The sequence below is a fragment of the Paramicrobacterium agarici genome, from assembly GCF_002563955.1.
GTDB lineage: Bacteria > Actinomycetota > Actinomycetes > Actinomycetales > Microbacteriaceae > Paramicrobacterium > Paramicrobacterium agarici.
The window spans coordinates 2,555,130-2,668,929 of the sequence record NZ_PDJE01000001.1; the positions used below are offsets into that span (position 1 = coordinate 2,555,130).

The following is a 113,800-nucleotide window of genomic DNA, read 5'->3' on the forward strand; positions in this document are numbered from 1 at the left end:
CTCGAGAGCGCGCTCCGCCGCGGCGCGATCCGTCGGATCGTCGAACTGCTCGGGGCGAGGCACCTCCCCGCTCAGCGACACGCCCTGACCGGGGTTTGTGCCCCACGTGACAAACGGCTCCAGCTCGTCGGCGTTGAGGAAGACCTCCGCGTCGAACTGGGCGCCTTCGTCTGTCGAGAGCGTCTCCCAGTAGGCGACGGCTTCGTCCCAATCCGCGCCCTGCGGTGCGTGGGGCCGCCCCTTGAGGTAGTCATACGTCGTCTGATCGGGCGCCACCATTCCCGCGCGAGCGCCGGCCTCGATCGACATGTTGCAGATCGTCATGCGCCCTTCCATCGACAACGCGCGAATGGCGCTGCCGCGGTACTCGAGCACGTAGCCCTGGCCGCCGCCCGTGCCGATCTTGGCGATGACGGCGAGAATGATGTCTTTGGCGGTCACGCCCGGCTTGAGCGTGCCCTCGACGTTGATGGCCATGGTCTTGAACGGCTTGAGCGGAAGAGTCTGCGTCGCCATGACGTGCTCGACCTCGCTCGTGCCGATGCCGAACGCCATGGCGCCGAAGGCACCGTGCGTCGACGTGTGCGAGTCTCCGCAGACCACGGTGATTCCGGGCATCGTGAGACCGAGCTGCGGGCCGACGACGTGCACGATTCCCTGTTCGACGTCGCCGAGGGAATGCAGGCGGATGCCGAATTCTTCGGCGTTCGTGCGCAGCGTCTGAATCTGCGTTCGGCTCGTGAGGTCGGCGATCGGCTTGTCGATGCCGATCGTCGGCGTGTTGTGATCTTCCGTCGCGATCGTGAGGTCTGGCCGTCGAACGGGGCGACCGGCCATGCGCAGACCATCGAATGCCTGAGGACTGGTCACCTCATGTACGAGGTGCAGATCGATGTAGATCAGATCGGGAGTGCCATCTTCCCCTTTGGCCACGAGGTGGTCAGCCCAGACCTTCTCAGCCAGCGTGCGCGGGGTGTTCGGATTGTCAGCGTTCTGTTGCATTGACGTGCTTCCTTGGGTGAAGTTGAACAGGCGTCACCAGACTCCGCGACGAGGATGCCTGAAGACTAGGCCTCGCCGCGGCAGCTAAGAAGCAGACCGAACAGCACGTGGCAAGGATATCACTCGCCTGAGGACTCGTTCGCCTTCAGCTCCTTGCGACGTGCAGCGATGAGGCTCGCGATCGTCGCGACCGCCATCGACACGATGATGACGCCGAGCGAGACCCAGGTGTTGATCTCGGGAATCCAGAGCACGTTCTCCCCGCCGTTGATGAACGGCAGCTCGTTGACGTGCAGCGCGTGGAAGACGAGCTTCACGCCGATGAACGCGAGGATGAAGGCGATGCCGTAATGCAGGTATTCGAGCCGCTCGAGAAGTCCGCCGAGCATGAAGTACAGCTGGCGAAGTCCCATCAGGGCGAAGATGTTCGCCGTGAACACGATGAACGGGCTCTGCGTGATGCCGAAGATCGCGGGAATCGAGTCGATTGCGAACATGACGTCTGTCGCGCCGATCGCGAGGAAGACCATCACCATGGGCGTCCACATCGTACGGCCGTCGACGACCGTGCGCAGCTTCGCGCCGTCGTAGTCAGGCGCGACCTTCATTCTGCGTCGCATGAAGCGCGTGAACCAGGACTCAGCGTCCTCAGCGTCGTCACTGTCCCCGAACGCCTGCTTCCACGCCGTGTAGAGCAGGAAAGCGCCGAAGATGTAGAACACCGCGCTGAAATGCTCGATGAGCGTCGCTCCCGCGATGATGAAGATTCCACGGAAGACGAGGGCGATGATGATGCCCACCATCAGCACTTCCTGCTGGAACTTCTTGGGGACAGCGAACTTCGTCATGATGATGACGAAGACGAAGAGGTTGTCAATCGACAGGCTGTACTCGGTGAGCCAGCCGGCGAGGAACTCGCCCGCGAAGTCGCCTCCCGCGAACAGGAGCATCAGTCCGGAGAAGACGAGAGCAAGCGTCACGTAGAACGCGACCCACAGCGCCGACTCCTTCATCGATGGGATGTGAGGGCGCCTGACGACCAGCAGCAGGTCGAACAGCAGAATGAGCACGAGAACGATGTACGATCCGATTTCAAACGCGAGCGGGAGCTCAGGGTGCATACGTTGATGCCTTTCACGGAGGGAGGATGCGATGAACGCCGAAAGTCTCTCCCCCGACGGTGCCGGCGCAGCATCCGGGATCACGCCCTCATGACCCGTATTGACGAATGCTGCGAGACGGGATACTCCCCTTCGCCTTCCCTACTCTAACGGATGCTGACGGAGCGTCGCGATCCGACGAGGCACGCCTCTGGCCCGACCTGCCGTCGAGGCCGGAGGCGCGAGTCTCGTCAGCCTCGCTCGCCCGCGACGATCGCGGCGAGAGCGTTTCTGCGCTGCTCCTGCTCGACCGGGTCCGGAACGGGAAGCGACGCGAGAAGGCGCTGCGTGTAGGGGTCCTTCGGGGCGCCAAGCACCTCTGACCCCGTTCCTTCCTCGACGAGCTTGCCGCGGTACATGACGGCAATGCGATCAGAGAGAATGTCGACGACGGCGAGGTCGTGGCTGATGAACAGCGCCGCAAAGCCCAGCTCGGCCTGCAGCTCGGCGAAGAGCTCGAGAACGCGCTCTTGCACAGACACGTCGAGCGCGCTCGTCGGCTCGTCGGCGATGAGCAGCTCCGGATCGAGAGCGAGTCCGCGCGCCAGGCTCGCACGCTGCCGTTGACCTCCCGAGAGCTCGTGAGGAAACCGCTTGGCATACGCGCGCGGCAGCTGCACGGCCTCGAGAAGCTCTGCCACCTTCGTCTCGATCTGCGCATCGCTCATGTCCCGGCGGTGCACCCGGAACGGCTCGGCGACGCACTCCTCGATGCTCAGCAGCGGGTTGAAGCTCGACGCGGGATCCTGAAAGACGAAGCCGATGCGCGAGCGCAGCTTCTTGAACTTGCGCTCTTTCACGCCGTTCATCTCGGCGCCGAGTACTGTGAGCGAGCCGCCCGTCACGCGCGTGAGACCGGCGATCGCCCGCCCGATCGTGGTCTTGCCCGAGCCGGACTCCCCCACGAGGCCGACGACTTCTCCCGGCGCGATCTGAAATGACACGCCGTCGACGGCCATGAATCCCGGTCGCCCGAGTCGGCCAGGGTACTGGATCTGCAGGTCCTTCGCCTCGACGACGGGCGTCGCGCCCCGATCGGGTTCACGCCGCGACTCGACGGCGACGCTCTGACCGATGCGTGGGACCGCACCGAGCAGCTTCTTCGTGTAGTCGTGCTTCGGAGACGCGAAAAGCTCCCGCGAGCCGTTCTCTTCGACGATCTGACCTTGGTACATCACGACCACACGGTCGGCGAGATCGGCGACGACGCCCATGTTGTGCGTGATCAGCACGATCGACGTGTTGAACTCGTCGCGGCAGCGGCGAAGCAGGTCGAGGATCTCGGCCTGCACGGTGACGTCGAGCGCCGTGGTCGGCTCGTCGGCGACGATGAGCCCCGGGTCAAGAACGAGAGCCATCGCGATGACCACGCGCTGCTTCTGCCCGCCCGAGAACTGGTGAGGGTAATAGTCAACGCGGGTCTCGGGGTCGGGAATGCCCACGCGATTCAGAATGTCAATCGACTTTTCGCGCGCCGCCTTGCGGCTGAGTGCGCGATCGTGCGCACGCAGTCCCTCGGCGATCTGCCACCCCACCGTGTAGACGGGATTGAGCGCTGTCGAGGGCTCTTGGAACACCATCGAGACGTCGTCGCCCCGCATCTGGCGCAATCGGCTCTTCGACACGGAGATGACATCGCCCGAGCGTTCCCCGTCGCGACTGCGGACGATGACGGCTCCCGAGCTCGTCGCCGTTTCGGGCAGGAGTCCGAGAATCGTCTTGGCCGTCACGGTCTTTCCGCTGCCCGACTCTCCCACGATGGCCACGACCTCGCGCGGTCCGACGGTGAGCGAGACGCCGTCGACGGCGCGGACAGCACCGGCGTCTGACGAGAATGCGACGTTCAGGTCGGTGATCTGCAGGATGTCGTCGCTCATGGCCGGTCTCCTTCGCTGGGATCTGGACCGTCGACGACGGCCGTGTTCTGCACGTTGGCAGTTGGAACGACGCTCGTCTCGACGATCTCGCCCGAGTCGGCCGCGACCCCGCGCCGTCCTCGGAGACGCGGATCATTGAGGTCGTTGAGGCTCTCGCCGACCAGGGTCATGCCGAGCACGGCCAGGACGATGCCGAGGCCCGGGCCGATCGACGTCCACCAGATTCCGCTGGAGACGTCGGAGAGCGCCTTGTTGAGGTCGTACCCCCACTCGGACGCCGCCGTCGGCTCGATGCCGAATCCGAGGAACCCGAGCCCGGCGAGGGTGAGGATCGCCTCGGAGGCGTTGAGCGTAAAGATGAGCGGCAGCGTGCGCGTCGCGTTGCGGAAGACGTGCAGACTCATGATGCGGATGTTGCTCGCTCCGAGCACCTTCGCCGACTCGACGAACGCCTCGGCTTTGATGCGAACCGTCTCCGCGCGAATAACGCGGAAGTACTGGGGAATGAAGACAACGGTGATCGACATCGCAGCCGTCAGGATTCCGCCGATGAGGTTCGAGCGACCTCCCGAGATCGCGATCGAGATGACGATCGCGAGCAGCAGCGAGGGGAACGCGTAGATCGCGTCGCAGATGACGACGAGCACACGGTCGATCCAGCCGCCGAAGTAGCCCGAGAGCAGCCCGAGAATGACGCCGATGAAGATCGACAACGTCACGGCGACGATCACGACGAGGGCCGCTGTCTGTGCCCCCCAGATCACGCGCGACAGCACGTCGAACCCGCCGACCGTCGTGCCGAGGAGATGCTCAGGGCCGGGCGGTTGTTGTGCGCCGAAGCCGCCGTCTTCGTCGCTCAGCTGGGCGTATCCGTATGGCGAGATCCACGGAGCGAAGATCGCGACGAGCGCGAAGATCACCGAGATCGTGAGGCCGGCGATCAGCATGCCGCGCTGAATTCCGTAACTCTGCCTCAGCTGACGCAGAATGGGCAGCCGATCCATGAGGGACCGGCGAGTGCTTCCCGTCTGTGCGGTCATGTCAGTACCTCACTCTCGGGTCGATGAGCGCCGCGATGATGTCGACGATGAAGTTGGTCACGGCGACGATCACGGCGAGCAGGACGACGATGCCCTGCACGGCGACGAAGTCGCGGGACTGCAGGTACTGCACGAGCATGAAGCCGAGTCCCTTCCACTCGAAGGTCGTCTCCGTCAGCACGGCGCCCGCGAGCATCAGGGCGATCTGCATTCCCATCACGGTGATGATCGGAATGAGCGCGGGCCGGTAGGCGTGCTTGCGCACGAGCCGGAACTCGCTGACGCCGCGTGAGCGGGCAGCATCCACGTAGTCCTTCGTCAGCGTGCCGATCATGTTCGTTCGCACCAGACGCAGGAACACGCCAGCGGTGAGCAGTCCCAGCGCGATGGCGGGAAGGGCGGCATGGCTCAGCACGTCGCCGATCGCATCAGGATCGCCGAGCCGGAATGCGTCGATGAGGTGAATGCCCGTCGGATTGTCGAGAAGCTGAAGGTTGAGCTCTGTGCGTGTGCTCGCCCGGCCCGAGACCGGAAGCAGGCCGAGGCCGACTGAGAAGATCAGTTTGAGCAGCATTCCGGCGAAGAACACGGGTGTGGCATAGAAGAGAATGGCGAGAACGCGCAGAACGGCGTCTGACGCTTTGTCGCGCCGGTACGCGGCCCACATGCCGAGCGGAATGCCGACGATGAAGGCGACGATGAGGCCGTAGATCGCCAACTCGAGAGTCGCCGACCCGTACGTGAGCAGAATCTCGGTGACGGGGCGATTGTCACTGATCGTCGTTCCGAAGTCCCCGCGCAGCAGGCCGCCGAGGTACTCGAAGTACTGCACGATCACGGGGCGGTCGTATCCGGCCGCGTGAATGCGCTCGGCGAGCTGGTCAGGAGTGAGACGCCCGCCGAGGGCTGCGGTGATGGGATCCCCCGTCGTGCGCATGAGCACGAACACGAGGGTGACGAGAATGAAGATCGTGGGGATGATGAGCAGGAACCGCACGATGATATATCGCAGCAGGCTCCCTCCCCCGCTGGATTTCGTGGCTGGGGCGGCTTGCGCAGTCGTGCCGCTGGGTTGTGCGCTGGGGGAAGTCAGCGTTCCACCTGCCTCTCTGGGGACATGGGGGTGTGTGACCCGGCGAGGGGCGGATGCTGGTGAGCATCCGCCCCTCGATGAGGAATCTACTTGTGGATCGGTGCGTAGCGGAACTTGAACGACGCATCGAGGGTGATGCCCTCGACGTCGGCGCCCGAGACCGCGATCTGCGCGCCCTGGAGGTACGGCAGCGTCGGCAGCGTCTGGGCCGCGACATCCTGAATCTGGCCGATGAGGTCAGCGCGGGCGTCCGCGTCACCCTCAACGAGCTGCTGGTTGATGAGGTCCTGGATCTCAGGGTTGTCGTAGTGGTTCAGAAGGAAGTTCTCCTTGCTGAAGAACGGCTGCAGATAGTTCGCCGCGTCGGAGTAGTCGGGGAACCATCCGAGCTGATACAGCGGGTAGACGTCTGACGTGCGGTCCTCGGAGTACTGCACCCACTCCGTCGTCTGCAGGTCGACGCTGAAGAGGCCATTTGCCTCGAGCTGCGACTTGATGAGCGCGTACTCGTCGGCCGACGACGGACCGTAGTGGTCGTTCGAGTACTGGATGCTGAGCTTCACGGGAGTCTCGATGCCCGCGTCCTCCAGACGCTGCTTCGCCTTGTCGGCATCCGGTCCGCCCTCGCCATCGCCGTAGAGCGACTTGAGAGACTCGTTCGCTCCGGTCAGGCCGTCGGGAACGTAGGAGTAAAGCGGAGTGTAGGTGCCCTTGTAGACCTGTTCGGCGATCTGCTCGCGATCGATCAGGTCGGCCATCGCCTGGCGCACGGCGAGCGCCTTGGTCTCGTCAGCGCTGTCGGTCTTCGCACCGAACGGCATGGTGTCGAAGTTGAACACGATGTAGCGGATCTCACCGCCGGGTCCCGTCGTGACTTTGACGTTGTCTTTGCCCTTGAGGTCTTCAACGTCGGTCGCCGAGAGGCTGCGGTACGCGACGTCGATGTCCCCCTCCTGCACGGCGAGCTTGAGGTTCGACGACTCGGAGTAGTACTTGACGTTGACGACCTCGTTCTCGGGAGCGCCGAGAACACCCTTGTAGTCAGGGTTCGCCTTGTACTGAATGAGGTTGTTGAAGTCGTAGCTCTCGATCGAGTACTGGCCGGCGAACGCCTTTCCGTCGACGATCTCCTTGTCTGGCGTGAGCTCGTCTGCCGAGAAGACATCCTCATCGACGATCGGGCCGGCAGGGCTCGAGAGGACCTGCGGGAAGGTCTGGTCGTTCTCGCTCTTGAGCGTGAAGACGACGGTCAGGTCGTCGGGCGCCTCGATGCTGTCGACGTTGTTGAGCAGCGACGACGGACCGTTCGGGTCGGCGATGTTGATGGTGCGTTCAAAGCTGAACTTCACGTCTGACGACGTGAGTTCGTTGCCGTTGGCGAAGGTCAGGCCCTCTTTCAGAGTGACCGTGTACTCGTTCGGCGAGGTGAACTCCGCTGACTCGGCGATGTCGGGCTCGACATCGGGACTGCCGTACGGCGTGTTCATGAGGAACGGGTAGATCTGGTTCATCACCGCGAACGAGCCGTTGTCGTACGAGCCGGCGGGGTCGATGGTGGTGATCTTGTCGGTCGTGCCGATGACGATGGCGCCGCCGCCGTCACCTGATCCGCCGTCACCGCCTGAGCTGCCTGAACAGCCGGCGAGTGCGAGTGCGGCGACTGCGAGACCTGCAGTCGCCGTCAGGGCGCGCCGGCCTGTGGACTTTCCGGATGCCATTTTCGGTACATCCCTTTCTTGGTTGGGAATACGCCGCAGGCACACGGGTGGCCAGCGACGCTGCTGTACTGCAATGCACTTAGCATAATGCTGTCGACCGCCCGAGAGGGCATCGAGCCTGAAAACGTTGCCGAGGCGTGACGACAACGAAAAAGGCCTCCCAGAAGCGCGCTTCTGGGAGGCCTTTTTCGTGTTGTGACCCCAGCGGGATTTGAACCCGCGTTACCGCCGTGAGAGGGCGACGTCCTAGGCCGCTAGACGATGGGGCCTGAAAACAACTCCATGAGTATGCCACAGAAGTGCGCACGCCAACAAATCACGGCGCCGTCAGAAACAATCCGGGCGTGTCGGTACCACCGCGGCGCTCACACGATCACCCGCAGCGCCCGCGGAAGAACACGGATGCTGACGGGCAGCGCACCCAGATTCTCGCCGTCGGCGAAGACATCGGCCTCGGGTCCCGACACCGTGATCTCGCTCACTCGCCGTTCGTGCACAATAGGCAGGCGCGTGTGCGTGCCGGCGAAGACGCGGGGAAAGAAGGTCAGAAGCGTCACGCGCGAAATCGGGTCGACGCGCACGACATCGAGCATGCCGTCGTCGAGTCGCGCGTGCGGCGCGATCGCCATTCCGCCGCCGATGAACCGGTTGTTGGCGACCGACATGAACGCGACATCCCGCGTGGTCATCTCAGAGTCCATCGCCATCGTCATGCGCTCCGCTCGCAGCCCGGCGAGCTCGCGCAGCGTGGCGACCACGTACCGAGCCCGGCCACGCGGCCAGCGCATACGGTTGGCGCGCGCATTCACTCGGGCATCGAAGCCCACCGAGACGACGCCGCCGAATCGCCGCTCCCCCGCCGACGTCGTCGCGACGCCGACATCGATGGAGCGGATGCTGCCGGAGCGCAGGCTGTCGAGAATGCGCTGCGCGGCAGCATCCGGCTTCTGCCTCGCGATCCCGAGCCCGCGGGCGAGGTCATTTCCCGTTCCCGTCGGAACGATCGCGAGCGGCACCTGATTCTCGGCAAGCGCGTTGATCGCGAGATTCACAAGACCGTCTCCCCCGACGGCGACGAGCACGTCGGGAGTTGCGCGCACGGCGTCGACTGTCGCGGCGAGCAGCTCTTCTGCACTCGCCTCGACAAGCGTCGTCACTTCGACGCCCGATCAGCGAGGGCCTCGACAATGCGCATGCCCACGGCTGAATGCGCACCGAAGCTCGACGCAGGATTGATGGCCACGGCGATGCGCACCGGTTCATGTGTCACCTCTGGATTATGGCAGTGCCGGGCTTGCAGAGGCCGCCGCGCAGGGAGAGACTGACGACATGCACCTCACAAAGCTCGAGCACGCCGCGTTCATTCTCAGAGATGACAGCGGCGCGCGGTTGATCGTGGACCCGGGCGCGTACACCGCCCCCATCACGGATGCTGCGGGAATCGTCGCTGTGGTCATCACCCACGAGCACCCCGACCATTGGACGCCTGAGCAGCTTGAGCGGATTCTCGCCATCAATCCCGGCGTTCGCATCTTCGGCCCCGCAGGCGTCGCCGCGGCTGCCGAAGGCTTCGACGTCACGGTCGTCGAAGCCGGAGACGAGATCGACGCCGATCCGTTCGCGCTGCGGTTCTTCGGCGGCACGCACGCCGTGATTCACCCATCGATCCCGATCGTCGACAATCTTGGAGTGCTGATCAACGGAAGCGTCTACTACGGAGGCGACTCGTTCACGGTCCCCGAGGGAGTCGACGTCGACGTGATGGCGGTGCCGGCAGGCGCGCCGTGGCTGAAGATCAGCGAGGTCATGGACTTCGTCGCCGACGTGGCCCCGAAGCGCAGCTTCCCCACACACGAGATGGTGCTCTCGCGCATCGGCAAAGACATGTCGAACCAGCGCATCGCCGGTGTAGTCGAGGCAGCGGGCGGCGAGCACTTTCCCCTAGAGCCCGGAGAATCTCTCGAGATCTAGGAATTCGGCTCTGCGCCTTCCGTCGTCGCTTTCTCACACTCACAGTCGTCGGGCATCACCCCGTGCGCGAGAAATGCGCGAAGCTCGCAGTGCTCGCCGCGCGCGTCATAACCGTCACACTGTATCGTCGGCACCGAGCACATCGATCTCCCACATGTGAACGTCTGGATCATCGGCATCGAACGTCTCGGCGGCCTCGCTCGCCATTCGGCTGATCGTCTCAAAGAATTTCTTGGCAGCCTCGGCGTTCATGGGAACATTCAGGTGCATCATCGTGGTGTGAAGGTCGTGCCCGACCATGTCCTCGCGCCACCGCGCACTCGAGCGCTTCACAAGATCAAGATGATCCTCGATCATGGTCTGCAGCAATACACCCGCGAGCTCGATGTCTTCGGCGCCGTAGTCAGGAGAGCCGACGTTCAGACTCCCTCGCGTTGGTGTCCAGACGCGATCGCGTTTGTCGTTCGTCTTCTCGGGAGCTTCCATAATGAGCCCGGCGTCGGCGAGCACGCGCAGGTGAAAACTCACCGAATTCGCGGGTACGTTCAGCTCCTGCGCGAGGTCCGCGGCTCGTGCGTACATCCGTTTCGTCAGCGCGCGAACCAGCTGACGCCGCAGTGGATGCGTCATCGCCTTGAGCATGGCACTCGTCATGGTCTGAGCGTCGCTTCCGGCAGGATCTGACGTCACGGGACGGTCGGGACCAGCACCGGGCTGCTCTTCTCCTGACATACCATCAGCCTACCGTGTTATGCAGAACTAATTGCGCAATTCTTATTGCGCAAATTACCTTGCACATCTACAGTTGGGGCATGTCCAGCACACAAGCGACCGTCCGCCTCTGGCGAGTCCAGCGGTACCCCACCTGGTTCGTCAGCGACGCGTCGAAAGAGCTCGCCGCGTCTCTGCTGGACTTCGCTGTCCCCCTCATCGCGCTCATGGTGACCGACAGCCCCGCGCAGGCAGGCGTCATCGGTGCCGTTGGCGTCATTACAGCGCTCATCCTCACGCTCGTCGGTGGCGTCCTTGCCGACCGGCACCGTCGCACGGGGCTGATGCTGCTGGGCGCTGTCATCGGCGTGGCACTCGCGGGGAGCTTCGCGGTTCTTGACGCCCTCTCGGCACTCAACTTCGGTGTGCTTCTCGTTCTGAATGTGATCATCAACGCTCGCGACGGGCTGTTCGACACGGCGGGCGAAGCAGCCCTCAAGGAGGTGGTCCCTGACGAGGCAATGGGTCGAGCGCAAGCGGCAAATCAAGGCCGCGGCGCCGCCATCCAACTTGCCGGAGGGCCTCTGGGCGGAGCCCTTCTCGCCGTCGGTGGCTGGCTCGTCGCTGTTGCCGCGGGCGTGACATACCTTGTCTCCGTCGTGACAGCGTGGTTGCTCCGTCGCCAGGAGCTAAACGCACGCATCACTACGGACGGCACGACACCGGATGCCGCATCGCGACGCACTCCGATGCTCACCGAAGCACGCGAGGGAATCGCCTGGCTGCTTTCCCGCGTCGATCTTCGAGGAGTGCTCTGGGTATCGATGATCGTCAACCTGGGGTTCAACTCGGCCGTGACGACGATCATCTACTCGCTGCAGCAGTCCGGCCACTCCCCTCTCGTGATCGGCGCTCTGGGGTCAGTTCTTGGTGCCGTCATGCTCGCGGGAGCATTCGTGGCGCCGCTCCTTGTTCCGCACATTCGCGGCGGCGTCATCGTCATTTGCAGCTTGATCGTGGCCACCGCCGGCACGGCGATCTTGCCCGCGATCCACTCTGTGCCCGGCATCATGGCGATCATCGGCGTCTCCGTGTTCCTTGTTCCCGCGCTCAATTCAGCGCTCATGGGGTATTTCATGGTTGCGGTGCCGACCGAGCTGCTCGGGCGCGCCAACAGCGCCAGTCGGGTGCTCAGCATGGGCGCGATGCCTCTCGCGCCACTCATCGCCGGCTTCGGGCTGGCGTTCGCGGGGCGAACGGGAACTCTCGTTGCCTGCGCGGCTCTGACGGCGGTGGGTGTGATTCTTGCGCTGTCGAACCGTGCGCTCCGCTCGCTACCGAGTGAAAAAGAGTGGGGCGAACACGCGCAGAAATTCGTCGCGCGATGATCACAGACGAGTAGCGCCCGGCGCCGCGCATCGCCCCGCAAGGCAGACGCTGCCGTGACACGCACATGGGTCATGCGGGTCGCAGACGCGATTCGCGCTCCTGTGCGCGGTCGAGAGCTGGCCGACGCGCTGGGGTTGTGCGAGAGTGTCAACCGCCGCCGCAGAGGCCCTGTGGGTTACGGGTTACCGGCCCGAACCGGCGCCGTGGAAAACAAAAGATCCTCACGCAATCGCGTGAGGATCTGAGTGCTGGGGTACCTGGACTCGAACCAAGAATGGCGGTACCAGAAACCGCTGTGTTGCCAATTACACCATACCCCATGGCGTACTCCAGCTTGCCGGAGCCAAGAGACAACTTTAGCCGACGAATGAGCGGGAGCCAAAACGGCCGCCTCCGGGCGTGTCCCTGTCGCCTTTCGCCCTCGTCGAACTCAGGACTCGAGGTGCGCAGCAAGCCGCTCAAGGCGAGCGATCGAATCGGCTTTGCCGAGGATCTCCATGGACTCGAACAGGGGCGGTGACACGCGCCTGCCGGAGACCGCGACGCGAAGCGGCCCATACGCCACTCGCGGCTTGAGCTCGAGCTTCTCGACCAGGGCCTCGGCGAGCACCTGCTGAAGCGTCTCAGCCGACCACTCCTCGGTCTCTCTCAGTGCCGCGAGGGCGGCATCGAGCACATCGAGAGCGTTCTTGGGCAGCGACTTCAGAGCGTCAGCCTGAAGCTCGACGGACGACGTCTCCTGAAAGAGAAAGCCGAGCATACCCGGGGCATCGCCAAGAAGGCTCATGCGCGTCTGCACGAGCGGAGCCGCCTGCGCCAGAATCTCGCGCTGGGCATCGCTCAGCGGTTCCGTGAGGATTCCGGCCTCGACGAGGTAGGGAACACAGCGTTCCGCGAAGTCGTCGACAGACAGCATCCGGATGTGGTCACCGTTGATGGATTCGGCCTTCTTGATGTCGAAGCGAGCGGGATTCGGATTGACGTCGACAATGTCGAACCGCTCCACCATCTCGTCAAGAGTGAAGACATCGCGGTCGGCCGAGTAGCCCCAGCCGAGCAGCGCAAGGTAATTGTCGAGCCCTTCGGGAACGAACCCGCGGTCACGGTGGTGAAAGAGGTTCGACTCCGGATTGCGCTTGGAGAGCTTCTTGTTGCCCTCTCCCAGCACCGTCGGCAGATGCCCGAAGCGCGGAACGAACGAGGTCAGCCCGATGTCGATGAGCGCGCGGTAGAGCGCGATCTGCCGCGGAGTCGACGGAAGAAGGTCCTCGCCGCGGAGCACGTGGGTGACTCCCATGAGTGCGTCGTCGACGGGATTGACGAACGTGTAGAGAGGCTTCCCGTTGGGGCGGACGACGACGAAGTCGATGAAGGATCCTGCGGGGAAGGTGATGTCGCCGCGCACGAGGTCGCTGAACGAGAGGTCTTCGTCGGGAACCCTCAGACGAAGCGCGGGCTGACGTCCTTCGGCGCGGAACGCCGCCCTCTGCTCGTCGGTCAGCTCACGGTCGTAGTTGTCGTAGCCGTGCTGGGCGGGCCGGCCTGCCTGCACGTTGCGAGCTTCGATTTCCTCCGCCGTCGAGAAGCTCTCGTACAGGTGCCCCGACGCCTTCAACTTCTCAATGACGTCGTCGTAAACTGAGCTGCGCTGCGACTGTCGATACGGCCCGTGCGGCCCGCCGACCTCGATTCCCTCGTCCCAGTCGATGTTCAGCCACCGGAGCCCCTCGATGATCTGCGTGTAGCTCTCTTCGCTGTCTCGGGCGGCGTCGGTGTCTTCGATGCGGAATACGAGCTTGCCGCCCGTGTGGCGCGCGTACGCCCAGTTGAACAGTGCCGTGCGAATGAGCCCGACGTGCGGCGTTCCGGTCGGAGACGGGCAGAAGCGCACGCGCACGTCGCTACCGGTTGCTGACGAGAAAGGATATGAGGGTGCTGTAGACATCACCTCGATCTTAGTCGAGCACGACACGAGCGGATGCTGTCGTCAGCGACTCTCGTACAGGCGCCTGTGTTCCGCGATGCCGGCGAAGCGCACGTCGCCCTGCGTCTCGTCTGCCGTCTCGAAATCGCCGACGCGGTCATAGGCGATGTGACGGTGACGATACTCGTCGTACGCGATGGGCCGCCGCTGTTCGAGCAGGCCCTGGAGCTCGTCCGTGCGCATCTGCGCCTTATAGCCGGGGACGAGAACACCGGCGAAGAACTCGCCGACCGCTCCCGAGCCGTAACTGAAGAACCCGATGCGCTCCCCTGCGAGATCCGGGCCGTTGTCGAGCAGCGACAACAGCGCGAGATAGATCGACGCCGTGTACGTGTTGCCGATGCGCGCGTTGTACTCGACGGTGTCAGCGAGGCGATCGATGTCGCCCGATTCGCCGTCCGGGTCCGCGATCCGAGCAAGTCGCTGCTGCGCTTTCACGGCCATGCGCGTGAATGGCTGGTGGTAGCAGACGCGCGCAAAGCTCGAGAACTCCGCTCCCCCGTTCGCGCGGTAGTCCTGCCAGGCCCCCTCGAGCGACTCGAGGTACACCTGCACCGAGTACTTGCCGTCGACGAGCGCCGTGCTGCGATCGTTGGGCCGCCAGAAGTCCCACACGTCGTCGGTCCACAGCCCTGAGACCGGTTCGATCTCGAGAACCGCCGGGTCCTTCGCGATGAGCATCGCGACAGCCCCTGACCCTTGCGTCGCCTCACCGCTCGAATTGAGCTCGTAGCGCGCCACATCGCTCGCGATCACGAGAACACGCTCGCTGGGTCTGCGCTCGACGATGCCGAGCCCGAACTGAATGGCTGCCGTCGCCGAGTAGCAGGCCTCCTTCACCTCGACGACACGCGCGGAGCGAGGAAGCCCGAGCACGCCGTGCAGAAACACGGATGCCGCCTTCGACTGGTCGATGCCCGACTCCGTCGCGAAGACGACAGTGCGTATTCCCTCGACGCCGTGGCGCTCGAGGATCGGCTTCGCCGCGCGCGCGGCCATCGTGACGATGTCCTCGTCCTCCGTTGTGAGGCTCATCTCCGTCTGGCCGATGCCGCGGTGGTACTTGCCCACATCGATGCCCTCGTGCTCAGCAAGATCTGCAAGGGCGAAGACGAGGCTCCCCGTTGCGGCCGAGATGTCGTGGATACCGATGGTCATCGGGCGTTCCTTTCGAACTGAACGTGGGCGGCCATGAGCTCGCCTGGATTTGTCTGGGCCGCCATGAGCGACAGCTCACCGCAGAGCACCGTTGCGGCGCACAGAACGGCGAGGCGACGAGCGTTATCGCCCGGTTCGCGGTCTTCGGCACACCCCAGCCGGTGCAGATTCTCGGTGACGACGTCGAGCCCTTTCCCGTTGCCGACCGAACCGACGATGAGGTTCGGGATCGTACACGAGAAGTAGAGGTCTCCGTCGCGGGACTCGGCGTGCGTGAAGCCCTGCGAGCCCTCGACGATGTTCGCGGCATCCTGCCCTGTTGCCAGGTAGAAACCGAGCAGCATGTTCGCGTAGTGAGCGTTCGCGGATCGCAGGCTGCCCGCCACGGCTCCCCCGATGAGATTCTTGCGGACGTTCAGGTGCGCCATCTTATCTGCGCTCGTGCGCAGACGCCGTCGGACGATCTCCTCGGGGATCACGATCTCCGTCACGACATTTTTGCCGCGACCGAGAATGCCATTCACGGCCGACGCCTTCTTATCTGTGCAGTAGTTTCCCGATATCGAGCTGTACTGCAGTGCACCGTCCGCGTGAAGAACGTGCGCCATGAGCTTGTCTGACGCAAGCGTGACCATGTTGTGCCCCGCGGCGTCGCCCGTCGCGAACTCAAAACGCAGAAAGAGCAGGTTGCCGACGATCTGATGGTTGACGTCGATGAGCCGCGCGAAGCGGCTCGTCTCACTGACGACGGCCTGCAGAGCGGGAAGATCCGCTTCGATGCGGCGGGCTGCGGCGAGCGCCGCCGGTGCATCGTCGGCTTCGAAGATCACGGACCGTGCCATTCGCTCGTCGATGAGCGTCGCCTGAATGCCGCCATCGACCATCGTGGACACGTGCGCGCCGCGTCGGACCGAGGGCCACAGCGTGGTCTCGTAGGTTGCGAGGGGAACCTCCTGCTCCCCGGTCATCACGTTTCCGCTCAGACGCACGGGGCCGAGCCAGCGCATCGGTACCGGCGCGAATGTTGTATCGCTCATGCGTGTTGCCCCTTCTCACTCTCACTGCGCCGCGCGTAGCCGCTGATGTCGATGTCACGGGCGAGACAGTAGTCGCGAACGCCACCCTGGATCACGACGTCGCTTGTCGTGAGCTCTGACGTCGTCGTTTTACCGAGCAGTGCCGTGATCGAGCGAATCTGCTCCGTCCACCTGATGATCTCCGCAATGAGCGCGTCGATGCCGTCGTCGCGAAGAATCCGCAGAAACCCTCCGGCAACGCCGACCGCCGACGCGCCGAGCGCCAGGGCCCGCACCGCGTCAAGAGGTGTGCGGACGCCTCCCGAAGCCAGCAGGGACACGTTCCCGTCATCGGCGACGTCACGTGCGTCGAGAAGACTCGCGACTGCCGACTGCCCCCACTCCGACAGGATGCTGAAGTCCGATCCGGTGCGACGCGAATTCTCAATCGCGGCGAAGTTCGTGCCCCCGCGTCCGCTGACATCGACGACGCCGACGCCGAGCGACGCGAGCCGGGCGACCGTGGCGCCGGTCATGCCAAATCCGACTTCCTTGACGACGACGGGCACGTCGAGAGCGTCGGCGATGCGGGCGATGTTCTCGGGCCAGTGCGAGAAGGCGCGGTCCCCCTCGGGCATCACGATCTCTTGCACGCTGTTGATGTGAATCTGAAGCCCGTCGGCGCGCATGATTCGCACGGCCTCGAGCGCCTGCTCGACGGAGGCATTCGCACTGAGGTTGGCGAGCACGATTCCGTCGGGGTTCTCGTCTCGGATGACGCGAAACCCCGGAGACGTCGACGCGTCTTTGAAGACGGGGCTCATCGAGCCGGTTGCGATGGGAACCCCGGTCTCTCTCGCGACGACGCCGAGGTCGCGATTGATGATCGCGGTCGACTCGCTACCGCCCGTCATGCCGTTGATGTACAGCGGAAGCGGCCACTCGTCGCTCCCCACGCGGGTCGACAGACTCACGGTGTCGAGATCGGCAGCTCCGATGGCGTGGTGCACGAAGCGGATGTCGTCGAAGTCGTTGGGGCGGTGGCGGTCCCGGTTCTGCTCGGTCGCGAGCCGAACGTGGTCGTCTTTGCGATCACTGCTCATCGAGGCCTCCTTCCGAGGGGTGGACGGCCAGCGCCAGGTGGCGGATGTCGCTCCGCTCCCATTCTCTCAGCAAGCCAGAAAGGTCCGCGTCGTGCGAGGCGAGCACGACTCCGCAGTCGCCGCCGCCGGCGCCAGACGACTTCCCCGCCGCACCGATGGCTTCCGCGGTGTCGCTCAATCGCGCGAGGGCCGGAGTCTCGATGCCCACTTTCGCTGCAGCATCCAGCTGCGACAATGTGCGCCTCGCGCCCTTGATCGCACGTTTCACACCCTCGGCATCGTCGGCATCAAGCGACGCGATGAGGCCCTCGACGTCGTGCCTGCTCTGTTCGAGAAAGTCCGAGTAGCGAATCTCCTCTGCCCACCGTCGATCGCGCAGGTCGTCGACGAGGCGTGACGTCGACGCCGGCTCTCCCGTCCATCCGACGATCAGCTGAAGCTCGCTCGGCGGCGTGAGGCGCCTGACGCTGAAGCCATCCCAGTCTGCGTCCATTGCCCCCGCAACGCCGCGGGCCTCGCGCAACCGCAGCACCTGAATGCGATCCGGTGCGGAGTAGGCGATCCAGCCGCCGAACGTGCTCGCGGCGAGGTCGCCTCCCGAGGCGTGCGGCGAGACGGCGATCGTGGCGAGCATCGCGAGCTTGTACCGCTGCCGCGGCGTGAGCTGCAGATCGTAGAACTGGTTGAGCGCGTTGATCGTCGCCACCGTGACGGCAGCGCTCGAGCCGAGACCGAACTTGCGGCCGCTCACGTCATCAAGCTCGCTCGACACCGAAAGGTCGTAGAAGCGCGGGGCGATGGCACGCTCGGACACGTACTGCTCGACGGTTTCGATCGACGAGAGAATGTAGTCGACGGGACGCATGTCGTGGTCGAGCACGATCCCGCGCGCGTCTCGATACCAGACGAGCGGCTGACGGCCATATTGCTCTGAGTGGATGCTGCCTTTGCCGACGCTCGGCGTCAGCTCGACGCGCACGAACCGATCAACCGCGACGAGAACAGAGGGATTTCCCGGCTCGACGACGGCGTACTCTCCGGCGATGAAGAGCTTGCCCGGTGCTCTCACCGTGATCATGCGGCCTCCCCGTCGACGATGCGCGAGCCCGACCCAGCGTGCGCCACCACGTAATCCGCATTCGGCATGAGAGCCGTCAGCCCGTCGACGACGTTGCGGGCGTCATCTGCGCGGCACAGCACCTTCACGTTGGGGCCGGCATCTGCCGTCGCATACGCCTCCACCCCGCTGGCGCGGAGTGTCACGACCGCATCGAACAGCGCGATGCTCGCAGCCGTCAGGTAGCGCACCGGCGGAACCGCGCCGAACATGCTCGCGTGCATGCGGAGCGCACTCTGCTCTGTGAGCTGACCGATGCGCGTGAAATCCGCTTCGGCCACGGCCGCGCTCATCTGCTCGAGCAACGCCGAGCTCGACTCCACCCAGGCGGGAAAGTAGGGGGACGACTCTGCAGTGCGCCGCATGGCGTCACGACTCGATACGGACTTTCGGCCTGAGCTCACGACGGCGACGATCATTGCGAGCGGCGCACCGGACCACCGCAGCGGCTCGGCATACGAGCTCTCGTCGTCATCACCGGCGTTCCACCGGGCCAGTCCTGCGAAGATCGAGCGGCACGCGGATCCCGACCCTCGGCGGGCGATGCGCGACAGCATCCGATCATCTGCCTCGAGCCCGTACGCGTCGGCCGCTGCCGTCGCGAGGGCGGCGAAGGCTGCTGCAGACGACGCGAGACCGGCGGCGGTCGGCACCGTGTTCACGCTCGTCACGTGCGCGTGTTCGCGTCGCCCGCTGAGCTCGCGCACGCGGTCGAGCACGGTTCGCACCCGCCCGGATTCGTCGCCGGAGAGCTGCACGCCATCAAGAGACACAACGTCGCCGTCGTCCTCGCCGACGGTCACGGTTGTCGTCGTCGGAAACACGTCGAGGGTGAGCGAGAGACTGCCTGCGGCGGGAAGAATCAGCGTCGCGTCGCGCTTTCCCCAGTACTTCGCCAGAGCGATGTTGGGGTGGGCGATGGCTGTGCTCATCAGGCTGCCTCCTTGTCAGTCACCGGCCAGGCCCCCGTCGCCCCCGCCGCGCTCAGCGCGGCTACCAGCTCGGGAACGTCGGTCGCACGTGGCGCGAGAGCGATGATGCATCCGCCCTGGCCGCCTCCCGTCAGTTTCGCACCGAGGGCACCGGCGTTGCGAGCGGCGCTGACGAGCGCATCCAACTCCGGGCTGCTGACTCCAAGCTCGGACAGGATGCTGTGGCACGCGTTCATCCGCTCGCCGAGGCCGACGTAGTCGCGCGATCGAAGCTCGTCGAGCGCCCCCTCGACGAGCGCGGCGATCGCGTCGAGCCGAGCGTCGACTCCGCTCGCGTCCCGCTCTCGGCGCGCGCGCACCCCGGCAACGGCAGCGGCCGTATGCCCCGCAACGCCCGTGTCGGCGACGACGAGCGGCGGAACACCTTTGTGTGGCAGCGGCCGCGCTGTTCCGCGCTCGAAGATGATCGGACCCTCGGCCATCGTTGCGTGCGCGTCGAGGCCGCTCGGTGTGCCATGAGCGATGCGCTCGACGAATTGCACGAGCTCGAAGCGCTCCTCGTATGACAGCCACACTCCCTCAAGGCGCGCGACGGCCGAAGCGATAGCGCTCGCGACCGCTGCACTGGAGCCCAGTCCGCGCGCCGCGGGAATTCGTCCCGTCACTGTGACGTCGACCCCGTGGTGCTGCCGTCCGAGGTGATCAAGCGTGTGCCGCAGTGCCGCTTCGGCAAGGCGCTCTTCCCGCGGGGAGGAAAGACTGTCGTCGCCGGCGACAGCGCCGTGGTGATACGGGGTATCAAGTGAAAGGCCGCCGTCTGTCGACCGGGCGTGCGCAACGAGTGTGAGCGAGGTCACGGGGAACGCGATGGCGGGCCGGCCGTACACGACCGCGTGCTCTCCGAGCAGGATCGTCTTGGCATGGGCAGATCCTTCCGCCCAACGCTCGGGTTGCTGCATGTGTTCTCTCGTCCTGATCAGTTCTCGCCCGTCGGCGTCGACCGGGACAAACCTCGACATCTCACGCGGCGGGTCGGCAGCACGTCTGATGGAGGAAACGTTCGGCGATCAGTTTATCTCCACTCGGCCACGGTGCCGGGCTGCTCAGACTACAGGGTTGCTGAGAATCCCGAGTCCCTCGATCTCCACCTCGACGACATCACCAGAGGCGAGCGGTCCGACGCCCGCAGGGGTTCCCGTCAAGATGACGTCACCGGGAAGGAGCGTGAAGACGGCAGACGCATACGCGATGATGGCGCCGACCGAGTGGATCATGTTGCTTAGAGGCGCGTGCTGCCTCACATCACCATTGACCCTTGTCTCGATCGTGCCGCTCGTCGGCGAGAACTCGGTCTCGACGATCGGCCCGAGAGGGCAGAACGTATCGAAGCCCTTTCCGCGCGTCCACTGTGCGTCCTTCTGCTGCAGGTCGCGCGCCGTGACATCGTTGGCAGCGGTGTAGCCGAAGACGACCTTGGCGGCGTCCTCGGCGGCGACGTTGCGCGCGATCGCTCCGATGACGACGGCGAGCTCACCCTCGTGCTCGACCTGGTCGGAAAGCTCGGGCAGCACGATTCTGTCGTTCGGACCGATCACAGCGGTGTTCGGCTTGAGAAAGAGCAGCGGCTCTTCGGGAGCTTCCCCTCCCATCTCGTGCGCATGATCGTGGTAGTTCTTGCCGACGGCGACGACTTTCGATCGGGGGATCACCGGGGCGAGCAGTGTCGCGTTCTCCCGCGGCACACGTTCCCCCGTCGGGTTGAACCCCGTGTACATCGGGTCGCCGTCGAGCACGACGAGAGCGTCGTCGTCGACGATTCCATAGTTGATGGCGCCATCATGGCTGAACCGGGCAATCTTCACGGGCGTATCCCCCTTGGTGTCAAGCGTCGAGTCGGTAGAGCCAGCCGTGGCGATCCTCGGCGCGGCCGTGCTGAATGTCGGTGAGCTCCTTGCGGAGCGACATCGTGATCTCGCCAGCGACAGCGTCGGGCGCCCCGATGACGAAGTCGCGGCTCTTCACTTGCGCGATGGGGGTGATCACAGCGGCGGTGCCGCACGCGAACACCTCGGTGATGCGTCCCGAATCGACGCCGTCGCGCCATTCATCGAGCGTGATGTCGCGCTCCTCCACGGTCAAGCCGCGGTCCTTGGCGAGCTGGATGACGCTGTCGCGCGTCACTCCCTCGAGGATGCTGCCCGACGTCGCCGGTGTGACGAGAGTGTCGCCACCCACGACGAAGAACACGTTCATTCCGCCGAGCTCATCGACATGCTGCCCGGTCTCGGCGTCGAGGAACAGCACTTGCGAGCATCCGTTCTGGAGCGCCTCCTCCTGCGGAAGCAGCGAGGCCGCGTAGTTTCCCCCGCATTTCGCTGCGCCCGTCCCTCCGCGCCCGGCGCGCGAGTACTCGGTCGACAGCCAGATCGACACGGGGGTGACGCCGCCGGAGAAGTATGGTCCTGCCGGTGAGGCGATCACGTAGTAGGCGACGGTGTGCGCGGCGCGAACCCCGAGGAACGTCTCGTTGGCGATCATGAACGGGCGCAGGTACAAGCTGCCGTCTTCGCCCGGGGGCACCCATGCGGCATCGACGGCGACGATCTGCTTGAGCGACGCGAGGAAGTCGTCGACCGGCAGTTCTGGGAGGGCGAGGCGCCTGGCTGAACGCTGCAGGCGCTGCGCGTTCTTCTCGGGGCGAAACGTCCAGATCGAGCCGTCGTCGTGACGATACGCCTTGAGTCCCTCGAAGACCTCCTGGCCGTAATGCAGCACGGCTGAGCCGGGATCGAACTGCAGAGGCCCATACGGCTGCAGGCGCGCGTCGTGCCACCCCGCCTCGATCGTCCAGTCGATCGCGACCATGTGATCAGAGAAATGGATGCCGAAGCCGGGGTTCGCCAGCACCTCGTCGCGCTGGGCCGCCGTGGCCGGCGTCGGGTTGAGTGTGCGCTCAAACGTGAGGGCGGGCGCGTCAGAAACTGTGGTCATCAGTGTTCCTCTTATCGTGATTCGAGTGCGAGAGCCTCGTCGGTGAGGCGAGCGACGATCGCGTCGCCGATCTCAGTTGTCGTGCGCGGAGACGCCGTGCGTTCCGCAATGTCTGCCTCGACAGCATCCGTCACCGCTGTTGCCTGCGCCGCCAGCCCGAAATGGTCGAGCATGAGTGCGACCGAGAGGATCGCGGCTGTCGGGTCTGCCTTCTGCTGGCCTGCGATGTCGGGTGCTGAGCCGTGCACGGGTTCGAACATGCTCGGGAACCGGCCTGTGGGATTGATGTTCCCCGACGCGGCCAGTCCGATGCCGCCGCTGATCGCACCGGCAAGATCGGTGAGGATGTCGCCGAACAGATTATCGGTGACGATGACGTCGAAGCGCGCCGGATCCGTGACCATGAAGATCGTCGCCGCGTCAACATGCAGATAGTCGACGTCGACCTCGGGAAACTCCTCTGCCACAGCATCGACGGTGCGCTTCCAGAGTGAGCCGGCGAACACGAGAACGTTCGTCTTGTGAACGAGGGTCACACGCTGTCGTCGTGCCTGCGCCTTCTCAAACGCGAAACGCACGACGCGCTCGACGCCGTATGCCGTGTTGACCGACACCTCGTTGGCGATCTCGTGCTCGGTCCCGGGCCTGATACTCCCGCCGTTTCCGACGTACGGCCCCTCAGTGCCTTCGCGCACGACGACGAAGTCGACATCGCCCGCGTCCCGCAGCGGACTGGGAACGCCAGGGTACACGCGCGTCGGCCGGAGGTTGACGTAGTGGTCGAGGCTGAAGCGCAGCTTCAGCAGCAGACCGCGCTCGATGTTCGCGTCTTTCAATCGCGGATCACCCGGTGCTCCGCCGACCGCGCCAAGCAGAATGGCGTCTTTCGATGCGATCGCCTCGAGGTCGTCATCGGTGAGCACGTCCCCCGTTTCGAGGTACCGCCCGGCTCCCAGCGAGAAGCGCTGTGTGTCGAGAGTGACGCCGCTGGCCGACAGTGCGCGCTCGAGCACCTTCTCTGCCTCGGCTATGACCTCAGGGCCAATGCCATCTCCGGGAATGACGGCGAGTGACAGCGTGCGTGACATGTGGCTCCTGGAAACTGTGGCTGTGTATCTCGGTCAAGCCTACCGCCGGTTGCGGAGGCCGATCTTCGGTGGTCAGGCGTCAAGCCGGTAGAGCCACCCGTGACGGTCCTCGACTCGGCCGTGCTGAATGCCCGTGAGTTCGTCACGCAGCGCCCGGGTGACGGGCCCCGTTGCGGCATCCACGCTCCCCCACGAACCTGCCGGACTTTTCAGCTGCCCGATGGGAGTGATGGCCGCGGCCGTGCCGGTTGCGAAGATCTCGGTGATCTCGCCCGTTGCGAGGCCATCGCAGAGCTCGTCGACGAACACGTCGCGCTCGTCGACGCGGATCTGCTGGTCGCGAGCGAGTTGAATGACGCTGTCGCGAGTGATTCCTTCGAGGATGCTGCCGGACGCCGCCGGGGTGATGAGCGCGCCGTCTCTCGTGACGGCGAAGAGATTCATGCTCCCCGCCTCGTCGACGCGGGTTCCAGTTTCGGCGTCGGCGAAGAGCACCTGGGCGCAGCCGTTGCGCATGGCCTCCTGCTGCGGCAGGAGGGATGCGGCGTAGTTTCCTCCGCATTTCGCGTCACCTGTGCCACCGCGCGCCGTGCGCGCGTGCTCAGTCGAGATCCAGATCGACACCGGCCTGACACCGCTTTCGAAATAAGGGCCCGCAGGCGAGGCGATCACGAAGTAGCTCGCGGCGTGTGCCGGCCGCACGCCGATGAACGTTTCGTTGGCGATGATGAACGGACGCAGATAGAGGCTGCGCTCGGCTCCCGCGGGCACCCAGTGCCGGTCTGCGACGACAAGCTCCGACAGTGACGCAAGAAAGTCTGCGGTGCCCAGCTCGGGCAGCGCGAGGCGACGTGCCGAGCTGCGAAGTCTCTCGGCGTTCTTCTCGGGACGGAAAGTCCAGATCGACCCGTCGTCATGGCGGTAGGCCTTGAGCCCCTCAAAGACCTCCTGACCGTAGTGCAGCACCGCCGATGCCGGCTGCAGGGCGATCGGTCCGTAGGGCTGCAGGCGCGCGTCGTGCCACCCCGCCTCTTCCGTCCAGTCGATCGCAACCATGTGGTCGGTGAAATGACTGCCGAATCCGGGATCGGCCAGGATGTTCTCACGGCGCTGTTCAGGGGCCGGTGTGGTTGCGAGACGGCGGGCGAAGGCGAGACTCCGGTCGTCGGTGGTGATGGTCATCGGGGTCCTTGATACTCGAGAATGCCAAAACGCGCGATTCTGGCATGCAGAACTGATGGTTCGCAGTTATCAGCTGACACGAGGGCGTGCTCGTGACGATGGGACGCCCGCGTGATCGCGGTGTCGTACTGCGTGACGTGCCGCGCTCCGATTCGACGAGGATGCGGAGCGCCGGTGTGCGTGGGCCGGATGCGGCGATTGTCACGCCGGCACGGCTGTCGAGAGGCCGCCTCATGCGTTGACAGTGGCGACAGTGACGAATCTAGCAGGTTCCGGGTCTGAAAAATTCCTCCCGTTGTATGGTGAGCACAAGGAAACCGCCAGCGAAAGGGAGACACCATGAGCATCGGAGTGGGAATCTTTCTCATTGCCCTCGGGGCGATTTTGACGTTCGCCGTCAATGTGGACGTCCAGTACGTCGATCTCGACATGATCGGCTACATCCTCATGGCCGCGGGCGTCGTGGTCGTGATCATCGGTATCGTGCTTGCGTTCCGCAAGCGCAAGACGGTCGTCACGCGGCGCGACGGCGTGGACAGGCGCACAGGCGAACGCTATGACTCGACCGAGCGGGGCGACAACGGAACCCTCTGAATCGAGAAAGGGCGGCGGACCGCTACGGTCCGTCGCCCTTTCCTCTCGCCCGCTACTCTGTGATGTCGATCTCGCGCACGAGCGCCGCCTGAGTTGCCTCGGCGATCTTGTCGAGAACGCCGTCCGGTGCGGGTGAATCGATCGTCAGGACGCTGAGCGCCTCGCCGCCTGCCTCGTGACGCGCAATCTGCATGTTCGCGATGTTCACGCCTGCCTCGCCGAACTGCTGGCCGTAGACGGCCACGATTCCGGGCCGGTCCGTGTACAGGAGCACAACGTGGTGCTTCTCGATGGGCACCTCGACGTCGTAGCCGTTGATGCCGACGATCTTCTCAATCTGCTTCGTCCCGGTGAGGGTACCCGATACCGAGATTTGCGACCCGTCACTCAAAGCGCCGCGGAGCGTGATGATGTTGCGGTACTCCTCGCTGACAGCATCCGTGATCTGGCGTACCTCGATGCCTCGCTGCTCGGCGAGGAGGGGCGCGTTGACGTATGACACGCTCTCGCTGACGACGTTTGTGAAGATGCCTTTGAGCGCGGCGAGCTTGTAGACGCTGACGTCGTAGTCGTTCAGTTCGCCGTGCACCTCGATGTCCACGCTCGTGAGCGGCGAGTGCGTGAGCCCCGAGAAGACCTGACCGAGCTTCTCGACGAGCGGAATGCCGGGGCGCACATACGGGTCGATGACGCCTCCCGCGACGTTGACGGCGTCGGGAACGAGCTCGCCGCTGAGCGCGAGTCGCACGGACTTCGCGACGGACACTCCCGCCTTCTCCTGCGCCTCGCCCGTCGATGCGCCGAGGTGTGGCGTGACGACGATGTTGTCGAGAGTCAGCAGCCGGGAATCCGTCGGCGGCTCAGAGACGAAGACATCAACCGCTGCGCCGGCGATCGTGTTGTTCGCGAGGGCGTCGTACAGCGCGTCTTCATCGATGAGCCCTCCGCGTGCGACGTTGATGATGAACGCGCTCGACTTCATCTTCGCGAATTCGTCTGCGCTGATCATCCCCGTGGTCTCCGGGGTCTTCGGCATGTGGATCGTCACGAAATCAGAGCGCTCGAGCAGTTCATCGAGGGTGACGAGTTGCACACCGAGCTGCTGGGCTCGCGCACTCGTGACGTACGGGTCGTAGGCGACGACCGAGACGCCGAACGCCTGAAGTCGCGCGGTGATCAGCGCGCCGATACGTCCGAGGCCGATGATGCCGACGGTCTTCTCGTAGAGCTCAACGCCCGTGTATGACGACCGCTTCCATGCCCCGCTCGACAGAGACTGATTCGCGGCGGGAATGTGACGCGCCAGACTGAGGATGTGGCCGACCGTGAGCTCCGCCGCCGAGATGATGTTCGACGTCGGCGCATTCACCACCATGGTCCCGGCTTCGGTCGCGGCCTTGATGTCGACGTTGTCGAGCCCGACACCCGCTCGGGCGATCACCTTGAGAGCGGGAGCATGAGAGATCGCCTCGGCATCCATTTTCGTCGCCGAGCGGATCAGCACGGCATTCGCGTCGTTCAGCGCCGAGAAGAGCGACTCGCGGTCGGTGCCATCGACCTTTCTGATCTCGAAGTCGGGCCCGAGGGCGTCGACGGTTGCGGGTGAGAGTTCTTCGGCGATCAGCACGACCGGTTTTGACACAGGCATATCCTTACGGGTTCGGCGGATGAAGGTTCGACGCCGCAGCGGTGAGACGAAGATGCGTCACAGTTTAGTGGACGCAAAATTCTTGTGACGTCATGCGAAGCTGATCGCCGAGACGAGGCTCAGGTAGGTCGCCGCTGAGACCGCGAGTCCGCATACATAGAACACCGCCTGCACGAGGTATCCCCGTGAGCGGCCCAGCAGAATCGCGACGATGAAGATCGCGATGGGAAGAATCATGCTGACGATCAGCACGAGCCACGCCGCGCCGCTCAGCGCGATGCCGAGCTGTGAGGCCACGCCCGCGAGCGTGAGAACGTTACCCACGGCCTCCCAGAGATCGTAGGCGTAGAAGAGCCCGAATACGATGCCGAGGGCGAGAGCGGGCCACTGGCGGTATCGCTCGCGTGCGGAGTCTGCCGTTGGCATCACATTCCTCCGATCACGAATGGCCACGGGATCAGCACGACCGCTCCGATCACCAGCCACACAGTGCGACTCTTCACGTGACCGCGTGTGAACCAGAGGGATGCCGCGAACCACAGGGGCGGTGCGGCCGCGGCGAGCCAGAGCCCGACCGTGTACATGATCTGATCGATCGGAGACACCACGCTGTACGTGTCCCGGCCGATGTTCAGCGCCCACCCGATCGTGTACAGCAGGTAGATGCCACCGAGCACGCCCATGACCACGAGCATGACCGAACCCGATTGCCGGGGCTGAGCAGGCGCTGCATCGTCGGAGCGGCGAGGGCTTCGCGCCTGCTTGGGCGACCTGGTCTCGCCCGCCGCGTCGGACCGGCTCGTTTGCAACGTCGGGTCGTCATCGCCGGCCCAGCTGAGAGGATCGTCGTCACGCTCGGGGCTCATGGTGCCAGCCTACCCGCGCGCAGCCGGCGGGCCGAGGATGAGCGCTCCCGCTGAATGTCACGACGAACGGAAGCGGGCCCCGTGCAGGATGCACGAGGCCCGCTGCTGATCGCAGAAACTAGCGAGCGACGGAGCCGTCGGTGTAGTCGTCGTCGTTCGAGGCGTTCCACGCGAAGAGCTTGCGCAGCTCGCGACCCGTCGCCTCGATGGGGTGGTTCTCGCCCTTCTTGCGCAGCTCAAGGAATTCCTTCTGACCGTTGTCCTGGTCGTCGATGAAGCGCTTGGCGAATGAGCCGTCCTGAATGTCGGAGAGAACGGCCTTCATGTTCTCCTTGACGCTTGGGTCGATCACGCGCGGACCCGAGACGTAGTCGCCGTACTCGGCGGTGTCGGAGATGCTCCACCGCTGCTTGGCGATGCCGCCCTCCCACATGAGGTCCACGATCAGCTTGAGCTCGTGAAGCACCTCGAAGTATGCGATCTGGGGCTGGTAGCCCGCCTCGATGAGCGTCTCGAACCCATACTGCACGAGCTGTGATGTGCCACCGCACAGAACGGCCTGCTCACCGAAGAGGTCGGTCTCGGTCTCTTCGGTAAAGGTCGTCTTGATTCCGCCGGCGCGGAGGCCGCCGATGCCCTTGGCGTACGACCATGCGAGGTCCCACGCCGAACCTGTCGCATCCTTCTCGACGGCGACGATCACGGGAACGCCGCGGCCGGCCTCGAATTCACGGCGGACCGTGTGACCCGGGCCCTTCGGCGCGACCATGATGACGTCAACGCCGTCGGGGGCCTCGATGTAGCCGAAACGAATGTTGAAGCCGTGCCCGAAGACGAGAGCCTTGCCCTCGCTCAGCTGATCCTTGATGGAGTCGGCGTAGATCGTGCGCTGGTACTGGTCGGGCGCGAGAATCACGATGACGTCGGCCCACGCGGATGCATCGGCAACCGTCTTCACCGTGAAGCCCTGCTCCTCGGCCTTGGCGATCGACTTCGAGCCCTCTTTCAGGCCGATGACGACCTCGACGCCGGAGTCGCGCAGGTTGAGGGCGTGGGCGTGACCCTGCGAGCCGTACCCGACGACAGCCACCTTCTTCCCCTGGATGATCGACAGATCGGCGTCCTGGTCATAGACAATCTCAGTCACAGTGTGAGTTCTCCTTCTTGTTCGAGATTTATGAAGACGGATGCTGCGACGCAGCGTCCCGCCCGATTCAGTTCTTGAAAACGCGTTCCGTAATCGACTTCGGACCGCGGCCGATCGCGAGAAGACCGGACTGCGCAAGCTCCTTGATGCCGAACGGCTCGAGAACACGCAGCAGAGCGTTTGTCTTTCCCGAGTCTCCCGTCACCTCGATGACGAGTGCGTCAGTGGCGACGTCGACGACGCGCGCGCGGAACAGGTTGACGGCTTCGAGCACTTGTGAGCGCGTGACGTTGTCGACCTTCACCTTAATGAGCATGTGCTCGCGCTGCACCGACTGCGCGGGGTCGAGCTCGACGATCTTGATCACGTTGACAAGCTTGTTCAGCTGCTTGGTCACCTGCTCAAGCGGCTGGGCCTCGACGTCAACAACGACCGTGATGCGGGAGAGCCCGCTGACCTCGCTCGCTCCGACGGCAAGCGACTCGATGTTGAAGCCGCGACGAGCGAAGAGCCCTGCGACGCGGGTGAGCAGGCCTGGCTTGTCTTCGACCAGAAGACTCAGAACATGTGTGGTCATCGTCACGCCTCCTCGTCGAATGCCGGGCTGTGGTCACGCGCGTACTGCACGTAGCTGTTGCTGACGCCCTGCGGCACCATTGGCCACACCATGGCGTCTTTGCTCACGACGAAGTCGATGACAACCGGCCTGTCGTTGGTCTCGAGCGCGAGCTTGATCGCGTCGTCGACCTCTTCTTCCTTCGTCACTCTGATGCCGAGACATCCGTACGCGTCGGCCAGCTTCACGAAATCGGGAACGTGCTGCGAGTCGTGACCCGTGTCGAGCTCGGTGTTCGAGTAGCGGCCGTCGTAGAACAGCGTCTGCCACTGCTTGACCATGCCGAGCGATGAATTGTTGATGATCGCCACTTTGATGGGGATCTTGTTGATCGTGCAGGTCGCGAGCTCCTGATTCGTCATCTGGAAGCATCCGTCACCGTCAATGGACCACACCGGGCGATCAGGTTCGGCGACTTTCGCTCCCATCGCCGCGGGAACGGAGTAGCCCATGGTTCCAGCGCCGCCCGAGTTGAGCCAGGCGTTCGGTCGTTCGTAGCCGATGAACTGCGCGGCCCACATCTGGTGCTGGCCGACGCCCGCCGCGTAGATCCCCTCCGGCCCCGTCAGCTCGCCGATGCGCTGGATGACGTGCTGTGGCGACAGCAGCCCATCCGTCGTCGGCGTGTACCCCAGCGGAAACTGCTCGCGCAGCCCGTCGAGATAACGCCACCACTCGGCGTAGTCAGCGCCGTCAGCGTGGCTCGCCTGACGGAACGCGGACGTCAGATCGACGATGACGTCTTTGGCATCGCCGACGATTGGGACGTCGGCCATGCGGATCTTCGAAATCTCCGCGGGATCGACGTCGACGTGCACAACTTTGGCGTGCGGGGCGAATTCGCCGACCTTGCCTGTCACTCGGTCGTCGAACCGCGCGCCAAGTGAGACGATGAGGTCGGAATCCTGCAGCGCAAGCACAGCGGGAACCGTCCCGTGCATGCCCGGCATTCCGAGGTTCTGCTTGTGAGAGTCGGGGAACGCGCCTCGCGCCATGAGCGTCGTCACGACGGGAGCGCCCGTCGCCTCGACAAGAGTGCGCAGCTCTTCCGACGCGCCAGCACGCACGACGCCCCCGCCAACGTAGAAGACGGGTTTCTTCGCTTCGACGAGCATCTGCGCTGCCGCGTGGATCTGCTTGCCGTGGGCCTTCGTCACGGGACGGTATCCCGGAAGATCGATCTTGGGCGGCCACGTGAACGGCGCCAGCTCCTGCTGAGCATCCTTCGTGATGTCGACGAGCACGGGACCGGGCCTTCCGGTCGACGCGATGTGATACGCCGAGGCGATCGCCGACGGCACGTCGGCGGCGCGACGCACCAGGAACGAGTGCTTGGTGATCGGCATCGTGATGCCCACGATGTCCGCCTCTTGAAACGCGTCAGTTCCCATGAGCGTCGAGAACACCTGACCCGTGATCGCGAGCAGCGGCACCGAGTCCATGTGGGCATCGGCGATCGCCGTCACGAGGTTCGTCGCGCCGGGGCCCGACGTCGCGACGCAGACACCGACGCGTCCGCTCGCAGACGCATAGCCCTGCGCCGCGTGACCGGCCCCCTGCTCGTGGCGCACCAGAATGTGCCTGAGCTTCTTTGAATCCATGAGCGGGTCGTAGACCGGGAGGATCGCTCCCCCGGGAAGCCCGAAGATGTCATCGACGCCGAGGAGCTCGAGCGTTCGGACGACGGCTTCTGCTCCCGTGAGCTGTTCGGGCTGGGTGCCGAGCGATGGCGATGGGGTGGGTGTCGGGGATGTCGGTTGCGGGTCACGTGGCATAACGATGAGTGTCCTTGATGGTTCGGCGGAAGAAGTATCTACCCAGTGACGGCGCCCTCAGAGGCGGAGCGCACGAGCTTGGAGTATTTTGCGAGAACGCCGCGGGTGTAGCGGGGAGGAAGCGGTGCCCAGCCTTCACGGCGGGCCGCAAGCTCTGCGTCGTCGACCAGTAGATCAAGTGAGCGAGCTGCGATATCGACCCGTATCAGATCACCATCGCGCACGAATGCGATGGGACCGGCGTCCACCGCTTCGGGAGCTATATGGCCGATGCACAAGCCGGTTGTGCCGCCTGAGAATCGACCGTCCGTCAATAGTAGTACATCTTTTCCGAGCCCCGCGCCCTTGATCGCGCCCGTGATGGCGAGCATTTCTCGCATTCCCGGGCCGCCCTTCGGGCCTTCGTAGCGAATGACGATGACGTCTCCCGCAGAGATCGCTCCCTCCGTCAGGGCGTCCATGGCGGCACGCTCACGTTCGAACACGCGCGCGGGACCTTCGAAGACCTCGAAGTCGAATCCGGCCGTCTTCACGACAGCGCCGCCCGGAGCCATCGTGCCCTTGAGAACGGTGAGCCCGCCCGTGGGATGGATCGGGTTGTCGAGCGTGTGGAGCACTTCTCCGTCGAGCGGCTCCGGGTCGAGCTCTGCGAGATTCTCGGCCACAGTCTTTCCCGTGACCGTGAGGCAGTCCCCGTGAAGCAGGCCGGCGTCGAGAAGCGCCTTCATGACGACGGGAACTCCCCCGTGCCTGTCAACGTCGTTCATGACGTACTTTCCGAACGGTTTGAGGTCACCGATGTGCGGAACGCGGTCGCCGATGCGGTTGAAATCGTCGATCGTGAGGTCGACTTCGGCCTCGTTGGCGATCGCGAGGAGGTGAAGAATGACGTTCGTCGAGCCTCCGAACGCCATGGCGACCGCGATGGCGTTCTCGAACGCCTCCTTCGTCAGAATGTCGCGTGCCGTGATGCCCTTGCGCAGCATCCCGACGACGGCCTCGCCCGAGCGATGCGCGAAATAGTCACGTCGGCGATCCGCTGACGGCGGGGCCGCCGATCCCGGAAGGCTCATGCCGAGCGCCTCGGCGACGGAGGCCATGGTGTTCGCCGTGTACATTCCGCCGCACGCGCCTTCTCCCGGGGCGATGGCGCATTCGATTCGCTTGAGATCCTCTTCGCTGAGGGTGCCGGCCTTGCAGGCGCCGACGCCTTCAAAGGAGTCGATGATCGTGACGTCTTTCTCTGTACCGTCAGAAAGCTTGACCCACCCCGGAGCGATGGAGCCGGCGTAGAGAAAGACCGAGGCCAGGTCGAGGCGTGCGGCGGCCATTAGCATCCCTGGAAGCGATTTGTCGCAGCCCGCGAGCAGCACTGTCCCATCGAGACGCTCGGCCATGACGACGGTCTCGACCGAGTCGGCAATGACCTCTCGCGAGACGAGAGAGAAGTGCATGCCCTCGTGACCCATCGAGATGCCGTCGGAAACCGAGACGGTTCCGAACTGAAGAGGGTACCCGCCGCCCGAGTGAACGCCCTCTTTCGCGCCCTGAGCGAGCCGGTCGAGAGAGAGGTTGCACGGCGTGATCTCGTTCCAGGATGACGCAATGCCGATCTGGGGCTTGTCCCAGTCCTCGTCGCCCATTCCGACAGCGCGAAGCATTCCCCTGCTCGTTGTGGCTTCGATGCCGTCGGTCACGACACGGCTGCGTGGTTTCAGGTCGATCTCTGACATGACTTGAGTCTATGACGTGCGTCAAACCCGCGCGTTATGCGCCGAGCAGGTGGTTGCGACGGTCCGAGGCGAGCACGCGCAGCATCTGCGCGACCTCGGGCGTTCCGTGCACGCGGTGCGACGCGACGGTGGAGCCCTCGCCCACCTTGACCGAGAGGTCCCCTGGTTCGAGCGCCGCGAACGCATCTTCGTCTGTGATGTCGTCTCCGGCGTAGAGCATCGCTGTAGCCGCGGTGTGCAGCCTCAGCCGTTGCATCGCATCGCCCTTCGTCGCCGCAACGACGGAGAACTCGAGAACGTCTTTTCCCGATCGGTGCGTCACGCCCGGCACGGCCGCGCTGACGGTCCGCGACGCGTCGCGCTGCGCCGCCCGTGCAGCATCCGGATTCACTCCCCTCGTGTGGAGCGTGACTCCTGCTGGCTTGTACTCGAGACGGGCGTCAGGATGCCGCGACACGACGTCGCGCATCGCGCCCTGCAGCTCAGTGAGAGCACGCTTCTCCTCAGCCGTGAGAGACATTCCCGCCTGACCATCGCCGATGTCGTACTCCGCTCCGTGCGATCCGACGAGGAGTACATTGCCAGGCGAGCCGCTGACCGTGCGGAGGTTGTCGAGCGAGCGTCCGGACACCAGCACGACTGTCGTTCCCGAGAGCTCGACGAGATCTGCGATCGCCTTGAGACTGTTGCTGTCGCCGCGAGCATCGCCCGGCCGGTCGACGAGCGGAGCGAGAACACCGTCGAAGTCGAGGGCGACGGTGAGCTGCGGCGTTCTCGCGAGCACACGCAGCGCGTCGAGCAGAGGCCCGGGGAGTCCATCGAAAACGTGAGCAGACTGAGTCATTGTGCGCCTCCGTTCTCAGAACCGCTCCTCGCGGTTGAATTGTGCTCGAGCTCGTCGAGGAACGCCTCCGACCATTTCGCCACGTCATTCTCGAGAACGCGGCGGCGGAGGGCACGCATGCGGCGCCTCCGCTCTGCCGTCGACATCTCGATCGCGCGGATCATCGTGTTCTTCACGCCGTCGATGTCGTGCGGGTTGATCAGCAGCGCCTGCTTCAGATCATCGGCCGCCCCCGTGAACTCGCTCAGGATGAGGATGCCGTCGTTGTCCGCGCGTACAGCGACATACTCCTTGGCCACGAGATTCATGCCATCGCGCAGAGAGGTGACAAGCATCACGTCAGAGGCGAGGTAGAGAGCCACCATCTCTTCGCGCGGATAGCCGTGATGCATATACACGACAGCCGAGTGGCCGATCGTGCCGTAGTCGCCGTTGATCCGGCCGACGGTGCGCTCGATCTGATCACGCAGGGCGATGTAGGTGCCGACTCGTTCGCGGCTCGGACTCGCCACCTGGATCAGCGTTGTCGATTCGACGTCGATGCGGCCCTCGCGCAGGAGCTCGCCGTAGGCCTTGAGGCGGTGCCGGATGCCCTTCGTGTAGTCGAGCCTGTCGACGCCGAGCATGATCGTCTTCGGATTGCCGAGGTCTTCTCGAATCTGCTTGGCCCTCGCGATGACTGAGGGCTTCTCTGCCAGGCGTGCGTAGGCCGCAGAGTCGATGGAGATCGGAAAGTGGCGCGCGACGACCCGGCGCACGGGAAGGCCTTTGCGTGACGGGGGCGAACCTGCGACGTCGTCCTGCGACGCGTCGTGCGGCACCCAGATGCGCGTGCCCTTCGTCTCGAAGCCGAAGAGCCTGCGGACCGCGCGGGAGAAGTTGCTGGCGTCGGCGGAGCGTTGAAAGCCGATGACGTCGGCTCCGAGCAGGCCGCGCACAATCTGCTTGCGCCATGGCAGCTGAGCGAAGAGCCCGTATGCGGGAAACGGGATGTGATTGAAGAACCCGATTGTGAGGTCGGGTCGCGCCTCTCGCAGGATGCCAGGCACCAATTGAAGTTGGTAGTCGTGCACCCACACGGTCGCCCCCTCGGCCGCGATGGATATCGCTCGATCCGCGAACCGTTGATTGACCTCGCGATAGGCATCCCACCACTCACGGTGATACGTCGGCTGCGCGATCACGTCGTGGTACAGAGGCCACAGCGTGTCATTCGAGAAGCCCTCGTAGTAATACTCAACGTCGAGCTCCGAGAGCGTGACGGGCTCCATCTTGATGCCGTCGTGCTCGAAGGGCTCAAGGTCGCCGTTCGCCGACCCGGGCCAGCCGATCCAGGCGCCGTCGACCCCCTGCATGACAGGCTCGAGCGCTGTCACGAGACCACCGGGAGACAGACGCCACATTTGCGAGCCGTCCGGCCCGGTCACCGAGTCGACGGGCAAGCGATTTGCCACGACGACGAAGTCAAACTCGGCCGTCTTCTGAGAGGTCGATGCCACGATGCGTCCCCTTTCCGGCTCAGCGATCCGGTGTCTCATCAGCGTATCAGCGAGCGCCGGCGCCGCCTCATCATATGACTTCGCATGACCGAGCCGATGGCACCGAGGGGTCGCTCCCACGCTGGTTGCCCCGTAGGCTTGAGGCATCAGCACGACTGGCCGTGGCAGAAAGGGATGCGAATGCGCAAATACCTCCTCAACAGCGGGGTGCTCGGATCGATCTTCAGCGGGTGGGGTCTTCTCCAGTCGACACGCGGCAGCAAGCGCGACTGGCGGCTCTTGCTGCTCTGGCTGGGATGGCTCAGTTCGGTCGCTCTGTCGTTCGGCGCTGTCGCACAAGACGCCGAGAAGAAGCGACGAATCGCCAGCGGCGAGATCGACCCAGACGCTGACGACCAGAGCAAGGCTGCCAAGAAGGCCGAGAAGAAGGCGGCCAAAGCGCGCAAGGTCACGCTGAGCATCTGATTATCGCCCCTGAGCACGCGCTCCCCCCGAAGGAGTGTCATGTCGGCGTGTCCCCCGTGATTACGGGCATTTCTGGGTGAGACTTGACTCGCCTCTGGAGTCAATCCTGGAAGAAGTTGATCATGTTCGGATTACGCCGTCGCCACCGCAAGGCCGAGCCAGCGCCCGCGCCGCTTCCTGATTCGGCGTCCGACGGCACGATACGAATTTCAGAAGAACAACTCTTCGAAGCCGTGCACGAACGCCTCGAGCAGTTCATGGGCGCCGACGGTACGTGGTCTCTCGTACGCCGGAATCCCGACGATGCTGCCGACGACAGCATCTTCTCGTCGATGTCGACGATTCTGCTCGCCAAGGAGATCGCTTCTGTCGTTCTGGGGTCACCGCCGAACCGCGCGCAGACCACCGACGAAGATCCGTCGGAGACACCGACGGAGAGCGGAATCCGCGAGCTGCTGCGGCCGGTCCCGCGCAGCCTTGACGAGGCCGAGCAGATCAGCGTTGAACTGACGACGATTGCAACATGGGCAGATCCGCAGCGTCACGACCCGGATCACGTTGACCCGCGCCTTGTCACCCCACGCTCGACCGCAGATGAGGCACGGCGCGCCTGAACCGACCGGAGATCGGCGCCGATCTAGACCTTCGGCCAGTCCTCCGGGCCTTCCGACCCCGTCGCATACTCGTCGAGGGGCACTTCGCCGTTACGCCACGCCTGGATGACCGGGGCGACGATGCGCCACATCTGCTCGGCGGCATCCCCTCGCACAGACAGCGAGGGATCGCCATTGAGCATGCTCTCCAGGACTTCGCCGTAGGCCTTGAGCTGGCCCGCCCCAAACTCCGCCGACAGCTCGACACGGTCAAGCTCCCACGGGTCTCCCGGCCCGTTCACGTTCATCTCCAGGGCCATGCCGTCCGGACCGAGAGCGATTCGCAGCACATCGGCGTCCGAGCTTCCCGACAGCCCGCCCGGAACGTGAGGCGCGGGCTTGAAGCGCACGATGATCTCGCGCCGTCGCGTTCCAATGGCCTTTCCCGACCGCAGCGTGAAGGGAACACCCGCCCATCTCCAGTTGTCGATCTCGAATGTCACTTGCGCCAGAGTCTCCGTTTTGCGCGATGGGTCGACATTGGGCTCGTCTACATATGAGGGGAAATGGCGATCGCCGACGGTTCCCTCGGTGTACCGTGCACGATGGCTCGACGCGACGGGGTCACCGTCGCACACGCGCGTGGCGCGAAGCACCGTGGACTTCGCGTCGCGGAGGTCGACAGCATCCGTCGAATGCGGCGGTTCCATGGCGAAGATCGACATCACTTGCAGAAGGTGACTCTGAATCATGTCGACGAGGGCTCCCGCCGAGTCGTAGTAGTCTGCGCGTCCTTCAAGACCCAGCTGCTCGTCGTAGACGATCCCCACACTGTCGATGTGGTCGCGGTTCCAGAGCGGCTCGAACACGCGGTTGGCGAACCTCAGCCCGAGAAGGTTGAGGACCGTCGATTGCCCGAGGAAGTGGTCGACACGGTGAACCTGCTCCTCGGGGACCAGCCGAAGCAGCTGCTGATTGAGCCTGTGCGCCGATTCGGCATCGTTTCCGAATGGCTTCTCCATGCCCAGCACCGTTCCTTCGGGCAGATCGACGGATTCCAAGGCAACGCACGCCTTCTCCGTCACGTGAGGCGGAAGTGCAAAATAGACAGCCGGAGCTCCCTCGGCCTTGCTGAGCACGTCAGAGAGCGCGTCGGCATCCGTGACGTCCGCCTCGATGTACGTGGTCTCACTCAGGAGTGCATCGACGGCTTCCCCCGACGAATCTGTCGTGTCGAACGACGACCTGACGCGATCGGACCATTCGTCGTCGCTCAGGCTGTCGGCGCCGACACCGATGAGCTGAACTCTGATGTCGGCGCGGTCAGTCAGCAGCTGGCCGAGAGCCGGAAGGAGCAGCCGCGAACTGAGGTCGCCGCTGCCACCGAAAAGGATGAGTGTCGTAGGCGTCGTCATGACAGCGACGATACTCCCGAGTCCGAATCGTGCAAGGGGGTAGCGCGAGGCCGCCGCAGTGTGAGAACTCGAGCCTTTCGCAGCTCAGTCGCGCGTGCTGTGAGTGCTGGCGTGACGGTCAAGGAACTCGTAGACATCTACCTTGTCGATGCCGCTGGTCGAGCCGTCGGGCATTGCGGCAAGCAGCGACGAGTTCAAACGAGCGCTCGGCCACGCCTGGCCATTCCAGTAAGTCGATGAGTCCCGCGAGGGCTCCCGGCAGCACGTCGGATCGGGGCAACGGGAGGTGAGACGTCGACGCGTGTCTCTGCCTCTGAACCACTTGACGTGAGCAAACTGCGTGCCGACACTCACGGAGAAGTCACCGTTGGGCGCCGACTGGATACTCGACGTGCACCAGTACGTGCCGACCGGCTTATCCGTGAACTGCTGGTAAGGGCTGAGACGATCCTCGACATCGAACACCTGGCGCGCGCTCCACCAGCGGCACACGCGCTGGCCCTCGACGGAACCCAGGGGATCCGCAGGGAACTGCACGTCGTCGTTCTGATACGCCTTCGAAATGACACCACTCGAGTGCACCTTGAGAAAGTGAACGGGAATATCGAGGTGCCGCGTCGCCAGGTTCGTGAACCGATGCGCAGCAGTCTCATATCCGACAGCGAAATGATCCCGAAGATCCTCGACAGAGAGCTCACGCGCGTTCTTCGCTCGTGAGAGAAAATCGACAGCGCTCATCTCGGGCACGAGAAGGGCGCCGGCAAGATAATTCGTCTCAACGCGCTGTCGCAGCAAATCGCCGTAGTCCTGCGGTTCGGGCTGCCCGAGAACATAGGCCGCGATCGCCTGGAGCAGAGCCGACCGCGGGTCGGTGCCCGTCTGACGCACGGGCAGGTAGATGCGATGGTGACGATGATCCGTGATGCTTCGCGTGGTGACGGGCAGATCTGCCACGTAGTGAAGGGTGAATCCGAGATGCGCCGAGAGCTCCGCCGTTGCCCGCTGCGACAGCGGACCGCCGCTGTGCCCGATCGCTGAGAGCAGGTCAGCGGCGATTCGCTCAAGATTCTCGTAGTAGTTGTCGCGCTGCCTCTGCTCCGCCCGAAGCTCCGTATTCGCTCGCCGAGCCTCCTCCGGCGTCGCCGCCCGTTGGGTATGCAGCTGCTCCAGCTCGCCATGAAGGCGAAGAATCGTCTCGATCGCGGCGTCGCTGAGGCCTTTGCGAATGGGAAGCGGGGGAAGGTGCAGTGATTGGTAGAGCGGACCCCGCTGCACCCGCTCAAGTGCGATCTCGAGCTCGTCGCGGCGCGACAGCGGCTCTGGCTGAAGGAGGCCGTCTAGCGTCGTCCCCAGCGCACGAGCGAGCTTATGGAGTTCGACGAGCTTCAGCTCGCGCTTTCCGTTCTCGATGACCGAGATCTGCGATGCGGCCCGGCTGATCTTGGCCCCGAGGGATTCCACAGTCATGCCCTGTTCCAGACGCAGCTTCCGGATGCGCCTGCCGATGGTCAGCGTGTCAAGCATGCTCTCGTCGTCGGGCACGGTGTTCTGCAGCGGGCTCATCTCACCAGAGTGACAGCGCCAGTGCTTCTACACAATAGAAAGAGTCGAAATCTTCTCGGCCGCGTGCGAAAAATAAGGACGAGTTCCCGCCGTTCTTCACGACGCTCGCGTACTCGCGGTACACCGTCAGTGAGCACGTTCCTGACGTGGCGGTTCCAGCACGCGCGGTGTAGCGTCCTGCAATGAATGAGTCCCGCAACCTGTTCTGGTTGCGGGACTCGCGGTGTGGTGCACCCCCTGGGACTTGAACCCAGAACCCACTGATTAAGAGTCAGTTGCTCTGCCGATTGAGCTAGAGGTGCAAGAACGTGGATCAGGATAAACCCCGAACCGAGGGACAACATTAGCACTCTTCTCGCCGTGCGCGCCAATCGAGCACTGCTCACGAACGACACGCCGCACAGTAGGGTGGGGACGTGACCGCTTCTCTCTCCGATGACCTGACGCTGGCCCTTGCTCTCGCGGATGCTGCAGACGCGATCTCGCTCGCGCGCTTTCGCGCTGCAGACCTCACTATCTCCACGAAACCCGACCGTACACACGTCACTGACGCCGACCTCGCCGTCGAGGAGGCGCTGCGGGGGCTTCTCACTGTCGAGCGGCCTGACGATGGCATCCTCGGTGAAGAGTTCGGCACCGAGGGAAGCACTCGTCGTCAGTGGATCATCGATCCGATCGATGGAACAGCGAATTTTCTGCGTGGTGTGCCCAATTGGGCGACGCTGATCGCTCTCGCCATCGACGGCACGCCCGTCGTGGGTGTCGCGAGCGCCCCCGCCTTCCGCCGACGGTGGTGGGCTGCGCGCGGCAGCGGCGCCTGGCTGGCCGAAAACGAGACTGAGCCGCGCCGCCTGTCGGTCTCCGGCGTCGCCGACCTCGGCGACGCCTCGCTGAGTTTTCAGAGTATAGGCCAGTGGCGCGACGCCGGTTATCTTGACTCGCTCCTCGATCTTTCGGGCGCCGTTTGGCGAGATCGCGCGTACGGCGACATGTGGTCGTACGGTCTCCTCGCAGAGGGGCTTGTCGACGTCGTCGCAGAATTCGACGTAAAGGAGTACGACATCGCGCCATTTGCCGTGATCGTCGAAGAGGCGGGCGGACGCTTCAGCGCGATCGACGGCAGCGAGAGCATCTCACAGCGCAGCAGTCTCGCGACCAATGGGCTGCTTCACGAGGCTGTCGTTGCCCGAATCGAGCACTCTCATACCGGGTCCTGACCGCCGAACGACGAAGGGCCGCCCTGCGGACGGCCCTTCGTCGTGAGCAAGCAGCGTGTGATGCTGGTCGATGGTGGAGATGGGGGGAATTGAACCCCCGTCCACTGCTGAGATTCCACGCCTTCTACGGGCGTAGCCTGTGTCAGACGTTCTACTCGGCCCCGACCTTTGCCACAGGCATCTAAGTCGACGGGCCCAGCCTGAGAAAAGTCCCGCACGTCGCTCAGGCGACGACGCGCAGCAAGTCCCCTAGATGACGCCAGGGTCCGTGTCGGGAACAGCCACGGTCTGACGGACTATCGGGCTCGCTTAGGCAGCGAGGGCGAAGTCAGTGCGCTTTGAGTTGGCACTTATTGGTTTCCAGGGAGCGTTAACGAGATAACCCCGGATCCTCGGCCCGCTTCTCGCGGTCTCACAGGCAGTGTCGAAACCGATCATCCCCATGCGCGCTCACGTGAGCGGACCAACATCACACGCTGTTTACTTGTCAATTCGGACGGTGCCGGTCGTGCATCGAAACGATGCAGCTTTATAGAATAACACGCGTCCGGCGGCATTCATTCCCCGCGCAACAGGGTGTCACTCCCCCAGGCGATTACGCAGCGCCATGGCTCTCTCAGCCTCGCGTTTGTCCTGCCTCTCCCTCAGCGCCTGGCGCTTGTCGTACTCGCGCTTGCCCTTCGCAACCGCGATTTCGACTTTCGCACGTCCGTCGGAGAAGTAGATTTTCAGTGGAATGAGCGTGTAGCCGCCGGGAGCAATTTTGTGGCTGATGCGGGTGATCTGCTGACGGTGAAGCAGAAGCTTTCGTTTGCGCCGCGGTGAGTGGTTCGTCCACGTTCCCTGCGTGTATTCGGGAATGTGAACGGCGTCGAGCCATGCTTCGCCGTTGTCGATGTAGGCGTAGCCGTCCACGAGCGAGGCACGCCCCTCCCGGAGGGCCTTCACTTCGGTGCCCCAGAGAACCAACCCGGCCTCGTACGTGTCCTCGATGAGGTAGTCGTGGCGCGCCTTGCGGTTTGTCGCGACGACTTTCTCGCCTCGTTCCTTCGACACGGTCTTCTCCAAGGTCGTCCGGTGGTGATCAGGGTGATGCTGCCCCTCAGGCAGCCCACAAGTGTATCAGCGCGCGACTAGATCTTGAGGTATCGCTTGATCGCGAAATTCGCGCTCAACGCGGCAAGAAGGATGCCGATGAGGACGAGGAGCGGAACGACGAGGAGCGAGTCGCCAACGTCGACAAAATTGATGAAGAGCATTCGCGGGGCAAGATACCCCTGCACGAAGAAATGCACGAGCGCCACCACTGCTCCCCCGGCGATGATCGAACCGATGACGGCCGAGAACACGCCCTCCAAGATGAACGGGGTCTGAATGAAGCGGTTCGACGCTCCCACGAGCCTCATAATGCCGATTTCCTTGCGTCGCGAGAACGCCGAGAGCCGAATGGTGGTCGCGATGAGGAGCACCGCGGCAATGAGCATGAGCCCCGCGATGCCGATGGCCGAATAACTCGCGATATTGAGAACGCTGAAGATCTGGTCGAGATACTGACGCTGATCGGTCACTGACTCGACGCCAGGCGTGTCCGAGAACGCTTCAATGAGGACGGCGGACTGCGACGGGTCTTTGAGGTTGACCCAGTACGTCTGGTTGAACTGCTCCGGGGTGACGAGCTCCGTCATCTCGTTGCCCTCGAACTGCTCAGCGAAGTTCTCATACGCCTGTTCGTGATCTTCGAAGTAGTACTCCTGAATGTACCGAGCGAGCGTTTCGTCTTCGAGCTGCGCCTTGACGTCTGCAAGCTGCTCTTCTGTCGCCGCACCTCCCGCGCACGCCGCGTCAACGGCTGCGTCGGTCTCTGTGCACATGTAGATCGCGACCTGCGCCCGGTCGTACCAGTAATTCTTCATCTGGCCGATCTGCATCTGCATGAGAGCAGCGGCACCGACGAAAGTGAGTGAGATGAACGTCACGAGAATGACCGAGATCACCATCGAGGCGTTGCGCCGCAGTCCGTTGAGGGCCTCGGACAGAACAAGATTGAGTCTCATGTGGTCGGCCCCACATTCTGCTCATCGTCGTTGGAGCGGTTCGCCGAACGGAGCCCAAGCCTGTCGACAAGCGACAGGTGCTCCGAGGTGTCGTCGTGCTCTGCCGACGCACGCGGAGCGTCGGGATCGGTATCAGGTACCGATTCGACGGTAACGGGAACGGCAACCGAGTGCGTGTCCGGGGTCGAAGCCGCTTCTTCGGCTTCCTCTCTCGCCTTCGCTGCTTGCTCGCCACGATCGGGAAGAGGCGTGATATCGATGATCGACGCGGTGTCTCCGTATCCGCCCTTTGTCTCGTCGCGCACGATTCGGCCGTCGACGAGTTCGACAACTCGACGGCGCATTCGGTCGACGATTGCTGCTTCGTGCGTCGCCATGACCACGGTCGTGCCATTTCCGTTGATCCGTTCAAGCAGCTGCATGATGCCCGCGCTCGTTGCCGGGTCGAGGTTTCCCGTCGGCTCGTCAGCAAGAAGGATCTGCGGCTTGTTCACGACTGCACGTGCGATGGCGACACGCTGCTGCTCACCGCCCGAGAGCTCATGGGGCATGCGGCCGCCCTTGCCATCGAGGCCGACGAGCTTGAGCACATCGGGAACCGCCTCTTGCACGAACCCGCGCGACTTGCCGATCACCTGCAGCGAGAACGCCACGTTCTGGAACACCGTCTTTGTGGTGAGCAGACGGAAGTCCTGAAACACGACACCGAGGTTGCGGCGAAAGTACGGAACCTTTCGGTTCGAAATCGATCCCAGGTCGTGCCCGAGAACATGCACGGACCCCTTAGAGGGCCGCTGCTCCTTCAGGATCAGTTGCAGGCAGCTTGACTTGCCCGAACCTGACGCGCCCACGAGGAACACGAACTCGCCGCGTTGAACTTCAAGGTCAATGCCGTTCAGCGCCGGCCGCGGATTGCCAGCGTATTTTTTGGTGACCGTGTCGAATCGAATCATGACGCTTTAGAGCCTAAGCAGACGGTGCGCCAACGGGTGGAGCGACTCGCCCCAGCATCCGTGATTCAGCTGTTTATGCATCTTTCATGGAGCGCCAGCGAATTCCAGCGGCGATAAACCCGTCGAGGTCTCCATCGAAGACGCTGCTGGGGTTGTTCACTTCGAACTCCGTGCGGAGGTCCTTGACCATCTGATAGGGCGCGAGCACGTACGAGCGCATCTGGTCTCCCCAGCTTGCCGTGATGCTCCCGGCCAGTTCTTTCTTCTTCGCGGCTTCTTGCTCGCGCTGCATCAGCAGAAGACGTGACTGCAGCACGCGCATCGCCGCCGCACGGTTCTGAATCTGGCTTTTCTCGTTCTGCATAGAGACGACGATGCCGGTCGGGACGTGCGTGATGCGTACGGCCGAGTCGGTGGTGTTCACCGATTGCCCGCCGGGCCCGGATGATCTGAAGACGTCGATGCGGATGTCGGTGTCGGGAATATCGACTTCCGTCGCCTCCTCCATGAGGGGAATCACCTCGACAGCGGCAAAGCTCGTCTGGCGCTTTCCGGCCGAGTTGAACGGGCTCATGCGAACGAGTCGGTGCGTCCCGGCCTCGATCGACAGCTTTCCGAACGCGTATGGCGCGTCGACCTCGAACGTGGCGGACTTGATGCCCGCTTCTTCTGCGTAGCTCGTGTCCAAGACCTTTGCCGAATACCCGTGGTGCTCCGCCCACCGCACGTACATGCGCAGCAGCATCTCCGCGAAGTCTGCAGCGTCGACCCCGCCGGCTCCCGCACGAATGGTGACGACCGCCGGCCGGGCGTCGTACTCGCCGTTCAGCATCGTCTGGATCTCGAGATCGGCGATGGTCTTCTGCAGCGCGCTGAGCTCGGCGCGGGCTTCGTCGGCTGATTCTTCGTCGCCGGCTTCGTTGGCGAGCTCCGTGAGAACTTCGAGATCGTCGATGCGCTGCTCGACGCTTTTGACGCGTGCGAGATCGCTCTGAGCATGGCTGAGCCGGCTCGTCACCTGCTGCGCGCGATCGGTGTCGTCCCACAGGTCCGGTGCGGCCGCCTCCTCGCTCAGCCTGGCGATATCAGCTGTCAGCTTGTCGACATCGAGAACCGTGCGAATATCGGAGAAGGTTGTGCGCAGCGCGGCGATCTCCGCGCTCAAATCGAGCTCTAGCATCGTGTCTCAACACTACAGTGCCGCCCACGTCGACGCCCGAGACTATGCTGGAGCCCGTTATGGCCGCCGACGAATCCGGGTTCTCACTGCGTACGGTCGCCGCCGCCGTCTACCTCCCCACGCTGCTGTTCGGTATCGGTGAAGGTGCCCTGATACCTCTGATACCCGCAGCTGCCTCCGGGCTGGGCGCAACGATCGCGATCGCGGGCACGATTGCTGCGATGCTCAAGATCGGTGAGCTGATCGGTGATATTCCCAGCGGCGTCCTCGTGAGCCGCATCGGCGAACGTACGGCCATGATCCTCGCCGTCGCGGTGGCGCTTGTCGCCGCCGTGATGATCATGCTCGCGCCGAACCCTGCAGTGCTCGGAATCGGCGTGTTCGTGCTCGGACTGGCGACAGCAGTGTTCGCGCTCGCGCGCCACGCATTCATGACGACATACGTCCCTCTGCGCTACCGTGCCCGCTCCCTGTCTCTGCTCGGCGGCGTCTTCCGCTGCGGACATTTCGTCGGCCCTCTCGTCTCGGCGCCGATCATTCACCTGACGGGCGGCATGGCCGGCGTGTACTGGACGATGGTCGTGTTCTGCCTGAGCGCGGCCATCGTGCTCCTCGTGCTTCCCGACCCTGAGAAGCTCTTTCGATCGCGCCGGAGAAGCGGCGAGCCCGCGGCTGCTCGGGAACGGCGCAGCTCCGGAATCGTCTCGACGATCGGCCAGAACCGGCGCGTCCTCGGCACGGTCGGCGTCGGTGCAGCGATCCTTTCGGCGTTGCGTTCCGCGCGAACGGTGATCATTCCTCTCTGGGCTGTGAGCCTCGGTGTCGACGAAGCAGCTACCGCGTTGATCATCGGACTCGCCGGTGCGGTGGATTTTGCACTCTTCTACGTGAGCGGACACATCATGGACACGTACGGTCGCCTGTGGGGCGCGCTGCCGCCGCTGATCGGGCTCGGCGCCGGCTTGGCCGTACTCGCGTTCACACACGGCGCGCCGACAGCTGTGATCTGGATGTGCATCGCCGCCGGGCTGCTTGCCGTTGCGAATGGCATGAGCAGCGGCATCCTGATGACCCTTGGAGCCGACCTCGCCGGCCCACGAGATCCCGCCCCGTTTCTCGGCGCGTGGAGATTCGTCACGGATGCTGGCGCCGCGACGAGTCCGCTGCTCATCGCGGGTATTACGGGGGCAGCATCACTTGCTGTCGCAGCGGGTAGCTTGAGCGGCGTCGCCGTCGTCGGTGTCGCCGTCATGGCGACATGGCTCCCGCGATACATCGATCCACAGCATGCGCGGCGGTCAGTCGAAGACTGAGCGAGCGACGCTCGTCGCCTCGACCCTGATGCCCTCCGGAACGAAAAGCGTCAGAACGGGCGGTCTCCACCAGCTCGACACCGTGACTGTCGCGCTCACGCCATCTAGGCTTGTCGCCCTCTCGATTGTGAGTCCTTCGACGTCGTCGAACGCTGGATCCTCGAGGAAGGCGGTGACCGCGTCATCGACATCGTCTGGTGCGAGAGAGAGCTCGGGAGCTCCGCCTTCTGTTGTCACCTCAGCGAGAGAGAACGCCTCCGCGCCGACGAGCGATGCAGCGTCGGCGATGGCGAAGAGCTGCCGTCGCTCCAGATAAAGCGATGTGGCAGCCGCCACGATCAGAATCAGCAGCAGTGACAGCGCGCCGTAGAAGATCGTGAGGATCAGCGTTGATCCTTCGTCGTCGGGCCGACGGGTCATGGCGCACCCCAGAATCGCGAGACTTTCTGCACGGCGGTCGCCTGCACGGGAACACTCGCTGCGGAATCGACATCGAGAACGTCGGGGACCAGAGGAAGCGGAACTCTCGCGGTGACGGTCACCGTGACGATCTCACCGCGCTCGAGGCACTCTGCCCCCGAGCCGGAGTCGCACGATATGACGACGTGCGCGTCATCGCTCTCGACGCCGAAATCGGCAAGGCTGATGTGTACGGCCGTTTCGACGCGGGCCAGTGCGTCGTCCGCAGATTCAGCGAGCACAAAGACCCGAGCCGCTTGTTTGGCGGCCCCGCTCACGGCGAACGAGCTTCCTTGAATCTGAGACAGCGCCACGATCAGGTACACAAGCGGAACGAGCAGGATGAGCCCCGCGGTAATGAACTCGAGAGACGACGAACCACGCTCATCGCCAAGCGCGTCAGTCCAACGTTTCGCGAACGGCATGCCCCGATACCTCCAAGCCATGCTCGATTCCCACGAGACCGATGATGGGAAGTGTTGTCGTCACCGTCACTTCGGCACACGGTTGTCCATTCCACGTTTCATACGACACGTCGATATCGCCCGCGTAGCCCTCGCCGATCGCGGTCGTGATGAGCTGTCGGGTTCGCTCTGCACCGTCGGCACGGGTGGTATCTGCGAGCGCCGCCGTTCGAGCGCCCTCGGCAGCGGCATCCAGAACCGTATTGCGCACGAGGAGAGCCAAGCCCAGCTGTATGACGCTCAGTGTGAGCACGGTGAGCAGCCCGGCGACGAGCGAGAACTCTGCGACGGCGGAGCCGCTGTCGTCGCGAATCCTGCGACTCAGTGCAGCCGACATCACATTCCGGTGACCTTTGCAATGGCCTGCTCGAAGATCGCGCTCAAGGCCGGTCCGGCCAGTCCCCAGATCAGAATGACAAGACCCGCTGTCATCAACGTGATCAGAACCCAGCCCGGAACATCCCCGGTCTCGTCCGTCACGTCGAGCATTCTTCTTTTCAGTGTTTTCATTTTCTCCTCGCTTTCGCGAGTGGTAAAGGTCGGTCAGAACCCTGCGCGCAGAACGAAGATTCCGGGAAGGAGCGCAAACGCGATCGACAGCGGCAGGATCAGCAGTACGAGCGGCACGAGCATCGCGACTTCCTTGCGCCCTGCTGCCTCAAGAAGCGTTCGCTTCAGGTCGTCCCGCGCGTCTTGCGCTTGCGCTCTCAGAACCTGAGCAATCGGCGATCCGTGCTCCATGGCCGCGCACATCTGCTCGATCGCGCGCGTCAGCGATGGCGAGTCGACACGTCCCGCGCACGTTGTCAGCGCGTCGGCAACAGGCACTCCCGCTGATGTATCGACGAGCACCCGCCGCAGCTCGACGCTCAGTTCGCCTGAGCCCACCCTCGCGATTCTGCGCAGTGCGTCGGTGATGCCTTCGCCCGCAGACAGGGACAAGCTCAGGAATTCCAAGACCGTCGGCACCTCCTCGCTGATCTGGGACACGCGCGTGGTGGCTCGGCGTCGCAGCACGAGGTCGCAGGCGATGACTCCCGTGACGGCGAGAACGATCGGCATCGCGACGGCAGCCATTGGTCGAGAATTCTGCACAAGCACAACGCCGAATCCGATGCCCACGACGAGCCCGGCACTCGCAGCGAGGACCTGACGCGCGCGAAACTGCTGCACCGTCAGGGGCGACCCCGACTGCGCGAGCCATTTCGCCACGGAGACGTTGCCGCCGAGTGTCGCGGAGAGTAGGTTCGCTGCACGACTGATGGACGGGCCGAGAAGCCTGCCGAGGACGGGAAGTGGATCGGCGACGCGACGCTGCGTCATTTGACGCGCCTCGTCTGAGATGTCGAGAAGGTAGGGGGCGATTCTCTCGGAGAGGCGGGGCGCTCTCAATCGAGGCATCGCAGCCGTCATCGACCAGAGTCCCGTGCCGAGAAGGCAACCGAGCACGATCGCGAGTCCGACGTATTCCGTCAACGAAACCATCTCCGCTCTTCGGGAAGCCGCCCGAGAGCGAGCATGAAACGGTAGGCGACGACAGAGACGACGGCCCCGGCAACGATGACGGTGATGCCGATCGGCGAGTTGTACGCGGCCGCTGCTTCAGGACGAGAGGCGAGCAGAAACAGGATGAGCCAGGGCGCCGCGACGCCGAGCTTCGCTGCGTTGCGGACCCATGACTGTCGTGCATCGACTTCGGAGCGAATTCCCGAATCCTCGCGAATCGCCGCCGAGAGACTTCGCAGAACGCCCGGCAGCTCCGTTCCACCGACATCTCTCGCCATCTTCAGAGTCTCGATGATCCTGTCTGCGACGGGGTCGCCGAGGTCGTTCTTGAGCCGATCGAGGGCGCCGCCGAACGACGCGGACGTGCGGTAGTCGCGGGCAAACCCGCGGAACGATGCGCGCAGTGCGTCCGGGCCCGCATCGGCCAGCTGGGCGACGGCCTCGGGAAGGGCGGTTCCGGCGCGAATTGACGAGACCAGGTGGTCGACGACGTCGGGCCACAACATGCGATGCGTGCGTCGAGTCGCTCTCGCGCGCCAGGTGACGATGAGAAGCGGCGTGAGCGCGCCGCCGAGTGCTGCGAGAAGAGTGAGAACGACGATTCCGAACATGGCCTGGACAATGCCCCCGGCAACTCCCGCGAGTAGAACGCACGCGACGATGAACGCCGGAACAGGAACCATTCCGAGCCCTGAGAGCGACAACCGAGTTCGAAGTTCGCGCGCCAGGCGTCCCTGCGTCGTCCGCTTCGGCAGGATCGTCGTGTGGGGGAAGACCATCGAGACGACGATCAGCACTCCCCCGAGGCCGACCAGAGCTCCCAACGCAATGGCGATCACGCGGCACCCCGGGTGACGAGCTCAGCGACGTCGATGCCAGCCGCGGCATACTTGTCCTGCCGTTCCGGTACCGCACCTGTTGCCGTCAAGCCCTCACGGGTGCGTCGGTAGATCGTCGTCGATTCGAGCTGTCCGTCGCTGGCTCGTCCGGTTGGAGCGGCGATCTCGACGACCCGTCGCACTCCCCCGGCGTCACGTGAGCAATGCACAACGAGATCGATGCACGACGCGACCGTCGGAACGACGAACGCGGCGTCGATGTTCGAACCGGCCAACAACGGCAACGTGCACAACTTTCGAAGGGCGTCGTCCGCAGAGTTCGCGTGCAACGTGCAGGCGCCGGGAACTCCCGAGTTCAGCGCAATGAGCAGATCGAGGCTCTCTGCCTCGCGGACCTCGCCCACGACGATGCGGTCAGGGCGCATGCGCAGCGATTCCTTGATGAGACGTCGAAGCGTAATCTCGCCTGTTCCCTCGAGGCTCGGCTGGCGACACTGCATCCCCACGACATCCGCTGCTGTCACGTCGAGTTCGAACGTCTCCTCGACCGTGATCATGCGCTCCGACTGCGCCACGGAGTTCAGAAGCGCACCGAGCAGCGTCGTCTTGCCCGCCTGGGTCGCGCCGGACACGAGAACGTTGCACCCGACGCGAACACTCCGTGCCAAGAACTCCGACGCCTCGCGAGTGAGGGCGTCGCGCGCGACAAGGTCACCGAGCGTCCTGATGCGCGTCGTGAACTTGCGGATGTTGACTGCCATGTGCCTGCGGGTCACGAACCCTCGCATGTTGCAGCGAATGCAACTGTTGACACTTGCAAACGAGGACTATTGGTCTCGGTCGGGCTGGTCCGCTCTGACCCTAACAGCGAGATCACGCGCCTCCCAAGATCCGACTTGACTCGGTGATGCGCTATCCCATACTTTGTTGCATCTAATGCAAGATTTTGGGAGCTCTCCAGCCGCACTTCGACTGCTCACCTCGGCGTCGAACGTCGCTTTGGCGAACCCGGAGCAGCAGGTCTTCGACGCGATGATGGACGGCTGGCGGAATCAGCAGCTGTCGCGAGGGCTCCGTGAGCAGACCATCCAGAACCGCGTGGCGACGGTGGCCCGCTTCCGGGAGTTCGCGGACAAGCCGCCGTGGAAGTGGACGGTCGCTGACGTTGACGAGTTCACAAGGGAAGCCACCGATCGCAGGCTGGCGCTGTCCACTCTGCGTCACCACCATGGCGCAATCCGCGGGTTCTGCGACTACCTGACGAATCCGTTGTACGACTGGATGGAGATCTGCGAACGGGAGTTCGGCGAGATCCCGTCGCAGGTGTGCTTGCCATGGAACACGGTCGCGCATCGGTTTGAGTTCGAGGGCGACGGAAAGCGCCGGCCGTTCACCTACGACGAGGTGGAGCGCCTGTTCGACACCGCTGACGCCCGGGTTGAGTTGCTCGTGAGCTCGGGACGAAAAGGCGCGCTCGGGGCGCTGCGGGACGCGCAGCTGCTGAAGACGGTCTACGCGTTCGGGCTGCGCCGCACCGAGGTGGTGATGCTCGACACCGTCGACCTGCACCACAACGCCAAGATGCGCCAATGGGGACGCTACGGTGCGATCCACGTGCGGTGGGCGAAGGCTGCTGGCGGCGGCGCTCCTCGTCGTCGCACAGTGCTGCTGGTGCCGGAGTTCGACTGGTGGGTGCCGGGCATGCAGCAGTGGCTCGAACAGGCCCGGGAACGGTTTGCGCCCGGTGACGACCTCGACGCGCTCTGGGTGACCGAGCGACGCACCCGCCTGTCCGCCGGCTATCTCGACCGGAGGTTCGCGGAACTGCGGGACGAGGCCGGCCTGTCGAAGGATCTGACGCTGCACAGCCTCCGGCATTCCTACGTCACGCACCTGCTCGAGTTCGGCTACGCCGAGCGATTCGTGCAGGAGCAGGTCGGGCACATGCACGCGTCGACGACGTCGATCTACGCCTCCGTCAGTTCGGACTACAAGAACCGGGTGCTTGCAGAGGCATTGAAGGCCCTCATCGAAGGAGAAGCGGAATGACCGTTGAACTTGAGACCGGATGGAACCTGCGCAGCGTGATGGCGTCACGCGGCATCTTCCAGACCTCCAAGCTGAGACCTCTGCTTGAGGAGCGCGGCATCGGCCTCTCCCGAGAGCAGGTCTATCGGCTGGTGACGCAACCGCCGCAACGGGTGCGTCTCGACGTCCTCGCCGCACTCTGCGACGCGCTGGAGTGCTCCCTCGACGATCTTGTGACGATCACCCGCCGCGAGGCCGCGGCCCCGATCGCCGTGGGCGAAGAAGCGACTCGCGGGTCGATCGGCGATCTCAGGCCCGTTCGCGCCACCATCCGCCGTCCACGCACCAAGTAGACCGTCGTGGCCAAGCCGCCGCAGGAGCCGCGTGTCGCAGAGGTCGTGATGCTCATCCAGTGGGTCGCGATCGAGATCCCGACGGAACGTCTCGTTGAGATCGTGAGCACGGTCGCTCCGGTGCCGCTCACGCAACGCCTGCTCGAGCTCGCTCTCCTCAAGCAACCCGGAGTTCTCGAAGGACGTCACGCGAATGTGCCTGTGACGGTTCAGGACCTTGCGCACGCGCTCGTCGCCGAGGGCGCGAGTCGGGTTGTCCTGCCGACGTGCGAGTCGTGCGGCCGTGCTGTCCGCATGCCGCACAAGACGCCGAGCGGCGGACGTCGCTGCTCCCGCTGCGAACGAAACGCCAGATCCGTCGCATGCGCGACCTGCGGCCAGGTGAGGCCGGTGCAGCGCACCATCGACGGGAAGCGGTACTGCCGTGAATGCTGGCGTGCTGATCCCCGTTCCTTCGACCATTGCTCCCGGTGCGGTCAGCACGCGACCATCGTCGTCCGTCGCCCCGAGCTCGTCTGCCTGGCCTGTTACACCGCGCCAGTCAAGACCTGCGGGCTCTGCGGAGAGCCCGGCCGGGTCGCATCCCATCTCGACGGGCGACGCGTCTGCGCCCGCTGCTACTACGCGATGCGCACGCCGCAACCCTGCCCTGAATGCGGGCGCAAGGTGTTCCTCACCGGGTTCATGAACGACCAGAAGGTCTGCGCGGATTGCGCCGGCACGCCGATCACGATGGCGTGTCCCGGCTGCGGTTCAATCGAAGAAGTGCGCAAGCATCGCCTCTGCGCCGAGTGCCGCCGCCCGATCACCATCCAGCGACTCCTCTGCGATGAGACCGGTGATATCCGCCCGGAGCTTCAGCCTCTTGCTGACTACCTGCTCACGCACCATGGCAAGGCGAATTCTCTGGAGCGGTGGCAGCACAAGAGCAAATGTGCCGCCGTGCTCCGCGAACTCGCCGAGGGAACCCTGCCTCTCGCCGCCGACGCGATCATGACCAGAGCCCAGTCGGGGCAGTCCGTGGCATTCCTCCTTTCGCTGCTGGTTCGCTCCGGCGTACTGCCGGAGCTTGACGTCGAGGCCGCGCGCTTCGACCACTGGCTCGAGAACTGGCTATCGGAGGTTGGGCACGCCGAAGACCGGCTTGTCCTGCGCCGGTACTGCACCTGGGAGTTGCTCCGTTCGACGCGCGCATTCCGGGCGGTGTCTCGCGGCCCGTCGAGCCCTGCGGCTGGCTTCCAACGGCAACGCGCAGCGCTCAAGTACTGTGCCGCGCTCCTGCACGAAATCCGATCGCAGCGCGAGACGCTCGCCACCTTCCCCCAACGCCGCCTCGACGCGTTCCTCACGGACTCCCCGAGTCAGCGGGACGCGTTGGCACCATTCACCCGCTGGTTGCGACGCCACCAGTTGAGCACCCTACGCGTCGAGTTCCGGCCGAGTCGCCTCGAGGGCCGGCACTACGAGTCCGACCATCGATGGCAGATGGCCCGTCGATTCCTCACCGATTCGGACATGGACTCGAAGACCCGTGCTGCGGGCCTGCTCGTTCTCCTCTACGGCATCCAGCTCACCCGCATCATCACCCTCACCCGCGATCAGGTCGACGCGACCTCCCAGCCCGTGAAGCTCACTATCGGGGCGGAACCTATCGAGCTCCCCAAGATTCTCGGAGACGCGATCATCGACCTGGTCGACGCGTCGATGCGCCATCCCGAAGGATGGCTATTCCCCGGCAGAAACCCGGGGCTCCATCTCACCCCGGGGTCGATCAGTCGCCGCCTCCGCGCCGAAGGGCTCCGCTCCGGAAGCGCCCGGACGACCGCCCTCATCGAACTCACCCGGCAGATGCACCCGCGGATCGTGTCCGACTTGCTCGGCATAACGCCGGCGTCGGCCGCCGCGTGGTCGCGCCTCGCCAGTGGGGACTGGTCCGACTACCCAAAGATCCGCTCGGTGTCCGACTGACAACGAAGCTCAGCCCAGCAGCGCCTTCGCCGCGTCGGCGAGCGTGCCGGTGGTCGGCTGGTAGTACGCCCATTTCCCGCGCTGCTCGCGCGTGACGAGGCCGGCCTCGACGAGCAGCTTCATGTGGTGGGAGATCGTCGGCTGCGACAGGCCCACGGGGTCGGTGAGGTCGCAGACGCACATCTCGCCGGCGCTGCTCCCGACGATCATCGAGAGCAGCTTCACCCGCGTCGGGTCGCCGAGGGCCTTGAAGACCTTCGCGAGGTCGTGGGCGGTGCCGTCGTCCATCGCCTGGCCGGGGGTGCAGCAGGAGTCGGCGCTGGTGTCGATGGTGACGGGCAGTGCGTTCATGGCTCTATTCTGCCCGACGTATTGACATCTGTCGATATGAGCGTCAGGATCGTCTTGTCTCACATCGAAGAACGTCAATGCATGGAGGTCGCAGTGAACCCTGTCGTCGTCATCGGTGCTGGTCCGCAGGGACTGGCCGCCGCAGCCCATCTGATCGAGCGGGGGCTCGAACCGCTCGTCCTGGAGTCCGGCGACGCCGCCGCTTCGGCTGTGGCCGAATGGGGCCACGTGCGCTTGTTCTCGCCGTGGACGGAGCTCACCGACCCCGCGTCGCGACGTCTGCTGGAGCCGACTGGATGGTCGGCCCCGACGCAGGGCTACCCGACCGGCGCGCAGTGGATCGAGCGGTACCTCGCGCCCCTCAGCAATGTGCTCGGCGACCGCGTGCGCTACGGGACGCGGGTCGTCGGCGTCGGCCGGGAGGGCCGCGACCTCTCCGTCGACGCCGGCCGCGCCGAGCAGCCCTTCGTCGTCCACGTCGAGCGCGCGGACGGCACCGAGGAGCGGATCGAAGCGCGTGCGGTGATCGACGCTTCGGGCACCTGGCGCACTCCGAGCCCTGCCGGAGCTGACGGGCTGCCCGCGCTCGGGGAACGCGCTGCAGTCGATGCGGAGCTCCTGGAGCATCGCATGCCCGCGATCGAGGACGCGACCGCGCTGGCTGGCCAGCACATCGTGGTGGTCGGCAACGGCCACTCCGCCGCGACGACGATCGGTACGCTCTCTCGCGTGGCCAAGCGCGAGCCGGGGACGCGGATCACCTGGGTGCTCCGGCGCGGCGCGGTCGGCAACACCTTCGGCGGCGGCAGCGCCGACGAGCTGCCCGAGCGCGGCGCGCTGGGACAGCGGGCGAAGAAGGCCGTCGAGGACGGGCTCGTCGATCTCGTCACTGGATTCCGCACGGAGCAGGTCGTCATCGATGGCGGTCAGGCGGTGCTCATCGCGGAGGACGGCCGCCGGCTCGACCCTGCCGCTCGGGTGTTCGTCGCGACCGGCTTCCGCCCAGACTTGTCCTTCCTCTCGGAGATCCGTCTCGACCTCGACATGCGCCTGCAGGCCCCGTCGAAGATCGCTGCGGAGGTTGATCCGAACGTGCACTCGTGCGGCTCCGTGCGGGCCACGGGCGCTGCTGATCTCGCCCAGCCCGAGTCGGGCTTCTACATCGTCGGTGCGAAGTCCTACGGGCGTGCGCCGACGTTCCTCGCTCTGACCGGGTTCGAGCAGGTGCGCAGCGTCGTCGCCGCGATCGCCGGGGACCACGAGGCCGCCGAGCGCGTGGAGCTCGCTCTGCCGGACACCGGCGTGTGCGGAGGCTCCGGCCTCTTCGACGCGCCGGACGAGTCTGCCAGCACGGGATCGTGTTGCGCGCCGGCCCCGCAGCTCATCCAGCTCGGCGTGGGTTCGGCCTCGTAGGTTCACTACCCATTCGGTTCATGTCAGTGCTGGCTGTATAGTCAGTGTGTGCTGACTATTGCTTCGCGTCTTGACGTCATGAACCGGCTCGGCCGGGCGATGGCGGACCCGACGCGTTCCCGGATCCTGATGACCCTGCTCGCCGGCCCGAGCTATCCCGCCGTGCTCTCGCGCGAGCTGAAACTGACCCGCTCGAACGTCTCGAACCACCTGACCTGCTTGCGCGACTGCGGGATCGTGGTCGCTGAGCCCGAGGGGAGGCAGACGCGCTACGAGATCGCGGACCCGCACCTGGCGGCGGCGCTGACCGCGTTGGTGGACGTGACTCTCGCGGTAGACGAGCACGCGCCCTGCATAGACGCGGCGTGCACGGTGCCGGGCTGCTGCGGGATGGGAGCGAGCGAGTGAGCGCGGCGTGCGGCTGCGAGCACGACGAGCTCGAGACCACCATCAGCGAAGAGGCTGAGGAGGCGGAACACCCCTGGTGGCGGGACCGCGGGATCATGGTCCCGGTCTTCTCCGGCATCGCCTTCCTCACTGGCCTGGTCCTGGAGTGGTCTGGGATGGAGATCCCGGCCTTGGTGTTGTTCTGGATCGGCCTGCTGCTGGGTGCATCGACGTTCACCCCGGGCGCGATTCGGAAGCTGTTCAAGGGCAAGCTCGGCATCGGGCTGCTGATGACGATCAGCGCGGTCGGTGCGGTGATCCTCGGCTATGTCGAGGAGGCCGCAGCGCTGGCGTTCCTGTACTCGATCGCCGAGGCACTGGAAGACAAAGCCATGGACCGCGCCCGCGGCGGGCTCCGGGCGCTGCTCAAGCTCGTCCCGGAGACCGCGACCGTCCGCCGCGACGGTACCTCGGTTGAGGTCCCGGCGAAGGATCTCCAAGTGGGGCAGCTGATGCTGGTGCGGCCGGGCGAGCGGATCGCGACCGACGGCATCGTCCGCACGGGGCGCTCCAGCCTGGACACCTCCGCGATCACCGGGGAGTCGATCCCGGTCGAGGTCGAGCCCGGCGACACGGTCTCAGCCGGTGCGATCAACACCGCTGGGGCGCTGGAGGTCGAGACGACCGCGGCCGGCACCGACAACTCGCTGACCACGATCGTCGACCTGGTGGAGAAGGCTCAGGCCGAGAAGGGCGACCGCGCCCGTCTCGCCGACCGCATCGCCCGCCCCCTCGTCCCGGGCGTGCTGATCCTCGCCGCCCTGGTCGCGATCATCGGGTCGCTGTTCGGCGACCCGGAGCCGTGGATCGCCCGCGCTCTCGTGGTGCTGGTGGCGGCGTCGCCGTGCGCGTTGGCGATCTCGGTCCCGCTGACTGTGGTGGCCGCGATCGGCTCGGCGAGCAAGTTCGGCGTGATCATCAAGTCGGGTGCCGCGTTCGAGCGGTTCGGCGTGATCCGTCACGTCGCCGTCGACAAGACCGGCACCCTCACCCGCAACGAGCCCGCCGTCGCCGCCGTCCTCACCGTAGACGGTGTGAGCGAGGCGGAGGCGCTGGCGTGGGCGGCCGCGTTGGAGCAGCACAGCACCCACCCGCTCGCGGCCGCGATCACCGCCGCTGTGCCGGATGCCCCTGCGGCGGAGGGCGTGACCGAGCAGGCCGGTCACGGCATCGAGGGCGAGCTCGACGGCGCGCGGATCACGGTCGGCAGTCCCCGCTGGCTGCACGCCGGGACGCTCGGCGACCGGGTCGCGGGGCTGGAGGAGCAAGGCATGACGGTCGTGATCGTCCACCGCGACGGCGTCCCGGTCGCCGCGATCGGCGTCCGCGACGAGCTGCGACCGGAGGTCCCCGAGGTCGTGCGCACCCTCGCGACCCAGGGCATCGGGGTGACCATGCTCACCGGCGACAACGCCCGCACCGCCCGCGCCCTCGCTGCGCAAGCAGGGATCGATGACGTCCGCGCCGAGCTGCGCCCCGAAGACAAGGCCGCCGCGATCGCAGAGTTCGGTGCGAAGGGGCCGGTCGCGATGATCGGCGACGGCATCAACGACGCCCCTGCGCTGGCCGCCGCGGACATCGGTATCGCGATGGGCGCGACGGGCTCCGACGCCGCGATCGAGTCGGCCGACGTGGCCTTCACCGGTCACGACCTGCGGCTTCTCCCGCGCGCGTTCGACCACGCCCGTCGGGGGCGGCACATCATCAACCAGAACATCATCCTGTCGCTGCTGATCATCACCGCGCTGCTCCCGCTGGCCCTGTTCGGCGTCCTGGGCCTCGCCGCCGTGGTCCTGGTGCACGAGATCGCCGAGGTCGTCGTCATCCTCAACGGACTGCGCGCCGCCCGGACTCGGAAGGAGCCGACCGCATGAAGGTCGAACTGCTGCACATCGTCGACTGCCCGAACACGGCAATCGCCGAAGCCAACGCACGCGCGGCGCTGGATGCTCTCGGGCTCGGGGCCGTTCCTGTCGAGCTGGTGACGATCCGAACCGAGGCCGAGGCGGCGAGCACCCAGTTCGGAGGCTCGCCCACGATCCTCCTCGACGACGTCGACCTGTTCCCGACGGCCCCGGTTCGCTCGCTGGCGTGCCGGGTCTACGCGACGGAAAGCGGGTACGCCGGAGCGCCCACGCAGGAGCAGATCGAAGCAGCGATGCGAGGCGCATCCCGGTAGAGCGAGAACGACCGGTGACGCGATCACTGGGTCACACCTCACGGCACAACGGTGTTCGCCGTAAAGTTCGCGGACCCGGAAACACACCGGAGGGGTAGGGCCATTGGCCTCTGCCCCTCCGCTGCTCACAGCTCCTCAGACGAGCAGTTCGGCGAGGAGGGTCTCGACGCGGGCCTTGATGTCGTCGCGAATCGGGCGCACCGCATCGATGCCCTGCCCCGCCGGGTCGTCGAGCTTCCAGTCCTCGTACCGCTTGCCCGGGAAGAACGGGCAAGCGTCGCCGCAACCCATCGTGATCACCACGTCGGAGGCCTGCACGGCCTCGGTGGTGAGCACCTTGGGCTGTTCGGCGGTGATGTCGATGCCCTCCTCGCGCATCGCCTCGACGGCGACCGGGTTGATCTGGTCGGCGGGCATGGACCCGGCGGAGCGGACCTCGACGCGGTCGCCCGCCAACTCGCGGAGATAGCCGGCGGCCATCTGGGAACGGCCGGCGTTGTGGACGCAGACGAAGAGGACGGAAGGCTTCTGGTCGGTCATGGTCGTTCGCTTCTTTCAGTCGGTGAGGGTGGCGAGGAGGCCGCGGACGCGGCCCTCGATGTCCTGGCGGATCGCTTCGACGCCCTCGGGCGAGGCCAGCGCAGGATCGCCCACGGCCCAGTCCTCATAGCGGACGCCGGGGATGATCGGGCAGACGTCGCCGCAGCCCATCGTGACCACCACGTCTGCGGCGCGCACCGCGTCGTCGGTGAGCGGCTTCGGGAACGCCGTCTCGGCCTCCTGCGCGCCCTCGATCTCGGTGAGCAGCGAGCGCACGTGCGGGTGCACGTCCGACGCCGGGGCGGATCCTGCGGAGCGTGCGACCACGCGGCCGCCGGCGAGCTGGTCGACGATCGCGGCGGCGAGCTGGGAGCGGCCCGCGTTCTGCACGCACACGAACAGCACCTGCGGCACCCCGGCCGTCCGGTCCCGGGTCAGGTCTGCGAGGCGCTGCCGGGCGAACCTTTCGGTCAGCGGGATCATGTGCGCTGTCAGCTTCGCGGACCGCACCAGGCCGGCGTAGGACTCGCGCACAATCGCGATCACGAGGTCCCGGTTCAGCCCGGTCAGCTCGTCCGCGAGCTCCTCCGCGAGCCTGGTGACTCGGGCGTCCATCTGCTGCAGGGCCGCGGCCCGTGCCGCGGCGTCTTCGGGGTCGTCGGTGACGGCCGCGGCGGGAGCGAACGCGTCGAGGAGGGCTGCGACGGCGCGCTGTTTGCCCGGGGCGATGCGGTAGTAGACCCAGGTGCCGCGGCGCTCGGACAGCAGCATCCCGGTCTCCTTCAACACCTTCAGGTGGTGCGAAACGGTCGGCTGTGACACCTCGGCGAGGTCGGCGAGGTCGCACACGCAGGACTCGCCGCGCGGGTCGGTCGCGATCGCGGAGAGCATCCGCAGCCGCAGCGGGTCAGCGAGTGCTTTCAGTGCCCCGGCCACGGTCGTGGCGGCCTCGGTGCCGATTGCGTGCGCCGTGGACGGTGCGCACGTGTCGGCGTCAGAGATGACGGTCGTGTCGGTCATGACGTCCTCGATTCGGTGGCGTAGGGGTCGGTGTGGAACCAGGTCTTCGCGGCCCAGAGTGAGACGTAGACCAGGCCCACGAGCACGGGCACTTCGATGAGCGGGCCCACGACCCCGGCCAAGGCCTGGCCGGATGCCGCGCCGAAGGTGCCGATCGCGACCGCGATGGCGAGCTCGAAGTTATTGCCCGCGGCGGTGAACGCGAGCGTCGTGGAGCGCGCGTAGCCCAGGCGGAGTGCCTTGCCCAGCAGGATGCCGGCGAACCACATCAGCGCGAAGTAGACCAGCAGCGGCAGCGCGATCCTGGCGACGTCCATCGGGTGGGAGGTGACCTGTTCGCCCTGCAGGGCGAACAGCAGCACGATCGTGAACAGCAGCCCGTAGAGCGCCCACGGCCCGATCCTCGGGAGGAACTTCTCCTCGTACCAGTCGCGCCCCTTGCGCTTCTCGCCGACGAAGCGGGACGCGAATCCGGCCGCCAACGGGATGCCGAGGAAGACGAGGACGTTGAGTGCGATCTGCCAGACGGAGACCTCCAGGCCCTGCGCGTCCAGTCCGAGCCATCCGGGCAGCACGGTCAGGTAGAACCAGCCCAGCACCGAGAACATCACGACCTGGAAGACCGAGTTGATCGCGACCAGCACCGCGGTCGCCTCGCGGTCGCCGCACGCGAGGTCGTTCCAGATCACCACCATCGCGATGCAGCGGGCGAGCCCGACGATGATCAGCCCGGTCCGGTACTCGGGCAGGTCCGGCAGGAAGATCCACGCGAGCGCGAACATGACCGCGGGCCCCACGAGCCAGTTCAGCACGAGCGAGGAGACGAGGAGCTTCTTGTCGCCCGTGACGGCGGCGACCTTGTCGTAGCGGACCTTCGCGAGCACCGGGTACATCATCACCAGCAGGCCCAGCCCGATCGGGATCGAGATCCCGCCGACCTCCATCGCGGACAGCGCGTCCGAGAGCGCGGGCACGAAACGGCCGAGCAGGAGGCCTGCGACCATCGCGAGGCCGATCCACAGCGGCAGCCACTTGTCGAGGGTGGACAGCCGTTTCGGGGCGGTGCGGGTCAGGGAGTCGGTCATGCGAGCAGCTCTTCGATCTTCGCGACGTAGACGGGCTTCGGATGCGCGCCGATCAGCACGTCCACGCGCTCCCCGTCCCGGTAGAACCCGAGGGTGGGGATCGAGGTCACGCCGGCCGCGGTCACGGTCTCGGGGTTCTGGTCGGCGTCGACCTTCACGATCTTCACCCGGCCCGCGTAGTCGCTGGCGAGCTGGTCCAGGATCGGGGCGATCGCCTTGCACGGGCCGCACCAGGTCGCCCAGATGTCGACCACGACGGGTAGCTCGGACTCGATCACCTCAGCCCGGAAAGTAGCGTCGGTGACGGGAGTGACGATGCTCATGCGGAGACCTCCAAAGCAAGCTCAGGAACGGTGGTGGGTTCGAGGTTCGACAGGTAGTGCTGGGCGTCCTGCGCGGCCGCGCAGCCGGTGCCCGCGGCGGTGATCGCCTGCCGGTACGTGTGATCGACGAGATCCCCGGCCGCGAACACCCCGGGCAGGTTCGTCCGCGTCGACGGGTGCGCGACCCGCACATACCCGTCCGCGTCGGTGTCGACCTGCCCGGTCACGAGCTCGGAACGCGGGTCGTGCCCGATCGCGACGAACACCCCCGTCGCGTCGAGCGTGCGCTCGGCCCCGGTGACGGTGTCGCGCAGCGTGAGCCCGGTGACCTGCTCATCGCCGAGGATCGCAGCGACCTCACTGTTCCAGGCGACCTCGATCTTCGGGTCCTCCAGCACGCGCTGCGCCATGATCCTCGACGCGCGGAACTCGTCCCGGCGGTGCACGACGGTCACCTTCGACGCGAACCGGGTGAGAAACAGGGCCTCCTCCATCGCGGAGTCCCCGCCGCCGACCACGACGATCTCCTGCTCGCGGAAGAAGAACCCGTCGCACGTCGCGCACCAGGACACTCCGTGCCCCGACAGCCGCTCTTCTTCGGAGAGGCCGAGCTTGCGGTACGCGGAACCCATCGTGAGGACCACCGCCCGCGCCCGGTACGTCGCCCCGGCACCGGTCTCGATGGTCTTCACGTCGCCGTCGAGCTCGAGGCGGATCGCGTCGTCGTAGACGATCCGAGCGCCGAATCGCTCGGCCTGCGCCCGCATCGACTCCATCAGCTCCGGTCCCTGCACGCCATCGACGAAGCCCGGGAAGTTCTCCACCTCTGTCGTCGTCATCAACGCACCGCCCGCGGTCACCGAGCCCGCGATCACGACCGGCGCGAGACCCGCACGCGCCGCGTAGACCGCCGCCGTGTATCCGGCGGGACCGGACCCGACGATGACCAGTTCGACTTCTTGATTCGACATGCTTCTATATTGACATCTATCGAATCAATCCGCGAGTTCGCGATGGCTTTGTCACCGGATGTTCACCTACCGTGCTCAGGCATGGCCGCCAACACCCTTCGCGCGTGAACCTCCGCATCATCGACGAAAAAGGCGCGAAAAGTGCACTCTTCAACAATCGGACCTACCAGTATCGGGGATCACGACGTGAAGTCGAGAGCCGTCTGCAAGCGACGCATCGACGAACGGTGAGCTCACATCGACGCGTCTCCCCGTCGCCTGCAGCATCCGTTCAACCAAGTCTCGAACGAGCGTCTCGGTGAGCACGACGTCGGTGAGCTCTGGATCGCCGCCGCGGGCGATGAACACGCGCGAGGGGCTGTTGATCCAGATCTCCTCGATTTCGGGATCGTCGAGAAACGCCTGCAGCGGCCCGAGGCCCGTGAGCGATGCGATGATCTGGCGGGCTGCCGCTCGTTCGTCTGCGATCAGCTGCCCCGCTCCCGCGAGCGCTCGCTCTGAATAGCGCTGCAGCTCTTCGGACACGTATCGCTCGGTGAGCTCGGCATGATGCGAGAGGTCTGTACCATCGCGCCTCACCCGCTCACGGACGGCTTCCGCGATGATGTCCACTGCGGTCGTCATGGGGACATCCTGCCGAAATCGCGTGTTCGTCGTGAAAGTTATCCACATTTCGCCAAGCCATCGCGCTCCACGGCATCGGTGAGGCAATCTCACAGTCTGTGCTCATCAGAAAATCAATAAACTAGAAGTTCCGCGGGAGTGGTGAAATTGGCAGACACGCAGGATTTAGGTTCCTGTGCTTTCGAGCGTGTGGGTTCAAGTCCCACCTTCCGCACTCGGGCAACACCACATCCATTCGTCATTGTTGGGAGACCGCCTGATGTTGAACGCCAGTCTGATCCCCTGGCTCGACCCCGAGGTGATCATCACGGCCGCCGGGCCGTGGGCGGTTCTCGTCGTCTGTCTCATCGTCTTCGCTGAGACGGGTCTTCTCGTCGGATTCCTGCTTCCCGGCGACACCCTGCTGATCATGGCGGGCCTGCTGTCGTTCAGTCCTGGGCTCGGGTTTGACGTGTGGTGGGTCGCTCTCTTCATCGGAGCGGCCGCGTTTATCGGCGGGGAGGTCGGCTACCTGATCGGACATCGCGGGGGTCCGCGAGTGTTCGAGCGAAAAGAGTCCGGCCTCTTCAGCGTCGAGAACGTCAGACGAACCAACGCGTTCTTCGAGAGGTTCGGACCTATTGCGGTCGTCGTCGCACGGTTCGTGCCGGTGATTCGAACGTTCGCACCGGTTGCTGCGGGTGTAGCGCACATGAACTACCGCAGGTACAGTCTCTACAACTTCGTCGGCGCCATGCTCTGGGGAGTCGGCCTCGTCTTCGCCGGCTACTTTCTAGGGTATGTTCCCCCGATCGCTAACTTCGTGCGCGACTACATCGACCTGATTCTCGTTGCTGCCGTGGCGCTGACCGTCATCCCGACGGTCTGGCATTACCTTGCCGCGCGTCGCAAAGCGCGTGAATCTGTCGCGGACGGCGAAACAGCGCGTACGGATGCTGAGGGTGCGGCCGAGCTTCGACTGGACTCGTCGGTCTTCGGCAAGCGTCGCCGATGAGACAGCCGCCCTCAGGAATGGGCGATGTTCTCTGTGTCCGAGTGCCGGGCGGGTTCAAGCTGAAATGTCGAGTGGTCGACGTCGAAGTGGTCTGCGAGACATGACGTGAGATGGTCGAGCAGCTCTCCGACTCGGCCTTCCTCGAAGACCTCGCGTCGCACGATCACGTGGGCGGTGAATACGGATTGACCCGAGGTGATTGACCACACGTGAACGTCGTGCACGCCCACGACACCCGTCGCATCGCGCACGTGCTCGCGGATCAGCTCGACGTCCGTTCCCGCTGGTGTCGATTCGTTGAGCACGCGCCATACGTCGCGCAGCAGCACCGCGGCACGAGGGAGGATCCCGGCGGCGATGAGGAGCGATGCGATCGCGTCGGCCTTCATGAAGCCCGTCGTCATGATGACGATCGCCGACATTGCCACGAGAACGGAGCCGAGCAAGTCGCCGAAGACCTCGAGGTAAGCGCCCTTCATATTGATGGAGTGCCGCGCGCCCTGTCGCAGCAGTCCGAGAGAGACAGCGTTGACGACGAGCCCGATGAGCGCGACGATGAGCACCGGAAGGCCGCTGACATGCGCGGGCGCGCTGTCAACGAGACGCTGGATTCCCTCGATGGCGACCGAGACGGCGACGCTCGTGAGAATGAGCCCGTTCGCGAGCGCCGCCAGCACTTCGGTGCGCTGGAAACCCCAGGTATGGCGGTCCGTCGCTGGGCGCAGCGCGATCCTCATAGCGACGAGAGCGATCACGAGTCCGGTGAGGTCGGAGAACATGTGTCCAGCGTCAGCGAGCAGCGCGAGCGACCCCGTCATGATCCCGCCGACGACCTCGACGATCAGCGTCACCGATACGAGCGCGATCACGCCGATCAAGCGCTTTCGGTTCGCCGTTCCGTGAGAATGATCGTGTGCCATGACTCCACGTTAGGCACGCGCGGACGATCTTCTCCAGCATCGTGCCCAGATAGGAATGATGGCCGTTCTCATTACCGTTCTCGACGGCCTAGCGCACGTCAGAGCGCCTGAAGAAGCGGCACTGCCGCCTGAAAGGCGCGCGCTCGATGAGAGATCTCATTCTTGTGCTCTGGCGCGAGTTCAGCCGAGCTGACCGAGAGGCCCTCCGGAATGAAAATCGAATCGTAACCGAAGCCGTTCTCGCCGCTCTCGGCGTGAGCGACACGGCCAGGCCACTCTCCACGCGCAACGTTCTCGGTGCCCGATACCGGGTCGACGATTGCGATCGCGCAATGGAAACGCGCTGCGCGATTCGGGTCGTCGATATCGGCAAGCTGGGCGAGCAGCAGTCTGCGGTTCGCGGCGTCCTCGCGGGTTCCCGACCAGCGCGCCGAGAAGATGCCCGGTGCGCCGCCCATGATGTCCACGCTGATCCCGCTGTCATCGGCGAGCGCGACTCGTCCCGTGTGGGCGGCAGCCGCTCGCGCCTTGATCAACGCGTTCTCGTCAAAGCTTGCACCGTCTTCGACCGGCTCCGGCCCGTCGAAGGCTTCGATGATGATGCCGGTGACGTCACGCGCGAGAATCCGCTGAAACTCGGCGACCTTGTGAGCGTTGTGGCTTGCCAGCACGACGTGAAGCGTCATGCGTCACCAAGTGCTTCGGTCTGCAGGCCGCCGAGCTCGCGGGCGCCGTTCGTCGCGAGATCGAGCAGGGCGTCGAGCTCGGCTCTGTCGAACGGAGCACCCTCGGCCGTGCCCTGCACCTCGACGAACAGTCCTCGCCCCGTGACGACGACGTTCATGTCGGTTTCGGCGCGCACGTCTTCGACGTATGCGAGGTCGAGCATCGGCTCCCCGTCGATGATGCCGACGGAGACCGCAGAGACGCTGTCGATGAGCGGCACCGAATTCTTTCCGATGTGCCCCTTGCCTCGAGCCCACTCCATCGCGTCGACGAGAGCGACATAGGCGCCGGTGATCGCAGCCGTTCGCGTGCCCCCGTCAGCCTGCAGCACGTCGCAGTCGATCACGATCGTGTTTTCGCCGAGAGCCTTCATGTCGACGACGGCGCGAAGGCTCCGGCCGATGAGCCGAGAGATCTCGTGCGTGCGTCCGCCGATCTTTCCCTTGACCGATTCACGCCCCGAGCGCTCATTCGTCGCGCGCGGCAGCATCGCGTACTCCGCGGTGACCCACCCTTTCCCCTTGCCCGTGAGCCAGCGCGGCACGCCAGGTGTGAACGACGCCGTGCAGAGCACCTTGGTCTTGCCGAACGAGATGAGGGCCGACCCCTCCGCCTGCTCGCTCCATCCGCGTTCGATCGTCACGGGCCTCAGCTGGTCGGGGGTGCGTCCGTCTTTGCGCGTTGTCACGAATTATCTCCTTCTCTGAGTGCAGCGTGTAGTGAGGCAAGGTCGATGGCCCCGGTCTGCACGAGGTTCACCGACGAGATCTCGTGCCCGATCAGCCGGTGCGCGAGCTCGAGAAACTCATCGGCGCTCTGCCCTGTCGCCTCGTAGTGGTGAGTGGGTGGGGCGGATGCTGTTCGGGCGATGCCGCGGTCGATCAACGTGCGGTACACGTCGTTCGCGGTCTCCGTATCGCTCGAGACGAGTGTTACCTCCGGCCCCATGACGTATGAGATCACGCCCTTGAGGAACGGGTAGTGCGTGCATCCGAGCACGAGTGTGTCGACGTTCGCGTCGCGCAGCGAGCTCAAATACGACGTCGCGACCTCAAGGACTTCGTCGCCTGTGGTGACCCCGGCTTCGACGAACTCGACGAACCGGGGGCATGCCTGCGCGACGATCTCGAGATCCGGAGCAGCGGCGAACGCATCGTGATATGCGCGAGAGTTGATCGTTCCCTCTGTGCCGATCACCCCGACTCGGCGATTGCGCGTCGTTGTCACCGCCGTGCGAACGGCGGGCTGGATCACTTCGATCACCGGCACCGAGTATCGTTCGCGCGCGTCCCTGAGCATCGCCGACGACGCCGTGTTGCACGCGATGACGATCATCTTCACGCCCTGGGCGACAAGATCATCGAGCACCTCGAGAGCGTAGCGACGCACATCGGCGATCGGCTTGGGCCCGTAGGGCGAGTGAGCTGTATCGCCGACGTACAGCACCGATTCGTTGGGAAGCTGGTCTTGGATGGCACGCGCGACGGTGAGTCCGCCGACGCCCGAGTCGAAAATCCCTATCGGCGCATCAGTCACGCATCAAGCCTAGCCGTCTCCCCGGTAGGCTTGCCGCGTGAACACGTCGACGGCACTCCGCACCGACCGCTACGAGCTCACAATGCTCGAAGCGGCGATCACTCACGGCACGGCCGACACCCCCTGCATGTTCGAGGCCTTCGGGCGCCGGCTCCCGGGAGCCAGACGCTACGGCGTCGTCGCAGGCATCGGGCGGCTCCTCGAGCGAATCCGCGATTTTCGATTTGGCGACGCCGAGCTCGCCTGGCTCTCCGGCAACGAGGTCGTGAACTCCGCCACTCTCGACTGGCTGGCTGACTATCGTTTCAGCGGCGACATCTGGGGCTACGCCGAAGGAGAAGCGTACTTTCCTGAATCCCCAATCTTGATCGTCGAGTCCTCTTTCGGCGAGGGCGTGCTTCTCGAGACGCTGATTCTCAGCATCCTGAATTATGACTCCGCTGTCGCTGCTGCTGCCACGCGCATGGTCACTGCGGCCGCCGACCGCCCGCTCGCCGAAATGGGCTCGCGCCGCACACACGAGGACTCCGCCGTCGCCGCCGCGCGCGCCGCATACATCGCAGGCTTCAGCGCGACGAGCAACCTCGAAGCGGGCCGCACCTGGGGCATCCCGACCATGGGTACCGCCGCTCATTCCTTCACACTGCTGCATGAGAGCGAGGAGGAGGCGTTCCGCGCGCAGATCGCGGCCTCTGGACCCGAGACGACGCTGCTCGTCGACACGTACGACATCGCCCGCGGCGTCGAGACCGCTATTCGCGTAGCCGGCACCGAGCTCGGCGCGATCCGGCTCGACTCCGGCGACCTTCCGACACTTGTCGTCGACGTGCGGCGTCAACTCGATAAGCTCGGCGCCCACGACACCAAGATCACCGTCACGAGCGACCTCGACGAGTACGCCATCGCGACGCTGCGACCTGCTCCTGTCGATTCGTATGGCGTGGGAACGTCGCTTGTTACGGGCTCGGGCTCCCCCGCGGCCGGACTCGTCTACAAACTCGTTGCTCGTCAGCGCGGCAACGGAGAATGGGTCTCCGTTGCCAAGGCCTCGACGGGAAAGGCCTCCATCGGCGGACGCAAGTATGCAACCCGGGTCCGCGACGAGAACGGAGTCGCACGTCAGGAGAAGGTGTACATCGGTCTCGGTCCAGAAGACGCTGACGCTCTCCCCTCCACGGAGCGCCCGCTTCTGCAGCCGCTCATGACGGCGGGAGACATCGATGACCGTCACGTCGGGGTGGCCGGCACTCGACGCGCGCGAGAACATCACGCGATGGTGCGCTCCGAGCTTCCGGCGGGCGCCTTCCGTCTCGGTCGCGGGGACCCCGCGCTGCCGACGACGTTCGACGAGTAACGTCGTCAGTGTCTACGCGTCACGCATCCGCTCGTAGACCTTTTTGCACTCGGGGCAGACCGGAAACTTCTCCGGGTCGCGGCCGGGCGTCCATTTCTTGCCGCAAAGCGCTCGCACAGGTTTTCCCGAGATCGCAGACTCGAGAATCTTGTCTTTCTTGACGTAGTGCGAGAAGCGCTCGTGGTCGCCCGGGTCGATCGACTCCTTCTCGATCAGCTCCTCAAGCTCACGATCGAGAACAGACGTCGATCCGCCGGTCGAGAGCGGGTCGTCTGTGCGCACCTGAACGTTCATAGTCACAAGTGTAATCCGATCACGCTGCGTCGTCAGTGTGAGGTGGCGAACTCGATGATCTCGGGACCGCGCTTGTCGAAGGCGCGGCCGCCGACCCAGATGCCCACAACGAACACGAGGATGCCGGTGCCCACTCCGACGAGAAGGGGGAGCATTGTTGCGTCGGTGTCGCCGCTCAGCGTCTGCCACGCGAAGAACAGCGCAGGGAGGGTCAGGATCACCGGGACCAGCAGCCCGAATGTCTGGCTGAGGCCTCCGCGCGAACCGCTGTACTGCGGCTGCTGAAAGGGGCTGTCGCCTGGAGCGGCGGCCGGATAGGGAAATCGCGTCGAGAGGTAGCTGGCGACACCGAGTGCGGTGAGGAGCAGGCATGTCGAAACGCCGAACAGGCTCGGCAAGATGGACCAGTCTCCGTAGAACGCTGTCGAGATCATCGAGCCGATAACGACGATGGGAACGCCGATGAGAAGTGTCGGCGCCGTGCGCCCCAGCCGGTCTGCGTAGCCGCGAACGCCTGACGCGACGTGCAGCCAGACTGCGCTTGCGTCGAAGGCGAGGTCGTTGTGAAGCGACCAGCCGAGAAAGAGGCACATGAAGGGCAGCGGCACAAGTGCGAGCGGCTGCGCCGGGACTCCGGCGATGAGCAGCGGCGGAATCAGCAGAAACGGCAAGATCGGAATGATCAGGATCGAGACGATGTAGCGTGCATCCCGTCCCCAATAGCTGAGACTTCGAGCAGCGATCGAGCTCGAGGCGCGCGCGGGGAGCACATCGAACCACCCGAGGCTGCCGAACCCGCCCTCCGGGATCTCGCGCGTCACCGTGTGCAGAGCCCGGTGCACGAGCCCCCACCATGCGACGTACAGAACGGCGGTTGTGCCCGCGGCGATGGCCAGCTTTCCGATGGCCGCACCCATATTTCCGAGGGCGACCTCTCCCGGCACCGCCCACACCGCACCGAACGGCGTCCAGCTCACCGCGTCGGCGGCGCGCCCGAAGTCGCTCAGACCGGCTCCTGCGCCCCAGTCGATGCCGAGAACGAAGATGATCGCGGGGGCGACGAGCACGAGCGCGAGCAGAAGAAAGACGACACGGAGCTCGCGGGATTTGCGCGTCACGAAGGCTCCGCTCGCAACCTGCTCGGCGATTCTCGCGGCCAGCGCGCACGTCGCGATGGCGAGAAGTGCGCTGACGACAGCGAACACGGTTTCGAGTGCGCCCCGTGACCACGTGGCGACCGTCGCAAAGCTGAGCACGACCAGCACGAGGCTCGGGATGCTGAGAAGGCTCGCCAGCAGCGTCGTCGGAGCAAGGACAGAACTGCGGATGCTGAAGGTGGCCAGTGTCCTTGGATCGAGCGGATCCGTCACGCCGAGCATGGAGGGTATGAGCAGAAACCCGAGGACGACGAAGGAGCCCGTGACAACGAGCAGGTCGCGCGCGTTCGACGCGCTCGCGTCAGCCAGCCCGATCAGCCCGTTGACGAGGGCCCACGTTCCGAGACCGACGACAACGATGAGCAGAATGGCGCCGGTGACGCGGCCCGGACGCCTCGCAACAGCACCGAGCGAGAGCTGCAGCCTCAGTCGGAGAAGCTGTGCAACCATTCAAGGTCCTCCGTCGCCTTGCGCCCGCCTACGAGCTCGATGAACCGTTCCTCCAGGGTGCCTCCATCGCGCACGTCGTCCACGGCTCCGCTTGCCAGCAGCTCTCCCCCGACGATGATCGCGACGTTGTCGCAGACGCGCTCGATGAATTCCATGCCGTGACTCGAGAGAATCACGGTGCCGCCGTTCTCCACGTATTTCTGCAGAATCTCGGTGATGCTTGCAGCCGAGACTGGATCAACAGATTCGAAGGGCTCGTCGAGCACGAGCACGCGCGGCGAGTGGATGAGCGCGCATGCGAGCGCGATCTTCTTCGACATGCCGGCCGAGTAATCCGACACCAGGCGTCCCACCGCATCGTCGAGCCCGAATGCGCGCGTCAGGCTCTTCACGCGTGCGCGAACGGTCACATTGTCGAGTCCGCGAAGAACGCCAGAGTAGTAGAGCAGCTGGGCACCGGTGAGCCGGTCGAACAGGCGCATTCGATCGGGCAGCGTGCCCATCATGCGCTTCGCTGCCGCAGGGTCGCTCCAGACGTCTACTCCCCCAACGGACACGGTCCCTGCATCTGGCCGCAGGAGACCCGTGATCATCGAGAGTGTTGTCGTCTTTCCCGCACCGTTCGGCCCGACGATCCCGTAGAAGGACCCCGACGGAATGTCGAGATCAATGGATGTGACAGCGACCGTGTCTCCGAACTCCTTGCGCAGCCCGGACATCGAGACGGCTCCTCGCGGTGTGGCGTCTGCGGCGGCGGTGAGCAGCTGATCGGCGGCGTCCTTGGCCGCTGCGGCCTTCTCGGCTTTCGCTTCCGCGCGTTTCTTCGCCCGCTCAGCAGCCTTCTCCCGCTCATCCGACATGCGTTCGCGCGTGCGCTTCCACGCGCTTCGCACCCAGGTGGTCGCGCCAGAGACGACGTCCGTACCCACAGGGCGTGCCTGCGGTGCATCGCCGCGATCAGAATGCACGTCGTCCTCCGACTGAGTGACGCTCGGCGTCGAATCGTCGTCGGGATCGCTGATCTCCTGCGTCGCCGTGACCTGTTCGGCCGCCGAGACGTCTGCGGCGTCGCGAGCAGCAGAGCTGACGCGTTCGGACACAGAGATGGTGGGCGCGGGCGACGAGGTGTCGGCGCCTGAGCTCGTCGCCTGTGTCTTCTTCATCGCGCCAGCGGGTGCCACCGGCGTCTCGTCCGCTGATTCTGGCCGCGCATCGTCGGCTCCGGAAGGTTCCTTCGCCTTCGGCGTTGCCGCTGTACCAGGCTTTCGAGCTGCGCTCTGAGCAGCCGATGCTTTCGACGCTCTCGGCGTGGCCGACGCGTCCGATGCCGTACCCGCAGGCTCGGCGGACGAGAGCGACGGGACGTCTGTGGATGCGGCAGGTTTCTTTGCTGCCGTTGTCTTCGGGTCTGACTTTTTCGGCCCCGTTGTCTTCGAGCCCGTCGTCTTCGAATCTGCTGTCGTGCTGCGAGACGTCTTCGGCTTCGACGTCGTTGATCTCGGCGACGCGGCGGATGCCTGCTTCTTGCTCGCCGACGTCGGCTTATCGCCAGCGGCCGTCGTCGACGAGCCAGCCGCTGTCGCCGGCTTCTTGGCGGCAGCGCCTGCGGGCTTCTTGGTGGCGGATGCCGCCGGCTTCTTCGTTGACGCTGCGGTACTCGACGTCCCCGACGTCGACGTGGTCTTCGCAGACGTCGACTTCTTGGATGTCGACTTCTGCGTCGTCGATTTTGTGGCACCCGACTTTGTCGCCGTCGATTTCTTCGCGGTCGTGGTTCGTGCAGAACTGGAGGCCGGCTTCTTGGCCGAGGCCGACGGCTTCTTCGCCGCGGGCGACTTCTGGGGTTCTGAAGACTTCTGAGACGCAGACGACGAGCCCGCCGGCGCGCTCTTCACCGGAGCCTCGGCGACGGATGAGCGACTTGTTGCGGGCTTCTTCTTCGCCGCCGACTCACGCTGAGATGATGATGCTGCCTTCGGGCGCGAACCCGACGTGGGCCGAGCATCGCCAGCAGGTCGGGCATCTCCCGCAGCATCTGCCTGACTCTGCGACGCGACGTCCGAGTCAGCCCCGGACCGATCCCCTTTGCTCTCTGCGGAATCGGTCGGCGGCGTCTCATCGGGCAGTGGCGAAGGCGCAGAAGTCACCCATGAAATCTATCAAGCGCGCCTGACAAGCGCCTCATCCGCAAGAACTATTTCGCTCAATTACTGCCTGAGAGAACACCGAGCGTGTGGTTACGAAACCGCAACAAGCTCCCAGACATGGTTATTCGCGCAGCGTCGTCCGCTAACGTGAAATTGGCATAACGGGGTGTCACAGCATTTACCGACGAGCAAACATCGCGTAACACCAGGGGAAACACCCGCCGATGTTTGGCTCGAATCGCAACGTGAGGAGCCACCATGACGACACAGGTCGTAATTCTAGCTGCGGGGATGGGCAGCCGGCTCGGGCGCTCGCTCCCCAAGCCTCTGACTGAGCTGAACGATGGTCGCACGATCATGCAGCAGCAGTTCGACAACATCCACCAGGCGTTCGGAAAGAACGTCAAGGTGTCGATCGTCGTCGGATACAAGCTCGAGCACATCATCGAGGCGTTCCCCGACGCGAATTTTGTCTACAACGAGCAGTACGACCAGACGAACACGTCGAAGAGCCTGCTCCGCGCGCTCAAGGCGTCGTCTGCCGGTGGCGTTCTGTGGATGAACGGCGACGTCGTCTTCGATCCGTCCGTGCTGGAGCGCGCCGCCGCGCTTGTGGCACGCGATCAGTCGTTCGTCACAGTCAACACCTCAAAGGTCTCTGACGAAGAGGTCAAGTACACGACGAGCGCGGAAGGATACATCAAGCAGCTCTCGAAGACTGTCAAGAACGGCGCGCTCGGCGAAGCCGTCGGGATCAACTACATCTCGCGCGCCGACAAGGTGAAGTTCATCCGCCAGCTTCAGCGCGTCGACGATCAGGACTATTTCGAGCGCGGCCTCGAGCTCGCCATTGCACACGACAGTGTTCTCGTCGAGCCGATGGACATCTCGGATCTGTACGCCGTCGAGGTCGACTTCGCCGAAGACCTTGAGCAGGCGAACCTGTTCGTGTAGCACCGAACGATCAGATGCCGGCACGTGCCATGCACGTGCCGGCATCTTTTTGGCATTATGTTGGAGGCTGTGACATCAGCAGCGATTCCGAGCTCGCCCCGGACACGGGCAGCCCGCTATCGAAGCGCGCTCTGGTTGCTGACGAAACGCGATCTTCGCGTGCGCTACTCTACGAGCGCGCTGGGATACGTCTGGTCGATCATCGACCCGTTGGTGATGGCGGGCATCTACTGGTTCGTCTTCACCGTGGTCTTCAATCGCGGCGACAGCATCGGCGAGCAGCCGTACATCGTCTTCCTCCTCGCGGGCCTGCTGCCATGGATGTGGTTCACCGGCACAGTGTCAGACTCCACGCGCGCCTTTCTGAAGGACGCGAAGCTCGTGCGGTCCACATCTATTCCACGCAGCATCTGGGTGAACCGGCTCGTGCTTTCCAAGGGCATTGAGTTCGTCGCTTCGCTTCCCGTGCTCGCGATCTTCGCGGTTGTCTACGGCGCACCGGTCAACTGGCTTATCGTGCTCTTCCCCCTGGGGATCGTGCTTCAGGCGACGCTCATCATGGCACTCGGACTGATCATCGCACCGGCCGTCGTGTTCTTCAGAGACCTCGAGCGTGCGACGAAGCTGATTCTCCGCTTCCTGTTCTATGCGTCACCGATCATTTACGGCTTCACCGATCTTCCCGACGCGATCCAACCGATCGCGGCATTCAACCCGCTCGCGGGCATCATGTCGATCTACCGCTCGGCATTCTTTCCTGATCAGCTGAACTGGTTCGCCATCGGCATGTCTGCCCTCGTCTCCCTCGCACTTCTCGTGATCGGCATCATCGTGTTCAGCCGATCTGAGCGCAGCGTTCTGAAGGAGCTGTGATGACAGCATCCGTGATCTCGGTCGTCGACCTCGGTGTTCGCTTTCGCCGCAACAGGCGCGGGCGCCGCAATTTCAAGGACCTCTTCGCGGGCAAGAACCGCCGTTCACGACCTGGTGAATTCTGGGCGCTGCGAAATGTCTCGTTCACCGTGGAACGAGGTGAAGCAATTGGCGTCGTCGGCCGCAACGGGCAGGGCAAATCAACGCTGCTCAAGCTCGTCGCGGGCGTGCTGCTCCCCGACGAGGGCTCGGTGACGGTCTCCGACGGCGTGGCACCCCTCATCGAGATCACCGGCGGTTTCGTCAACGATCTGACCGTACGCGACAACGTCTATCTCACGGCTGGACTGCACGGCATGAGCCGCCGAGAGATCGAAGCGAGGTTCGACGAGATCATCGACTTCGCCGAGATCCAGGATTTCGTGGACACGCCGTACAAGCACCTGTCGAGCGGGATGAAGGTTCGCGTGGCGTTCGCCGTCATCGCTCAGCTCGACGAGCCCATCATGCTCGTCGACGAGGTACTCGCGGTCGGCGACAAGGCTTTTCGCGAGAAGTGCTATCGGCGTATCGACGAGATGCTTGCGGGCGGCCGTACGCTCTTCTTCGTGTCGCACAATGAACGCGATCTTCGACGTTTCTGCACGCGTGGCCTGTACCTGGATCGTGGATCGCTTGTTCTCGATTCGTCGATCGACGACGTTCTCGATCGGTACAACGCCGAGTACAACAGCTGACTCGCAGGTCTCGCCCAGTCGAACACGGAAAACTGGCTTCAGCACAGTCAGGAGGCGCGATGTCGACACCCGAACGCCGGCCGAATCTCGAAATCGTCTCAGCGGAGGCAGCGTCGTCCACCGGACGTGCTGACCCGCTTCCCATCTGGGTCACCGCCCTCGACAAGGTTCTCTCAGTGCAGCGCCCCGTCGTCGTGGCGCACTTGCGCAGCATCCGCAGGCGCCATCCCGAGGCCACGAACGAACAGATGCTGCGTACGCTCGAACGCCGGTACCTGTCGGCCGTCACAGCGGGCGGCGCCGCAGTCGGCACCACAGCGGCCATACCGGTTGTGGGAACAGGAACGGCCATCGCCCTCGCGGGAGCGGAGACCGTCGGCTTTCTCGAGTCCTCAGCGCTTTTCGCACAGTCTGTCGCTGAGGTGCACGGCCTCCTGGTATCGGATCCTGACCGTGCGCGAGCCCTCGTCATCACCATGATGCTGGGATCTTCGGGCAAGGATATTCTGCGCCAGTTCTCGGGCGAGCTCATGAAGACCGCACGGCCTCGGTCTGCTTTCTGGGGTGAGATGATCACCGCGAACCTCCCGCAGGCCGCTGTCGGGCCGGTCGCAGATGAGCTCACGCGCCGCTTTCTCAAGAAATTCGTGACGACGAAGGGAGGCACGCTGCTCGGAAAAGTCGTGCCCTTCGGCATCGGCGCGGTCATCGGCGGGGTGGGAAATCACCTCGCCGGACGCGAGGTTGTGCGCAGTGCTCGGAGCGCGTTCGGGCCGGCGCCTCTCGTGCTTCCCGCAGAGTTCGAGCCGCGCTGAGACTTCTCGCGGAGCGCGGTTCAGCGGGGCGAATCGACGACGCGCTGGGCGAGTTCCGACTCGTGACGCCGAGCGTGCACGTCCCATTCGTCCATGAGGTGCTCGACTGCATCGTGAAAACGCCTCGTCGCGGCCCCTGGCGTTGTGTCTCCGAAGTAATATTCCGACCACGTGTTGATGCGCTCGACCGTCTCGGGATCGTGGAGCAGACGATCGACATGCTCGGTCACGTCTGCGACATCGTCGATCTCGAGCCACTCACAGGCCGACAGGTAACCGCCCTCATCGATCTTCGCGCGCTCACTCGCGGGCCGCGTCACCATGAGCGGCTTGCCCGTGGCGAGACGGTCATAGATCATCGCCGAGATGTCGGTGATGGCGACGTCTGCCGCGGCGATCTGCCAGCCGATCTCTGACCCGTTGTCGTAGACGTGCTGCGCGGAGGGATCGGACTTGTTCGCCTCAGCGAGCATCCCGATGATCTCTCGGTTCGCTTGCCCGTAGAGATTGTTGACGACGCCGGAGCGCGGGTGCGGACGATAGATCACGCGGTGGCGCCCGGTCGCGAGCAGAGCGCGCACGAGGCCGACTCCATGGCTGGCGATGGAGCCGTACGCGGCAGCTGCACGATCGCCTTCCCACGTCGGCGCGTAGAGAACGACGATGCGATCATCGGGCGTGTAGGGCAGCTCGCCCGAGAAGTGGTCCGCCTGCGGCCGGCCGATGGGAATAGCGCGCTTATCGAAGTCGTAGTCCCAGAGCACCCTCTCCAGTCGCGCTCGCGCCGCATCTCCCGCGATCAGGCTGTAGTCGTACGCCTTGAACTGGTTTGTGGTCATGTACATCTTGTCGCTCTCGCCATGGTTGATGAACACATGCCACCGCTGGCCGTAGCGGAACATCTGAAAATTCTTGGCGTTCTGGTTGACATAGAAGACGACGCGGAGGTCTTGCCTCGCGACCGTCTTCTCGAGGTCTGCGACTGTGCGCACGTAGGTGACGGGCAGGGGCGATTCATCGAAGAGCGCTAGCGCGGCTGTCGAGCCTCGGCTGAGAATCAGCACGGGCCAGGTCGTGGCAAGTTCGATGAGCGGCTTGTACCACTGACGAATCTGGTACATATTCACAGCCTCGTCGGCAAAGTACACAGCGATCTTGAAGCGTCCAGGCTGAAGCGGGGGCTGCGAGCGAACCTTCTGGCGCAGCTGAACGTGCGCCCGACGGTTGTCGACGAGTTTCTTGCCCAGTTGCACCGCTTTTCGGGCGTCTCCGATCACGTTCATCGTGCTTTACCGTAGCGAGGCGAGATAACGGTTTGCTTGGAGCCCATCAGACGATGGGTGGTCGACCCGCTGCCGTCATACGGAGGACTGTGCGCCAGCTCATGCGCGATCGCGCTCCCGGGTTCTCAATCCAGCCCTCACGCCAGCCGGCGAACCAGATCGACAGCACATCTGGTTTGCGCCACCAGCGGAGAAGCGTGATCCCCGTCCAGGCCGCGACGTAGATGGGCTGAAGCACGTACGGCAGGTTGCGGCGCGCAAGCCAGACGCGATTTCGTGCATTCAGGCGGTAGTAGTCGCTGTGGCGGGTCGGATGCACAAACGGATGATTTGCCACGAGCTCTCCGGCGTACCACGCGCGTTTGCCCTGATCCCACACACGCCACGCGAGTTCGATTCCCTCATGCGCGTAGAAGTAGTCATCTCCCCACCCGCCACAGGCGTCGAACACCGCCCTCGGCATAACGATGACGGCCTCGAGACACGAGAAGATGTTGCTCGATCGTCTCCGGTCACCTTTGCGGATGCGCGGAATCCACCGGCGGGGCGCGCGGCCGTCAACAGCATCCTCAAGCCGGGGTTGGACGAGCCCAATGCCGGGGTCGGCGCGCATGAGGCCGATCGCATCTGCCAGGAACGTCTCGCTCGGAAGCGTCGCGTCGTCGTCGAGAAAGAAGATGTACTCCCCCGTCACCTGCGATGCGCCGCGGTTGCGTCCAGCGGGGATACCGAGGTTCTCACTGAGACCCAGGCCGCGAACACCCTCGGGCAGTTCCACCGGCTGCCACCCGTTGCCCACCACGACGATGTCGGTGTCGACGCCCGCCTGTGCGCGCACCGAGTGGATTCCCGCGCTCAGCTCGTCTGGCCGGGCTCCTTGCGTGAGCACCACGACGCCGACGCTCGGGCGGGCGGCCTCAGCTGCGGACACGTTTCGACGCCATGATCGCGAGAAAGTGGCCGCCGAGAGTCAGAACGGCGACGACGAGAAGACCGATGAGGGTCGCGCGCATCGCCACCCGGTCCCCGACGAAGAGTCCGACGACGGATGCTGCGAAGATCACCATCGTCATCTCGACCGAGTGGAAGATTCGATGCAACGGAATCACCTTTGCCAGTCGACGCAAGCGGGCAAGGACACCGCCGCTCGGCGCCATCTCGTCGTCGGAGTACGTGAGCTTTGGTGCTCCGAAATTGGCACGCGCGACGCGCACCATGTCGTTGAGCGCCTTGTTCAGAACGAGCACGAGAGCGAGGCCGAGGCCGAGCGTCGTCCACAGATAGTCGCCGTCGGGGGTGAAGGGGTATCCCGCGGCACGAATGGCGAGAGCGACGGGAATAAGCGCTTCAGTCGTGTAGTGCCCGACAGCATCCAGAAACGCCCCTGCGGGAGACGACGTCTTGCGCCACCGGGCGACCTCCCCGTCGCAGCAGTCAATGAGCATCTGCACCTGGCACATGACAAGCGCGAGAGCCGCTCCCCCGAACCCGGGAATGAGAAGGGATGCTGCCACGGCCCAGCCGCTCAGGATCATGAGGCCTGTGACGCCGTTCGCGCTGATCGACGTGCGAAGCAGCAGCCACGTCACGTACGGTGACAGATCGCGCAGGTACAGGCCGGCCGTCCAGTGCTCGGCGTTCTTGCGCGAGCGTACTTCGTCGGGCTGCGCTACCGCACGCAGCTCTGCGATGGTGCGAGGACGACGGGGGCGATCGTCATTCGGGAGCGACACGGGAGCCCTCACCCTTCTCGTACTTCTGCGCGGCGATGTTGCCGGCGAGGAGCAGGAAGCCCGGAATGAATCCCACTCCCCAACAGAAGTGTATGCACGGAAGCACGATCAGCAGCCACAGCCGCACCGCTGCGCCGCGAACGCCGGGCATCGTGATCGCGGCCGCGATCACGAGCAGAATGTACCCGACGGGCACGATGAACGCGAGAAGCAGCCACGGAGCGACGCCGAGGAGCGCCTGAACGAGTCCGACGAGACCGAGCAGCGAAGCGACGGCAACGGCAAGCACCATGAGCGGTGGCGCGAAATAGCGCAGCACATTGCGCGCCGGAAATCGCCTGCTGATCTCGCCGCGCCACATTCCCGTCGAGAAGAACTGCCGCGCGAGCCGTGAGAGAGTCGGCCGTGGACGGTAGACGACACGCAACCGGGGAGTGAACCAGACGGTATGTCCCCCCTGGCGGATGCGGCGGTTGAGTTCCCAGTCCTGACCGCGTTTGATGCGCTCATCGAAGAGACCGACGTCGTTGAGCGCATCTCGTCGAAAGACGCCGAGATACACGGTGTCCGCCGGCCCCTCGGAGCCCCCGACGTGATGGGGGGTGCCTCCGAGACCGATGCGCGATCCGTATGCCGCGGCGACTGCCTCTTCGAACGGCGTCGTTCCCTGGGCATCCATGATTCCGCCGACGTTTCCCGCGCCCGTGCGCATCATTGTCTCGACGGCGATGCGCGTGTACTCGGGCGGGAGCACGGAGTGCGCGTCGACGCGCACGATGATCGGGTGCTGAGTCGCCTGGATCGCGATGTTCAAGCCGGCCGGCGTCGAGCCCACGGGATTCTCGATCACGCGCACGCGCGAATCAGCGCGGGAGAGCGCCTCGACGAGTTCGTTGGTTCCGTCGATCGAGGGGCCAACGGCGATGGCGACGTCGAACGGGCCCTGATAATCCTGACCGAGAAGACTGTCGACTGCGGCACGCACATGAGTGACGTCGTTGAGCACGGGCATGACGTACGACACGCCAGGGAGTGTGCCCGACGAGGGCACCTCTGACGCTGATGTTCCCATGTTCTCCACTCGAAGTCGGACCGGCTCGAGCCTATCAGCAGAGGCTCAGCGACACCGCAAGCGCCCGTGCTGTCGCAGCACGGGCGCTTGGGATGGACGCCTATTCAGAGAGCTTGCCCAGCGTCACATCTGCCGTGTAGGTCTTGCCGTTTCTGACGTAGGTGATCACGACGTCGCTGCCTGCGGCGCTCGCTTTGACTTGCGCCACGAGGTCGGTGTCGTTGCCGATTGGGGTGTCACCGTACTTCGTCACGACGTCGCCCGCTCGGAGCCCTGCTTCGTCGGCTGCGCCGCCCGCCGTGATGTCCTTGATCAGCGCGCCGGACACCGTTGCGTCTGGGTCGCTCGCGGCGCTTGTCACTGCGGCGCCAAGAAGACCGTGCGTCGCCGATCCGTTTTCAATGATCTCGTTGGCGATGCGCTCGGCGATGTTCGAGGGGATGGCGAATCCGACGCCGATGCTTCCGGATGAAGAGCCGCTCTCAGAGCCGGAGCCGGCGCTCGCGATAGCGACGTTCACGCCAATCAGCTCGCCTTCATCGTCGACGAGTGCCCCGCCGGAGTTTCCAGGGTTGATCGCGGCGTCCGTCTGAATGACGGCGAGCGACACGTACCCGCCGTTCGTGGAACCTTCCCGCTCGTCTGGCAGACCGAACTCGAAGGGCGCGTCCTTGTCGGAGCCGTTGTCGGGATCTTCGGGAACGGCAGAGGAAGCGACCGTGATGCTGCGGTTGAGGGCGCTGACGATGCCGTCGGTGACCGTGCCGTCAAGACCAAGCGGGGCCCCGATGGCGACGGCCGTATCACCGACGTTGATGTTCGACGAGTCTCCGAACGTCATCGGCTTCATGTCCGAGGCGTCCTCGAGCTTGATCACCGCGAGATCGTAGATCGGATCAGTGCCGACGATCGTCGCCGAGTAGAGGTTTCCTGCGGCGTCGGTCACCTGGATATCGGGATGGGACGCTTCGCCGTCAAGCGTGACGACGTGGTTGTTCGTGAGCACGTAGCCGTCTTTGCTCAAGATGATTCCCGAGCCGCTGCCCGCCGCCTGCGAGCCGCGCACCGAGATGGTCACAACGCTCGGAGAGGCCTTCGCCGCGATCGCCGTCGTCTCTGTGACCTCTTTGTTGTTGTTGATCATGACCGACGAGTTCGGGGCCGAGCTGGTCACCTCGTTGCCCTGCTGAGCACTGTCGATGATCGCGAATGTACCGGCACCGGAGGCGCCTCCGACGAGTGCGCCGATGACGAGGCCCGCGACCAGCATCCGCGCTCCTGGCTTCTTCTTTTTCGCTGACGCGGGCGCGTTGCCATCATTCGCGCCGTGACCACCCGGCGCTCCGGGCACCGCGGCCCCCGGTGCAGTGACATAGGCGGGATTGCCCTGGTGCTGCGGATACGAGTGCTGCTGAGGCATGCCGAACGCGTTCGCCTGCGCCGCGCCGTTCTGGTGATGCCCGCTGTGCTGCGCGTGCGGCATGGTCTGTCCGTACGGCTGAGCGGGCGCCGACCATGTCGATGGAAGATCCGGACGCGGCGGGAGCCCCTCGGCATCGAGCGCGGGGTTGTGCGGCGCTGACTCGCCCGACGCAGGTTCTGCGTCGTTCGACGCCGCCCCCGTCGCCTGTGCGTCCGACGCCGGTCGCGACTCGTTCACCTGGCGCCCTGCGGAGTCCTGCGCGTGATGCGACTCGGCGTTCTGCTCGGGCCTTGAGCCGTCAGGTTCGGGTGTTGTTGGGGTGTTGGAATCATTGTCGTTCATGCTGAGTTCCTTCCAGACATCACCAGTGTGCGACCCAAAGCTATCGATCACGCGTGCCGCAGCTATGACGACGCTATGTCCAAGCTGCAACCGCTCTGTGAGGGTGCTATCTGCAGGCTAATCGAGGCGACTGACCATTGTCCGAAAAGTTCCTCCCGATCTCCCCAGTCGTTATCGAGGTCGGGATCGGCGCCCGTGGATCGGGCCGATAACCTGGACGCATGCGTGATCACGGTGGATGGCGAAAGGCTGCGGCCGGAGCAAAGCTGCTCGCGGACGACGGGACGCTGGCAGAGACGGTCTTCGCAGAGATGACCGCTCTCGCGGCGCGCACGGGAGCCATCAATCTCGGGCAGGGCTTTCCCGACAACGACGGACCGGCCCACGTGCTCGAGGCCGCACGTGCGGCGATCGCGGCAGGGGCGAACCAGTACGCCCCTGGCAGGGGAATCTCCGACCTGCGTCATGCCGTGAGCGAGCACCAGAAGCGGTTCTACGGCCTGGACGTCGATCCCGAGACCGAGGTTCTCATCACCGCCGGAGCGACCGAGGCGATCGCTGCAGCGGTTCTCGCGCTCATCGAGCCAGGCGACGAGGTGCTGACGTTCGAGCCGTACTACGACGCGTACGGTGCCGTGATCTCGCTCGCGGGCGGCGTGCATCAGACCGTTGCACTTCCCTGGCCCGACTTCACTCCAGACAGTGACGCTCTCGAACGCGCGGTAAGCGATCGCACGCGGGTCATTCTGGTGAACAATCCGCACAATCCGACGGGAACAGTGTTCAGCTCGGAGGTTCTTGAGCAGATCGTGAGACTCGCGGTCAAACACGATGCGGTGATCGTGACAGACGAGGTATACGAGCACCTGACCTTCGGCGCCCGGCACATTCCCGTCGCGACTCTGCCTGGAGCAGAAGACCGCACCGTAACGATCTCGTCTGGAGGAAAGACGTTCAGCACGACAGGCTGGAAGATCGGCTGGCTGACAGCATCCGCTGAGCTCGTCAACGCGATTCTCGCCGTCAAACAGTACCTGACCTATTCGAACGGTGCTCCGCTGCAGCCTGCGATCGCCGTCGGGCTGCGCAGCGACGACGCCTTCTTCACGGGACTCGCCCGAGACCTCGATGCCCAGCGCCGCCTCCTGAATGACGGTCTCGAGTCGGCCGGGTTCGAGATCGCCGACTCCGCCGGAACCTACTTCACGGTCGCGAACGCCGCGCCGCTGGGCTTTGACGACGCAACGGAGCTGTGCCGTCTGCTCCCGGAGAAGGCCGGCGTGATCGGCGTTCCCGTTTCAGCGTTCGTGACACCGCAGAGAGAATCCGACTACCGGGCACTCGTGCGATTCGCGTTCTGCAAGCGCGAAGACGTGCTCGCGCAGGCCGCAGCTCAGCTCGCCGCTATGACGGCCTGAGCACGCGCCATCAGCCGGGTTTTGCGACGATCCCATATCGGCGCAGCTGCAGAGACGGATTGACCGCGCGGGTCTCTGTCAGCACAGCGCGCGAGACGAATGCGACGGCGACGTCGGACTGCGTGCCCAGCGTTGCGAGCGGCACGCCAGACGGATCGACGACCATGCTATTGCCGGCACCGATCGACGGCGGGTGGTCCGCTCCCGCGACGTACACCGTGTTCTCAATCGCCCGTGCCGTGAGAAGCGTGCGCCAATGGTGCTCCTTGAGCGGGCCGCGCACCCATTCGGCGGGCACGAGAACAACGTCGGCACCGGCATCGACGATCCGCCGTGTGACCTCGGGAAAGCGCAGGTCGTAACACGTCTGCAGCCCGAAGGTCAGCCCGCCGACTTCGAAGGTCTGCGGCTCGTCGAGCGCGCCGGGCTTCACCCAGTCACTCTCTTTCTGCCCGAATGCATCGTAGAGATGTTGCTTGCGGTAGACGGCGACGGTCTGCTCCTCGGGGCCGACAGCAACCGCCGTGTTCGCGAAGCGGCGCACCTCGTCCGTCGATTCCACGAGTCCAGCCACGATGTGCACGCCGAGCTCACTCGCAAGGGCCTCAAGCGAACGCACGAACGGCCCATCGAGGCTCTGGGCGTGACGCGCGAACGAGTCGTCCATGGGATTGACGAAGTAGCTCGAGTACTCGGGAAACACCACGATGGATGCTCCGCGCTCCGCCGCGCGGATCGAGAAGGAGCGGATCGTCGCGAGGTTCGCGTCGATATCGGGCGTCGGGGCGAACTGGGCCACCGCGACGCCGAGGGGCTCATGAAGTGTCATATCGTCAGCTTAGAGTCCCGCGCCGCGTGCGTCAGCCGGCAGCGTGAGCACCGGCAGCATACGCGGCCTGCCCCACATGCTGCGCGGCGTCGTCGATGATGCTCATCAGGCGAACGCCGCGAGTCACGGGCGGGTCCCAGTTCTCGTCGATCACGTCGCTCAGGTCGTCATCGCTCAGCCCGCGCAGATACGTGACCAGCGCGTCGGTGGCTTCGGAGATGTACTCGACGAGCACCTCGGCGGCGTCAGTGCGAATGGCGCGCGCCTGCTCCGACGTGTGGCCGTAGCCCACCTCGGCACCCGCGTCTCCGAGTCCGGTGCGGCGAGCGTAATCGCCCACATACCAGACCTGCTCCGATCCGGTGAGCGAGGCCGTCTGAGCATCGATCTCCCGGCCCGTATGCCACAACAGCCACGCGATCGAGTTGTCGTGCCCGCCCGGGTGCGCGTTCAGCGCCTCCGGGGTGAGACGACGGGACAGGGAACGGGCCGCTTCGCGCGGCCTGCCTGCCGCGTCGATCAGAATGTCACGTGCGTTCATGGCCGCAACGGTACACCCACCGCCCGACCGCGCACGAAAAACGCCCGGTCTCAATGAGACCGGGCGTTTCGTTTTGGTTGCGGGGGCAGGATTTGAACCTACGACCTCTGGGTTATGAGCCCAGCGAGCTACCGAACTGCTCCACCCCGCGGCACAAGAAAAGACTTTACCAGAGCGCGGCCACTCCCCCAAATCGAGCCCCGACGCAGGGGGCTTAACGGATGCTGCCGGCCGACGCGAAACGTCGACCGGCAGCATCCGTTGGGCGTTCTTACCCGTTGATCAGCTCGAGCGCCTTCGAGATCGCGTCGTTCAGCCGCTTGTCTGCCTCGCCGTACGCGGCCCAGTCGCCGGCTTCCATGGCAGCCTGCTTGTCTTGCATGGCCTGCTGAGCCTCGGCAAGAACCTCCGCGAGATCCGCTGACGGGGCCTCCGGCGTGTCGGGAGCCTGCTCCCCTGAATCGCCGTCACCGGTGTCTTCCGGCGGCGTCGGCGTATTACTCTCACCGTCGGCGACATTCTGGTCGCCAGCTTCGGCACCGGAGTCGCCGCCGAACAGCTTGTCGAGCGCTTCGTCGAGAGTGTCCTCGAAGGCGATTTTGTCGCCGAACGCGACAAGCACCTTCTGCAGCAGCGGGTAGCTCGTCTCACCCGTCGACTGCACGTACACGGGCTGCACGTACAGCAGACCGCCACCGACCGGAAGCGTCAGCAGGTTGCCGTTCAGCACCTCGGTCTGACCGCGTTTCAGGATGTTGATGAGGTTCGAGACCTGCGGGTCGGAGTTGAACGCGTTCTGCACCTGTCCGGGACCGGGAACTGTCGTGTCCTTCGGCAGTCTCAGCATCGTGAGCGTTCCGTACGAATCGGCGACGGTGCCCGACTCGGAGCCCGCGTTCGAGTTCGCCGAGAGATAGCCCGCGAGCACGCTCGACGCACCGCCACCGCCCGGAATGAACGTCGAGTACAGCGAGTACGCCGGGTGGTCTTCACCGGGCATCTGCATCGACAGGTAGTACGGCGGCTGCAGAGCGTTGCTGCCCTCCTGCGCCTGAGGATCGGCCGGCGTCTTCCAGAGGTCGGAGTCCGAGTACCACTTGTTCGGATCGGTCACGTGGTAACGCTGAAGCACGTCACGCTGCACCTTGAACAGGTCCTCCGGGTAGCGCACGTGCGACATGAGTTCGCCGCTCATCTCGGAGATCGGCTTGACCGTCGATGGGAAGATCTTCTGCCAGGTCTGCAGAATCGGGTCCTTGTCGTCCCACGCGTAGAGCGTCACCGAACCGTCGTACGCGTCGACCGTCGCCTTCACCGAGTTGCGCATGTAGTTGATGTCGTCGAGGAGGAACGACTGATTGCCCTCCTCGTTCGAGATGGCCGAACTCAGGCTCGTCGTCTTGGAGTACGGGAACGAGTTCGAGGTCGTGTATCCGTCGACGATCCAGACGATTCGTCCGTCGACGACGCTCGGGTACACGTCGGAGTCGAGCGTCAGGTACGGTGCAACCTTCTGCACGCGCTGACGCGGGTCGCGGTCGTACAAGATCTGCGAGTCCGACGTGACGTTGTCCGAGAGGAAGATCTGCTCTGACTGGAACTTGAGGGCGTACACGAGCTTGTTGAAGACGTTATCGAGCTTCGGTCCGCCGTTGCCCTCATACGTCGTGTACGTCTCGCCTGACTCTCCCGAGGGGTAGTCCAGCTCAACGTCCTTTCCGCCCGTCGAGCCGCCGACAATGGAGTACGTCGGCGAGTTCTCACCGAAGTACACGCGCGGCTCGAAGTCGCCGAGCACACCCGTCGACGGAATCCCCGACTGCATGAACACCGGTTCGCCGTCGCTGGACCGTTGGTTTCCGTATGCAGCGACGAGTCCGTAGCCGTGCGTGTAGACGAGGCTGCTGTTGAACCAGCTCAGGTCGTCTTTCACGCCGTCCTGATTCATCTCGCGAACGGCGACGACAGCATCCTGAACCTCACCGTCGATCGTGTAGCGGTCGACGTCGAGCTCGGGAGCGAACTGGTAGTAGGTCTTGAATCGCTCAAGCTGCGTGACGGTGGCGCTGATCAGATCCGGGTCCATAATGCGAATGGATGCTGTCGTCTCGGCATCCGAGCGCAGAGCACCGGACTCGGCATCCGTCGTCGCGTCGTAGTCGACCTCCTTGACGTCGGACACTCCGTAGGCGTCGCGCGTCATGTCGATGTTGCGCTCGATGTACGGCTGCTCGAGCGCACGCTCGTTCGGCTCGACCTGGAAACGCTGAATGACCCAGGGGTAGGCGCTGCCGATCAGCAGCGCAGAGACGAGCAGAAGCGCCGTGCCGACGATGGGCAGCCGCCAGCGGCCGATGAACGCGGTGACGAAGAACAGAATCGCCACGAAGAGCGCGATCCCCGCGAGAATCGCGCGCGTCGGGATCGTGGCGTTCACGTCTGTGTAGCTGGCACCCGTGATGAGACTGCCGGTCTCGGTAAGCGTGAGGTACTGGTCGACCCAGACGCTGACGGCCTGGATCAGCAGGTACACCCCGGCGAGAACGGCGATCTGAATGCGCGCAGCCTTGGAGATGCGCAACTCGCGACCGAGCAGCTGAATCGAGCCGTAGAGGAAGGTGACGGCGACCGTGCAGATGAGCGAGAGCAGAATGACAGCGGACGCGAAGGCGAGAACCTCGCGATAGAACGGCAGCGAGAACAGGTAGAACGACGCATCGAGGCCGAACTGCGGGTCAGTCTGCCCCGTCGGGGTGGCGTTGAGCCACATGAGCACGGTCTCCCAGCTCGTGGCCGCTGAGAAGCCCGCGAAGAGGCCGAGAAGAATCGGGATGCCCCACATGCCGAGACGCCGGAGCGGCTCGATGAGCTCCTGGTACCGGTCGAGCTGCGAGTTCAGCTTCGCGTAGACGGGCCGAAGCCGATATGCCAGCTGCAGCGCCCCCCACACGGGAACGGACATCGCGATGAACCCGATGACGAACATCACGACCGTCGCGATCCACTGCGTCGTCAGAACGCTCGTGTATCCCAGCTGCTGAAACCAGAGAAAGTCGGAATAGAAGCTCGCGAAGATGAAGAAGAGCACGACAAGCACACCGACGGAGATGAGCGTGATGGCGAGTGGTGCGCGATTCTTTCGTCCGGCATTCGAGGAGCGTGCCGTGGCAGATGACATCGATTGACCTTTTCAGTGTCGGGGTTTAACTGTCAATCCTACGGATGAACGCCATGCTTTGCCTGAGCGCCGCAGATGCTCATGGCGAACACGACGGCAACGACGAGGTGTCTCCGCCGTCGCGAAGGGTGTCGAGCACCGCGAGCGAGTCGTCGAGAGTCGCGACTTTGAACACCTCGAGACCGTCGGGCACATGCCCGACGACCTCGTCGCAGTTGTCGGCGGGAGCGAGAAAATAGTCCGCCCCAGCATTCGACGCCCCGTACAGCTTCTGGCGGATTCCGCCGATCGGACCGACGTCGCCCTCGGCGTCGATCGTTCCCGTGCCCGCGACGGAGGCGTCGCCCGGAAGCGCCCCTGGCGTGAGCTTGTCGATGATGCCGAGGGCAAACATCATTCCAGCACTCGGCCCGCCCACGTCGTTGAGCTTGATCGAGACGTCAAACGGGAAGTCGTAGGTCTCTGTCGTCTGCACACCGACGACGTAGGCGGTGGAGCCGTCTGAGTACTCCGCCTCAGTCGGTGTCACCTCGAGGTCGACCCGCTGACCATCCCGCACCACCGTCATCGATAATGGCCCGTCACCGCCGTGGGCGGCGATCACGTCTCTGAGCTCAGCGACATCGGCGATCTCCGTGCCGCCAGCCTTCACGATCTCGTCGCCGACCTTGAGCACGCCGTCGGCCGGCGAACGATCGACGATGTCACCGACGATGAGCGACGACGTGAAGTCGACGTCGAGCTCGGTGAGGGCGGCTGCGACAGCATCCTGCTGCGAATTGACCATCATCACCTGCGTCTGCTCATCGCGTTCTTCAGCCGTCGTTCCCTCGGGAAAGTAGAGCGACATGGGCACGACAGCCTCGCTGCGGCTGAACCATGCGAGCGCGATCTGGAACCAGTTGGGCGACTGCTCGGGGTTGCCGACGACGCTCACGGTGAGCATGTCGAGCGTCTCTCCGACGTCGTACGTCTCCGTACCGCTGATCGAGATGAGCGGCTCGGGCGAGTCCTCGGTCTCGGTCTCGCCCAGAACGTTGAACACCGGCCCGGGCTGCTGAATCACGTAGGGCGCTGGAGAGAGCGCCAGGACGCCGAGCACGACGAACGCGATGGCAAGGCTCAGCCATCCGGCGACGGCGCGCCGCGAACGCGGGGGCGGCGAGGACTGCGCGTTGCTGTCGGGAGAACCGGGCAGGCCCGCGCCGGTCTGGTCGTCGCCGTACAGCGTCACGCGAATCCCTTTCCGAAGATGTTCGCGACGGGCGGACGAATACCGCCGGCGGCCACGACTAACCTCAAGCTTCAGGCACTAGCGTAGAGCGACAACACCGTCTCTCGCTGAAAGGTGGCTGAAGTGCCAGACGAGGACAAGAACCCCGACGACGACTTTCAGGACATGATCCGAGAGATCCTCTCGGGCGGTTCCGGCGTCGATCCGAGCAAGCTCGCGGGCGCCGCAGGGCTTCCGAGCGACCCGGCGTCGCTGCAGGCCATGATGATGCAGTTTCAGCGCGCGATGCAGCAGAGCTCCGACGGCGGGATCAACTGGGACGTGTCGATGGAGCAGGCCGTGCAGATCGGGCGAAAGGATGCCGTGAGCATCACGCCCGCCGACAGAGCTCAGTTCGACCAGGCGTTCCACATCGCCGAACTCTGGCTCGCAGACGTGACGACGATTTCATCGCTCACCAATACTCCTCGCACGATGAGCAGAGCCGAGTGGTCGAAAGCAACGATGCCGCTGTGGACGCAGCTCGCTGAGCCCGTGGCGAACAGCATCTCCGACGCCCTCACCACCGTTCTCAAGGAGCAGGCACCCGAGCAGCTGCAAGACATGATCGGGCAGGCGACGCGCATGATCAAGGGCGTCGGCGGCACGATGTTCGCCATGCAGCTGGGGCAGGTCGTCGGGCAGCTCTCGACGGAGGTGGTGTCGGGCGGCGACGTCGGGATTCCTCTTCTCGACGACGACGCAGCGCTCGTTCCGCAGAACGTCGCGGCGTTCGGCGATGGCCTCGATATTCCCGCCGATCAGGTGCAGCTCTACCTTGCCGTGCGCGAACTCGCGCACGCGCGTCTCTTCCGCCACGCACGCTGGCTGCGCCTCCACGTGATCTCGTCGATCACGGCGTTCGCTCGCGGCATTCGCATCGACACGAGCGCGATCGAAGAGCTCGCCTCGGGCTTCGACCCGTCGAACCCCGAAGAGCTCCGCGAGGCGATGACCAATGGCTCGCTGATTCCGCCGAAGACCGATGAGCAGCTGGCCGCGCTCGAACGTCTCGAGACAACTCTCGCGCTCATCGAAGGCTGGGTCGACGTCGTCACCGCCGAGGCGACGACGCGTCTGCCCAAGGCGGGGGCTGTTGCCGAGACCGTTCGACGCCGCCGCGCAACAGGAGGTCCCGCCGAGCAGGCGTTCGCGACGCTTGTCGGACTCGAGTTGCGCCCGCGGCGTCTGCGCGAAGCTGCTGCGATGTGGCGCACGGTCACCGACGCGGTGGGACCCGGCGCGCGCGATGCTCTATGGCAGCATCCTGACCTCGTGCCGACGTCGGCCGATATCGACGACCCTGCGGCGCTCGTTGGCCGGCTTGAGGCGACCGAGCGCGGCGAGGCTCCCGAGCCAGACGAGTTCGACGTCGCCCTCGAGGACCTGCTGCGCGCCGAGGGCGGGTCGTCGTCCACGACGGCCGATGGCGGTGAGCGAGAGAACACCGACGGCGAGGCGGGCGACGACAGCGGTACAGAGACCGACAGGCCGTCTGACGATCCGCCCGCGGTTCCCTGACACAGCAGCTGTGGATAACCGCGACGGGCGGAAGCGGGAATGAGGCACGATAACGTGCATGGTCATTCAGCTCGACCCTCGCTACCCCCTCGTGTGGCGCTCACCGACGACGGTGCAGCTCGGCGTTGACGACGTCCGTGTCGTCACCGAGGTATCGCCCGCGCACGAGCACATTCTGTACGCCGTGCGGCGCGGCGTGCCCCGTCACGCGCTGATCGTGCTCGGCGAGCATCAGGGGCTGAGCGCCGGCGAGGTCGACGCCTTTCTTGCGCAACTCGCGCCAGCACTGCTCACGCCCACCGTCGTCTCCGCTCCCCTGCGCGTTCTCGTCGAGGGACGCGGCGAGACCGCGTCGGCCATCACGCGACAGGTCGAGATCGCCCCCGAAGGAGAGGTGCCCGACGTCGCGGTGCTCGTGTCGCACTTCGTCATCGACCCGCAGCAATCGGTGCGCTGGCTCAGCCGAGACATTCCACATCTTCCCGTCGTCTTCTCCGACTCCGGAGCGAGAATCGGCCCGTTGATCAGCGGCGGAGAAGGGCCATGCCTGCATTGCCTTGATCGGGAACGTGCCGATCATGACCCGGCCTGGACGGCGATCGAAGCTCAGCTTCTGGGAGTCACATCGCTGCTTGACCGCGGATCGTTCGCCGATGACGTCGCGGCGGTGGCCACACGGATGCTCCGCGAATTCGATCGCGAAGGTCGCAGCCCGTCGCGCGCTCTAAGCATTACCGTCTCGCCGACCGCCCCGCAGCGCGTGACCGTGCATCGGCAGCATCCGGATTGCGGATGCCGATCTCTTGAAGAAACCGCGATCGTTCGCGAGGGCGCCGCTGACTCGATTCCGACCACGTCAGCGTCAGGTGTCGCCGAGCTCGCGTGATGCCCACGTAGAGCAGCCTCCGCTCCTCGTCGATCTGCTCGAACGTCTTCGCGTAGCTGATCGGCACGAGGCCCTCGGAAAGCCCCGGAACGTACACTTCGTCCCACTCAAGACCCTTCGCCGAGTGCAGCGTCGCGAGGGTGACCGCCTGCAGCGTCGGTTCATGCTGTCCGGCCTGCCGTTCGAGCAGGTCATCGGTGAACTCGCGGAACGTTGTTCCCACGGGCGCCTGGTCGACGAGCCCCATGATCGCGTTGAGCGACTCCCACGTCGCGCGAACCGCGCCCTGCCCCTCCGGGGGAACCTGGCTCCAGCCGAGCGATCGCAGAACGTCGCTGACCGACTTGAAGAGCGGCTCGTTCGCCACCGAGACCGAGGCCCCGCGCAGCGCGAGCACGGCGCGCTTGATCTCGGGACGATCGAAGAAGCGGGTCGCTCCACGAACGTGGTAGCTGACGCCAACATCGCTGAGCGCCGTTTCCAGCACCGCGGACTGGGCATTCACGCGGTACAGCACGGCGATGTCCTCCGGGCGCGCTCCCTCGTCGATCCTGCTCAGAATCGATTGCGCGATCCCGCGGGCCTCTGCCATGTCGTCGGGGTACCGCACCAGGTCGGGCGAGACCTCGGGATCACCTCCTGCACCCACAGCGGTCAGCGTCAGCGCTCCCGGCCGATCGCGCATGAGCCGGTTCGCTGTCGTCACGATCGGCTGCGTTGACCGGTAGTTCCGCTCAAGCCGCACGATCTGGGCTCCGTCGTACCGCGACCCGAAGCCGAGCAGAAAATTCGAGCTCGCCCCGGCGAACGAGAAGATGGTCTGACTCGCATCGCCCACGACGCACAGCTCCCGCCGGTCTCCGAGCCACAGGTCGAGAAGCTGCTGCTGAAGAGGCGAGACGTCCTGGTACTCGTCGACGACGAAGAAGCGGTACTGCTCACGCACCTGCATCGCGACTCTCGGCTCCTGCTCAAGCATGCCCGCGCACGCCAGCAGCACGTCTTCGAAGTCGAGCTGACGCCGTTCGTCTTTGAGATCTTCGTACGTCTGCATCATGTCGGCGGTCTGCTCGAGGCTGAGATGACCCGGAAGCTGGCGTTCTGCCGCCGCGTACTGCGCAATGCTGCGTCCCGATACCTTGCGCCACTCCACCTCGGCAGCGAGGTCGCGCAGTGTGGCGGTGTCGACGCCGAGCTTCAGCTTCTCGGCAGCGTGCCCCAGCACGCGCGCTTTGCCCTCGACCAGTCGCGGCATGTCGCCGCCGACGACCTGAGGCCAGAAATAGCCGAGCTGGCTGAGCGCGGCCGAGTGAAACGTCTTTGCAGAAACGGTGCCAGCGCCCAGCTGCCGCAGGCGCCCGCGAAGCTCAGCAGCGGCCCTGTTCGTGAACGTGAGCGCCAGCACGCGGTTCGATGCGTACGTTCCCGTCGCGACGCCGTGCGCGATGCGGTGCGTGATCGCACGGGTCTTACCTGTGCCCGCACCGGCGAGCACGCACACCGGTCCGCGCAGGGTCTCTGCGACGACCCTCTGATCGTCGTCGAGACCGGCCAGAAGACTCTCGGTCACTCACCCACCAGCCACTGCTCAATGATGGCATGCGCGATCGATGACCGGCCGGGAAGCAGAACGCCACTCGACGGGTCCCTCAGTTCATCGCGCGTGAACCAGCGCACCTCGAGAATCTCATCGCCGTCAGGCGTCGTGTCGCTCGCCGCCTGCTCGGCGTCCAGCTGCGCCGCGAAGCCCAGCATGAGCGAGCGCGGAAACGGCCACGGCTGCGAGCCGAGGTAGCGCGGGTCGGCAACCCGCACGCCGGCCTCCTCGTACACCTCGCGCACGACGGCGGCCTCGAGCGACTCCCCCGCCTCGACGAATCCGGCGAAGAGCGAGTAGCGACCGGTCTCCCACGCCGCGTTCGAGCCCAGCAGAATGCGGTTGTCAGCATCCGTCACACGAACGATCACGGCTGGGTCCGTGCGCGGAAAGTGCTCGGCCTGGCACGGTTCGCACCACCGCATCCACCCGGCGTGCCCAACCCGTGTCTCGGTGCCGCAGCGCGGACAGAAGCGTGAGGTCTCATGCCAGCCCATCACCGCGACGGCAGCGGCGGCGAGCCCCGCGTCTCGCACGCTGAGCACTGCCGCGACGTCTCTGAGCGGCACCCATGCCTGCTGCTCGTCATCAGCACGAGCAGCGACAATCGGGGTGCCGGCCGGCACTCCGCCCTCGTCACCTGTCGTCGTGCCCAGGTAGACCACGCTTTGAGAGTCTGTAAGGCCGCTCAGCGGGAGCAGCGCGAGCGTCTCGCCGTCGACCGCAACATCGCGACCGCGCACGAGAACCGCAAGAGTGCGCGAATCGGCACGGACGCTGTCGAGAAAGCGCTCATCGACACGTTCGATTCCGTTGCGGTCAAACGCGGTTTCCGACAGCGGAAGACTGCCGAGAGCGGTCATCGCAGCTCCTCACGAGTGGACGGGCGTGGCGCACGGGGTGGCACGAGGTTCACGACCTAACCTAGATGCCATGGCCAGGTCTCCTCTCACTCTAGCGGCGGTCGCGACGTCGGCTCTTCCCGGTGCGACCTTCATCGGCAGCGGTGAACTCGGGCACCGAGAGTCGGGCGCATACGATTCGGCACTTCTGCTCGCAGATGACGACAAGCAGTACGTGGTCCGCATTCCGAACACTCAGCAGGCTGAGACCGACCAATCGCGCGAGCTTCTCGTTCTCCAGGCGATGAGCGAGGGAATCCGCAGTCGGCTCCCGTTCGACGTTCACCGTGTTCTGGGTCAAGCTCCTGCTGGTGAGACGCGCGCCGTCGTGTACGACTACCTGCCCGGGTACCAGGTCGACGCGGAGTCGATTCCCTCGGGCGACGGAGTGGCGAGCTCCATGGGCGGTGCGATCGCCGCGATCCACGCCCTTCCCGGCTCCTTCGTCTCCGACGCGGGACTCCCCGTGCAGAGTGCGGCAGACAGCAGGGACGAGGCTCGCAACGTCATCGAGCGTGCAGCGGCGACCAAGCTGCTTCCCGCTGCCGTGCGCAAGCGCTGGGCCGACGCTGCTGCCGACGACGCACTGTGGCGCTTTCAGCCGACCGTCATCGGCGGCTCGATTGCCGCCGATTCATTTCTCGTCACCGACCACGAGCCCGGCCCGATCGTCACCGGCATGATCGGCTGGGGATCGCTGCGCGTCGCCGACCCCGCGCGCGATCTGCACTGGCTCTCGGCTGCGGGAGAGGCAGCCGAGAGCGTCTTCGCCGCGTACGTTGCGGCGAGCACGCGCACGCCGGACGCCATGATTCGCCAGCGCTCGATGCTCTACGCCGAACTGGAGCTGGCCCGGTGGCTGCTGCACGGTCGTGATCTCCACGACCAGGCGATCATCGATGACGCGGTCAGCATGCTCGACGGCCTCGTCGACAGCGTTCTCGGCAACCTCATGTCTCCGATCTCGTCGTCACCCGGGCCGGTCATGACGGTCGCCGACGTGCAGGAGATGCTGAAGAACACGCCGCAGACAGCATCCGGCTCTGGCTCTTCGGCGATCTCGATGGACACCGACAGCTTCGACCCCGATGAGTTCGAGCGCGAGCTCGCCAAGGCGTCAAGTGGGCGTCAGGATGCTGCCGGCACGCCGTCGCCCGATGAGCAGGAGACAGGTCCGATCGACGTGTCTCAGCTGCGCGAGAGCGACGACAGCCACCGCGACCGCAGCTCCTCTTCTGACGAGACGTGATCAGGGCGCACGATCAGATCGTCGGCGACGTAGTACAGGGCCGCGTCGATCGTGCTCGGGTCGATCCCCTCTGCCTGCGCGTAGGCGGCACGGTAGAGCGCGAGTTGAAGTTGTCTGTCCTCGAGCTCCTCGCGCGTGCGGGGCGGCTTGCCCGTCTTCCAGTCGACAATCTGATACCCCGTCTCTGTGCGGTACACGGCGTCGAGTTTGCAGATGATGACCTGGCCCGCGAGCACGAAGTTGATTTCGCGCTCAACATCGATCGGCTGCTTGTCTCCCCATTCGGAGCGCTCGAACGTTCTCTTCAGCGACTCGAGCGCCTCGAGCTCCGCGCGTTCGACCGGCGCGAGCGTTCCCGTCTCGTCGACATCGATGTCCGCTTCGAAAAGCTCGCTGTCGAGCGTTTCTGACCCACCGTAGAGGCCGGAGCGCTCTTCGACCCATGAGTGGAACAGTGTGCCGAGTCTCGTCTGACGGTACGGCCTCTCGGGCATCGGCCGCCGAAGGGCGGCGGCGACAGCATCCGGGTCTGTCACGTAGTCCTTGAACCGCGATGCCGGTACGCGTTGCGGCAGAGCAACGCTCGACCCCGCGGTCAGCTTGCGCTCGCGCTCGGCGAGCAGCAGCGCGATCTCGTCGTCCCACGGTGTCTCAGCTGCCGGGTCGGCCTGACGTACGGCCTGCGCGGCGTCGAGCACGGCGGCTCGGCGAGCGCCGAGCGGATCTCGCGGCCACGGCAGGGGCTCCACCTCGATCGCGAGCGGATTCTCATCGAGCTCTGTGGCAACGGGAAGCGCAGCGATCGCCGTGGGAACAGCACGGTGAATATCTGCGAGGAACACGCCGGGCCCGCGCGGCCGCTTCTGCGACGCCCAGAACGAGCCGCTCGCCAGCAACGCCGTACGAGCGCGCGTAACAGCGACATAGGCAAGTCGCCGCTGCTCCTCGGCGTCGCGCCGCTCAAGCGCCTCGCCGAAGCTCGCGCTCGCGCGTACGAAGTCCTGCTGGTTTTGCGCACCGCGCCACGCGAGCTCTGGCAGGTCGAAGCGGTCACCTCTGAAGGCGTACGGAAGCTCGCCGAACGCCGTCCATCCGCGCTTGCTGCGCAGCTTTGAGGGAAGCTCGCCGTCAACGAGTCGTGGCACCGCGACGCTGTCCCACTCCAGGCCCTTGGCGCCGTGGATCGTGAGAATCTGCACCGTTCCCGGTTCCGGATCCTCGGTTCGGGGACTCAGATTCTCGAGCTTCTCGGCTTCGGCGAGCCACGCGAGGAACGGCCCGAGTGCCCCGCGCTCGTCGACAGCGAGATAGGCCGCGATCTGGTCCGAGAATGCTTCGAGGCTCGACCGGCCAAGCGCATTCGTCGCATTCGCCGCCACCTCGATGTCGAGCCTCAGCTCTTGCACCACGAGATTCACAAGATCATTGAGCGCGAGGCCCGACCGACGCCTGAGGCGCGCGATGACAGCGCCACACGATCGCATGCGCTCGCGCCCGACCTCGGTGATGCCGCTGAGCGCCCGATGGTCGTCGGGAGCGGTCACGAGAAAATCAAGTGCATCGACGAGCGATGCGCCGTCGTCGTCGGCAACGGATTCGCGCATCAGCTGCCGCGTCTCGTCGGGCACGCGCTGCTGGTGCAGGTCGCGCTCGGCCAGCCACCGCGCCGCCTCTCTCAGCCCCGCGATGTCCTTGGTTCCGACGCGCCACCGAGCACCCGTGAGCAGGCGAATGAGCTCGGAGCCTGCCGTCGGGTCGTCAAGCACGCGGAGTGTGCACACGAGATCGACGACGACAGGCTGCTCGAGCAGGCCCGCGAGCCCGAGAACGTGGTACGGAACGTCGTGCCGCTCGAGCGCGAGCGTGAATGGACGAACCGTCTTGAGCGAGCGGCAGAGCAGGGCTGCCGACTGTCCGGGGTGACTCAGTCGTTCGGCGAACCACGCTGCGACCTCATCTGCTTCGTCGTCGATCGTCTCGGGAAACCGGATCTCCACGGACCCTGGCGTTGCCACCGGCGACGGCGAGAGCCTCGTCACGGGCGCATCGGGGAGCGACGGCAGCTCCGACACGAGAACATTGGCGGCGTCGAGAATCGTGCGCGCGTTTCTCCAGCTCGTCGAGAGCGAGTAGCTGCGCCTGCCACCGAAGTCCACGCTGAAGCGTGCGAGGTTCGACGCACTCGCTCCGCGCCAGCCGTAGATCGATTGATTCGGATCACCGACCGCCATGACGCCGTGGCCCGCGAACAGCCGAGACAGCAGCTCCGTCTGAACGACGGACGTGTCTTGATACTCGTCGAGAATCACCACGCGAAACCGCTCACGGTACTCCTCGGGAACATGCTCGATCGTGCGTGTGATCTGCAGCGCGAGCGCCACCTGATCGCTGAACTCGATGAACCCGCGGGCCCGCTTCTCGTCGTGAAAGCGGCGCGCATGCTCGAGCAGCACTGGGAGTGCGGCGACGTCGCGGCACGCGTCTGTGAGCCCCTTGTCTGGGGTGCGCTTTCTGCTCACGTCATCGTTGATGGGCAGTGTCGCGAGCCCCGAGAACTCGTCGCACATCATGCCGATTCCGTCGATCTCGGTGAGAGCATCGTTGTCGCTCAGCGCGTGGGCGACGCGCACGACAGCGCTCGTGATCGCGTCGACGCTCTTGTCGAGTTCGGCGAGACGAGCATCGTCGCTTGACACGATGATGTCGCGAGCGAGCGTCCAGGCGGATGCTGCGCTGATGACGGTGACGTCCGGTTCCCGTCCGATCAGGCGACCATGCTCGCGGAACAGCGCCGCCGCGAAGGCGTTGTACGTCGAGATCGTCGGTGCCTCAAGAACGTCATCTGCGCGCCCGTCGATTTCCCTGAGCTGCGCAATGCGCTCACGCACGCGAGTGGCGAGTTCGCCAGCGGCTTTGCGCGTGAACGTGAGGCCGAGCACCTGAGAGACGGTGATGTGATCGTTGGCGAGAAGCCACACGATGCGGTTCGCCATCGTCTCGGTCTTGCCGCTTCCCGCGCCGGCAACGACGAGCGCGGGCTCGAGCGGCGCCTCGATGACGGCAACCTGCTCGTCTGTCGGGCGAGGAAGTCCGAGACGCTCGGCGATCTCACGGGCGCTCATACCGTTCATTCCGACACCGCCGCGATGAGGTGAATGCGGTATGCGAACGCCGATGCCGGGTCACGCTCTGCAAGATCGACGGCTCCGGGAAAGGTGTTCGACGCCATTCCCGAGCCTGCTGCACGCAGTCGCTCCGCGAATTCGTCGCGGGCTGCGTCATCGTGAGGGTCCTGGACCATGACGCGGTAGCTGCGCCCCTGCACTCCACTCGAGACGAAGAGCAGTGCAGCTCCCCCGCTTTGCGCGTCCAGCGCTCCCTCGATCGCGCCGTGCGAGAGGGCAAGCTGGTACGCGCTCAGCTGCGCGTGCGTCGGAATGTCGGCCTTCGTCGGCGTCGTGCGACCGGTCTTGAGATCCACGATGACGATGCGGCCGTCAGGCAGACGCTCGACGCGATCGATGATGCCGCTCAGCTTCACTGCTCCGACCTCGACCTCGAACCTTCCCTCGGCGCTGACCACCGTGTTGCCCGAACGCTTCGCGTCGAGAAGGTACTCAGAGAGCGCACCGACCATCTCGCGAGCGCGCCGCTTCTGCGCATCGCCGATCCAGGGCGCATCGAAGTGCAGCTCCTGCCAACGTTCGGCGACGTCGGCCCACAGCGCTTCGACACCGAGTCGCTCATCGGTCTGCTCGGGTTCGGCGAGCGCTCCCGCCTTCTCCATCGCGGCGTGAATGACGGTTCCCATGCCTGCGATGACGCCCGAGGGACTCGCCGCCATCGTGTCGATGAACCAGACGAGCGGCGACTTCTCGAAGGTCTCGAGCTTCGACGGCGACACCCGCACACGCGCGTCATCATCGTTCAGATCGACGAGCGGACTCGTTGTGGATGGTTCAAGCATGCCGTACCAGTCTGCCGGGTGCGCACCGTCGACGTCGTGCTCGGCCAAGCGGGCCAGGGCGGATGCCGCACGGGCGCGGTCGCCGGCGCGGACGCCGTGCGCGGCGATGCGGCGCAAGCGGCCCGTGAGTCCCCTGAGCGTGAACGGATGCTGCCCTTCGGCGGCGTCGCGCACGGGAGCCTGCGCGATCGCGGGGAATCGAAAGAAGACACTCGGCTGCTCGTCATCGCTGGCGGTTGCGCTCACGACGATCTGCTGCGCCGCGCGCGAGATCGCGAGGGCGAACATGCGCAGCTCGTCGGCGAGTACGTCTGCCCGCGCGTCGAGTGTCTCGACCGGAAGCCCGGCGAGCACAGAACTCAGCAGCTGCGGGTACAGCAGCGAACCGCGAATCTGCGGGTTCGGCCACGTGCCGTCCTGCGCGTGCGCAATGACAACGATGTCGGCCTCTGTTCCGATCACCGAGTTCGGCGTGCCGACCCACACGGCGTCCGTTGCCGACTGTGGCGTGAGCGAGTCCTCGGGAACCTCTGCTGAGAACACCTCATTCAGAAAGCCGCTCGCCGGGTTCTCCGGGTTGCGTTCGACGAAGCGCTTTGCCGCTGTGAACAGCGCCATGACAGCATCCAGGTGCCTGTTCGCCTCGTCTGCCGCGAGCCCAGAGCCGAGCGCTTGGCTGCCCCAGCTTTCGGCGAGGCCGCTGCTCGACCAGATCGTCCAGAGCACTTCTTCGATGCTGCCGCCGCTTTCGGCGAGAGTTCGCGCAGCATCGAGGGACGCCGCGAACCGCCCGGCTCTGCGCGCCGATGCGCTGTCGATCGAGGCGAAGCCGTTGGTGTGCGCAAAGGCTGCGACGAACAACTCGCCCGGCGTCGACGTGCCGCCGCCCGCGATGTCTTCGTGCCGCAGCTCACGTTTGAGGCGTCGAATCGCGACCGTGTCGAGACCGCAGATCGGGCCGGCCGCGAGCGACTCGACGAGGTCCGCCGTCGCCGGCGCGTACCCGATCGCCAGAGCTGCGGCGTCGAGAAGCTGACGCGATGCGTATGCGTCACGGATGCTCAGCGCACCCACGGGCGTCTTCGTCGGCACTTCGGCGAGCGCGAGTGCTTTCGACACGGCGGGCACGAGCGCGCCCGAGCGGACGACGACGATCATGCGCGACCACGGAATGTCGCGAAACAGGTGGTGCTCACGCAGCACGCGCGCGATCTGCCGGTATTCTCCGGCGGGCGAGGTCGCCTCGATGCGCACGACAGGCGGGACCGTTCCCGCTTCGTCTCGTGCCGCCTCTGCACGACGATGCTCGACTCCGCCCGCTGCGCCGATGTGCTCAGCGACGCTGCGCACGAGACCCCGGATGCTGGAACCACCGCGATGCACGGTCGAAAGCGTGTGCACGTCTACGTCCGCCCCGATGCGTTCCCCGAGTCGCGCGATCGCGCCGACATCTGAACCGCGGAACGTCGAAACCGCAACGTCGGGGTCACCGAAGGCGACGATGTCGATGCCGCGCGATGCGAACGCGCGCAGCAGACGAATCATGCCGGGACCGAACTCCTGCAGGTCATCGACGGCGACGAGCTGCAGACCGTCGATGCCCGCTCCCTCCGAGACGAGCTGCACGGCTTCGGCGAGAAGCTCTGACGAGTCACGGTAGACAGAGGCGTAGCTGTCGACGACGACTCCGTACTCGTCGATGATGCTGGCCGCGGCGAGCCACTCCGGTCGCTCGTGCACGTGAGCGAGTTGCCGCAGCTCATCGGTGCTCGTGCCGTTCTCGACGCAGCGCATCATGAGCTCGCGCAGCTCGGTGCGAAACCCCTGCAGCGCCCGCACCTCGGGGCCCAGCGTCTCTGGCCATACCGGTCCTGACTCGTCGTGCACGTGCCCGGCGAGGATCTCCGAGAGAATGTGGTCTTGCTCGGCGCCCGTGAGCAGCCGCACGGGTTCGGTTCCCGCGGCCGTCGCGTTCTGCACGATGTGGAACGCGGCGCTGTTCACCGTGCGCGCGAGCGGCCCGCTCGTCGGCACCCCGACGCGCAGCGCGAGCCTGTCGCGCAGTCGATTGGCCGCGAGCCGCGACGGCACGATGGCGAGGACACCGTCGGCCGCGAGGTCACCGCGCTGAATGCGGTGCGCGATGAGTTCGACGAGCGTCGTCGTCTTGCCGCTTCCCGGTGCACCCGTGACCGCGCGATGCACGCCGGACGGTGCGGTGACGACCGCTCGCTGAGATGCGTCGAGCTCCGCAGCATCCGGATGCCCGCCCTCAATCGCGGCGGCAGCGAAGGTCGTCTGAGTCACACACTCACGCTATCGAAGGTCACCGACAGCGACAGCGACGTAAGTGTTCGCTGACGGCGGCATCAGACGGTCTTCGTGTGCCGTTCGGGTGTCGTAGTGTTGTGCGTACAGCAAGAGGAAAGGGACACACGTGGACATCCGCATCGGCATCACCAACAGCCCCCGTGAGATCAACTTCTCGTCAGACAAGTCGATCGACGATGTCAAGAAGACGATCGGCACGGCGCTCAGCGACAAGGCTCCATTCTTCGAGCTCGCCGACGACAAGGGCAACATCTTCGTGATCCCGACCGAGGGCGTCGCATACGTCGAACTCGGAAACGAAGAGTCCCGCCGCGTCGGCTTCGTCGCGTAGGCTTCTGCCCCATGGAACTGCTCTTCGTCATGCTCTTCGGCATCGCCGCCGGACTCGCCGCCCGATACGCGCTCCCGTGGCGTCTGCAGCACGGCAGCATGCTCGTTCCCGCCATCGGCACCATCTCTGCCGCTGTCGTGTGGCTCGCGCTGACATGGCTGGGCTGGGCGTGGGACGGCGGCTGGATCTGGGTCGTCTCGATCGCCGCGAGCGTCGTCGTCTCGGTCGGTCTCGACCTTCTCATCGGCACCATGCGCAATGCGAAGGATGCCGCGATGCTGACGTCCCTCGGGGCATAGCCGTTCCGAGCACCACCTGCAGCGTCGGGACTACGCCGTCAGTCCGAGCGAGTCCATGCGGCGCGTGTGAGCGGCGATGAGCTCGGTGAACACCGGCTCGACCCGCTCTTCCGTGACGCCGTTCTCGACGGGAACCACGGTGTGCGCGAGCAGCAGAGTGTCGCCGACGAGCCGCCGGCCCCACAACGCGAGCATCGACGCGATGCCCGGGCTGGTTTGAATGCTGGCCTGCAGATACTGTCGCAGCACGTCGCGTCGATTGTCTTCAGCGAGAATCGCCGTCACGCGCTTCGAGATGTCGGAAGGAAGGCTCGACGCCAGGCCCAGGAACAGGTCGTCGAGGATGCCCGCTGTCACGTAAACCGAGAGCACGCGCTGCTCGAGGGTTCCTCCCGCCGTCTGCTCGCGGAACCGCGCAACGGCGTCCTTCGGCTGTGCCATCGCTGATGTCGGGTCTTCTTCGCGCCGCCGGATCTCATCGCTGAGCGCTGTGTGCTTGCGCAGCGCTACCGCTGCAGCCTCGGCGACGCCTGGCGAGAAGACGAGGTCGTCCATCGACGCACTCACCGTCGACAGCATCTCGAAGACGCTCAGCTGCAGGAACGCGGCCTGCCCGAGATACGTGCTCGTGTCGGGGTGCAGGTCGGTGAACTCGACGCGAACGGCCGACGATTCGCCCCGTCCGCGCAGGCGCGGAAGCTCTGACGGCGAGCGTCGTCTCTTGAACCCGAATTGCACTCGCCCAGCTTACGTGATGGTCACTGAGCTAAGCTCGTCATGAGCCCGGCATCGGATCGGCTCGCTACGCCCTACGTGAACGAAAGCAGGCGTAGACCATTTTCGGCACGGACAAGGCAGCAATCACCTCGTGACATTTTCAGAACTCGGCGTCGACAACGACATGGCCGATGCGCTCGCGCGCAAGAACATCGTCGACCCCTTCCCCATTCAAGAACAGACGATTCCGCTCGCCCTCACAGGGCAGGACATCATTGGGCAGGCGAAGACCGGAACAGGAAAGACCCTCGGCTTCGGACTCCCTCTGCTTCAGCGCATCGGCGCGCAGCCAGAGCCGGGAGTGAAGGCGCTCATCGTCGTGCCCACTCGCGAGCTGGCCACGCAGGTGGCAGAAGACCTGCAGGTCGCCGCCTCGAACCGCGACGTCGAGGTCGCACTTATCTACGGTGGCAAGTCGTACGACGGTCAGATCGAGCAGCTGAAGAATGGCGCCCAGGTCGTCGTCGGCACCCCAGGTCGACTCATCGACCTCATGAACAAGCGCATCCTGTCACTCTCGGGCGTTCGCGAGATGGTTCTCGACGAAGCAGACAAGATGCTGGATCTCGGCTTCCTCGCCGACATCGAGAAGCTCTTCTCCGTCGCCCCGACGACGAGGCACACCATGCTGTTCTCGGCGACGATGCCCGCTCCGATCGTCGCGCTCGCACGACGGTTCATGACGCGCCCCATTCACGTCAGGGCGGCCGCTCCTGACGAGGGCGTCACGCAGGCGAACATCAAGCACTTGATCTACCGTGCGCACGCCCTCGACAAAGACGAGACGATCGCGCGAATTCTGCAGGCGAACGGCCGCGGAAAGACGATCATCTTCATGCGCACAAAGCGCGCCGCAGCCAAGCTCATGGAAGAACTGCGCGATCGCGGCTTTCCCGCCGTCGCCGTGCACGGTGACCTCAATCAAGAGCAGCGCGAGCGCGCCATGAAGGCGTTCAAGTCGGGCAAGAAAGACATCATGATCGCGACGGATGTCGCTGCGCGCGGCATCGACGTGACCGACGTCACTCACGTGATCAATCACACGATCCCCGACGACCACGAGACCTACCTGCACCGTGCAGGACGCACGGGCCGCGCCGGAAAGACGGGAATCGCCGTCACGTTCGTCGACTGGGCCGACATGCACAAGTGGACGCTCATCAACCGAACGCTCGAGCTCAATCAGACCGAGCCGGTCGAGACGTACTCGTCGAGCCCGCATCTGTACACGGACCTCGACATTCCCGAGGGCACGAAGGGGCGCATCGCTCAGAAGAGCCCTGAGATCGCGCCGAGCGAACGGTCGTCGAGCGGTGAGCCCCGCAAGCGCAAGCGCAGCCGTACGCGTCGTCGCTCCGGCCAGGGTTCCGAGCAGAAGTCCGCTCCGCGCTCCGAACCGAGCGAGGCATCGGGAGTCCACGACGGACGCGGCCCCGAGCACAAAGACGGGAACAGCGCACCCCGCAGGCGCCGTCGCCGCTCGGCACCTCGGCCGACGGAGTAGCCCCGCTCGTCGAGTCGCTACGCGCCGACGGGCGACCAGCCGTCAGCCTCGGCGATGATCCTCCGCACAACGGCTGGGTCCGTGGTGTTCTCGCCGAGAACGTTCGGCTTTCCCGCGCCGTGGTAATCGCTCGACCCTGTCGCGACGAGCCCGTACCGCTCGGCGTAGAGCCGCAGCATCCGCTTGCCCTCTGCCGTGTTCTCGCGGTGGTCGATCTCGAGTCCGAACAGCCCGGCGTCGACGAGTTCCCGAATGTAGCCTTCCGTGAGCATTCTGCTTCGGCCCGCCGTCGCGGGGTGCGCGAGCACGGGAACACCGCCCGCCGCGCGTACGAGAGCGACGGCTGTGAGCGGATCGGGAGCGTAGTGCGGAAACACGTAGCCTCGCGAGGGGTGAAGGATGCTGTCGAACGCCGCTGTGCGGTCGGCGACGATTCCGCGCGCCACGAGCGCGTCGGCGATGTGCGGCCGGCCAACGGTCGCGCCATCACGCGCCTGCTCACGCACGTCGGCCCACGTGATGTCGAAGTCCGCCGCGAGATTCTCGACGATGCGCTCAGCCCGCGTGAGCCGTGACTCCCTGATGCGCGCGGTCTCGTCGACCAGCGAACGGTTCGCCGGGTCAATGAGATACGCCAGGAGATGCACGCTTCGGTGGCCATAGCGCGTGCTGAACTCCATGCCGGGGATCAGCGTCAATTCTGTCTCGCGCGCCGCGTCGCTGGCTTCCTCCCACCCCGCGACCGAATCATGGTCGGTGAGCGCGAGGGCTCCGAGTCCCGCCCGCGCGGCCTCCTCGACGAGCTCGCGAGGACTCTGCGTGCCGTCGGAGACCGCCGAGTGCGCGTGGAGGTCCGCTGGTCCGGCAATCACACGAGTCATAGGGGAATCCTACGGTCGTTGCGCGGCGTTCTCTCAGTGGCAGCTCGGTAGTGTGTGCCGCGATGGGGAAGTTTCTGGGCGCAATCGTGACTCTCGCGGTGCTCGTAGCGCTGATCATTCTTGCGTGGCCTCAGGCTGCGGGTCTCGAGACCACGTGGATCGTCGCACAGGCCGTTGCCCTGAGGACCGTGCTCGCGGTCGGCGCAGCAGCGCTGGCGCTCGTGCTGCTCGTGCTCTGCTTCGTCAAGCCGATCCGCGGTTTCGCCGGTTCGCTTGCCGCTCTGCTGCTGATCTTCGCCGTCGCCGTCGCGGGCATCGCCGCCGTGCGCGGAATCGGCGTCAACACGACAGCCAGCAGCAGGCCCGATGACGTCACCGTGCTCACGTGGAATACGCTCGGCGATGAGCCTGGAGCCGACGCCATCGCCGACCTGGCCGTCGAATCCGGCGCCGACATCGTGACGCTGCCCGAGACGACGAAGCAGGCGGGAATCGACATCGCTGTAGCCATGCGCGAGGCCGGGCAGCCGATGTGGGTTCACACTGTGGCGTTTGACGATGTGGCGAAGGCCCGCTCGACAACCGTGCTCGTGAGCCCGGAGCTGGGCGACTACCGGCAGGTCTCGTCGAGCGCGGAGCGTTCGGACAACACGGCTGTGCTCCCCTCCGTCGTGCTCGAGCCCGTGAACGACACCGGACCACGGATCGTCGCCGTTCATGCCGTGGCGCCGACCCAGACGCAGATGGACAACTGGCGCGCTGACCTGGCATGGCTCGCCGATCAGTGCTCGGGCGACAACGTCATCATGGCGGGCGACTTCAACGCGACGATCGACCACATGGCGGCGCTCGGCGTCGACGGTGCAGACCTCGGGCGATGCACAGATGCCGCGACGCTCGCCGGTGCGGGGTCTGTCGGCACCTGGTCGACGGCGTGGCCCGCGCTGTTCGGTGCTCCCATCGATCACGTCATGGTCACGAACGCGTGGAAGGTCTCGGGTTTCCGCGTCGCCACCGACCACGACGCCTCCGGCAGCGACCACCGCCCCGTGATCGCGCACTTACGGCCGATGACAGCATCCTGATCGAGCCGATCTCCAGGCGGACGGTGAGACAATACCGACATGGATACCTCCACGTCACACTCTGCTCAACCCACCGCCACACGCGAAGAGGTAACGGGCACGGCGAACCGTTCGACGACGCCGTCGAGCACCGCCTTTCAGGACTACATCGGCTCCAAGTGGGCCGAGCGGGCCGACCAGCTTCCGCCCGCGCGCGAGTCCGCCCCCTACGCGCGTCGACGCCGGGACCGCGTCTCTGAGCGGTTCGCCGGCCGCCGCGTCGTCGTTCGGGCCGGCTCGCTCGCCGTTCGCTCGAATGACACGGACTTTCCCTTTCGCGCGCACTCTGCCTTCTCGCACCTCACCGGGTGGGGATCCGACGCCGAACCGGACTCCGTGCTCGTCTTCGAGCCAACCGCGTCTGGTCACGACGTGACGCTGTACTTCCGCGAGCGCGCCGATCGCACGTCGAGCGAGTTCTACGCGAACCCCGCGATCGGAGAGTTCTGGATCGGCCCGCGCCCGTCACTGGCTCAAGTCGCCGCCGATCTCGACATCGCCACGGCGCACATTGACGAGCTCACGACAACCGACGACGACGTCACGCTCGACTCGAGTGAGCTCGCGGAGTTTCTCTCGGAGCTTCGCCTCGTCAAGGACGACTACGAGGTCGCGCAGCTGCAGGCAGCCGTCGACGCGACGGCGCGCGGCTTCGACGACGTCATCGCCGATTTTCCGCGCATCGTGCGTGAGCCCCGCGGCGAACGTGCCGTCGAGGGAGCCTTCTACACGCGAGCGCGTCTCGACGGAAACGCCGTCGGCTACGACACGATCGCCGCTTCCGGTCCGCACGCGTGCGTGCTGCACTGGACGCGCAACGACGGCCCCGTCGTGCCGGGAGATCTGATGCTGATGGACGCCGGCGTCGAACTCGACAGTCTGTATACCGCAGACATCACACGGACGCTGCCCGTCAGCGGGACGTTCACAGACGTGCAGCGTCGCGTGTATGAGGCCGTACGCGAAGCCGCTGATGCCGCGCTCGCCATCGTCCGACCCGGAATCGTCTTCCGAGACGTGCACGCCGAGGCCATGCGGGTGATCGCGGAGAAGACCGCCGAATGGGGGCTCCTTCCCGGCTCGGCCGAAGAGTCGCTTCGCCCCGAGAACCAGTTTCACCGCCGCTACATGGTGCACGGCACAAGCCACCACCTGGGACTCGACGTGCACGACTGCGCACAGGCGCGCCGCGAGATGTACCACGACGGCGAAGTGGCCGAAGGCATGGTCTTCACCATCGAGCCCGGCCTGTACTTCCAGCCGGACGACCTCACCGTTCCCGAGGAGCTGCGCGGCATCGGCGTTCGCATCGAAGACGACATCCTCGTCACGGCGGACGGCGCAGTGAACCTGTCGTCTGCGATCCCCCGCACCGCAGATGAGGTCGAGGCCTGGATCGCGCGCCAGACAGCGTAGAAACGCGAGAGAGTGGATGCTGCCGGACACGGCCCGGCAGCATCCACCCGCTTAACCGATGAGTCTCGAGACGCTGCTACAGCGGCGGCTGTTCGACGCCGAGCTCGTGACGCGCCTTGTTCGCCAGCTCGGGGTCGACGATGACCGAATATGAGCTCGCGACGATCTGCGCGACCGAGCTGAAATCGCGACGCTTGCGGTTGATCGCATAGTTGAACATGGTGAAGACCATGCCGAAGGCCGCGCCGATCAGCACGGCGGCGCCGACGAACACGAGGTCGGACTGCGGGTTGATCAGAATGAGCAGGAGGCCGAAGAACAGTCCGAGCCACGCCCCGCTCAGCGCACCAGACGCCGCGGCTCGCCCGTAGCTGAGCTTTCCGGTGATGCGCTCGACGCTCGTGAGCCCATTGCCGATGATCGACACCTTCTTCACGGGAAACTCCGCAGCGGCAAGCTTGTCGACCGCGCGCTGCGCCTCGGGGTACGTTTCGAACGAGGCAACGGTGTCTCCGTGCGGAATGCCCTGGAACGACATGCGGCCACGTCCCGACGACTGCTGATAACTCACGGTGTCATTGTCCCATGCTTGTCTGAGCACGCGCGCGACGCGAGCACAGACGGTGCAAGCGGTCTAAGTTAGTGGTGTGAGCACCACGAGAGTCTTCGTCGCCCGCCTCGCGGGCTGCACCGTCTTCGACCCGGCGGGCGACCGGGTCGGAAAGGTCCGTGACGTCCTCGTTGTCAATCGCACGAACGATCCGCCGCGCGTTGTCGGGCTGATCGTCGAGATCCCCGGCAAGCGGCGCGTGTTCGTGCCGATCGGCCGCGTCACATCGATCGGCCCTGGGCAGGTCATCACGACCGGCCTCATCAACGTGCGGCGCTTTGAGCAGCGTGGAGGCGAGGTGCGTGTGATCGCCGAGATACTCGGCCGCAAGATCGACTTCGTCGATGGTTCGGGTGAAGCGACGATCGAAGATGTCGCCATCGATGAGAAGCGCCAGGGCGCGTGGAACGTCAGCCAGTACTTCGTGCGCAGACCGAAAGTCTCCGGATCGCTCTTCGCCAAGGGGCCGACGGCCTTCGCGACGTGGCGCGAGATTCGCGAGAAGATCTCGAACGAGGCGCAGTCCGCCGAGCACCTGGTGGCGAGCCTCAGCGACCTCAAGCCGGCCGACCTGGCGAACACGATTCTCGAGCTGCCGCATGAGCGCATGCTCGAGGTGGCCGCCGAGCTGCCCGACAGTCGGCTCGCTGACGCCCTCGAAGAGATGCAGGTCGACGACCAGGTGGCCCTTCTCGCCCGCATCGACGACGATCGCGCAGCATCCGTTCTCGATCAGATGCAGCCAGACGACGCCGCCGACCTCGTGGCGCAGCTGCCCGACGATCGCCAAGAGCGGCTTCTGGGACTGATGGAGCCCGAAGAGGCAGAAGACGTGCGGATGCTGCTCGAGTACGAGCCCGACACCGCCGGCGGTCTCATGACGACGGAACCGGTCATTCTGACCGCCGACTCCACGGTTGCTGAGGGACTCGCGCTCATTCGCAAGGCTGACCTGCCGCCAGCGCTCGGAGCCGCGCTGTGCATCACGCTGCCACCGTACGAACCGCCGACGGGGCGGTTCCTCGGAATGGTTCACTACCAGAGGATGCTGCGGCATCCGCCGCACGAGAGACTCGGCGCGATTCTCGATCAGAGCATCGAGCCCGTGAGCGCACAGGCGACAGCGGCTGAGGTGACGCGCATTCTGGCGAGCTACGATCTGGTATCCGTTCCGGTCGTCGACGACGCCGACAGACTTGTCGGGGTGGTGACCGTTGACGACATCCTCGACTATCTGCTGCCCGACGATTGGCGCAGCCAAGACGAAGACGAACCCGTGAGGGACGAGACCGTGAGGAGGTCGTCGAATGGCTAGATCACCACGAGACGACAAGCGACTCGACGCGCCGCGGGGCGTGCGTCAGCCGTTGTTCTCGCGCAAGGTGAGCGACCGGGACCGGTTCGGCCGCTTCACGGAGTGGGTCGCCCGCGCCATGGGAACGCCGGCATTCCTGCTCTCGCTCACCGTCTTCTGCCTTGCCTGGATGGCGTGGAACACGTGGGGCCCCGAGAGCGTTCGATTCGACTCCGTCGCGCTCGGTTTCACCGCCCTCACACTCGTGCTCTCGCTTCAGGCCTCGTACGCCGCGCCCCTCATTCTGCTCGCGCAGAACCGGCAGGACGACCGCGACCGTGTGCAGATTGAACAGGACAGACAACGGTCTGAGCGTAACCTCGCCGACACCGAATATCTTGCGCGCGAGGTCGTCGCACTGCGTCTGGCGATGCGCGACATGGCCTCGAAGGACTTCATCAGGCAGGAGCTGCGCGCATTGCTTGACGAGCTTGACGAGAAGATGGAGACGACGGAGAGCGATGACAGCCGAGACGCCTGACCTTCTTGCGGCGTCGGTCCGCAGTGCCCTTGAGAAGGTCATCGATCCCGAGATCCGCAAACCCATCACAGAACTCGACATGGTGCGCAGCGTCGACGCAGACGACGCGGGAAATGTCACGATCGCCATCGCCCTGACAATCGTCGGCTGCCCGGCGGCGACCGCTATCGAGAATGACGTGCGGCAGACCGCCGAAGCGGTGTCCGGGGTGGCGAGCGCCGCCGTCGACGTCGGCGTCATGACCCCGGCTGAGCGCACGGCGCTTGTGGAGCGGCTCAGAGGTGCGAAACGCGCGATGCCGTTCACGCCGGACTCCATGACGCGGGTCATCACCATCACGAGCGGAAAGGGCGGCGTCGGAAAATCGACGGTCACGGCGAACCTCGCCGTTGCCCTCGCGAAGCGGGGGCTCGCTGTTGGGCTCGTCGACGCCGACGTGCACGGCTTCTCCATACCGGGGCTCCTCGGCCTCGTTCCGGGCGCCGTCGACGCCGACGGAGAGCCGCTCATCGTCTCGCCGACGCGCGTGGGCGAGATGATCCTCCCGCCCATCGCGCACTGCGTGAAGGTCATCTCGATCGGAATGTTCGTCGATGACACGCAGACCGCGGTCGCGTGGCGCGGCCCCATGCTGCATCGCACGCTCGGGCAGTTTCTCACCGATGTCTATTTCGGCGACCTCGATGTTCTGCTTCTCGATCTTCCCCCGGGAACCGGAGACATCGCGATCTCTGTCGGCCAGCTGCTCCCCCACGCCGAGGTCGTCGTCGTGACGACCCCGCAGCCGGCAGCAGCCGATGTCGCGGAGCGTTCGGGGCGCGTCGCGCGTCAGACGGGCCAGACGGTCGTGGGGGTGATCGAGAACATGTCCGGCATGGTGCAGCCCGACGGAACGGTGCTCGATCTCTTTGGCGCCGGCGGCGGAGAAGACGTCGCCCGTCGACTCTCTGAGGGTCAGGACTCCCCCGTGCCGCTCCTCGCCTCGGTTCCCCTCAGCATCGCGCTGCGCGATGGCGGAGACACCGGTCATCCCATCGTGCTGAGCGATCCGCGCGACCCGTCGAGCATCGCCATCGAGCAGGCGGCCGATTCGCTGCAGCGCAGAGGCAGGGGCCTCTCCGGACGCAAGCTCGATCTGTCCCCCCGCTGAGGCAGCCCCTCAGGCTCGCGCTGTGTGCACAGCACACGGCACCGTCACACCGGGAAAGGCGTCCATGCGGTACCACTCCGCGGCCACGTCGGTGAAGCCCGCCGCGGAGATATCGGCGGTGATCTCACGGTTGTACCGGCAGCCCTTGTCGAGGCGGCGCGTGATCGGCGAGATCAGGTTCTGCAGTCGCCGCATAGCCGTTCCAGGACTCGCGGCCAGGTGGTCGACGAGCACAAGGCGTCCGCCGGGCACGAGCACCCGATAAAACTCGGCAAGGGACGCGGCAACGTCGTCGACAGAGCACATCACAAACGTCGCCACGACGCTGTCGACGTGCGCGTCGTCGAGCGGAATGCGTTCGCAGCGGGCATCGAGCACCTCGTGCGTGTGACCCCGCGCGCGTGCGGTGCGGGCGAGCGCGCTGCGCGATGCCGCATGCGGTTCGAGGCCGATCCACGTAATCCCCGGTGCAAAGCTCCCGAAATTGTCGCCGCGACCCGCACCGGCCTCGAGAACGGTTCCGGATGCTGTCGCCACCGCTCGTCGCCGAATGGCGTCGAGCTCGGGCCAGCGCACACGCGGCGCGTTCATCGTTGACATGGCGTGAGCGTACCGAACCGGCGGTTCATGTCGCTAGTTCTCGCGCAGCATCCCTGCCGCCACGATCACGGCAACGGCAGCGAGCGCGATGACCATGATGGCCGTGCCCATCCATCCGCCGCCGGCGAGAAAGATGCCGCCGAGCCAGCCGAATACGCTCGACCCCGCGTAGTACGAGAGGTTGTACAGCGATGATGCCTGCGCTCGCCCCACGGTTGCCACCGCGCCCGTCCAGCCGGACGCGATCGAGTGTGCGGCGAAGAACCCGGCGGTCATCACGATGAGTCCGGCGAGTACGAGCACCAGCTGCTCGCTCATCGTGGCGGCGACGCCCGCGACCATGACGAGAACCCCGGCGACGAGCACCGCACGGCGCCCGAAGCGAGCCGCAAGGGCACCCGCCCATGACGATGACCACGTGCCCCCGAGGTACGCGAGAAAGATGAGGCTGACGATCGTCGGCGGCAGCGAGAACGGTTCGGACATGAGGCGAAAGCCGAGAAAGTTGTACACCGCGACAAAGCCGCCCATGAGCAGAAACGCTTGCGCGTACAGGGCGAGAAGCCGCGGATCCGATATGGCAGCTCGAATTCTCACGCTCACGGAGGACGCTTTCTGCGTGCGGAGTCGCGGCGGAACGAACCCGCGGGGCTGTGGCGTGAGTACGGCGAAGCCGACAGCGCAGAGCGCGCACAGAGCCGCCACCACGATGATCCCCGCCTGCCAGGTGAGCACCTCGGCGACGGGTCCGGAGATGATTCGTCCACTCAATCCGCCGATCGTCGTACCGGCGATATACGTTCCCGCCGCGCGCGTGGCATGCTCGGGAACGATCTCCTCGGCAAGGTACGCGATCGCGACGGCGGGCACACCTCCGATCAGCAGTCCTTCGACAAATCGGCCGGCCAGCATTAGCTCGAGCGTCGGCGCGAACGGAACGGCGAACCCGACGAGCGTTGCTCCGCACACGGCGGCGATCATGGCCCGAACCCGCCCCACACGGTCTGCGACAAGCGACCAGGGAAGCACGCCGATGGCCAGGCCGAGCGTCGCCGCCGAGATGATGAGCGCGCTCGTCGCCTCACTCACACCGAGGTCGTGTGCGATGAGCGGAAGAACCGCTTGCGGCGCATACAGCTGGGCGAACGTTGCGACTCCGGCGAGAAACAGTCCGAACAGCACGCGACGGTAGGCGGGCGTCCCGCGCACGCGCCCGCGCCAGGCCTCCGGTTCGCTCATCATGGCCGCCAGCCCTGCGACTCACGCCGCAGAGCGATCAGGTGGCCTCCGCATCGAACGGCGGCGCCATCACCTCTTTGCCCGACTCGAGCATCTGCTGGCGCGACGCGGGCTTCGGCTCCTTCGCAGCGGGAGAAATCACGGGCTTGGCTGGCTCGTCGTCTTCGAGGAGCGCTTCGCGAATGATGCGTCGCGGATCGTACTGCCGCGGATCGAGCTTCTGCCAATCGACGTCGTCGAAATCTTCGCCCATTTCGTCGCGCACGCGGGTCTTGGCGTCCCGTGCCATATTGCGCACGTTCTTGACCAGTTGCGCGAGTTTCGCTGCATACATGGGAACGCGCTCTGGCCCGAGCAGGAACACGGCAATGACAGCGATGATGATGATCTTGTCTGCCGTCAAACCGAACACGAATTCAGACTACCGTGTCGCGCCTCAAGGCGTGCTTGGACCGGGCCGCATACACTTGCAATCGAGCAGATTCAGGAGCCGCCGTGTCTACACAAGAGTCGAACTGGAAGTACACCGACGACGTCGTCGATGAATCCGAGGCCATTCGCTCGGCTCGCGCGCAGTCGCTCGAGCTCGGCGTCACGCCGGTCACTCCGGGCACGGGAGCGCAGCTGGCGCTCATCGCAGCGGCGAGCGCAGCGCGCAACATCATGGAGATCGGCACGGGTTGCGGCGTTTCCGGCCTGTGGATGCTGTCAGCGCAGCCTCGCAGCGTGCTCACGACGATCGACTCGGAGTCCGAGCATCTCGGCGCTGCACGCTCAGCATTCACCGATGCCGGCATCGGGTCGGCGCGTACGCGACTGATCACGGGCAGGACTCACGAGGTCCTCCCCCGCATGAACGAAGACTCCTACGATCTCGTGCTCGTCGATGCCGACCCCGGCGAAGTTATCGAGAACGTCGAGCACGCACTGCGCCTAGCTCGCGTCGGCGGAACTG

Annotated in this window: 107 protein-coding genes, 5 tRNA genes and 1 other RNA gene (2 of these 113 only partly in view); 34 read left to right on the top strand and 79 right to left on the bottom strand. The window is 65.1% G+C overall.

What is annotated here, in order from left to right:
- The 8 genes from leuC to ATJ78_RS12560 form a co-directional block, all read right to left on the bottom strand.
- On the bottom strand, positions 1–1,002 hold the 5' portion of the coding sequence (gene leuC, locus ATJ78_RS12525) for a 3-isopropylmalate dehydratase large subunit (RefSeq protein WP_098408513.1). It extends 432 nt beyond the left edge of the window; 1,002 of the gene's 1,434 nt are visible here — the first part of the coding sequence; it begins with the start codon at positions 1,000–1,002; the stop codon falls past the left edge of the window.
- 119 nt (positions 1,003–1,121) lie between these two features.
- On the bottom strand, positions 1,122–2,123 hold the full coding sequence (locus tag ATJ78_RS12530) for a TerC family protein (RefSeq protein WP_098408516.1): 1,002 nt from the start codon (positions 2,121–2,123) through the stop codon (positions 1,122–1,124).
- Positions 2,124–2,353: 230 nt separating this feature from the next.
- Complete coding sequence (locus tag ATJ78_RS12535) at positions 2,354–4,039, bottom strand: dipeptide ABC transporter ATP-binding protein (RefSeq protein ID WP_098408518.1); 1,686 nt, start codon at positions 4,037–4,039, stop codon at positions 2,354–2,356.
- Positions 4,036–5,079: an ABC transporter permease gene (locus ATJ78_RS12540; RefSeq protein WP_098408521.1), complete on the bottom strand. Its 1,044-nt coding sequence runs from the start codon at positions 5,077–5,079 to the stop codon at positions 4,036–4,038. Before ATJ78_RS12540 ends, ATJ78_RS12535 begins: the two co-directional genes overlap by 4 nt.
- 1 nt (position 5,080) lies before the next feature.
- Positions 5,081–6,094 carry an ABC transporter permease gene (locus tag ATJ78_RS12545; RefSeq protein ID WP_245836406.1) on the bottom strand — a complete coding sequence of 338 codons (1,014 nt, stop codon included), beginning with the start codon at positions 6,092–6,094 and terminating at the stop codon, positions 5,081–5,083.
- Between the two features lie 164 nt (positions 6,095–6,258).
- A complete protein-coding gene (locus tag ATJ78_RS12550; protein ID WP_098408523.1) occupies positions 6,259–7,890 on the bottom strand; it encodes an ABC transporter substrate-binding protein in 1,632 nt (543 codons plus the stop codon).
- A 196-nt stretch (positions 7,891–8,086) separates the two neighbouring features.
- Positions 8,087–8,159: transfer RNA gene (locus ATJ78_RS12555), tRNA-Glu, on the bottom strand.
- 96 nt (positions 8,160–8,255) lie between these two features.
- Positions 8,256–9,047 carry a diacylglycerol/lipid kinase family protein gene (locus ATJ78_RS12560; protein ID WP_098408526.1) on the bottom strand — a complete coding sequence of 264 codons (792 nt, stop codon included), beginning with the start codon at positions 9,045–9,047 and terminating at the stop codon, positions 8,256–8,258.
- Between the two features lie 172 nt (positions 9,048–9,219).
- On the opposite strand from ATJ78_RS12560, the gene ATJ78_RS12565 reads away from it, so the two are divergent.
- Positions 9,220–9,861, top strand: a complete 642-nt coding sequence (locus tag ATJ78_RS12565) for an MBL fold metallo-hydrolase (protein ID WP_098409370.1) — start codon at positions 9,220–9,222, stop codon at positions 9,859–9,861.
- A 114-nt stretch (positions 9,862–9,975) separates the two neighbouring features.
- Here ATJ78_RS12565 and ATJ78_RS12570 read toward each other — a convergent pair whose 3' ends face one another.
- Entirely contained in the window at positions 9,976–10,593 is a 618-nt protein-coding gene (locus ATJ78_RS12570) for a winged helix-turn-helix domain-containing protein (RefSeq protein ID WP_098408529.1), read from the bottom strand.
- Between the two features lie 80 nt (positions 10,594–10,673).
- On the opposite strand from ATJ78_RS12570, the gene ATJ78_RS12575 reads away from it, so the two are divergent.
- A complete protein-coding gene (locus tag ATJ78_RS12575; protein ID WP_245836315.1) occupies positions 10,674–11,960 on the top strand; it encodes an MFS transporter in 1,287 nt (428 codons plus the stop codon).
- Positions 11,961–12,209: 249 nt separating this feature from the next.
- Here the strand turns inward: ATJ78_RS12575 and ATJ78_RS12580 are convergent.
- The 12 genes from ATJ78_RS12580 to ATJ78_RS12630 all read right to left on the bottom strand — a co-directional run bounded on the left by ATJ78_RS12580 (position 12,210) and on the right by ATJ78_RS12630 (position 24,526).
- Positions 12,210–12,281, bottom strand: a tRNA-Gln gene (locus tag ATJ78_RS12580).
- A 110-nt stretch (positions 12,282–12,391) separates the two neighbouring features.
- Positions 12,392–13,906 carry a glutamate--tRNA ligase gene (gltX, locus tag ATJ78_RS12585; RefSeq protein WP_098408532.1) on the bottom strand — a complete coding sequence of 505 codons (1,515 nt, stop codon included), beginning with the start codon at positions 13,904–13,906 and terminating at the stop codon, positions 12,392–12,394.
- Between the two features lie 42 nt (positions 13,907–13,948).
- Positions 13,949–15,103 (bottom strand): hydroxymethylglutaryl-CoA synthase, encoded by a 1,155-nt coding sequence (locus tag ATJ78_RS15970; RefSeq protein WP_169923454.1) that lies wholly within the window; start codon positions 15,101–15,103, stop codon positions 13,949–13,951.
- Positions 15,100–16,140 (bottom strand): hydroxymethylglutaryl-CoA reductase, encoded by a 1,041-nt coding sequence (locus ATJ78_RS15975; RefSeq protein WP_169923455.1) that lies wholly within the window; start codon positions 16,138–16,140, stop codon positions 15,100–15,102. The genes ATJ78_RS15970 and ATJ78_RS15975 overlap by 4 nt, the downstream gene beginning before the upstream one ends.
- Complete coding sequence (fni, locus tag ATJ78_RS12595) at positions 16,137–17,222, bottom strand: type 2 isopentenyl-diphosphate Delta-isomerase (RefSeq protein ID WP_098408535.1); 1,086 nt, start codon at positions 17,220–17,222, stop codon at positions 16,137–16,139. The genes ATJ78_RS15975 and fni overlap by 4 nt, the downstream gene beginning before the upstream one ends.
- Entirely contained in the window at positions 17,212–18,300 is a 1,089-nt protein-coding gene (locus tag ATJ78_RS12600; protein ID WP_098408538.1) for a phosphomevalonate kinase, read from the bottom strand. Before ATJ78_RS12600 ends, fni begins: the two co-directional genes overlap by 11 nt.
- Positions 18,297–19,271: a diphosphomevalonate decarboxylase gene (mvaD, locus tag ATJ78_RS12605; RefSeq protein ID WP_098408540.1), complete on the bottom strand. Its 975-nt coding sequence runs from the start codon at positions 19,269–19,271 to the stop codon at positions 18,297–18,299. Before mvaD ends, ATJ78_RS12600 begins: the two co-directional genes overlap by 4 nt.
- Positions 19,271–20,230, bottom strand: a complete 960-nt coding sequence (mvk, locus tag ATJ78_RS12610; protein WP_169923456.1) for a mevalonate kinase — start codon at positions 20,228–20,230, stop codon at positions 19,271–19,273. Before mvk ends, mvaD begins: the two co-directional genes overlap by 1 nt.
- A 144-nt stretch (positions 20,231–20,374) precedes the next feature.
- The gene (locus ATJ78_RS12615) at positions 20,375–21,133 is read right to left on the bottom strand and encodes a fumarylacetoacetate hydrolase family protein (protein WP_098408545.1); all 759 of its coding nucleotides are present in this window, start codon (positions 21,131–21,133) and stop codon (positions 20,375–20,377) included.
- Between the two features lie 19 nt (positions 21,134–21,152).
- Complete coding sequence (locus ATJ78_RS12620) at positions 21,153–22,262, bottom strand: branched-chain amino acid aminotransferase (RefSeq protein ID WP_098408548.1); 1,110 nt, start codon at positions 22,260–22,262, stop codon at positions 21,153–21,155.
- A gap of 11 nt (positions 22,263–22,273) precedes the next feature.
- A complete protein-coding gene (locus tag ATJ78_RS12625; protein WP_098408550.1) occupies positions 22,274–23,350 on the bottom strand; it encodes a 3-isopropylmalate dehydrogenase in 1,077 nt (358 codons plus the stop codon).
- A 72-nt stretch (positions 23,351–23,422) separates the two neighbouring features.
- Positions 23,423–24,526 carry a branched-chain amino acid aminotransferase gene (locus ATJ78_RS12630; protein WP_434061513.1) on the bottom strand — a complete coding sequence of 368 codons (1,104 nt, stop codon included), beginning with the start codon at positions 24,524–24,526 and terminating at the stop codon, positions 23,423–23,425.
- Positions 24,527–24,871: 345 nt separating this feature from the next.
- On the opposite strand from ATJ78_RS12630, the gene ATJ78_RS12635 reads away from it, so the two are divergent.
- Positions 24,872–25,126, top strand: a complete 255-nt coding sequence (locus tag ATJ78_RS12635; protein WP_098408555.1) for a DUF6458 family protein — start codon at positions 24,872–24,874, stop codon at positions 25,124–25,126.
- A gap of 52 nt (positions 25,127–25,178) precedes the next feature.
- On the opposite strand, the gene serA is transcribed toward ATJ78_RS12635, so the two are convergent.
- The 9 genes from serA to ATJ78_RS12680 form a co-directional block, all read right to left on the bottom strand.
- Positions 25,179–26,768 carry a phosphoglycerate dehydrogenase gene (serA, locus tag ATJ78_RS12640; protein WP_098408557.1) on the bottom strand — a complete coding sequence of 530 codons (1,590 nt, stop codon included), beginning with the start codon at positions 26,766–26,768 and terminating at the stop codon, positions 25,179–25,181.
- Positions 26,769–26,864: 96 nt separating this feature from the next.
- Positions 26,865–27,200 carry a hypothetical protein gene (locus ATJ78_RS12645; protein ID WP_098408559.1) on the bottom strand — a complete coding sequence of 112 codons (336 nt, stop codon included), beginning with the start codon at positions 27,198–27,200 and terminating at the stop codon, positions 26,865–26,867.
- On the bottom strand, positions 27,200–27,640 hold the full coding sequence (locus ATJ78_RS12650) for a hypothetical protein (RefSeq protein WP_098408560.1): 441 nt from the start codon (positions 27,638–27,640) through the stop codon (positions 27,200–27,202). Before ATJ78_RS12650 ends, ATJ78_RS12645 begins: the two co-directional genes overlap by 1 nt.
- Positions 27,641–27,758: 118 nt before the next feature.
- The gene (gene ilvC, locus ATJ78_RS12655) at positions 27,759–28,829 is read right to left on the bottom strand and encodes a ketol-acid reductoisomerase (RefSeq protein ID WP_098409372.1); all 1,071 of its coding nucleotides are present in this window, start codon (positions 28,827–28,829) and stop codon (positions 27,759–27,761) included.
- Between the two features lie 25 nt (positions 28,830–28,854).
- On the bottom strand, positions 28,855–29,364 hold the full coding sequence (gene ilvN, locus ATJ78_RS12660; protein ID WP_211288465.1) for an acetolactate synthase small subunit: 510 nt from the start codon (positions 29,362–29,364) through the stop codon (positions 28,855–28,857).
- Positions 29,365–29,366: 2 nt separating this feature from the next.
- On the bottom strand, positions 29,367–31,178 hold the full coding sequence (locus tag ATJ78_RS12665; protein ID WP_098408564.1) for an acetolactate synthase large subunit: 1,812 nt from the start codon (positions 31,176–31,178) through the stop codon (positions 29,367–29,369).
- A 38-nt stretch (positions 31,179–31,216) separates the two neighbouring features.
- Positions 31,217–32,911, bottom strand: a complete 1,695-nt coding sequence (gene ilvD, locus ATJ78_RS12670) for a dihydroxy-acid dehydratase (protein ID WP_098408566.1) — start codon at positions 32,909–32,911, stop codon at positions 31,217–31,219.
- A gap of 34 nt (positions 32,912–32,945) precedes the next feature.
- Positions 32,946–33,755 carry a trehalose-phosphatase gene (gene otsB / locus ATJ78_RS12675; RefSeq protein WP_098408568.1) on the bottom strand — a complete coding sequence of 270 codons (810 nt, stop codon included), beginning with the start codon at positions 33,753–33,755 and terminating at the stop codon, positions 32,946–32,948.
- On the bottom strand, positions 33,752–35,293 hold the full coding sequence (locus ATJ78_RS12680; protein ID WP_098408570.1) for an alpha,alpha-trehalose-phosphate synthase (UDP-forming): 1,542 nt from the start codon (positions 35,291–35,293) through the stop codon (positions 33,752–33,754). The genes otsB and ATJ78_RS12680 overlap by 4 nt, the downstream gene beginning before the upstream one ends.
- Before the next feature lie 141 nt (positions 35,294–35,434).
- Here ATJ78_RS12680 and ATJ78_RS12685 point away from each other — a divergent pair, with 141 nt between their 5' ends.
- Both ATJ78_RS12685 and ATJ78_RS12690 read left to right on the top strand, forming a co-directional pair.
- Complete coding sequence (locus ATJ78_RS12685) at positions 35,435–35,719, top strand: hypothetical protein (RefSeq protein ID WP_143741419.1); 285 nt, start codon at positions 35,435–35,437, stop codon at positions 35,717–35,719.
- A 122-nt stretch (positions 35,720–35,841) separates the two neighbouring features.
- Complete coding sequence (locus tag ATJ78_RS12690; protein WP_098408574.1) at positions 35,842–36,333, top strand: hypothetical protein; 492 nt, start codon at positions 35,842–35,844, stop codon at positions 36,331–36,333.
- Positions 36,334–36,356: 23 nt separating this feature from the next.
- Here ATJ78_RS12690 and ATJ78_RS12695 read toward each other — a convergent pair whose 3' ends face one another.
- The 3 genes from ATJ78_RS12695 to ATJ78_RS12705 all read right to left on the bottom strand — a co-directional run bounded on the left by ATJ78_RS12695 (position 36,357) and on the right by ATJ78_RS12705 (position 39,592).
- Positions 36,357–37,727, bottom strand: coding sequence for a glucose-6-phosphate dehydrogenase (locus ATJ78_RS12695; protein ID WP_098408575.1), 1,371 nt, complete (start codon positions 37,725–37,727; stop codon positions 36,357–36,359).
- Positions 37,728–37,811: 84 nt separating this feature from the next.
- On the bottom strand, positions 37,812–39,290 hold the full coding sequence (locus tag ATJ78_RS12700; RefSeq protein ID WP_098408577.1) for a helix-turn-helix transcriptional regulator: 1,479 nt from the start codon (positions 39,288–39,290) through the stop codon (positions 37,812–37,814).
- Positions 39,291–39,516: 226 nt separating this feature from the next.
- A tRNA-Lys gene (locus ATJ78_RS12705) sits at positions 39,517–39,592 on the bottom strand.
- Between the two features lie 114 nt (positions 39,593–39,706).
- Here ATJ78_RS12705 and ATJ78_RS12710 point away from each other — a divergent pair.
- A complete protein-coding gene (locus ATJ78_RS12710; RefSeq protein ID WP_098408579.1) occupies positions 39,707–40,507 on the top strand; it encodes an inositol monophosphatase family protein in 801 nt (266 codons plus the stop codon).
- Between the two features lie 71 nt (positions 40,508–40,578).
- On the opposite strand, the gene ssrA is transcribed toward ATJ78_RS12710, so the two are convergent.
- The 5 genes from ssrA to prfB form a co-directional block, all read right to left on the bottom strand.
- Positions 40,579–40,949, bottom strand: a transfer-messenger RNA (tmRNA) gene (gene ssrA, locus ATJ78_RS12715).
- Between the two features lie 137 nt (positions 40,950–41,086).
- Complete coding sequence (smpB, locus tag ATJ78_RS12720) at positions 41,087–41,563, bottom strand: SsrA-binding protein SmpB (RefSeq protein ID WP_098408581.1); 477 nt, start codon at positions 41,561–41,563, stop codon at positions 41,087–41,089.
- 77 nt (positions 41,564–41,640) lie between these two features.
- A complete protein-coding gene (gene ftsX, locus ATJ78_RS12725; RefSeq protein WP_098408583.1) occupies positions 41,641–42,561 on the bottom strand; it encodes a permease-like cell division protein FtsX in 921 nt (306 codons plus the stop codon).
- Positions 42,558–43,514: a cell division ATP-binding protein FtsE gene (ftsE, locus tag ATJ78_RS12730; protein WP_098408585.1), complete on the bottom strand. Its 957-nt coding sequence runs from the start codon at positions 43,512–43,514 to the stop codon at positions 42,558–42,560. Before ftsE ends, ftsX begins: the two co-directional genes overlap by 4 nt.
- Before the next feature lie 73 nt (positions 43,515–43,587).
- Positions 43,588–44,694, bottom strand: coding sequence for a peptide chain release factor 2 (gene prfB, locus ATJ78_RS12735; protein WP_098408587.1), 1,107 nt, complete (start codon positions 44,692–44,694; stop codon positions 43,588–43,590).
- 59 nt (positions 44,695–44,753) lie between these two features.
- Here prfB and ATJ78_RS12740 point away from each other — a divergent pair, with 59 nt between their 5' ends.
- Positions 44,754–46,007 (top strand): MFS transporter, encoded by a 1,254-nt coding sequence (locus tag ATJ78_RS12740; RefSeq protein WP_098408588.1) that lies wholly within the window; start codon positions 44,754–44,756, stop codon positions 46,005–46,007.
- Here the strand turns inward: ATJ78_RS12740 and ATJ78_RS12745 are convergent.
- Genes ATJ78_RS12745 through ATJ78_RS12770 form a run of 7 tightly spaced genes read right to left on the bottom strand, consistent with a single transcriptional unit; the run spans position 45,993 to position 50,036 of the window.
- On the bottom strand, positions 45,993–46,427 hold the full coding sequence (locus tag ATJ78_RS12745) for a pilus assembly protein TadG-related protein (RefSeq protein WP_098408589.1): 435 nt from the start codon (positions 46,425–46,427) through the stop codon (positions 45,993–45,995). The two genes, ATJ78_RS12740 and ATJ78_RS12745, sit on opposite strands and share 15 nt — an antisense overlap.
- Complete coding sequence (locus ATJ78_RS12750; protein ID WP_098408590.1) at positions 46,424–46,891, bottom strand: TadE family protein; 468 nt, start codon at positions 46,889–46,891, stop codon at positions 46,424–46,426. Before ATJ78_RS12750 ends, ATJ78_RS12745 begins: the two co-directional genes overlap by 4 nt.
- Positions 46,866–47,267, bottom strand: a complete 402-nt coding sequence (locus tag ATJ78_RS12755; RefSeq protein WP_245836317.1) for a TadE/TadG family type IV pilus assembly protein — start codon at positions 47,265–47,267, stop codon at positions 46,866–46,868. The genes ATJ78_RS12750 and ATJ78_RS12755 overlap by 26 nt, the downstream gene beginning before the upstream one ends.
- Positions 47,267–47,440 (bottom strand): hypothetical protein, encoded by a 174-nt coding sequence (locus tag ATJ78_RS15980; protein WP_169923457.1) that lies wholly within the window; start codon positions 47,438–47,440, stop codon positions 47,267–47,269. The genes ATJ78_RS12755 and ATJ78_RS15980 overlap by 1 nt, the downstream gene beginning before the upstream one ends.
- Before the next feature lie 33 nt (positions 47,441–47,473).
- Positions 47,474–48,415, bottom strand: a complete 942-nt coding sequence (locus tag ATJ78_RS12760) for a type II secretion system F family protein (protein WP_098408591.1) — start codon at positions 48,413–48,415, stop codon at positions 47,474–47,476.
- Positions 48,403–49,275: a type II secretion system F family protein gene (locus tag ATJ78_RS12765; protein ID WP_245836318.1), complete on the bottom strand. Its 873-nt coding sequence runs from the start codon at positions 49,273–49,275 to the stop codon at positions 48,403–48,405. Before ATJ78_RS12765 ends, ATJ78_RS12760 begins: the two co-directional genes overlap by 13 nt.
- Positions 49,272–50,036, bottom strand: a complete 765-nt coding sequence (locus ATJ78_RS12770; RefSeq protein ID WP_342744798.1) for a TadA family conjugal transfer-associated ATPase — start codon at positions 50,034–50,036, stop codon at positions 49,272–49,274. The genes ATJ78_RS12765 and ATJ78_RS12770 overlap by 4 nt, the downstream gene beginning before the upstream one ends.
- Positions 50,037–50,274: 238 nt before the next feature.
- Between ATJ78_RS12770 and ATJ78_RS12775 the strand changes: the two genes are divergently transcribed.
- The 3 genes from ATJ78_RS12775 to ATJ78_RS12785 all read left to right on the top strand — a co-directional run bounded on the left by ATJ78_RS12775 (position 50,275) and on the right by ATJ78_RS12785 (position 53,624).
- Positions 50,275–51,324 (top strand): tyrosine-type recombinase/integrase, encoded by a 1,050-nt coding sequence (locus ATJ78_RS12775; RefSeq protein WP_098409375.1) that lies wholly within the window; start codon positions 50,275–50,277, stop codon positions 51,322–51,324.
- Positions 51,321–51,656, top strand: coding sequence for a helix-turn-helix domain-containing protein (locus ATJ78_RS12780; RefSeq protein ID WP_098408593.1), 336 nt, complete (start codon positions 51,321–51,323; stop codon positions 51,654–51,656). The genes ATJ78_RS12775 and ATJ78_RS12780 overlap by 4 nt, the downstream gene beginning before the upstream one ends.
- A gap of 390 nt (positions 51,657–52,046) precedes the next feature.
- The gene (locus ATJ78_RS12785) at positions 52,047–53,624 is read left to right on the top strand and encodes a hypothetical protein (protein ID WP_245836319.1); all 1,578 of its coding nucleotides are present in this window, start codon (positions 52,047–52,049) and stop codon (positions 53,622–53,624) included.
- A gap of 9 nt (positions 53,625–53,633) precedes the next feature.
- Here ATJ78_RS12785 and ATJ78_RS12790 read toward each other — a convergent pair whose 3' ends face one another.
- On the bottom strand, positions 53,634–53,975 hold the full coding sequence (locus tag ATJ78_RS12790; protein WP_098408594.1) for an ArsR/SmtB family transcription factor: 342 nt from the start codon (positions 53,973–53,975) through the stop codon (positions 53,634–53,636).
- A gap of 81 nt (positions 53,976–54,056) precedes the next feature.
- On the opposite strand from ATJ78_RS12790, the gene ATJ78_RS12795 reads away from it, so the two are divergent.
- Genes ATJ78_RS12795 through ATJ78_RS12810 form a run of 4 tightly spaced genes read left to right on the top strand, consistent with a single transcriptional unit; the run spans position 54,057 to position 58,014 of the window.
- Positions 54,057–55,388, top strand: coding sequence for an NAD(P)-binding domain-containing protein (locus tag ATJ78_RS12795; RefSeq protein WP_098408595.1), 1,332 nt, complete (start codon positions 54,057–54,059; stop codon positions 55,386–55,388).
- Between the two features lie 48 nt (positions 55,389–55,436).
- On the top strand, positions 55,437–55,796 hold the full coding sequence (cmtR, locus tag ATJ78_RS12800; protein WP_098408596.1) for a Cd(II)/Pb(II)-sensing metalloregulatory transcriptional regulator CmtR: 360 nt from the start codon (positions 55,437–55,439) through the stop codon (positions 55,794–55,796).
- Entirely contained in the window at positions 55,793–57,709 is a 1,917-nt protein-coding gene (locus ATJ78_RS12805; protein WP_211288466.1) for a heavy metal translocating P-type ATPase, read from the top strand. Before cmtR ends, ATJ78_RS12805 begins: the two co-directional genes overlap by 4 nt.
- Positions 57,706–58,014, top strand: a complete 309-nt coding sequence (locus tag ATJ78_RS12810) for a hypothetical protein (protein WP_098408598.1) — start codon at positions 57,706–57,708, stop codon at positions 58,012–58,014. Before ATJ78_RS12805 ends, ATJ78_RS12810 begins: the two co-directional genes overlap by 4 nt.
- Before the next feature lie 135 nt (positions 58,015–58,149).
- Here the strand turns inward: ATJ78_RS12810 and ATJ78_RS12815 are convergent, their stop codons facing one another.
- The 6 genes from ATJ78_RS12815 to ATJ78_RS12840 form a co-directional block, all read right to left on the bottom strand.
- Entirely contained in the window at positions 58,150–58,554 is a 405-nt protein-coding gene (locus tag ATJ78_RS12815; protein WP_098408599.1) for an arsenate reductase ArsC, read from the bottom strand.
- A gap of 15 nt (positions 58,555–58,569) precedes the next feature.
- Positions 58,570–59,574: a metalloregulator ArsR/SmtB family transcription factor gene (locus ATJ78_RS12820; protein ID WP_098408600.1), complete on the bottom strand. Its 1,005-nt coding sequence runs from the start codon at positions 59,572–59,574 to the stop codon at positions 58,570–58,572.
- Positions 59,571–60,659 (bottom strand): ACR3 family arsenite efflux transporter, encoded by a 1,089-nt coding sequence (arsB, locus tag ATJ78_RS12825; RefSeq protein WP_098408601.1) that lies wholly within the window; start codon positions 60,657–60,659, stop codon positions 59,571–59,573. Before arsB ends, ATJ78_RS12820 begins: the two co-directional genes overlap by 4 nt.
- A complete protein-coding gene (trxA, locus tag ATJ78_RS12830) occupies positions 60,656–60,982 on the bottom strand; it encodes a thioredoxin (RefSeq protein ID WP_098408602.1) in 327 nt (108 codons plus the stop codon). The genes arsB and trxA overlap by 4 nt, the downstream gene beginning before the upstream one ends.
- The gene (trxB, locus tag ATJ78_RS12835; protein WP_098408603.1) at positions 60,979–61,953 is read right to left on the bottom strand and encodes a thioredoxin-disulfide reductase; all 975 of its coding nucleotides are present in this window, start codon (positions 61,951–61,953) and stop codon (positions 60,979–60,981) included. Before trxB ends, trxA begins: the two co-directional genes overlap by 4 nt.
- 150 nt (positions 61,954–62,103) lie before the next feature.
- The gene (locus ATJ78_RS12840; protein WP_098408604.1) at positions 62,104–62,577 is read right to left on the bottom strand and encodes a Flp pilus assembly complex ATPase component TadA; all 474 of its coding nucleotides are present in this window, start codon (positions 62,575–62,577) and stop codon (positions 62,104–62,106) included.
- Positions 62,578–62,709: 132 nt separating this feature from the next.
- Here ATJ78_RS12840 and ATJ78_RS12845 point away from each other — a divergent pair.
- Together ATJ78_RS12845 and ATJ78_RS12850 are read left to right on the top strand one after the other, a co-directional pair.
- Positions 62,710–62,791 (top strand) — tRNA-Leu (locus ATJ78_RS12845).
- Positions 62,792–62,836: 45 nt separating this feature from the next.
- Positions 62,837–63,571, top strand: coding sequence for a DedA family protein (locus tag ATJ78_RS12850; RefSeq protein ID WP_098408605.1), 735 nt, complete (start codon positions 62,837–62,839; stop codon positions 63,569–63,571).
- A gap of 11 nt (positions 63,572–63,582) precedes the next feature.
- On the opposite strand, the gene ATJ78_RS12855 is transcribed toward ATJ78_RS12850, so the two are convergent.
- The 4 genes from ATJ78_RS12855 to murI form a co-directional block, all read right to left on the bottom strand.
- Positions 63,583–64,491, bottom strand: coding sequence for a cation diffusion facilitator family transporter (locus tag ATJ78_RS12855; protein WP_098408606.1), 909 nt, complete (start codon positions 64,489–64,491; stop codon positions 63,583–63,585).
- Positions 64,492–64,589: 98 nt separating this feature from the next.
- Positions 64,590–65,177 (bottom strand): RdgB/HAM1 family non-canonical purine NTP pyrophosphatase, encoded by a 588-nt coding sequence (gene rdgB / locus ATJ78_RS12860; RefSeq protein ID WP_098408607.1) that lies wholly within the window; start codon positions 65,175–65,177, stop codon positions 64,590–64,592.
- Complete coding sequence (gene rph, locus ATJ78_RS12865) at positions 65,174–65,905, bottom strand: ribonuclease PH (RefSeq protein ID WP_098408608.1); 732 nt, start codon at positions 65,903–65,905, stop codon at positions 65,174–65,176. Before rph ends, rdgB begins: the two co-directional genes overlap by 4 nt.
- A complete protein-coding gene (gene murI / locus ATJ78_RS12870; RefSeq protein WP_098408609.1) occupies positions 65,902–66,753 on the bottom strand; it encodes a glutamate racemase in 852 nt (283 codons plus the stop codon). Before murI ends, rph begins: the two co-directional genes overlap by 4 nt.
- A 37-nt stretch (positions 66,754–66,790) precedes the next feature.
- Between murI and ATJ78_RS12875 the strand changes: the two genes are divergently transcribed.
- On the top strand, positions 66,791–68,107 hold the full coding sequence (locus tag ATJ78_RS12875) for a nicotinate phosphoribosyltransferase (protein ID WP_098408610.1): 1,317 nt from the start codon (positions 66,791–66,793) through the stop codon (positions 68,105–68,107).
- A gap of 12 nt (positions 68,108–68,119) precedes the next feature.
- On the opposite strand, the gene ATJ78_RS12880 is transcribed toward ATJ78_RS12875, so the two are convergent.
- Genes ATJ78_RS12880 through ATJ78_RS12890 form a run of 3 tightly spaced genes read right to left on the bottom strand, consistent with a single transcriptional unit; the run spans position 68,120 to position 71,171 of the window.
- A complete protein-coding gene (locus tag ATJ78_RS12880) occupies positions 68,120–68,401 on the bottom strand; it encodes a DUF3039 domain-containing protein (protein WP_098408611.1) in 282 nt (93 codons plus the stop codon).
- A gap of 32 nt (positions 68,402–68,433) precedes the next feature.
- Positions 68,434–70,008: a hypothetical protein gene (locus tag ATJ78_RS12885; RefSeq protein WP_098408612.1), complete on the bottom strand. Its 1,575-nt coding sequence runs from the start codon at positions 70,006–70,008 to the stop codon at positions 68,434–68,436.
- Complete coding sequence (locus ATJ78_RS12890; protein WP_245836320.1) at positions 69,984–71,171, bottom strand: ABC transporter ATP-binding protein; 1,188 nt, start codon at positions 71,169–71,171, stop codon at positions 69,984–69,986. The genes ATJ78_RS12885 and ATJ78_RS12890 overlap by 25 nt, the downstream gene beginning before the upstream one ends.
- Positions 71,172–71,316: 145 nt before the next feature.
- On the opposite strand from ATJ78_RS12890, the gene ATJ78_RS12895 reads away from it, so the two are divergent.
- The 5 genes from ATJ78_RS12895 to ATJ78_RS12915 all read left to right on the top strand — a co-directional run bounded on the left by ATJ78_RS12895 (position 71,317) and on the right by ATJ78_RS12915 (position 75,534).
- The gene (locus ATJ78_RS12895; protein ID WP_098408613.1) at positions 71,317–71,868 is read left to right on the top strand and encodes a hypothetical protein; all 552 of its coding nucleotides are present in this window, start codon (positions 71,317–71,319) and stop codon (positions 71,866–71,868) included.
- Between the two features lie 545 nt (positions 71,869–72,413).
- Positions 72,414–73,109 carry a phosphocholine cytidylyltransferase family protein gene (locus tag ATJ78_RS12900; RefSeq protein ID WP_098408614.1) on the top strand — a complete coding sequence of 232 codons (696 nt, stop codon included), beginning with the start codon at positions 72,414–72,416 and terminating at the stop codon, positions 73,107–73,109.
- Between the two features lie 69 nt (positions 73,110–73,178).
- Positions 73,179–73,982: an ABC transporter permease gene (locus tag ATJ78_RS12905; protein ID WP_434061498.1), complete on the top strand. Its 804-nt coding sequence runs from the start codon at positions 73,179–73,181 to the stop codon at positions 73,980–73,982.
- A complete protein-coding gene (locus ATJ78_RS12910) occupies positions 73,982–74,719 on the top strand; it encodes an ABC transporter ATP-binding protein (protein WP_098408615.1) in 738 nt (245 codons plus the stop codon). Before ATJ78_RS12905 ends, ATJ78_RS12910 begins: the two co-directional genes overlap by 1 nt.
- A 59-nt stretch (positions 74,720–74,778) precedes the next feature.
- The gene (locus ATJ78_RS12915) at positions 74,779–75,534 is read left to right on the top strand and encodes a hypothetical protein (protein WP_098408616.1); all 756 of its coding nucleotides are present in this window, start codon (positions 74,779–74,781) and stop codon (positions 75,532–75,534) included.
- Between the two features lie 20 nt (positions 75,535–75,554).
- Here the strand turns inward: ATJ78_RS12915 and ATJ78_RS12920 are convergent, their stop codons facing one another.
- From ATJ78_RS12920 to ATJ78_RS12940, 5 genes are all read right to left on the bottom strand, one after another.
- A complete protein-coding gene (locus ATJ78_RS12920) occupies positions 75,555–76,817 on the bottom strand; it encodes a CDP-glycerol glycerophosphotransferase family protein (RefSeq protein ID WP_098408617.1) in 1,263 nt (420 codons plus the stop codon).
- 46 nt (positions 76,818–76,863) lie between these two features.
- The gene (locus tag ATJ78_RS12925; RefSeq protein ID WP_098408618.1) at positions 76,864–77,748 is read right to left on the bottom strand and encodes a glycosyltransferase family 2 protein; all 885 of its coding nucleotides are present in this window, start codon (positions 77,746–77,748) and stop codon (positions 76,864–76,866) included.
- On the bottom strand, positions 77,735–78,550 hold the full coding sequence (locus ATJ78_RS12930; protein WP_098408619.1) for a CDP-alcohol phosphatidyltransferase family protein: 816 nt from the start codon (positions 78,548–78,550) through the stop codon (positions 77,735–77,737). Before ATJ78_RS12930 ends, ATJ78_RS12925 begins: the two co-directional genes overlap by 14 nt.
- Positions 78,534–79,622 carry a glycosyltransferase family 2 protein gene (locus ATJ78_RS12935; RefSeq protein WP_098408620.1) on the bottom strand — a complete coding sequence of 363 codons (1,089 nt, stop codon included), beginning with the start codon at positions 79,620–79,622 and terminating at the stop codon, positions 78,534–78,536. Before ATJ78_RS12935 ends, ATJ78_RS12930 begins: the two co-directional genes overlap by 17 nt.
- A 100-nt stretch (positions 79,623–79,722) precedes the next feature.
- A complete protein-coding gene (locus tag ATJ78_RS12940) occupies positions 79,723–81,387 on the bottom strand; it encodes a S1C family serine protease (protein WP_098408621.1) in 1,665 nt (554 codons plus the stop codon).
- Between the two features lie 221 nt (positions 81,388–81,608).
- Here ATJ78_RS12940 and ATJ78_RS12945 point away from each other — a divergent pair, with 221 nt between their 5' ends.
- Complete coding sequence (locus tag ATJ78_RS12945) at positions 81,609–82,805, top strand: aminotransferase class I/II-fold pyridoxal phosphate-dependent enzyme (protein WP_098408622.1); 1,197 nt, start codon at positions 81,609–81,611, stop codon at positions 82,803–82,805.
- Positions 82,806–82,815: 10 nt separating this feature from the next.
- On the opposite strand, the gene ATJ78_RS12950 is transcribed toward ATJ78_RS12945, so the two are convergent.
- From ATJ78_RS12950 to ATJ78_RS12970, 5 genes are all read right to left on the bottom strand, one after another.
- Positions 82,816–83,634, bottom strand: coding sequence for a carbon-nitrogen hydrolase family protein (locus tag ATJ78_RS12950; protein WP_098408623.1), 819 nt, complete (start codon positions 83,632–83,634; stop codon positions 82,816–82,818).
- 31 nt (positions 83,635–83,665) lie between these two features.
- On the bottom strand, positions 83,666–84,175 hold the full coding sequence (locus tag ATJ78_RS12955) for a mycothiol transferase (RefSeq protein WP_098408624.1): 510 nt from the start codon (positions 84,173–84,175) through the stop codon (positions 83,666–83,668).
- A gap of 74 nt (positions 84,176–84,249) precedes the next feature.
- Positions 84,250–84,326: transfer RNA gene (locus tag ATJ78_RS12960), tRNA-Met, on the bottom strand.
- Between the two features lie 120 nt (positions 84,327–84,446).
- Positions 84,447–87,353, bottom strand: coding sequence for a UPF0182 family membrane protein (locus ATJ78_RS12965; protein ID WP_098408625.1), 2,907 nt, complete (start codon positions 87,351–87,353; stop codon positions 84,447–84,449).
- Between the two features lie 79 nt (positions 87,354–87,432).
- Complete coding sequence (locus ATJ78_RS12970; RefSeq protein WP_245836321.1) at positions 87,433–88,587, bottom strand: YlbL family protein; 1,155 nt, start codon at positions 88,585–88,587, stop codon at positions 87,433–87,435.
- Between the two features lie 114 nt (positions 88,588–88,701).
- Between ATJ78_RS12970 and ATJ78_RS12975 the strand changes: the two genes are divergently transcribed.
- A complete protein-coding gene (locus tag ATJ78_RS12975; protein WP_098408626.1) occupies positions 88,702–90,147 on the top strand; it encodes a zinc-dependent metalloprotease in 1,446 nt (481 codons plus the stop codon).
- A 731-nt stretch (positions 90,148–90,878) separates the two neighbouring features.
- Here ATJ78_RS12975 and ATJ78_RS12980 read toward each other — a convergent pair.
- Together ATJ78_RS12980 and nudC are read right to left on the bottom strand one after the other, a co-directional pair.
- Positions 90,879–92,603 carry an ATP-dependent helicase gene (locus tag ATJ78_RS12980; RefSeq protein ID WP_098408627.1) on the bottom strand — a complete coding sequence of 575 codons (1,725 nt, stop codon included), beginning with the start codon at positions 92,601–92,603 and terminating at the stop codon, positions 90,879–90,881.
- On the bottom strand, positions 92,600–93,493 hold the full coding sequence (gene nudC, locus ATJ78_RS12985; protein ID WP_098408628.1) for an NAD(+) diphosphatase: 894 nt from the start codon (positions 93,491–93,493) through the stop codon (positions 92,600–92,602). Before nudC ends, ATJ78_RS12980 begins: the two co-directional genes overlap by 4 nt.
- Positions 93,494–93,563: 70 nt before the next feature.
- On the opposite strand from nudC, the gene ATJ78_RS12990 reads away from it, so the two are divergent.
- Positions 93,564–94,781 (top strand): phosphotransferase, encoded by a 1,218-nt coding sequence (locus tag ATJ78_RS12990; RefSeq protein ID WP_098408629.1) that lies wholly within the window; start codon positions 93,564–93,566, stop codon positions 94,779–94,781.
- Here the strand turns inward: ATJ78_RS12990 and ATJ78_RS12995 are convergent.
- Both ATJ78_RS12995 and ATJ78_RS13000 read right to left on the bottom strand, forming a co-directional pair.
- Positions 94,721–97,903, bottom strand: a complete 3,183-nt coding sequence (locus ATJ78_RS12995; RefSeq protein ID WP_245836322.1) for an ATP-dependent helicase — start codon at positions 97,901–97,903, stop codon at positions 94,721–94,723. The two genes, ATJ78_RS12990 and ATJ78_RS12995, sit on opposite strands and share 61 nt — an antisense overlap.
- Before the next feature lie 5 nt (positions 97,904–97,908).
- On the bottom strand, positions 97,909–101,055 hold the full coding sequence (locus ATJ78_RS13000) for an ATP-dependent helicase (protein ID WP_098408631.1): 3,147 nt from the start codon (positions 101,053–101,055) through the stop codon (positions 97,909–97,911).
- A gap of 130 nt (positions 101,056–101,185) precedes the next feature.
- Between ATJ78_RS13000 and ATJ78_RS13005 the strand changes: the two genes are divergently transcribed.
- Together ATJ78_RS13005 and ATJ78_RS13010 are read left to right on the top strand one after the other, a co-directional pair.
- A complete protein-coding gene (locus ATJ78_RS13005; protein WP_098408632.1) occupies positions 101,186–101,410 on the top strand; it encodes a DUF3107 domain-containing protein in 225 nt (74 codons plus the stop codon).
- Between the two features lie 11 nt (positions 101,411–101,421).
- Positions 101,422–101,709: a hypothetical protein gene (locus ATJ78_RS13010; RefSeq protein WP_098408633.1), complete on the top strand. Its 288-nt coding sequence runs from the start codon at positions 101,422–101,424 to the stop codon at positions 101,707–101,709.
- Positions 101,710–101,739: 30 nt separating this feature from the next.
- Here ATJ78_RS13010 and ATJ78_RS13015 read toward each other — a convergent pair whose 3' ends face one another.
- Positions 101,740–102,447 (bottom strand): ferritin-like fold-containing protein, encoded by a 708-nt coding sequence (locus ATJ78_RS13015; RefSeq protein ID WP_098408634.1) that lies wholly within the window; start codon positions 102,445–102,447, stop codon positions 101,740–101,742.
- Between the two features lie 130 nt (positions 102,448–102,577).
- Between ATJ78_RS13015 and ATJ78_RS13020 the strand changes: the two genes are divergently transcribed.
- Entirely contained in the window at positions 102,578–103,990 is a 1,413-nt protein-coding gene (locus ATJ78_RS13020) for a DEAD/DEAH box helicase (RefSeq protein ID WP_098408635.1), read from the top strand.
- A 17-nt stretch (positions 103,991–104,007) separates the two neighbouring features.
- Here the strand turns inward: ATJ78_RS13020 and ATJ78_RS13025 are convergent, their stop codons facing one another.
- The gene (locus ATJ78_RS13025; protein WP_098408636.1) at positions 104,008–104,871 is read right to left on the bottom strand and encodes a PHP domain-containing protein; all 864 of its coding nucleotides are present in this window, start codon (positions 104,869–104,871) and stop codon (positions 104,008–104,010) included.
- Between the two features lie 62 nt (positions 104,872–104,933).
- Here ATJ78_RS13025 and ATJ78_RS13030 point away from each other — a divergent pair, with 62 nt between their 5' ends.
- Both ATJ78_RS13030 and ATJ78_RS13035 read left to right on the top strand, forming a co-directional pair.
- A complete protein-coding gene (locus ATJ78_RS13030; protein WP_098408637.1) occupies positions 104,934–105,956 on the top strand; it encodes an endonuclease/exonuclease/phosphatase family protein in 1,023 nt (340 codons plus the stop codon).
- Between the two features lie 39 nt (positions 105,957–105,995).
- Entirely contained in the window at positions 105,996–107,411 is a 1,416-nt protein-coding gene (locus ATJ78_RS13035; protein ID WP_098408638.1) for an aminopeptidase P family protein, read from the top strand.
- A gap of 76 nt (positions 107,412–107,487) precedes the next feature.
- Here the strand turns inward: ATJ78_RS13035 and ATJ78_RS13040 are convergent, their stop codons facing one another.
- A complete protein-coding gene (locus tag ATJ78_RS13040) occupies positions 107,488–107,982 on the bottom strand; it encodes a YflT domain-containing protein (protein ID WP_245836323.1) in 495 nt (164 codons plus the stop codon).
- 76 nt (positions 107,983–108,058) lie between these two features.
- Between ATJ78_RS13040 and ATJ78_RS13045 the strand changes: the two genes are divergently transcribed.
- The 3 genes from ATJ78_RS13045 to ATJ78_RS13055 are packed head-to-tail and all read left to right on the top strand — an operon-like array spanning position 108,059 to position 111,006.
- Complete coding sequence (locus tag ATJ78_RS13045) at positions 108,059–109,336, top strand: magnesium transporter MgtE N-terminal domain-containing protein (protein WP_098408640.1); 1,278 nt, start codon at positions 108,059–108,061, stop codon at positions 109,334–109,336.
- On the top strand, positions 109,329–109,856 hold the full coding sequence (locus tag ATJ78_RS13050) for a DUF1003 domain-containing protein (RefSeq protein ID WP_098408641.1): 528 nt from the start codon (positions 109,329–109,331) through the stop codon (positions 109,854–109,856). Before ATJ78_RS13045 ends, ATJ78_RS13050 begins: the two co-directional genes overlap by 8 nt.
- Positions 109,837–111,006, top strand: a complete 1,170-nt coding sequence (locus ATJ78_RS13055; RefSeq protein ID WP_098408642.1) for an Mrp/NBP35 family ATP-binding protein — start codon at positions 109,837–109,839, stop codon at positions 111,004–111,006. The genes ATJ78_RS13050 and ATJ78_RS13055 overlap by 20 nt, the downstream gene beginning before the upstream one ends.
- A 9-nt stretch (positions 111,007–111,015) precedes the next feature.
- Here ATJ78_RS13055 and ATJ78_RS13060 read toward each other — a convergent pair whose 3' ends face one another.
- Genes ATJ78_RS13060 through ATJ78_RS13070 form a run of 3 tightly spaced genes read right to left on the bottom strand, consistent with a single transcriptional unit; the run spans position 111,016 to position 113,257 of the window.
- Entirely contained in the window at positions 111,016–111,606 is a 591-nt protein-coding gene (locus ATJ78_RS13060; protein WP_098408643.1) for a class I SAM-dependent methyltransferase, read from the bottom strand.
- 33 nt (positions 111,607–111,639) lie between these two features.
- Entirely contained in the window at positions 111,640–112,848 is a 1,209-nt protein-coding gene (locus tag ATJ78_RS13065) for an MFS transporter (RefSeq protein WP_098408644.1), read from the bottom strand.
- Between the two features lie 34 nt (positions 112,849–112,882).
- A complete protein-coding gene (locus ATJ78_RS13070) occupies positions 112,883–113,257 on the bottom strand; it encodes a twin-arginine translocase TatA/TatE family subunit (RefSeq protein ID WP_098408645.1) in 375 nt (124 codons plus the stop codon).
- An 83-nt stretch (positions 113,258–113,340) separates the two neighbouring features.
- Here ATJ78_RS13070 and ATJ78_RS13075 point away from each other — a divergent pair, with 83 nt between their 5' ends.
- Positions 113,341–113,800, top strand: the 5' portion of a protein-coding gene (locus tag ATJ78_RS13075; RefSeq protein ID WP_098408646.1) for an O-methyltransferase. The gene runs 170 nt beyond the window's last position; the window shows 460 of its 630 coding nt (coding positions 1–460); it begins with the start codon at positions 113,341–113,343; its stop codon lies beyond the right edge, outside the window.

Coding starts and splice junctions, on each gene's coding strand:
- ATJ78_RS12530 (WP_098408516.1), bottom strand. CDS start 2,123: ATGCACCCTGAGCTCCCGCTCGCGTTTGAAATCGGATCGTACATCGTT.
- ATJ78_RS12535 (WP_098408518.1), bottom strand. CDS start 4,039: ATGAGCGACGACATCCTGCAGATCACCGACCTGAACGTCGCATTCTCG.
- ATJ78_RS12540 (WP_098408521.1), bottom strand. CDS start 5,079: ATGACCGCACAGACGGGAAGCACTCGCCGGTCCCTCATGGATCGGCTG.
- ATJ78_RS12550 (WP_098408523.1), bottom strand. CDS start 7,890: ATGGCATCCGGAAAGTCCACAGGCCGGCGCGCCCTGACGGCGACTGCA.
- ATJ78_RS12565 (WP_098409370.1), top strand. CDS start 9,220: ATGCACCTCACAAAGCTCGAGCACGCCGCGTTCATTCTCAGAGATGAC.
- ATJ78_RS12570 (WP_098408529.1), bottom strand. CDS start 10,593: ATGTCAGGAGAAGAGCAGCCCGGTGCTGGTCCCGACCGTCCCGTGACG.
- ATJ78_RS12575 (WP_245836315.1), top strand. CDS start 10,674: ATGTCCAGCACACAAGCGACCGTCCGCCTCTGGCGAGTCCAGCGGTAC.
- gltX (WP_098408532.1), bottom strand. CDS start 13,906: ATGTCTACAGCACCCTCATATCCTTTCTCGTCAGCAACCGGTAGCGAC.
- ATJ78_RS15970 (WP_169923454.1), bottom strand. CDS start 15,103: ATGACCATCGGTATCCACGACATCTCGGCCGCAACGGGGAGCCTCGTC.
- ATJ78_RS15975 (WP_169923455.1), bottom strand. CDS start 16,140: ATGAGCGATACAACATTCGCGCCGGTACCGATGCGCTGGCTCGGCCCC.
- fni (WP_098408535.1), bottom strand. CDS start 17,222: ATGAGCAGTGATCGCAAAGACGACCACGTTCGGCTCGCGACCGAGCAG.
- ATJ78_RS12600 (WP_098408538.1), bottom strand. CDS start 18,300: ATGATCACGGTGAGAGCACCGGGCAAGCTCTTCATCGCCGGAGAGTAC.
- mvaD (WP_098408540.1), bottom strand. CDS start 19,271: ATGAGCACAGCCATCGCCCACCCCAACATCGCTCTGGCGAAGTACTGG.
- mvk (WP_169923456.1), bottom strand. CDS start 20,230: ATGCAGCAACCCGAGCGTTGGGCGGAAGGATCTGCCCATGCCAAGACG.
- ATJ78_RS12620 (WP_098408548.1), bottom strand. CDS start 22,262: ATGACCACAGTTTCTGACGCGCCCGCCCTCACGTTTGAGCGCACACTC.
- ATJ78_RS12625 (WP_098408550.1), bottom strand. CDS start 23,350: ATGTCACGCACGCTGTCACTCGCCGTCATTCCCGGAGATGGCATTGGC.
- ATJ78_RS12635 (WP_098408555.1), top strand. CDS start 24,872: ATGAGCATCGGAGTGGGAATCTTTCTCATTGCCCTCGGGGCGATTTTG.
- ATJ78_RS12645 (WP_098408559.1), bottom strand. CDS start 27,200: ATGCCAACGGCAGACTCCGCACGCGAGCGATACCGCCAGTGGCCCGCT.
- ATJ78_RS12650 (WP_098408560.1), bottom strand. CDS start 27,640: ATGAGCCCCGAGCGTGACGACGATCCTCTCAGCTGGGCCGGCGATGAC.
- ilvN (WP_211288465.1), bottom strand. CDS start 29,364: ATGACCACACATGTTCTGAGTCTTCTGGTCGAAGACAAGCCAGGCCTG.
- ATJ78_RS12665 (WP_098408564.1), bottom strand. CDS start 31,178: ATGCCACGTGACCCGCAACCGACATCCCCGACACCCACCCCATCGCCA.
- ilvD (WP_098408566.1), bottom strand. CDS start 32,911: ATGTCAGAGATCGACCTGAAACCACGCAGCCGTGTCGTGACCGACGGC.
- otsB (WP_098408568.1), bottom strand. CDS start 33,755: ATGACTCAGTCTGCTCACGTTTTCGATGGACTCCCCGGGCCTCTGCTC.
- ATJ78_RS12680 (WP_098408570.1), bottom strand. CDS start 35,293: ATGAGACACCGGATCGCTGAGCCGGAAAGGGGACGCATCGTGGCATCG.
- ATJ78_RS12685 (WP_143741419.1), top strand. CDS start 35,435: ATGCGCAAATACCTCCTCAACAGCGGGGTGCTCGGATCGATCTTCAGC.
- ATJ78_RS12690 (WP_098408574.1), top strand. CDS start 35,842: ATGTTCGGATTACGCCGTCGCCACCGCAAGGCCGAGCCAGCGCCCGCG.
- ATJ78_RS12695 (WP_098408575.1), bottom strand. CDS start 37,727: ATGACGACGCCTACGACACTCATCCTTTTCGGTGGCAGCGGCGACCTC.
- ATJ78_RS12700 (WP_098408577.1), bottom strand. CDS start 39,290: ATGAGCCCGCTGCAGAACACCGTGCCCGACGACGAGAGCATGCTTGAC.
- ftsX (WP_098408583.1), bottom strand. CDS start 42,561: ATGAGACTCAATCTTGTTCTGTCCGAGGCCCTCAACGGACTGCGGCGC.
- ftsE (WP_098408585.1), bottom strand. CDS start 43,514: ATGATTCGATTCGACACGGTCACCAAAAAATACGCTGGCAATCCGCGG.
- prfB (WP_098408587.1), bottom strand. CDS start 44,694: ATGCTAGAGCTCGATTTGAGCGCGGAGATCGCCGCGCTGCGCACAACC.
- ATJ78_RS12740 (WP_098408588.1), top strand. CDS start 44,754: ATGGCCGCCGACGAATCCGGGTTCTCACTGCGTACGGTCGCCGCCGCC.
- ATJ78_RS12745 (WP_098408589.1), bottom strand. CDS start 46,427: ATGACCCGTCGGCCCGACGACGAAGGATCAACGCTGATCCTCACGATC.
- ATJ78_RS12750 (WP_098408590.1), bottom strand. CDS start 46,891: ATGCCGTTCGCGAAACGTTGGACTGACGCGCTTGGCGATGAGCGTGGT.
- ATJ78_RS12755 (WP_245836317.1), bottom strand. CDS start 47,267: ATGTCGGCTGCACTGAGTCGCAGGATTCGCGACGACAGCGGCTCCGCC.
- ATJ78_RS15980 (WP_169923457.1), bottom strand. CDS start 47,440: ATGAAAACACTGAAAAGAAGAATGCTCGACGTGACGGACGAGACCGGG.
- ATJ78_RS12760 (WP_098408591.1), bottom strand. CDS start 48,415: ATGGTTTCGTTGACGGAATACGTCGGACTCGCGATCGTGCTCGGTTGC.
- ATJ78_RS12770 (WP_342744798.1), bottom strand. CDS start 50,036: ATGGCAGTCAACATCCGCAAGTTCACGACGCGCATCAGGACGCTCGGT.
- ATJ78_RS12780 (WP_098408593.1), top strand. CDS start 51,321: ATGACCGTTGAACTTGAGACCGGATGGAACCTGCGCAGCGTGATGGCG.
- ATJ78_RS12790 (WP_098408594.1), bottom strand. CDS start 53,975: ATGAACGCACTGCCCGTCACCATCGACACCAGCGCCGACTCCTGCTGC.
- ATJ78_RS12795 (WP_098408595.1), top strand. CDS start 54,057: ATGGAGGTCGCAGTGAACCCTGTCGTCGTCATCGGTGCTGGTCCGCAG.
- ATJ78_RS12810 (WP_098408598.1), top strand. CDS start 57,706: ATGAAGGTCGAACTGCTGCACATCGTCGACTGCCCGAACACGGCAATC.
- ATJ78_RS12815 (WP_098408599.1), bottom strand. CDS start 58,554: ATGACCGACCAGAAGCCTTCCGTCCTCTTCGTCTGCGTCCACAACGCC.
- ATJ78_RS12820 (WP_098408600.1), bottom strand. CDS start 59,574: ATGACCGACACGACCGTCATCTCTGACGCCGACACGTGCGCACCGTCC.
- arsB (WP_098408601.1), bottom strand. CDS start 60,659: ATGACCGACTCCCTGACCCGCACCGCCCCGAAACGGCTGTCCACCCTC.
- trxA (WP_098408602.1), bottom strand. CDS start 60,982: ATGAGCATCGTCACTCCCGTCACCGACGCTACTTTCCGGGCTGAGGTG.
- trxB (WP_098408603.1), bottom strand. CDS start 61,953: ATGTCGAATCAAGAAGTCGAACTGGTCATCGTCGGGTCCGGTCCCGCC.
- ATJ78_RS12840 (WP_098408604.1), bottom strand. CDS start 62,577: ATGACGACCGCAGTGGACATCATCGCGGAAGCCGTCCGTGAGCGGGTG.
- ATJ78_RS12850 (WP_098408605.1), top strand. CDS start 62,837: ATGTTGAACGCCAGTCTGATCCCCTGGCTCGACCCCGAGGTGATCATC.
- ATJ78_RS12855 (WP_098408606.1), bottom strand. CDS start 64,491: ATGGCACACGATCATTCTCACGGAACGGCGAACCGAAAGCGCTTGATC.
- rdgB (WP_098408607.1), bottom strand. CDS start 65,177: ATGACGCTTCACGTCGTGCTGGCAAGCCACAACGCTCACAAGGTCGCC.
- ATJ78_RS12880 (WP_098408611.1), bottom strand. CDS start 68,401: ATGAACGTTCAGGTGCGCACAGACGACCCGCTCTCGACCGGCGGATCG.
- ATJ78_RS12885 (WP_098408612.1), bottom strand. CDS start 70,008: ATGGTTGCACAGCTTCTCCGACTGAGGCTGCAGCTCTCGCTCGGTGCT.
- ATJ78_RS12890 (WP_245836320.1), bottom strand. CDS start 71,171: ATGAAGAAGACACAGGCGACGAGCTCAGGCGCCGACACCTCGTCGCCC.
- ATJ78_RS12900 (WP_098408614.1), top strand. CDS start 72,414: ATGACGACACAGGTCGTAATTCTAGCTGCGGGGATGGGCAGCCGGCTC.
- ATJ78_RS12910 (WP_098408615.1), top strand. CDS start 73,982: ATGACAGCATCCGTGATCTCGGTCGTCGACCTCGGTGTTCGCTTTCGC.
- ATJ78_RS12915 (WP_098408616.1), top strand. CDS start 74,779: ATGTCGACACCCGAACGCCGGCCGAATCTCGAAATCGTCTCAGCGGAG.
- ATJ78_RS12920 (WP_098408617.1), bottom strand. CDS start 76,817: ATGAACGTGATCGGAGACGCCCGAAAAGCGGTGCAACTGGGCAAGAAA.
- ATJ78_RS12935 (WP_098408620.1), bottom strand. CDS start 79,622: ATGGGAACATCAGCGTCAGAGGTGCCCTCGTCGGGCACACTCCCTGGC.
- ATJ78_RS12940 (WP_098408621.1), bottom strand. CDS start 81,387: ATGAACGACAATGATTCCAACACCCCAACAACACCCGAACCTGACGGC.
- ATJ78_RS12945 (WP_098408622.1), top strand. CDS start 81,609: ATGCGTGATCACGGTGGATGGCGAAAGGCTGCGGCCGGAGCAAAGCTG.
- ATJ78_RS12950 (WP_098408623.1), bottom strand. CDS start 83,634: ATGACACTTCATGAGCCCCTCGGCGTCGCGGTGGCCCAGTTCGCCCCG.
- ATJ78_RS12955 (WP_098408624.1), bottom strand. CDS start 84,175: ATGAACGCACGTGACATTCTGATCGACGCGGCAGGCAGGCCGCGCGAA.
- ATJ78_RS12965 (WP_098408625.1), bottom strand. CDS start 87,353: ATGTCATCTGCCACGGCACGCTCCTCGAATGCCGGACGAAAGAATCGC.
- nudC (WP_098408628.1), bottom strand. CDS start 93,493: ATGACCGCTCTCGGCAGTCTTCCGCTGTCGGAAACCGCGTTTGACCGC.
- ATJ78_RS12990 (WP_098408629.1), top strand. CDS start 93,564: ATGGCCAGGTCTCCTCTCACTCTAGCGGCGGTCGCGACGTCGGCTCTT.
- ATJ78_RS12995 (WP_245836322.1), bottom strand. CDS start 97,903: ATGAGCGCCCGTGAGATCGCCGAGCGTCTCGGACTTCCTCGCCCGACA.
- ATJ78_RS13010 (WP_098408633.1), top strand. CDS start 101,422: ATGGAACTGCTCTTCGTCATGCTCTTCGGCATCGCCGCCGGACTCGCC.
- ATJ78_RS13025 (WP_098408636.1), bottom strand. CDS start 104,871: ATGACTCGTGTGATTGCCGGACCAGCGGACCTCCACGCGCACTCGGCG.
- ATJ78_RS13030 (WP_098408637.1), top strand. CDS start 104,934: ATGGGGAAGTTTCTGGGCGCAATCGTGACTCTCGCGGTGCTCGTAGCG.
- ATJ78_RS13035 (WP_098408638.1), top strand. CDS start 105,996: ATGGATACCTCCACGTCACACTCTGCTCAACCCACCGCCACACGCGAA.
- ATJ78_RS13050 (WP_098408641.1), top strand. CDS start 109,329: ATGGCTAGATCACCACGAGACGACAAGCGACTCGACGCGCCGCGGGGC.
- ATJ78_RS13055 (WP_098408642.1), top strand. CDS start 109,837: ATGACAGCCGAGACGCCTGACCTTCTTGCGGCGTCGGTCCGCAGTGCC.
- ATJ78_RS13060 (WP_098408643.1), bottom strand. CDS start 111,606: ATGTCAACGATGAACGCGCCGCGTGTGCGCTGGCCCGAGCTCGACGCC.
- ATJ78_RS13065 (WP_098408644.1), bottom strand. CDS start 112,848: ATGATGAGCGAACCGGAGGCCTGGCGCGGGCGCGTGCGCGGGACGCCC.